A 115,343-nucleotide genomic window follows, 5' to 3' on the forward strand; every position below is an offset into this window, starting at 1 on the left:
CCCGCACGCGGAGTCAGGATGAACGGACGATTGCAAATTTGACCGGAGCGCACCCATGGCCGACCGCTTGAACGGCACCCGCATCCTGATCCTGGAAACGCGCGAGGAGGCGCAGTTTTCAAAGCTCCTGGCCGAGCAAGGCGCCGAGGTGGTGCAGTGCCCGGTGTTCACCATCCACGATGCGCCGGACCCGGCCCCGGTCGAGGCCTGGATCCACCGCACCATCGACAAGCCCTTTGACGACCTCGTGCTGATGACCGGCGAAGGCCTGCGACGGATCATGAAGCTCGCCGCCGCCCGCGGGCTCGACCAGGCCCTTGTCGCCGCGCTCGCCAAATCGCGAAAATTCACTCGCGGCCCAAAGCCCGGCAAGGCGTTGCGCGAGGTCGGCCTCGAGGCGCAGCAGACCACGGAGAAGCCGACGACCGAGGGCGTGATCGAGATGCTGGGCAAGCTTGACCTGAAGGGGCATCGCCTCGGCCTCCAGCTCTATCCGGACAAGGACCACGGCGCGCTGACCGGCGCGCTTGCCGCGCAAGGCGCCGAGGTCGATAGCGTGCTGCCCTATGTCTACGATTCCAAGGCCGCAGACGCCAGCATCGTCGCCGCCATCGAGGACATGGCGGAAGGCCGGATCGATTCCATTGCGCTCACCAATCTCGGCCAGGTCCGCCGCCTGATCGAGGCCGCCAAGGCGCATGGCAGCGAGGCCCGCCTTCGCGCTGGCCTGGAGCGGACGCTGATCGCCTCGATAGGGCCGGCCGTCTCCGGCGAGCTCGCCGCGCATGGCCTGCGCACGGATGTCTCGCCGGCAGAGGACGCCTATTTCATGCGTCCGCTGATCTCGGCGATGGCGGCGGCGCTGGCAGAGAAACGGCCGCACGCGGCGGGTTAGTCGCCAGACGGCGACGCCTAGCTCGCCACCCGCGAGGCGGCCGACATCAGCTCCTGTGGGCTCGGCGCTCCGAACATACGCTGGCCGCCGTCAGGGACCTCGGTAAACGTCCAGCGCACGATCCCTTCCCGATCGAGCAGGAACTGGCCGAACAGCTGGCCCGTGCCGGCCGCCGCCATGCGCTGATCGGCTTCGGTCATCTCGTAACCGTCCTTGTTGTTGAGGTACTCGGCGGCCGCCGGCCGGGGCATCGGGCGCGGCAGTTCGCCGGGCATGTCGACGTTCATGCTCATGACCACGTCCATAGCCACCTTGCGCGGCCACTCGGTTTCGTTCTCCGTGAACTCGATGTTGGGTAGGCCGAACGCGCGATGCGAGATCCGGTCGGGGTCGGACGCGGCGAGCAAATTGGGCAAAGGATGATAGCGGAAGTAGAGCCGCGCCCGGTCGATCGGCGTATTGACGACCGTGAGACTTTCGATGCCCTTCCCGCGCAACGCACCGTCGAGCTGTGCCTGCGCGGCGATATGGCGCCGGCAAAACGGGCAATGCAGGCCGCGAAACAGGCCGACCAGTATCGGACTATGCCCGCGATAATCCTCGAGCGCGATCTTTCCTTCGCGCGTGATGGCGTCCAGCACGATGTTCGGTGCGCGATCGCCTGGCTGAAGTGGTGCATCGACGTGACGGTCTGACATGATTGAACTCCCTCACATTGGCTAGTCAAGAAATGGCAGTACGATCAGCCCTGCGGGATCGAGGTCGTGCCGGGAGCACACATCATGGGCTAGCGCGAAATACCGCTCGGCCTCGGGCATGTCGCCTCGATCAAGGTTCAGTGTCGCAAGACCATCATAACACGGAAACAGCTGCTGCGGCTCGCCGGTCTCGGTCGCGACCTCGATGGCCTCGTCGTAGCAGCGCGCCGCGAGGTCAGGGCGGAAGTGGCATTGATGGATCTGCCCGAGCACGATCAGGGGCACCGGAAGATGCTCGCGCTGATCGAGCGCACGGTCGATCTCGATCGCCTTTTCGGCGGCTGGCACCCCCTCGTCGGTACATCTGTCCGTGAAGGTGCAACAGGCGACAGCAAAATTCGCCAGCAGGCGCGCCTGGAAGCCGAGGTCGCCGATACGGTGGGCGACATCGAGCCCGCGTCTGCAAACCTCCATCGCTTTCGCGGGGTCGACGATCGTGTAGAGCACGCCAAGGTTGGTGTAGCCGCGACACGCCACGTTGAGGAGGCCGGCGGCTTCGGCTGCCGCGACACTTTGCTCCACCTCGCGCACCGCCTCCTGGTGTCGCCCCAGCCGCGCCAGCGCAACCCCCTTGGTATTGAGTGCCTCCGCAATGGCGCGCGCCGCCTCGCTCCCGGCCTGCTCGTCCGCGTTCGCCGGCACGGACCGCGCGAAGCCGAGCGCCTCGTCTGCCCACCTCGCGGCGGCGACGTGGTCCCCCACACGAAACGCGAGACGCCCGCGCTCCTGCAGGAGGTGCGCCCACTCGATCGGCGCGTCGGTCCCGCCAAGCCGCTCGGCCGCCTCGGCATAATGCGTCTCTGCGCTGGTGCGCTTGCCGGCGTCCCACAACAAGTGGCCGAGCTTGCGAAGAATTCGCGCTTCGCCGATCCGATCCCAGGCCGTGCGATGCTCCTCGATGGCGCGTCGGTAGTGCTCCTCGGCCGTGCTTCGGCGGCCAGCCACGCGACAGAGGTCCGCGATCCGCTCATAGAGGACCAGGCGTTCCGGGTCCCGTTCGCCGCCGGCGAGCGGCAGCACGGCGAGCGACTGCTGATAGAAGCGGATGGCATCATCGTTGGCATAGCTCGCGCGTGCGCGATCGCCGGCCGCGCGCAGATAGCGCGCGCCTTTCGGCTTGCTTGCGCTGAGACTGAAATGGTGTCCAAGCAGGATGAGATCTTCGAGCCGCTCGGGCTCGTTGCCATAGAGCCGCTCCAGCGCGGCGCCGATCCGTCCGTGGAGCTCGATCCGACGCTGCAGCAGCAGGTTCTGATAGATCACGTCCTGAAGCATGGTCTGCGTGAAGCGGTAGGTCCGCAGCGAAATCGAGTTCGAGCCTGCGACCTCCTCGACGATCTCGGCGTCGCACAGAAGTTCGAGCCCCGGCTCGACCCTTGCCGGCTCGGTTGCCGCCGCACCGAGAACGGCCGCATCGAAGCGCGGGCCAATCACCGCGGCTTCCTGGGCCAGGTGCCTCACCTGATGCGGCAACCGATCCAGGCGCGCCAGCAACAACGCCTGAATGCTTGCCGGAATATCGGCGGCGGCTTCATCCGACGTCATCCGCCACTGCGCGCCGTCACGCACGAGGGCGCCGGCTTCGATGAGGCCGCGGATGATCTCCTCGAGGAACAGCGGATTGCCGCCGGCGCGCTCGAGGATACGGCTGAACAAATGTCCCGGCGGTTCACGCAGGCCGTGACCGAAGTACGCCGCGAGCAGCCTTTGTCCGTCAGCGTCGCCAAGCGGAGGCAACCGAAGAGTGGTGTGACTGATCCGGCTCGAACCGAACCGGTCCAGCTCCAGCATCGGCCGATGTGTGAACAGCAGCATCAGCCGCGACCGCTCCAGCCGGTCCATCAGGAACCGCAAAGCTTCGAGCGACACCGCATCGGCCCAATGCAGATCCTCGACGATGATCAGCAGCGGCGACAACGCGAGCCGGCGTTCGAATACGGTGCGGATCGCAAAAAAGATCTGCCGACGGAGCTGTTCGGGCTCGACGTGCCTGAGCGCGGCGTCGCGGTCGCCGTGGCCAAGAACGTGCAGATAGAGAGGCATCAGGCGGTCGGCCTCGTCAGTCGCGAGGCCAAGCTCCGACAGCGCCTCGGCAACCTTCGCCTCCGCCTCTGCGGCGCCGGCCTTCTGTGCGATGCCATAGGCGCTGCGCAGCACGGCGGCGAGTGCGCCGTAGGATTGTTCGCCGAGCGGCGAGCAGACCGCCTGCCGGATCGCCACGCCTGCGAAGCGATCCTCCTCGCCGATGCGGGCGACGAATTCGCTCACCAGGCGCGTCTTCCCGATGCCGGCCTCGCCGACCAGCCGCACCAGCTGAGCCGCGCCGCCGCACGCGCGATCAAGGCTGCCAATCACGCGCGCAAGCTCGGCGTCGCGTCCGATCAGCGGCGCATCGAGGCCCAGCGTGTCGAGGCCTCGTGCCGCACGGGGCGTCTCGAGCGGCCCCTTCAGACGATGGACCAGAACGCTGCCCATCTTGCCCTTGAGCGAGACCTCGCCAAGCGAATCATAGGCGAACGCATGCCGCGTCAGACGGTAGGTCAACGGTCCGACCAGCACCTCGCCCGGAGGCGCCATCGACTGCAGTCGCTGGGCGGTATTCACGGTGTCGCCGGTCACCGAATAGGATTTGGCAACGCCTACGCCCAGCCCGCCTGCAACGACGTGTCCGGTGTTGATGCCGACATGGAGCAGCAGCGGTGAACCGGAATAGGCCTTCGCGCGCTCGCTAAGGCGCGCCGTCCGGATGATCATGTCGAGGGCAGCGCGGACCGCCCGCTCCGGGTCGTCCTCGTGCGCGGCTGGCGCACCAAACAATGCGAGCAGCGCATCACCGATGAATTTGTCCACGAAGCCGCCAAAGCTCTGCACCGCGGCCGTCAGCTCCGCGAACAATTCGTTCTGGAGCGTCTGCATGACCTCGGGGTCGAGCCGCTCGCTCATCGCAGTGAAGCCGCTGAGGTCGGCAAACAGCACGGTGATTGTGCGGCGGTTCGCTTCGCTATCGATTTTGTCCGACGACGGTCGAAATGCGTGTTGAGCCTCGGGCGTGAGCACGAGCGGTGGCGAAGAGGAGCTCGACGGGACTGCCGTCGAGGCCGTCCGCACCGCTGCCTGCCCGCCACCTTTGGGCGCCGCAGCGACGAGAGTGCCGCATTTCGGGCAATACGCGAAATCAGGTGCGCACGGAAAGCCGCAGCCGGGGCAAGCGCTCGGCTGCTTCGTGCCGCACTGCGGGCAGAAGGCAAAGCCGCTCTGAACCTCGAAACCGCAACCCGAGCAGTTCATGGCCCAAAACCTCGCGGGAGCCGCGATGGTGCTACTCCGCTGGGCCCGACCTTATGGGCCCACGATGCGGACCAGAATGGGCTCGACGCACCGGAAGAGCAAGCGGCAGCGACTGGTCTACCCCTTCGTAGCGGATTGGACAGCGAAGCAATGCTGCGGGTGCACTGGCGGATCGAAAGCCGGCCGCAGCGCGAAGTGATTCGTGGCGCAGCGCGAATTGTCGGCAAGCATGGCGGCATGCCGTAGCGTCAATTGACACTCGCGTCGCCGGTACTACGCTCAAGAACAGAAGAACGAATAATAAGGGCAGGGAATCGCCGTGAAACCCGTCATCGCATCTTGAGCACAGCCGTACGACCTTCCGCGCTCGCGCCATTCCGCATCCGCAACTATCGCTTCCAGTGGCCGTCCGACCTGCTCACCTCATGGGCGTTCGAGGTCGAGACGCTGGTGCTCGGCTGGTACATCATGGTCGAGACCGGTTCGGTGCTGCTGCTCACCGTGCTGGCGTCGCTCCAGTTCGTCGGGACACTGGTTGCGCCGGTGTTCGGCATGATCGGCGACCGCATGGGTCATCGAGATCTCCTGGTCGCAATGTCTTGCCTATACGGTGCTCTCGTCAACCATCATGGTTCTGGCGCTGACCGGTCACCTGTCGCCGCTGAGCGTCATGATCATCGTCGCGATCATGGGCCTGATTCGCCCCTCGGATCTCGGCGTGCGCGGCGCGCTGCTTGCCGAGATCATGCCGGCCGAGCAACTGGTGGGCGCGATCAGCGTTGCGCGCACGACCCAGGACAGCGCCCGCATCGCCGGGGCGTTGACCGGCGCGGGGCTGTTCGCAGTCCTCGGCATCGGCTTCGTTTATGTGGCGATCGCGTGTCTCTACTTCGTGGCCGCGCTTCTCATGCTCTGCCTGACCCGGCCGAAAAGGACCGTCACCACGAGCGATCTTCCGGCGAACGGCCACGCCATTTCCCGATTGCTCGGCGACCTGAAGGAAGGGGTCGTTTATGCCTGGAATGGCCCGGGGATGCGCGCGGCGCTGTGCGTCGCTTTCCTCGCCAATCTCACCGCATTTCCCTTCACTGGCGGATTGCTGCCCTACATCGCGCGGGAGATCTTTCACACCGACCAGACCGGCCTCGGCTATCTCTCGGCGAGCTTCGCCGTCGGCTCGCTGATCGGTTCCATCACGCTCAGCCTCGTCAGCGGGGTGCGCATTGCCCGGCTTCTGATCGGCGCGACGCTGGCCTGGTACGCCATGCTGCTGGTGTTCGTCGAGGTCAGGACCATGCCGGTGGCGATGGCCTGCCTCGTTCTCGCCGGCATCGCCCAGAGCATGTCGATGATCTCGGCAGCCGTCATCCTGATGAAGGCAGCGAGCGCACATCTGCGCGGCCGCGTCATGGGGGTCCGCATGATGGTGATCTACGGCCTGCCGATCGGATTGCTCGCGGCGGGCAGCCTGATCGACGTCATCGGCTATGCCGCGACGGGCTCGCTCTATGCGATCTCGGGCATCCTCGCGATGCTGGCGATCGCCATTCGCTGGCGCGCTGACCTCTGGCCGACACACGCCCCGGCCAATGCGAGGTGACGAGCAGCCGATCGTCCGCGAAGCACAGCCTGGCAGCTGATCTGGAATCACATTGCGATTGGGAACCGGTGCCGGTCGCGCGGCGACCGACCAGATCTACGGCTGGCCAAGGGCCTGCCGTGGCGCATGAAGCCGGCCCGCTGCATAGCCAGGGCCTCAAGCGGGTTGCCCGTGCTCATCGCAAATGAAACCCATCTGATGCTCTGCATGATAGGGGTAGTTGCTCGACGCGGGACGGCCTAGTACAGGCTGAAGGGAGCCAGACGTGTGACCGCTCGGGACGGTGGTAGACTCGGAGACGACGGTAGAATATGGCAGGTTAGCAGCGCCCGAACGACCTATTCCGGCAGTCATTTGAGCGGCTTTTGACGCTGGGGCAGAACCGCATGAGTTCGATTTTTCCAATACGCCTCTCGCCGATGCACGAGTCTATCTAGATGTGGCTGTCAGCTCAGGTATCTAAGAAACGAAATCAAAGTCTTGATGGCATTCGTGCTGTTGCCGTGATTCTGACCTTCAACGTGCACTTCTTCGGCGGCTACCTTGCAACTTTTCGTGGCGCCAATCCAAATAGCGTTCCGCTAGCAAGCCTTCCGAGCCTGTTCGATAAGATATTGTATTGGCTTTATCACTCTCACCACGGCGTCTCGATCTTCTTTATATTGAGTGGATTTCTGATCTCGAAGATTTCGCAAAGCGCCGACTGTGTTTACCTGACCTTCATTAGGAACCGTATCGTACGGGTTTATCCCGCGTTCCTGCTCGCCTTGGTGATCTGTCTTGCAGGAGGAGCGTCTATTGGCGCGCAATTTCCCGACATCCAAACCTTGATCGGAAACTTGGTCTTCCTCAATGCGATTCCGTCATTGGGAATACCCGGCATCGTTTTCAACAACGTGACGTGGTCGCTGTTCTACGAGATGGTGTTCTACCTCCTCTTTCCTGTTGTTCTGCTGATAGGACGATGGGCTGGATTGCCGGCAATTGCGTCTACAATCGTGGGCGGCCTGATTTTCGCTTACGGTCCACTGCAATTCGGGATGGACCTCCGATCTTTCATTTTCCTGTTTGTCGGCGCGGGCGTTGGATGCCTGAGTCGCGAGCAAATCGAACGTGTCGCGAATATCTGCCCAGACGTAGCAATCGTCTCGATCTACCTGCTTACGACGACCCTGTTCACACTCGGCTACATTATTGACTGGCAATTTACCTGGCTGTTTTCGGGCCTGAGTATCATCGTCCTGTGTAAAGCTGTGAGCAAGCGAGGAGCGTTGGCTCGCGCGCTTTCGTGGAGACCGCTCGCTTGGCTTGGGATGATCTCCTATTCATTCTACCTTCTTCACTCCGTCGCGATCGTCATCGCCTTCCGCGCAAGACGGTATTTTGTCGTTTCCGATGCAGGCGACGTTGTTCCACTCGTGATTCTCGCCGCCCTCAGTTTCGCCGGTGCAGTTCTATTGGCGCTCATTAGTTACCTGATCGTAGAGCGGTTCTATTTTGCAAAGAGAGCGCCTGTAAGTCATGAGGCACCATCTAGCGCCGTTCTGGCATCCGATCCCGCGCGCGTCAGTTCCGGAAGGACCGAATGAATGAGCCGCCAGTCAGCATCTAACGCCTACTCTCAATCGCGCTGGCTTGCTGCCTGAGACGACCAATCGGTTCTGAACCAGACCGGGAGAACATCGAGCACATCGTTGTCGACGACGGCCGAACAGCCGGCGCCCGCGACGCTGCCAGCGCGCGTCACTGTTCTGACGCAAAAGCCGGGCAAACTACGGCGCTCATGCGTCCCCGCGGTGCCTGAGCCGCCGCGCTGCCTTCGCCGAACCAGGCAATCTCCATCCGTTGGCGCGCCGATCTGTGGCCAGCGCACGCTCCGGCCAATGCGCGATGACGGGGGAGCAGTCCCGGACTTACGCTGATGGCGATCTCAGTGGCAGCAGCGCTGCAATCCGGCTGTCGCGCAGATAGAGGCCGCCCCATGCAAGGACGGCCAGATACACGCCGAACAGCATATGGCTGAACAGCGGATTGCCGACGCGCAAATGAGACGCGACGGTGCCGCCCATATAGGCCGTCAGCAGGATTGCGCCGAGCACGGCCGTTCGAGGAAAGGCATAGAGCGCCGTGCAGCCCAGAGCCACGACGCCCAGCGCTCGCGCCAGGTCGGGTGAAGGAGGATAGCCCAGCTCGGCCGTTGCCTTGATCACCACGTCCAGCGGGACAAGCTTCATCCCGACGTCGAACAGCATGAAGGCGATGACAAGCCCGCTCATCACGAGGCCGGTCACGCGTCTCGACTTGCTCATTGTCATCACCTTACGACTTCTTTCCCTTCAAAAGGGCGACGATCGCCATGGCATGGCCATGACCAAGGCCGAACTCCTCCTTCAGCGCGGCCACGATGGCGCCGACCTTCACCCCGGCCGCAAGTCCCGTTCCGGTCGAAAACCCCTTGGCCTTGCCCCATTTGCGGAACTGGTCCGGGCTCTTGCCGGTCTTGGCCTCGATATTGTCGAGGTAAGCCTGAAAACTCACGACAGCACTCCCCGCCTTCCACTCCCGCCACCAAGGCCGGAATAGCCACGAGTACCGCGGTCAGGACATCGTCGTCTTGTACGAAAACGACAATTGCGGACGCTCGCGCGCGAGGCGCGCAGGCGTCATGCCGATCAGTTGCCTGACCGAACGGGTCAGGTGCGCCTGATCGAAATAGCCGGCGCCGGATGTCGCGTCGAGGACCGAGCTCCCGCTCACCAGCAAGGCCGCCGCGTGCCGCGCACGCTGGATCTGCTGATAGCTGCTAAACGTCATGCCTGTGACCCGGCGAAAGTGTCGCTGCACCGAACGCTGGCTCATCCAGTCGACGTCGCTCTCGACCGCCGCATCGGTGGCATCGCTGCGCGCGATGACGCCGGCGCGCGCCAGGCGGGCAACGAGGAGCTCCGCATCGTCATAGCTAGGGATGTCCCAGCTCAGATCCGCAAGCAGGAAACGGCAGCCAGAGAGCACCGGCAAATGGATGTCCTGACGGTCAATCAACGCGGCCGTCGGTATCGCCGGCAGGTAGGTCCCCAGGCGAAATCGGATCGCGAGCCATTCGCCATTCGGCGGACATTCGACGAGAGCTCCGCGTGTCACCGGGCCTCTCAGCGTCACCGCCGAAAACTCCGGCAACCTGGTGACGACGAGCTCGATATTCCCCTCGGCCATCGACAGGAACGAGCCGCCGCTCCGGCTCCGGCTCCGCCATACGCGCTCGACGTAAGGCGAGTCCGATTCGCGATCGACGAATTCGATGAGCACCGGCCGATCCGGCGAGAGCATGTCGTCAGTCCCCGTAACTCCTGAGCCGCTCGATATCGAGAATGGTGACGCCGCCATATTCGAGCCGCAGCAGCCCCTCCTTCTCCAGCCGGTTCAGCGCGCGGTTGGCGTTCTGCCGGGACATGCCGGACAGCGCGCCGATCTCCTCCTGGGTGATTTCCAGATGCGCGGTCGATTCCGGATAGAGGATCGGGTTGAACAGCGAGGCAATGCTGCGGGCGAGGCGCGCGGTGGCGTCCAGCGTGCGGTTGACCTCGAGCATGCCGATGAACTGGCCGAGCCGCTCGTTGAGCTGGCGGACCAGGAAGCGGTTGAAGCCGACGCTGTTCTCGAACAGCCACATGAAGGCGCTGCGTTCCATCAGCGCGACGCGGCTGTCGCGTAGCGCGACCACGTCATAGCGACGCGGCTCGTTCTTGAGCACGCTGCCTTCGCCGAACCAGGCCCCTGCCGTCAGCCCGGCCAGACTCGTCTCCTTGCCGTCGCGCGACACCCCGCCCATCCGGGCAAGGCCAAAGACCATGCCGGCCCAATAGTCGAAGGTGTCGCCGCGCATGAACACGGTCTCGCCGGTGCCGTAGGACCGCTCGGTGATACCGGCGCGTGCGACCTCGATCTCCGCGTTCGTGAGCTCACGCGACCAGGCGGCGACGCGCTTCAGATGATCCTCTGAAATCATGATGGAGGGGCCAGCCGCACCGTTTCGTCACTCCGCCCTTCTGCTGCACTGCAACACGATCACCTCGGCGGCCATCCGACGAAAGATGGACGCCGTCCCGCCCGAAAAAACTTTGTCGCCGAATTGTCAGGCCGAAGACATTTCAAAATAGCGCTTTCCCGTATTGAGAACCACCTTGGGCGATGCGGCTTTTGATCCCTGATGGGAACGAGGGTGGCGCGGGTCCGGTCGAGACCAATGGCTGCATGGCCTCACCGGGACGACCGTACTAGGATCGCCCGAAAACAACGGATGAAGAGCGCCACTGAAAGCGCCATCACCGGGAGGGATTTGTTTGGTGGCTACCAGTCTCGAAGTGCGCGGCGTGTCCCTGCGATTCGGCGGCGTCCGTGCGCTGACCGATGTCAGCTTCGCCATCAAGGAGGGCGAGCTGTTCTCGATCATCGGCCCCAACGGCGCCGGCAAGACCTCGATCGTGAACTGTATTTCCGGCCGCTACAAGCCGACCGAAGGGCAGCTGTTCTACCAGGGCCGCGACATCACCGGTTTGACGCCGAATGCCCGTGCCTCGCTCGGCGTCGGCCGCACCTTCCAGAACCTGGCGCTGTTCCACCACATGAGCGTGCTCGACAACATCATGGTCGGCCGCCATCACCTCCTGAAGAACAATTTTCTCACGGGCTCGCTGTACTGGCTCACCGGCGCGCGCAAGGAGGAGCTCGAGCACCGCCGCAAGGTCGAGGAGATCATCGACTTCCTCGATCTCCAGTCGGTGCGCAAGGCCACCGCCGGCACCCTCTCCTATGGCCTGCGCAAGCGCGTGGAGCTTGCCCGCGCCATGGCGCTGGAGCCGCGCCTCATCCTCCTCGACGAGCCGATGGCCGGCATGAACTTCGAGGAGAAGGAGGACATGGCCCGCTACATCGTCGACCTGAACGAGGAGTTCGGGATGACGGTGGTGATGATCGAGCACGACATGGGCGTGGTGATGGACATCTCCCACCGCGTCATGGTGCTGGATTTCGGCCGCAAGATCGCCGAGGGCGATCCCGCTGCCGTGCTCGCAGATCCCCACGTCAAGCGCGCCTATCTCGGTGAAGAAGACGAGGTGCTGGTCGACCCGGACGACGCCTCGCCGGCGCAGGAGAGCGCGGCATGATGGATTACGCAGGACGCGTCGCCCAGGCCGACACCTATCCAAAGATGCTCCGGCTCAACGCGAAGGAGCATGGCAACGAGATCGCGCTGCGCGAAAAGGATCTCGGGCTCTGGCGGCTGTTCACCTGGAGCGACTACCAGAGGCGGGTGCGCGACTTCGCGCTCGGCCTCGTCGAACTCGGCCTCGGCCGCGGCGACGTCATCGGCATCATCGGCGACAACCGGCCGGACTGGGTTGCGGCGGAAGTCGCGACCCATGCCATCGGCGGACTGAGCCTCGGGCTTTATCGCGACGTGCTGGACGAGGAAGCCTCGTACCTCCTCACCTATGGCGAGGCACAACTTGTCTTCGCCGAGGACGAGGAGCAGGTCGACAAGCTGCTCGCGCTGGCCGAGCGCGTGCCGAAGCTGAAGCACATCATCTATTCCGATCCGCGCGGGATGCGGAAATATGACGATCCCAGGCTGATGTCGGCGGAGAAATTCGCCGAGTTCGGCCGCGCCCGCGCTGCGCGCGAGCCAGAGCTTTACGATCGGCTCGTGGACGCGACCAAGGGCGAGGATGTCGCGATCCTCTGCACGACATCGGGCACGACGTCGCATCCAAAGCTTGCGATGCTCGCCGCCGGCCGCGTGCTCGGCCATTGCGCGACCTACCTCGCCTTCGACCCGAAGGGACCCGACGACGAATATGTCTCGGTGCTGCCGCTGCCCTGGATCATGGAGCAGGTCTATGTGCTCGGCAAAGGCCTCTTGTGCCGGATGAAGATCAACTTCGTCGAAGAGCCCGACACGATGATGAACGATCTGCGCGAGATCGCGCCGACCTTCGTGCTGTTCGCCCCGCGCGTCTGGGAATCGATCGCCGCCGACGTCCGCGCCAAGGTAATGGACGCCACGCCCTTCAAGCAGCGCCTGTTCGATATCGGCATGAAGTCGGGTCTTGCCGCGCTCAAGCAGGGCAAGCGTTCGGGCCTTGCGGACGCGATCCTGTTCCGCGCGCTGCGCGACCGCCTTGGCTTCACCCGCCTGCGCTCGGCCGCGACCGGCGGCGCGGCACTCGGGCCCGACACCTTCAAGTTCTTCCAGGCCATGGGTGTGCCGCTGCGCACACTCTACGGCCAGACCGAACTCCTGGGCGCCTACACGCTGCATCCCGAGGGCAAGGTCGATCCCGACACCACCGGCGTGCCGATGGCCGACAGCGTCGAAATCCGCATCGACAATGCCGACGTCCACGGCGTCGGCGAGATCGTGGTGCGGCACCCCAACATGTTCCTCGGCTATTACAAGAACCCCGAGGCGAGCGTTGCCGACATCAAGGACGGCTGGATGTTGTCCGGTGATGCCGGCTATTTCAACGAGGACAAGCAACTCGTCGTCATCGACCGCATCAAGGATCTCGCCGAGACCTCGCGCGGCGAGCGATTTTCGCCGCAGTTCATCGAGAACAAGCTGAAATTCTCGCCCTATATCGCCGAGGCCGTGGTGCTTGGCGCCGGCCGCGACGCGCTGGCGGCGATGATCTGCATCCGCTACTCCATCATCTCGAAATGGGCGGAGAAGAACCGCCTCTCCTTCACCACCTACAGCGACCTTGCCTCGCGGCCCGAAGTCTATGCGCTGCTCCAGAAGGAGGTCGAGACCGTCAACGCCACGCTGCCGCCGGCGCAGCGCATCTCGCGCTTCCTGCTGCTCTACAAGGAGCTCGATGCCGACGACGGCGAGCTCACCCGCACCAGAAAGGTACGCCGCGGCGTCATCAACGAGAAATATGAAGGCATCATCGACGCGATCTACCGCGGCGATGCCGACATCCCCGTCGACACCGTGATCCGCTTCCAGGACGGCACCACGCAGCGGGTGCGCACGACCCTGCGCGTGGTGGATCTGGGCGGTCACGGACACATGGCGGAGGCTGCGGAGTGATACAGTCTACCGCTGCGCCCGGTGCTGTCCTTCGCCTCTCCCCGCTTGCGGGGAGAGGCCGGAGCGCGTCAGCGATCCGGGTGAGGGGGAGCCTCCGCGAGGGCGGTGACAATCGTATCGAGGACGCCGGCCGAGTTGCGGGAAACATCGTTGTTTCAAAAGCGCAAGATCCGATAATTGCGCTCGATCAGCCATTTGTCGCGCACAGCGTCGCGCGGGTTGTCGGCGTGTTGGCCACCGTCGACTTCAATGATCAGGCGGGCCTCACGGCAAATGAAATCCACGGTGTAGGGCCCGATCGGCTCCTGCCGAACGAACTTGTAGCCGTTCAACCTACGGGCACGCAGGCGATACCAGAGCGTCCCCTCGGCATCCGTCAACGCGGCTCGCAGGCCTCTTGCGCGCTCGGTCTTGGACTCATCAGCACCTCGCATGCGGAGACTCCCCCTCACCCGCCGCGCGTTCCGCGCGTCGGCCTCTCCCCGCAGGCGGGGAGAGGCGAAGGACAGCATATCACATGAACACCGCCTTCCTCATCCAGCTCCTGGTCAACGGCCTCGTGGTCGGTACGCTCTATGGCGTGGTCGCGATGTCGTTCGTGCTGATCTACAAGGCGACGCAGGTCGTCAACTTCGCGCAAGGCGAGCTGCTGCTGGTCGGCGCCTGGGTGTGCTGGGCGCTGCTGGCGAAATACCAGGTGCCGTTCTGGATCGGCATGCCGATCACCCTGGTGTTCATGTTCGTGTTCGGCATCGCGGTCCAGGTTCTCATCCTGCGGCCGATGATCGGCGAGCCCATCATCTCGGTGATCATGGTGACGATCGGCCTGTCCACGGTATTGCAGGCGACGCTGAAATGGATGTTCGGCGTCAACCCGCAGCCGTTCCCGCGCGTGTTCGAGAGCCAGTCGGTCAGCCTGCTCGGCCTCCAGATCCAGACCGTCTACGTCATGAGCCTCGTGGTCTCGGTTGCGATGATGATCGGCATGGCCTGGTTCTTCCGCGCCTCGAAATATGGCCTTGCCATGCGCGCGACCGCGTTCAACCAGCAGGTCGCGCAGTCGCTTGGCATCTCCGTCAAGAGCGTGTTCGCGATGGCGTGGGCGATCTCGGCGACCGTGTCGGCGGTCGCGGGCGTCGTCGTCGCCGTGGTCAACGGCGTCTCCTCGGGCCTTGCCGCCTACGGCATCAAGGTGTTCCCGGCGGCGATCCTTGGCGGACTTGATTCCGTCGGCGGCGCCGTGCTCGGCGGCATCATCATCGGGCTGCTCGAAAACGTCGCGCAATATGTCGACAGCGAGTACCTGCACTGGGGCAATCTCTACGAGATTGCGCCGTTCTACGTCCTCATCATCGTGCTGATGATCAAGCCCTACGGCCTGTTCGGCACCCACGACATCGAACGGATCTGACCCATGGCCGGCCCTGCTCTCATCCCCGCTGGTGATTTCCGCACCTCTTACGCCGCGGACACCACGATCTTTCCGACCACGACCAGCCGCAACTTCGCGATCGCCGGTGTGTTGCTGCTGTGCCTGGCGCCGCAATTCTTCAGCGGCTACTGGCTCAGCATCCTGATCCAGATCGGCATCTTCTCGATCGCGGCGCTCGGGCTGAACATCCTGGTCGGCTTCACCGGCCAGATCTCGATCGGGCACGCCGCCTTCTTCCTGCTCGGCGCCTTCACCTCGGCCTACATCTCCAACAACGCGCCGATCCCGGTGTTCTTCGCGATCCCGCTCGCCGGCGTCGTCACTGCGCTGGTCGGCCTGATCTTCGGCATTCCCGCGGCGCGGCTGAAGGGGCTCTATCTCGTCATCGCGACGCTCGCCGCGCAATACATCCTGCTCGACTTCTTCTCCCGCGCCGAATGGTTTTCGGGCGGGTCGGTGCCGGCAAGCGCCGAGCCGTTCTCGATCTTCGGCTACACGCTGCGCGGCGACAGGCAGTATTTCTACGTCGTGCTGGCCTATGTGCTGGCGAGCTACGTCCTCGTCACCAATCTGATGCGCACGCGCGACGGCCGGGCCCTGGTAGCGATCCGCGACCATTATCTTTCCGCCGAGATCATGGGCATCAACCTCACCAAGTACCGCACACTGTCGTTCGGACTTGCCGCCTTCTTCGCCGGCATCGCCGGCGCGCTCTATGCGCACTACCAGCTCGTGGTGTCGCAGGAAGGGTTCGGCATCGAGCGCTCGATCCTGTTCCTCGCCATGATCATCATCGGCGGCACCGGCTCGATCATGGGCACGCTGATGGGCACCGCCTTCGTGGTGCTGCTGCCGGAGACAATGGAATTCATCAGCCTGCATCTGAAGGGCGGCGCGATCGACAAGGCGCTCTCGCTCAACACCAACATCACCTTCCTGCGCGAGATTGCGATCGGGGTGATCATCATCGCGTTCCTCATGTTCGAGCCGGACGGGCTCGCGCATCGCTGGCGGCAGATCAAGGCTTACTGGAAACTCTACCCGTTCTCGCATTGAGAGCGGTCACTTCACTTAAACAATAACAGGAGGAACCGACCCATGACGATGAAGTCCCTTTTGAGCACCGCATCGCTCACGCTGGCCATCGCCGCATTCTCGGCGGGCGCGCAGGCGCAGATCGCGATCGGGCATCTCGCCGATTATTCCGGCGGCACCTCCGACGTCGGCACGCCCTATGGCCAGGCCGTGGTCGACACCTTCGCCTGGGTCAACAAGAACGGCGGCGTCGGCGGCAAGCAGCTTAACGTCGACACCAACGACTACGGCTACCAGGTGCCGCGCGCGATCGCGCTCTACAAGAAGTGGTCGGCGCCGGACTCGAAGGTCGCCGCGATCATGGGCTGGGGCACCGCGGACACCGAGGCGCTGACCGGTTTCCTCGCTCAGGACAAGATTCCCGACATGTCCGCCTCCTATGCCGCAGCGCTGACCGATCCCGAAGGCGTCAGCGGCAAGGCCAAGCCTGCGCCCTACAACTTCTTCTACGGCCCGAGCTATTCGGACTCGCTGCGCGCCATGCTGATGTGGGCGGCCGAAGACTGGAAGGCCAAGGGCAAGGGCGGCAAGCCGAAATTCGTGCACATGGGCGCCAACCACCCCTATCCGAACGCGCCGAAGGCCGCCGGCGAGGCCATGGCCCAGGAGCTCGGCTTCGAGGTGCTGCCGCCGCTGGTGTTCGCGCTGGCACCGGGCGACTACAGCGCGCAGTGCCTGAGCCTGAAATCCTCGGGCGCCAACTATGCCTATCTCGGCAATACCGCGGCCTCGAACATCTCGGTGATGAAGGCCTGCAAGACCGCGGGTGTCGAGATCCAGTTCCTCGGCAATGTCTGGGGCATGGACGAAAACGCCGCCAAGACGGCAGGCGATGCCGCCAACGGCGTGATCTTCCCCCTGCGCACCGCCGTGAGCTGGGGCGGTGATGCGCCCGGCATGAAGACGTTGATGGAAATCTCCAAGATGTCCGATCCCACCGGCAAGGTCTATCGCCCTGTGCACTACATCGCCGCCGTCTGCTCGGCGCTCTACATGAAGGAGGCGCTCGACTGGGCCGCCAAGAATGGCGGCGCCACCGGCGACAACGTCGCCAAGGGATTCTACCAGAAGAAGGACTGGGTGCCGGCGGGAATGGAAGGCGTCTGCAATCCCTCGACCTGGACCGACAAGGACCATCGCGGCACGCTGAAGGTCGACCTCTACCGCACCAAGGTTTCAGGCGCGACCGACGGCGACCTCAACGACCTCATGGCCAAGGGCACGATCAAGCTCGAGAAGGTCAAGACCGTGGAGTTGCCGCGCAAGCCGGAACTGCTGGGGTGGTGAGCGCCTAGTCCGTTCGTCGTTCCGGGGCGCCTCGAAGAGGCGAACCCGGAACCTCGAGATTCCGGGTTCGGTCCTCCGGACCGCCCCGGAATGACGGATTGAAGCTGTGACGACAGCGGAGACAACATGACCGACACCCTCGAAGCATCCCGCGCCACCCCGACCGTCGTGCCCGCACCTGCCCTCCTCGCCGTGCGCAACATCGAGGTCGTCTATGACGACGTCATCCTGGTGCTGCGCGGCCTCAGCCTCGACGTGCCCAAGGGCGCGATCGTGGCGCTGCTGGGCGCCAACGGCGCCGGCAAGTCGACGACGCTGAAGGCGATTTCGGGACTGCTCAAGACGGAGGACGGCGAGGTCACGCGCGGCGAGATCCTGTTCGAGGGCTCCGCTATCGCCGGCATCGATCCCGACAAGATCGTCCGCCGCGGCATCTTCCAGGTCATGGAGGGCCGGCGCATCGTCGCCGACATGACCTCGCTGGAGAACCTCAAGCTCGGCGCCTTCACCCGCCGGGACCGCGAGGTCGATGCCGACATCGACATGGTCTTCAACTATTTCCCGCGTCTGAAGGAGCGCACCGGTCTTGCCGGCTATCTCTCCGGCGGCGAGCAGCAGATGCTCGCGATCGGCCGCGCGCTGATGGCGCGCCCGAAGATGATCCTGATGGACGAGCCCTCGATGGGCCTGTCGCCGCTGCTGGTGAAAGAGGTGTTCTCGATCATCCAGAAGATCAACCGCGACCTCGGCGTCACCATCCTGCTGGTCGAGCAGAACGCGCGCGCCGCACTGTCGGTGGCGAGCCACGGCTACATCATGGAGCAGGGCAAGGTGGTGCTCGACGGCACCGCCGACGAGTTGCGCGACAATGAGGACGTCAAGGAATTCTATCTCGGCGGTGCCGGCGACCAGCGCAAGAGCTTCAAGAACCTCAAAAGCTTCAAGCGGCGCAAGCGCTGGCTGTGATCCACAACGCTGTCGAGCCTAGCCCAGCACCTGCTCCGCTTCCGTGACTGCGCAGAGAACATGATAGAACGACGACGCAGGAATGGTGTCGACCAGCGATTTGCCGTCGCGGTCGAACTGGTCGTACCAGCCGCCCCGCACGGGATGGCTGAGATAATGCCGCTCGAGCCGCGCCAGGGCCGCGCGCGCTTCATCCGCCGCACCCGCCTCGCCGGCTTCGGCCTGCGCGATCCACGCCTTCGCCATCTCGCTCTGCGGCCACAGCCGGCGCGTGCTGCGGCGGATACTGCCGCTGGCGTCGCCCTCGTCGACGAGACAGCCGGTCGCCTCGTCGCGATAGCGCAGCGCCGTCGCCAGCAACTCGGCGCGGCGCTGCCCGGTCGGGCATCCCGTGATGCGTTCGAAACCCTTCAGCAGCCAGACCCATTCCGCCTGGTGACCGGGCTCGACGCTGACCGGCTCGATCTTCGACCAGTCCTCCTCGAAGTACTCCGTCAGGATGCGCTTCTGCTTGTCGTAGAGATTGGCGAGGAACAGCGCGAAGAACTCGCCGGCACGATTCTGAAACGACAGATCGTGAGTCGCCTCGAAACAGGCGATCATCGCCTCGAACAGATGCATGTGCGGGTTCTGCCGCCGCGGCAGCGACACCGGCAGGCCTTCATGCACGCCGCCATGCGGCGAGCGGAGATGGCCATCGAGGAAGGCGAGCAGTGTATCGATCTCGGCGCGAATCTGCGCGTCCTGGTCGAGCGCATAGACCGCCGCGAGCGCGAACAGGATGAAGGCGTGATCGTAGGCATCGCGCCGGGCGTCGAGCACCGCGCCTTCCGGCGTCAGCCGGTGCACATAGCCCGGCCGGCCGTCGGGCGCCTTGGCCTTGGCCAGCAGGTGCTCCAGCCCCCTCAGAGCGATGGCGCGCCCCTCGGGGTACCAGCCCATCTGCGCCGCCTTGGCGAAGCACCAGATCTGGCGCGCCTGCACGAACACGCGCCGCGGCGTGGCTCCGTCCGCCGTTCCGTCGCGATGCAGCCGGTCGATGAAGCCGCCTGCGGCATGATCCCAACCGACGGTCGACCACAGCGGCAGCGCCTCCTCGATCATCCGGTGCTTCAGGCGCGCGACGACGCCGGCCGCCTCCCCCGCCGCAATGATCCCCTCGTCCGCCATCGCGTCCCCTTCAAGCCCTGCCCATGGCCGTCTGATACCCATGCCGGTGGCGGCGCGCAACGGACGCCAACCCGGAAAGACCCGCCATGACCGCCCATTACGACGCCCGCGAGACGCGCGAACAGGCCGCGCGCGAGGCCGACCTGTTCTCCCGCCTGCCGGACGTGCTGCGGGCCGCGATGGCCGCCCCGGCCTATGCCGAGCGCCTGAGTGGCCTCGACCCCGCCTCAGTGAGTTCCAGAGCGGCGCTGGCGGGCCTGCCGGTGCTGCGCAAGTCGGAGCTGCCGGCCCTGCACAGGGCCTCACCGCCCTTCGGAGGCTTCGTGGCGGCGGCCCCGGGGTCGTTCGCCCGCCTCTTCACCTCCCCCGGCCCGATCTTCGAGCCGGAGAGGCGGCAGGCCGACCCCTGGCGCGGCGCCCGGGCGCTGTTCGCGGCCGGGTTCCGTCCCGATGACATCGTCCTCAACACCTTCAGCTACCATCTCACCCCCGGCGGCTTCATCTTCGACGCCTCGGCGCGCGCGCTCGGCTGCGCCGTGATCCCGGCCGGCCCCGGCAATACGGAACAGCAATTCGAGCTGATCGAGGCCTACCGACCGGTCGGTTACAGCGGAACGCCGGACTTCCTGAAGATCCTGCTCGATGTCGCCTCAAGCTCGGGCCGCGACGTCTCCTCGATCAAGCGCGCGCTGGTCTCCGGGGCCGCGTTCCCACCCTCGCTCCAGGCCGAGATCAAGGCGCGCGGCATCGACGCCTACCAGGCCTTCGGCACCGCCGATCTCGGCCTCATCGCCTTCGAGACCGACGCGCGCGAGGGCATGGTCGTGAACGAGGACCTGATCCTGGAGATCGTCAGGCCCGGCACAGGCGATCCCGTCGCGCCAGGCGAGGTCGGCGAGATCGTGGTGACCTCGCTCGACCCGCACCATCCCTGGATCCGGCTCGCGCTCGGCGACCTCACCGCGGCGCTGCCGGGCCCGAGCCCGTGCGGGCGCACCAACATGCGCATCAAGGGCTGGATGGGCCGCGCCGACCAGACCACCAAGGTCAAGGGCATGTTCGTCCGGCCCGAGCAGATCGCCGAGATCGGCAAGCGCCATCCCGCACTGGGAAGGCTGCGCCTCGTCGTCACGCGCCAGGGCGAGGCCGACGCAATGACGCTGAAAGCGGAAACGGCGGCCGCCAACGACGCCCTGCGCGAGGAAATCGCGGCCAGCTTGCGCGCGGTGACGAAGCTCGGCGGCGCGGTCGAACTGGTGCGCCCGGGCACGCTGCCGAACGACGGCAAGGTGATCGCGGACGAGCGGTAAACGAGTCCGAGCCGCCCGATCGGGAATTAACGGGGCAAATTCATCAACAGCCGTGTCCTTGCCCAGCTCAACGCGCAGAAAACTGCGCGAAGACAAGGCGATGAAGGCAAGACGCCCGTCATGATTTCGTCGGCCCCGGGCTTGACCCGACGATCGATCCTCTTTCAAGAAGAGTTCTGAAGAAGGCTGGGCCGGTCAAGCCCGCGCATGACAGGCACGATCATTCCAGCGAGGCTCCCCTGTATTTCGCTCTCTCCAAGACCCTTGGCGTCGCGCTGTTGCCGATCAATCTCCTGGTCGAGCTGGGAATCCTCTCTGTTGTGCTGATGGCGACGCGTTTTGCTGCGCTCGGTCGCAAGCTCGCCGCAGTCACGCTGATCCTGCTGGCGCTCGCCGCGTTCTCGCCGCTCGGCAACCTCCTGCTTTATCCGCTGGAGTCGCGCTTTGCGCCCTGGGATCCGTCGCGCGGTGCGCCTGACGGCATCATCGTGCTCGGTGGCTCGATCGACACCGATCTGTCTGCGGCGCATCGCACGCCGGTCGTTGGGCACGCGGCCGATCGTCTGTTTGCGCCGGCCGAGCTCGCCCGCCGCTATCCCAATGCGCGCATCGTCTTCACCGGAGGTACTCCGCGCCTGGTCTCGACCGAGTCGAGGGAAGCTGATCATGCCGCGACAGTCTTGGAGAATGTGGGCATCGCGAAGGAACGCCTGACCCTCGAGCGAGACTCCCGCAACACGTGGGAGAATGCGATCTTCACGAGGCAATTGGTGTCACCAAAACCGGGTGAGCGCTGGCTCCTGGTCACATCGGCGTTTCACATGCCGCGCGCGATGGGAGTCTTCCGCAAGGCCGGATTTGACGTCGAAGCCTATCCCGTGGACTGGCGAATGGGTGGACGCGCCGATCTTTTTTCTTTCACCAATATGAGTGTGGACGGCCTTGGCCGAACCGACGTGGCCTTACGCGAGTGGATCGGCCTCGTGGCTTATCGCCTGATAGGCAGGACCGGAGAGTTGCTTCCGGGACCGGGACCGGGCAAGGACTAGGGCGCCGTATTCAAAAATCTGGGCGATACGGCAGGATTTGGAACGGAATCCAGCCCACGGGACTCATGATTTGGATAGCCGATAATTCCCTAGATAAAGAACATCCAGCCCCGAGCAAAAATACGTATGCAGCGCCTCCAGCGGAGCGTTCACAGTCGGCTGCTCGTTGATGTTCAAGCTGGTGTTGATCAGAACCGGCAGCGAAGTCGCTTTCGCGAACTCGCCGATAAGACGGCTGTAAAGCGGATTTGAGTCCGCATGGACGCTCTGGATGCGCGCGGTATTGTCGACATGGACCACCGCCGGCATGGTCTCGGCGACCTTCTCATTGACCGGAAACGTCACCACCATGAAGGGGGCGTCGAACGTGTCCTCGAAATATTCAGCCTGGCGGTCGTACAGCACCGAGGGACAAAAGGGGCGAAACTCCTCGCGGTATTTGATCGTGAGATTGATGCGGTCCTTCATTCCCGCATGGCGCGGATCAGCCAGGATCGAGCGGTTGCCCAGCGCACGCGGACCGTATTCCATCCGCCCCTGGAACCAACCCACCGTCTTCTGCTCCGTCAGGTCGGTGACGCAGCGGGACACCGGATCATCGAGCAGTTCGAAGCGCGCGCCGATCTTGTCCAGCGTTTCGCGGATCGTGTCGTTCGAATATTCCGGTCCCCAGTAGGCATGGGTCAACGGTGCGATCGCGTGCCCCGCCTCGGCGCATTTCATCATCGCAGCTCCCAACGCCACGCCCGCGTCGTGCGGTACCGGCGGAACGTAGAGACGCTCTACGGACGGCTCGGCCGCGATCTCCATGTTCATCTTGCAGTTCAGACCGACGCCGCCGGCGATGCAGACAGCGCCGCAACCGGTTTCGGCGATCGCGGAACGGATCACCTCGGTGGTGACGATCTCGAGCTGCTTCTGGCCGCTTGCGGCAATATTGGTCAGCCGCTGGTCGAGCGGCTGGCCGCGTAGCCGTCGCGGCCCCAGGATCTCCTCCATCTTCTCGGTGAAGATGCGCTCCTGCCGCGTCGAGAAATCGCTGGTGAAGATGTCCGCGTCGCGCCTGCGCTTGTCGAGCTCAGGATCGAGCTCGTAGTTGATGCCGTTCGGACGCAGGAGCTTGGCGAACTTGTCGAGGTAGTCCGGGCTTCCGTATGACGACAGGCCCATGACCTTGTATTCGTCATTGGTCATCTGATAACCGAGATACTGCGTCAGCATCCCGTAATAGAGCCCGAGACTGTTGTGGCGACCGAACCGCGTCAGCACGCGGAAGTCGTTGCCGCGCGCATGGGCGACGAGGCCGGAGCTGGAATCTCCCGAGAAGTCGAAGCAAGCGACGGTCGCCTCGGAAAAACCGGATCCGTAAAACGAGCTCGCGGCGTGGCAGAGGTGATGGTCGTAGAGCTCGATCTTCGGGCTGTGCCCGAACTGGTACTTGAAATATTCGGCAAGGCGCTGGCCGTAATTCGTGTAGGTCTTTAGCGGCGAGCACATCCAGTCGACGTCGCGCATGGTGATGCCGGCCTGCTTCAGGCAGAATCCGATCGCGCCACGCGGCAGCTCGCCGCGCGCGTGCTTGGCGAGCGTGAAACGTTCCTCTTCGGCGGCTGCGATCAATTCGCCATCGCGCAGCAAGACGGCCGCCCCGTCATGATGCCCGTGCTTGATACCGGAGCTGATCCCGATCACATACATGCGTGCGCACCTTCGAGAAAACCGCCTTTTATAACAGCTTGCGGCAAAGTAAATCACATCCTTGACAAGATGCCGGTCGAACGGCGAACAAAGGCCACAAACATTTGTTGCGGCTCTCCATCATGACGACATCGACCCGCCCGGCCGTCTTCTTTGACCGCGACGGCGTCCTCAACCACGATGCAGGCTACCTGTTCGAGGCCAGCAAGTTCGAATGGATGGACGGCGCGCGCGAGGCGGTCAGGCTCGTGAACAAGGCCGGCTATTTCGCCTTTGTCGTCACCAACCAGTCCGGCGTCGCCCGCGGCTTCTACCAGGAGAGCGACGTGGACGCGCTGCATCGCTGGATGGCGGACCAGCTGGCCACGGTCGGTGCACGCATCGATGCGTTCGAGTATTGTCCCGACCATCCCGAGGGCGTCATCGAGCGCTACCGTCGCGACAGCGACCGGCGCAAGCCCGGGCCCGGGATGATCATCGACCTGATGAAGCGATTTCCCGTCGCGGCCGACCGCAGCATCCTGATCGGAGACCAGCAGCGCGACGTGGAAGCCGCGCGCGCCGCGGGCATCCGCGGCCTGCTGTTTCGGGAAGGCAATCTTGCGGCCTTCGTGCGCGAGGCTCTGAAACTCGGCTGAGGCCGCTCCGCCCATGCGTTGAAATTCACCCGTTCCCGGGATAGTCATCCCGTGGCAGGGCTCACCTACGGCGCAGTGGTGCTCCTTCGTTTGTGGTACACGACGCCACGCAGCATCAGCGAACTGGAGCCCCGAGTCTCGTGCGTGTCCTCATCCTCAACGCCGACTATCAGCGCTTCCTCGCCTGGCTATACCGGCGCCATCCGGGACTCGACGGTGCGCCCTACGACGCGCAGATGGCGGCGCGCAACGCCAGCTTGTTCGGCGTTGCCAATTTCTATTCGCGCAATTTCGCTGCGGCGGGACACGTCGCCGCCGACATCCACGTGAACAATCTCTGGATGCGGGCGGCGTGGGCGCGCGAGCACGGGCTTACCGTCGAGCAGCCGCCATCGCCCGACGCCGCGGTGCAGCGGCAAGCGATTCCCGGTTGGCTGCTGCGCGCGGTCGCACCGTTCAAGCCGGTCCTCCGGCCGCTTGCGCGCAAGGTGGGCCTGAGCCCGCGGCTCGACGCGGAGGCCGAGAAGGTCCTGCTGGCGCAGATCGAGGACTTCAAGCCGGATCTGATCCTGAACCAGGATCTCTTCCACGTCGAAACGCGCCTGGCGCGCCGGATCAAGCAGATCGGCCGCCCCATCCTGCTCGGCCAGGTCGGCGTCGTGCCGTCGCGCGGTGAGGACTGGTCGGTCTACGATCTCCTGCTCTCGCAGATATCGGCAGTGGTCGATTCCTTTCGGGCCCAGGGCGCGCGTTCCGAGATGATCCACCTGGCGTTCGAGCCCGGCATCCTCGACGTTCTGCCGCCAAGGCCTGAACGAAACATCGACGTCTCCTTCGTCGGCGCGATCTCGGCCGATCACCAGCAGCGGGTTGCGCAGCTCGAAGCGGTTGCGCGAAAATACGATCTGAAACTCTACGGCAGCGGCCTGGACAGCCTTCCCGCCTCCTCGCCGCTGCACCGCTGCTATCAGGGCGAGGTCTGGGGCGTGGAGATGTATCAGGCGCTACGCGCGTCACGCGTCACGCTCAATTCACATATCGACATGGCTGGACGCGAGGCCGGCAATGCGCGCCTGTTCGAGGCGACTGGCGTCGGAACCTTCCTCCTGACCGACTACAAGGACAATCTTCACACGCTGTTCGACGATGGCCGCGAGGTCGCGGCCTGGCGCTCGGTCGACGATTGCCTCGGCCTGATCGACCGTTACCTCGCGAATGAGGACGAGCGCCGCGCGATCGCCGCTGCCGGACAGGCACGGACGCTGTCGACGCACACGTTCAGGCAGCGGATCGACCACATCCTCCGCTTGGCCGGTCAAAACTAGCGCATCGCGACGGCGGCCTCGTCCGCCCTTGACGGTGCCGGCCAAAATGGCCAAAGTGCCGGGCCTGGACGCTATGTCACTCTAATTCCTAAGCTTTTTCGGGACAAATCGATGAAACACGTCGAACAAGTTCGATTCGGCGATCAGCTCTACGCCATCATCGTGCGTGCCTCGTTTCGCGAGCCTGGCATCCACTTCTTTTCTACGCCCGAACTGTCGCAGCAGCTCGCCTTCATGAGCCATCCCGAGGGCAAGAGCATCGCCCCCCACCGCCACAACAAGGTGACGCGGGAGGTGCACTACACGCAGGAGGTGCTCCTGATCCAGAAGGGCAAGCTCCAGGTCGATTTCTACACGGTAGCCGAGGAATATCTGGAAAGCCGCATCCTGAGCGCGGGCGACATCATCCTGCTCTGCAGCGGCGCGCACGGTTTCCACGTGCTCGAGCCGCTCGAGATGTTCGAGATCAAGCAGGGCCCCTATGCCGGCGAGAACGACAAGACTCGTTTTCCCGAGGCCGCGCCGTCCGAGATCAGGGTCAAGGGTCCAGGCCTGTGAGCGAGACGCCTGTGAGGGAAAGCCTGTGAGCGACGCGTTCATCCCCGTCAACTCGCCATTGCTCCACGGAAACGAGGCCGAGTACCTGGCAGAGTGCATCCGCACCGGGTGGATCTCGTCCGAAGGCCCGTTCATCAAGCGCTTCGAGCAGGCCATGGCGGAAGCCGCCGGCCGCCGCCATGGCGTCGCCGTCACCAACGGCTCGGTGGCGCTCGACATCGCCATGCATGCGCTCGGACTTGAGCCCGGTGACGAGGTCATCATTCCAACCTTCACGATCATCAGCTGCGCCGCCGCCGTGACCCGGGCGGGGCTGGTCCCGGTCGGTGTCGATTGCGATCCCGCGACCTGGAACATGACGATCGAAGGTGTTGAAGCCGCGATCACGCCGCGCACGCGCGCGATCATGCTGGTGCACATTTACGGCCTGCCGGTCGATCTCGAACCGATCATGAAGCTCGCCAAGGCGCGCGGCCTGAAGGTGATCGAGGACGCCGCCGAAATGCACGGCCAGACCTATCGCGGCGCCCCCTGCGGCAGTTTTGGGGATGTCTCGACCTTCAGCTTCTATCCCAACAAGCACGTCACGACTGGTGAAGGCGGCATGATCCTCACCGACGACTATGCTCTGGCCGAGCGTCTCGCAAACCTTCGCAATCTCTGCTTCCAGCCGCAGCAACGCTTCATCCACGAGGAGCTCGGCTGGAACGCGCGCATGACGAACCTGCAGGCGGCGCTTGGCGTCGCCCAGGTCGAGCGCCTGCCGCGGACCGTCGAGATCAAGCGCCGCATCGGCCAGCTCTATGATGAGCATCTGGCTGATGTCGCCTGCATCCGCCGTCCGGTCGCCAGAACCAATTACGCCGACAACATCTACTGGGTCTATGGCGTCGTCTTGAACAACGACGTTCTCTTCGATGCCAAGGAGGCGATGCGGCGGCTGGGGGAGAAGGGTATCGGCACACGGCCATTCTTCTGGTGCATGCACGAGCAGCCGGTGCTGCGCCGCATGGGCTTCATGCTGAACGAGTCCCACCCGAACGCTGAGCGCATCGCCCGCCGCGGCTTCTATCTGCCGAGCGGACTTGCGCTCACCGACGACGAGATCGCGCGATCCGCGGAGGCGCTGAAGGAGATTCTGGCGTGAGCGTGTTTGCGGATTACGCGCCCTGGTACGACCTCTTGTACCGGGACAAGGATTACGCCGCCGAGGTCGACTTCGTCGAAGCCCGGCTGTGCAGGGCTGGCATGGCCTCGGGCAAACTCCTCGATCTCGGTTGCGGCACCGGGCTGCATGCAATCGAATTCGCGCGCCGGGGCTGGGATGTCGCCGGCGTCGATCTCAGCGCGGACATGATTGCCAGGGCGAAGGCGCGCGCCGCACAGGCCGGGCTCAAGATTCCCTTTCGGCAGGGCGACGCCTGCGAGGTTGGCGCGGAGCGCGATTGCGACGCCGTGGTCTCGCTGTTTCACGTCGCGAGCTATCAGAACGACCATGAGCACCTGGCTGCGCTTTTCCGCACTGCCCACGCGGCCTTGAAGCCCGGCGGCGTGTTCTTCTTCGACTATTGGTACGGCGGCGCCGTGCTGGCGCAGGGCGTCGAGACGCGCGTCAAGATGATCGAGCAGCCTCCGCTGCGCCTGACCCGGATCGCGCAATCCGACCATGACGAGCCAAAAGCGACGGTGTTCGTGAACTACACCCTGTTCTGCGAGGACATGGACCGCTCGACGATCCGGCGCGTCGACGAGACCCATCACATGCGCTACTGGTTTCCCTTCGAGGTCGAAGCCATTCTCAGGCGTTGCGGGTTCGAGCCGACCGGCAGCCATGCCTGGCTGTCCGACGCCGCGCCGAACGTGAAGGACTGGGGCGCCTATACGATCGCGAGAAAGGCCGCGAAGCCGTGAAGCGCTACCACGTCGGCATTTTTCTCGAGCTGCCGCTCGACGTCGGTGGTGGCTTCCAGCAGTCGCTCACCGACATCATTTGGATGCGCGACTGGGCCAAGACCGCCGACATCGACGTCACCGTGTTGACGACGCTGCCCGACAACGTCGCGATCCTCGCCGAGCTCGGCATCAACAGCGTTTATCTGAAGCTTGGCTGGTTCGACCGCCTGTTCCTGTTCCTCAAATATTCCGGACCGTTCGACCTGCTGCAATACTCCATGCGGGTCTGTGCGCCGTTCGAGAAGAAGCTGATCAAGGCCGGCGTCGACATCGTCTATTTCACCACTACGTCGAACTGGAATCTGCTGCTTTACAAGCTGCCGTTCATCATCACCATCTTCGACGGCTGCTTCCGCGACAGCCCCGAATTCGACGAGGTGCGTGAATTCGCCCAGTTCGAGCGCCGCGACATCGTGTGGCGCAGTGCCGTCACCAAGGCCGCGGTGGTTGTTACCAACGCCGACGAGCTGATCGACATGCTTTGCCGGCGCTACGCCATGGAGCGCGACCACGCTATCTGCATCCCGTTCTCGCCGTCGCTCTACGTCTCGCGATCAGCAGCGGCCGACCAGCAGGCCGGGGACGTCACGATTCTCAGCAAGCACGGCCTCGAGCCCGGCTATCTGTTCTATCCGGCGCAATTCTGGTCGCACAAGAACCACGCGACCGTGCTGCTTGCGATGCGCCTGCTCAGGGATCAGGGCGAGACTCACAGACTGGTGCTCTGCGGCTCCGATCCCGGTGCGCGTGCCGCGTTCGAGGCGCTGGTCGCGCAGCACGGACTCGGCGATTCCGTGCACATTCTCGGTTTCGTCCCCTCCGCGGAGCTTGGCGCCCTCTACCGCGGCGCCAGCGCGCTGGTGATGGCAACCTATTTCGGCCCAACCAATCTGCCGCCGCTGGAAGCATGGGCGGTCGGCACGCCGGTGATCTATCCACAGGCCTTCGAGGCACAGGCGGGCGATGCGGCCTTGCTGTTCGACTATGACGATCCGACCTCGCTCGCGAAGGCTATCGTCAGGCTCGATTCGGCCGAGGAGCGCGCCCGGCTCGTCATTGCAGGCAAACAAAGGCTGGCCTACTTCGCCGAGCGGATCGATGAGGGACACCGCCAGCTCGCAAGGCACCTGATGCGGCTCAGATACCGCCGCTACCCTCAGATCTATTGATATCAGGACAACGCTGGAGGGAGCAGGAAGCCTCCGCCGCGCCTTTGCATGGCGTGCTTTCGACATTTTGTCGTCCGGTCGCACAAGAGCGCGGGACCGGTTGCCGGACCGGCCCCCGTCTCAGTTCGGCACCGCCGCCAGCACGTATCGGCGCACGCGCGCTATCAGAAGCGGGCTCGCCGCGAGCGTGACGACGACGAGCCAGATCGTGCATTCCACCAGGAAGCGGAACATCCCCGCTCCAGGCACCAGCGCGTGGATCGCCAGTCCAAGTCCCCATCCGCCGAGCATGATCGTGACCATGCTCGCGATCAGGACCAGCATGTGACGGAGAGGATGGGCGAGTGTCTGGCTCATAATGACGAGCGTCAGGATTCCGAACTGCGTCAGCAGATCGCTCGCCACGATCGCGATTGCCGCGCCGAGGGGCCCGAGCCTGGGAATGAGCAGGACCGACAGTATCAGGAAAGCGATCAGCTGCAGCCCCTTGGTCCGGACCAGGAGATCACCGCGATTGCTGTGATTGGCAAAGACGAACGCCATCAGCGAGGGCGCAACGACCGCGGAGCCGAGCAGCAGTGTGATGGCGAGCGTGGCGTCGTTCGGAATGCTGCCATGCGTCCACAGGGCGAAGAAATCCGACCAGAAGGGCAACAGGCCCGCGACGATCAGGCTGGCCATGGCGGTCACGAACAGCGAGCCCTGGGCATAGAGCCTGCGCAACCGCACCTTGTCGCCGATCGCATGGTCGTGACCGAGCTCGGCGCCGATCGGCAGCGTCATCAGGATGCAGAGGCCTCTCAAGAAGCTCGAGATCACGCGGACCAGGCCCCATTGCGCCACTGCCACGCGATCGGTGACCATCGCACTGACCAGCAACATCGGCGCATTGGCAAGCACGAGCTCGGTGAGGTTGGCGATGGAGAAGGGAAAGCCAAGGCCGAACTGCCCGGCGCTCCAGCGCCAGGACACGGCGGAGCGGCCACGGGCGCGCCGCAGGAACGGCAACTGGCGCGGCGCGTCATAGACAATCAGGAACAGCGCGAACAGGATCTGCGTCGAGACATAGGCAATCGCGACCGCGAGCAGGCTACCGAACAAGGCGACCGCGATGAGCTGCCCGACCTGTCCCAGCCCCAGCGCCACATTCTGCGACCACACGGCCCGGCCGTATTTGCCGCGCACGCGATAGAGGCCGGAAACCAGATTGGCCGGCAGCGCGAGCAGCGTGCCGACGGTAATCACGAGCATCGCGGTGTCGAAGGTCGGCAACCCCCGAAATCCGAGCACGGCGGCGGGCGGAAACAGCTCGGTGCCGATGATCAGCAGCGCGCCGAGCACCACGACAATGCACAGATAGATCCGCATCATGCGCGCGTAGAAGCTCGCCGTACGCCCGTCGCAATCGACGCAGGACTTGAAGGCGAGAAACCGGTTGATAGAGCGAAGCTGCAAGCCGGCATCCGCGATGATGACGAGGCTCCCCGCCGCAAAAAGCGCAAGCCATGCCGCGAGCATGTCGCTGGTCCAGAAATGCAGGAATGCAGGAATGAGGAGCAGCTGCTGCGTCAGCGCCAGAAGCATCTGCACCAGGTTTGCCGACCAGCCGTGAATGAGCCGGTGAAGGCGGCCGCCGCCCTCTTCGCTTTTGGGGCCGTCCGTCCTGCCTGGCGCGTCAACTTGCGTATCGGTCAAGCTGCATCCTTCCCCGCAAACGCGCGCCCCGAACCGTCCAGATTGCCACGATGGGGCGGCGCGGCGGTTTCACCGGACCGCGCACGATCGCCAGTTGATTCCCGCAACGGAAAACGCCAACGTGGATTCGAAATCAGAGCGTTACGCGCGTCTTAAGGTGGTTCAACGGCTTAGGCAATGGCATCCGAATTCATCCCGTTCAATCGGCCATACACGACCGGAAAGGAGCAGGGCTACATCCAGGATGCGCTGGAGAGCCTTCACCTGTCTGGCGACGGTCGCTTCACCAAGCTTTGCCACCAATGGCTCGAACAGCGGACCGGCTGCGCCAAGGCGCTGCTCACACACTCCTGCACCTCCGCGCTCGACCTCGCCGCGATCCTGCTCGACCTCAGGAGCGGCGACGAGGTCATCATGCCCTCCTTCACCTTCGTCTCGACGGCGAACGCCTTCGTGCTGCGAGGCGCGATCCCGGTTTTCGTCGACATCCGCGAGGACACGCTCAACCTCGACGAACGCCAGATCGAGGCCGCCATCACCTCGCGCACCCGGGCGATTGCCCCGGTGCACTACGCGGGCGTTGGCTGCGAGATGGATCCGATCGTTGCCATCGCGAAACGACACAATCTGCGCATCGTCGAGGATGCGGCGCAAGGCATCATGGCGAACTATAAGGGCAAGCCGCTCGGCGCAATCGGCGATCTCGGCAGCTTCAGCTTCCACGAGACCAAGAACATCATGTCGGGCGAAGGTGGCGCGCTGCTGGTGAACGATCCCACGCTCGGCTTGCGCGCCGAGATCATCCGCGAGAAGGGCACCGATCGCGGCCGCTTCTTCCGCGGCGAGGTCGACAAGTACACGTGGCAGGACGTCGGCTCGTCGCTGCTGCCGAGCGACCCGACTGCGGCCTTCCTGTGGGCGCAACTCGAGGACGCCGAGCACATCACAAGCGAGCGGCTCGCGATCTGGGAGCGGTATCACGCCATGCTGGCACCGCTCGAGCAGCGCGGATTGCTGCGCCGTCCGGTCGTGCCCGGCCATTGCACGCACAACGGCCATCTCTATTACGTGCTGCTGCCGCAGGGTACGAATCGCGACGCGGTGCTCGGTAAGCTGTGGGAGGCGGAGATCTCGGCCGTCTTCCACTATGTGCCGCTGCATTCGTCACCGGCCGGAAGGCGGTTCGGGCGCACACATGGTGATCTGGCGCACACCACCGATCTGTCCGAGCGGCTGATCAGGCTGCCGTTCTGGATCGGCCTGCAGGAGACCCAGCAGCAGCGAATCTGCGAGACGCTCGGCGCGATCCTGGGGCGATAGGGCATGATGCGGAAAAGTGCGGCGCGGTTTTCCGCAAAGGTCATGCCCGAACAATAACATTACGGCCCGTCCGACACGCCGTTCTTCGGCGTGGAGCGCGGCACGAAAGGCGCGAACGACGTATCGGTCGAGGTTGGCATCGTCAGCTTGCCGCCGCCGTCCGCGGCCGGAGCCGTCGCAGCCGAAGGTGGCGGCCTGGGTCCCGGCAATGCCCGCCGCTCCACCCGAGGCATGAAATTGTTGCCCAGTGGCCACGATCGTTGAAAATTGCACGCGGAAAAGGGGAAACCCTGCCCCTACTGGAGCTCCGTTCATTGCGAGGACCATTGGCGCCATGTGACTATAACCGGCGCGGCTCCGCTGCGCGCTCGAGTGGCAGCTTTGTTTTATTTTCCGATTTGCGGCGCGCGGACCGCGTGACGGATGCGGCAATGAACGAGGGAACGGGCCCCGCGCTCGCACCCAGCGCTGTCCTGTTGCTGGGCGTGTTCGCAAGCCTCGTCACTGCGCCGGGCGTCGAGGGCCTGTATGGCGCGTTCCTGGCCGCCCTGATGGTCGCGATCGCCGCGAACGATGCCCATCTCTACCTCATCCCGAACGAGCTGACGGCCGCGGCCTTCGCGCTCGCTTTGCTCCGCGCCGGGGCGTTCGTGCCCGATATCGGCGTCGAGGCGCTGCTGTGGCCGGTGGTCCGCGCGGCCGCCGTAGCGGTCCCGCTGCTGCTCCTGATGGCGCTCTATCGGCGCTGGCGCGGCCGCGACGGGCTGGGGATGGGCGACGTCAAGCTGGCGGCGGTCTGCGGCGCCTGGCTGAATCTGGCGACCGTGGTGGCGGTGATCGAGCTGGCCGCACTGGCCGCGATCGCCGCCTATCTCGCCAATGTTGCGCTGCGAAGGAAGCGGGTCCGCGGTACGGCCTTCCTGCCGTTCGGACTGTTTCTGGCGCCGGCGATCTGGTTCGGTTGGCTGGGCGAGACCTGGTACGCGAACTGGTTCGGCGGCTGGCCGGGCTAAGGCACGGCGATGTCTCGGTAATTGGTCATTCCGGCGACGAATCGCGGCATCACCTTAGCGGTAATCCTCTACTGTGCATGGGGTTGTTTTCGACTTTTTTGTTTCTCGGGTGCCGGCGAGCCGGTCATTGCTCGCGGCTCGGCGCCCATTCCAAGGCGCGCAGGCGGGCCTGGGCGATCTCTCCGCGCGTCATCTTGGTGGAGACGGCATCGCGGATTCGCGCCCGCGCCGGCGCTGCGGCCGTCGACAGATTGAGCCATTTGGAGGCCTCGACGATGTCCCGCGGCACGCCCTGCGCGAGGACACGACTGACAATAGGCAGTGAATTCATCGCGGAGGCACGATAAACACGGGTCCCGATGCAAATGCCCCAGAAGTCATAGCCGTGCGAATTTCGATCATCCAATCCTGCTATATTCCCTGGAAGGGCTTCTTCGACCTCATCGGACAATGCGACGAATACGTGATCTTCGATCGCATGCAATACGTGAAGCGGCACTGGCACAACCGCAACAGGATCAAGACCGCCAACGGCGTCGAGTGGCTGACCATTCCCGTCGTGACCAAGGGACGGTTCGACCAGCCGATCGACGAGGTCGCGATCGAAAAGCCCTGGGCCGAGAAGCACTGGCGAACGCTCGAACTCGCCTATCGTCGCGCACCGTTCTTCGATGCATTCGCACCCACCATCCGCGCCTGGTACGAGCGTGCTGACAAGGAGAGCCGCCTGACCGACGTCAACGAGCTGCTCACGCGCGAGATTGCGGGCCTGCTCGGGCTGAAGACGAAGATCGTCAGGGATACGGCCTATCCCGCGGAGGGCGCGAAGACGGCGCGACTGCTTGCGATCGCGCAGGCGGCTGGTGCCGACTGCTATCTCAGCGGCCCTTCAGCACGCGCCTATCTCGACGAGTCAATGTTCGCCGCGGCTGGAATCGCCGCGGAGTGGATGAGCTATCAGGGCTACCCCGACTATCCGCAGCTCCATGGCGGATTCGAGCATGCCGTCAGCGTGCTCGACCTGATCTTCAACACTGGCCCCGAGGCGAAACACTTCATGCAAACGCCCGCGGCGTGACAAGCCGCCACATTCGGGCCTGAAACGAGAGGAGAAATTCCGCCGGAAAGACGGGACTGCACCCCGGTTAGAATGTCCTGCGAATGCGATATTGGTTCAAAAGCCGGTGCAATTTTATCTTGTATTTCCTCGTGGTTGATTCACGGCCTGCGCGCGTTTGCGCCTCCCGCACACTTGCCGTATGAGATGCCGCGCGGACCCGTTCCTGCAACATATCCCTAAGGCATTGCAAAGCCGAGATGATTTGCAGAACGTCAGTGCTCGTGAAGAGGAAGTGATGCAGACGACGCCGGAAAGCCCCGAGGCCAAAAGTGCGAGTGGGAACTTCCCCGCCGGGGACCGCGAACGGCATCATTCCCTGATATCAGTAGCGAGACTGCCGGGAACTCGTTCGGCGCAGTTGAGGCGGAGGGAGTGAAGTTGAAGCTTTCTATCGTTACCACACTTTATCGGTCCGCCGCCTATGTCGACGAGTTCCATCGGCGGGCAATGACGGCGGCGAGCGCGATCACCGACGACATTGAACTGGTCATGGTCAATGACGGCTCCCCGGACAACAGTCTGGAGCTGGCAGTGGAGCTGCACAAACGCGATCCGCGCGTGGTCGTCGTCGATCTCGCCCGCAATTTCGGCCACCACAAGGCGATGATGACGGGCCTGGCCCACGCAAGCGGCGAATTGATATTCCTCATCGACAGCGACCTTGAGGAGCCCCCTGAAAGCCTCCCGCAGTTTTATGAACTCTTCAAGCGGGAGGGCTGCGACGTCGTTTACGGTGTCCAGGAGAATCGGCGCGGCGGGGTTTTCGAGCGAACGACCGGTGCGCTGTTCTTTGCTGCGCTCGATGTGCTGGGTGACCGACCGGTTCCGCGCAATGTGGTGACGTCGCGCCTGATGACGCGCGACTATGTCAATGCTCTGGTCAGCCATCAGGACCGCGAATTCATCATCTCGGATCTGTGGCAGGTGACCGGCTTTCGTCAGACCCCGATCATCGTGAAGAAGCTTTCGCTGTCGCCATCCACCTATTCGTTGCGGGACCGGATCGAGCTTGCGGTCAAGCATGTCACGACGACATCGACGCGGCTGCTCTACTTTGTGCTCTACACCGGCATACTGATTTTCGGACTTTCCGGTGTCCTGATCCTGTTTTACCTCGGGCGCTACTTCACCTCGGGCATGGGCGTCGATGGCTTCACGTCGCTGATCATATCGGTGTGGTTCCTCGGCGGCCTGATAACCCTCATCCTCGGCATTCTCGGAATCTACATCGCCAACATCATGTCGGAGACCAAGCGTCGCCCCTACACCCTGGTTCGCCACATCTACAAGGCGGACGCCGTGGTCGATCGCAAGTCGAGCCGTGACGGCGACGCGCAACTCGCTATTCGACGGTAAATCACGTGAGCAACTCGATCGACTCCCCGATCCTGCAGCAGGTCGCGGCACACTACAATTCCAAGCTCCTGACGCACGGCTCGACCTCGCAAGGCGTCGACTGGAACGACCTACGCTCTCATGAGCTGCGGCATCGGCAGTTTCTCCGCCTCGTCGAAGGCGCCCCGGACGCCTCACTCATCGATCTCGGATGCGGGTTCGGAGATTTCCTGCGCTTCCTGCGACAGAACGGACACCGCGGGCGCTTTGTCGGCTATGACATCACGCCGAGCATGATCGACAAGGCGCGGGAATTGTACGGCGAGGGCGACGACCGGCACTGGCGCGTCGGCGCTGTTCCGTCTGAAACGGCCGACTTCGCCATCGCGAGCGGGATCTTCAACGTCAAGGGCGACGTTCCGGGCGCCGACTGGGGCGACTATGTGCTGCGAACCATCGATGTGCTCGCGCAGTCGGGGCGACAGGGCTTCGGCTTCAACGTGCTCAGCATGTCGAGCGATCCCGACCGACGCCGACCCGACCTGTACTATGTCGAACCGGCCGAAATGCTGTCCTACTGCCTTTCCCGGTACGGACGATCCGTCGCCCTCCTCCAGGACTATGGGCTTTATGAATTCACGATCATCGTCCGCAGGCACGCGTTGGCGTCGGCCTGACCCACGTCAATCCAGCGCGCGACGAAGCGCCCTTTCAAGCCACGAAACAACCGAAATCCCCTCCGCGGCCGCAGCCTTCACTGCCTGGTCGCGCAGTTCGGGGGAAACGCCCTCGAGCCTGCCGAAATAGCGCTTGCGATGCGATCCGCCGCGCCATCCCGGAAACTCGATATCGAGATCAAGCTGCGGCTCTCCGGTACCCACGTCGAACACCATCACGTAGAACGAACCATTCAGAATCCAGTGACACGACACGTTGCGCGCGTGCGTCGGAATCTTGTCGAGGGGAGCCTGATGATGAAAGAGCGGATTTGAGTTCTTCAGGATCTTCCCGAACTCGGTTTCGCCGAGCCAGGCCCCGACGCCCTCGTCCCCCAGCACCACTCGTCCACCCGGCTTAACGACCCTCGCGATCTCCGCGACAGACGCTCGGATGTCGGGAAAGAGGTTGAGGCCGCCGAAATGGAAGGCGCGGTCGAAGAATCCGTCGGGAAACGGCAATTTTCCGGCATCGGCGACAAAAAGCTTCAGGGCCGAGGTGTCGACCTCCGCCGTTTCCAGTCGATCGCGCCCGATGTGAACCATCTCACGATTGATGTCACCCGCGTAAACCTGCGCCCCGCGTTTCAGGAAGTGACGGGTGTCGCGGCACGTGCCACAGCCAACTTCCAGAATGCGATCGCCTCGGGCGATTTCCAGGAAGTCGGTGAGTTGCTCGCGGGTTTGCTCTTCCTCGCACAACAGCATGCGGAACATGACATCGTTGCCGGCATCATATTCCGCCGCGCGCTCGCGATAGTACTTGTTTCTATCCCCGCGCGCCTCATCCTGACCGGCGGCCAGCAGCAGTGAGGGAATGCCGTCAATGACGGGATAGCGATCGCCGGCGGGGCTCTCCAGAAAGCGGCCATCGGCCGAAATGACGAGAGGTTCGTGCGTGCGAGGACAGAAAAACCCTGTCTCCTTCATGAACTGGTCCTTCTGTTCGGCAAGAATACGCGTTGCATGGTCAGGTCGACATCCTCGACCGGCGCGCTCCATAGAAAGCAGAAACGTCGCGCGGTGTCTCGACCTCATAGCCAAGAAGGCGACGCGTTTGCTTGTCTTCGGTGTAGTCGGGTCCAAGGAATGAGGGAAGATTGATCTGCTGACGCATCAGGGGGATGGTATAGAGATGATTGACCGCACGTCTCGGACTTGAGGTCTGGTTCACGCCGCCACGATGAAACAGCATCGCATCCAGCACAAGGAAGGATCCGGCCGGGGCCGTGACCGTCTTCTGCAGGGCCTCCACCGTCAGATCGGATGGAAATGCCTCTTCCTTGTGGCTCGCGGGCACGACCAGCGTGGACCCGTTTTCCAGCGTGAAGGGATCGAGGCAGAACAGCGCGTTGATCGCCAGAGGGCGGCTCGAAACGAAGTGCTGATACGGCAGATCGCGGTGGTACGCCGCCTGATTATACGTCTGCGCATTCGGGGGGTTAATGATGCCGTTCTGCTGATTGAGGATGATGTAGTCGCCGATCAGCTGGCGACAGACTTCGAGAACGTTTGCGTTCATCGCAAGATCCAGAAACAGGCGATCATGTGCGAGCGGCACGCGGATCGTATTATGCTCGTCGATCCTCTTCAGCTCATCCCGGCCGCCATACAAGCTCTGTGTTGACTCCAGCACGCGATCGAACGTGCTCGCAAGCCGACGCAGGCCTTCCGCGTCGAAACCCCCATCCACGACGGCAAACCCCAAGAGCTTGATTTGCTCGATGGCCCGGTCCAACGCGTTGCTGCTTCGAGCCTGGGTGTGAACGCCATAACGTGCAACGGATGCTTCGGTCATATCCTACTCTCGAGAACTTGGAAAACGAGCCAGGTCGTAGATTGCGTCAGCCGGCAAGACTCTTCAACGGATGGTCGCCGTCCCACACGGCCAGCCCAAAGCCGGTAGCCCCGTAGCCATTACCATTATACGCGAGCCACAGCCGCTCACGGTGCCAGAACAGCGCCGGATAGCAGATCATGTCCAGATCCCACCCAGGCTCGGTCCGATCGAATTGCATGATTTCGTCGATGCGTTCCCAATGCTTAGCATCCCTGCTCCAGGCCGCCCCCAACGCATAACGTAGGCCGCGCGTTGCGAAACTCATCAGGTAGATTTCGCCAATTCGCACGATCGTCGGCCGTACAATCACATGTTCCTGATGCGCAGTCAGCCCTACGGCGATCGAGCCGTCGCGCTCCCAGCGAACACCGTCGCTGGAATGCGCAACCTTGATCGCATGGCGAAGCGTCTCCTCATCGAGACCTGCCGCAAGGTTGGATCCATACCACATGCGCCATTGCCCGGGACCGATCTTGAGCACGCAAGGGTAGGTCAGAGTGTACGGATCTACCGGCGTGCGATCGAGAACTGGTCCAGGTGAAAAGCGCTCGAACGAGCCGTCAAGGGAGGTCGATCGCGCCAGACCGATCGCGTTTCGCCAGGGCGAGCGGACGCCCAGGTTCCAGCCCATGTAGTAGAGATGATACTCGTCCTCATCACGGATGATGCAGCCGATGCTGGCACCGCTATCGTCGAACGTTCCGTCTTCACCAGGCGAGATGACCGGTCGCTCGGCCACCCCAAGGACTCTAGGATTATCCGAGACGGCGACGTCGACCCAACCGATATGCGAGCGCTTGTCTGCGTCGCGCGCGCTGTAGAAAAAGCGAAACGTGTCGTCCGTGACATGAACGGGGGTCGGTAACGCAGCGTGACTACGCGCCCACCATTGCTCTCCGCTGGGAGCAAAGACAGCTCCAAGGCGTCGCCACGACATGGCGGGACCTCACAGACTTCTCAAGCGGGTGCTCGGCACGGGCGAGCGCTCGGTTCCGCGTGGTGCGACAACCGAAAGATCGGGCTGGTCCTCCAGCACCAGTGCGCCGGCACCCAGCACGCATCGCTGGCCGATCGTGACATGATCACGGATCGTTACGTTCACGCCCACGAAGCTGCCGCGTCCGACGCGGACACCACCGGAAATGACGACGTGAGATGCCAGGAAGACATCATCCTCGATGACCGAGTGGTGACCGATATGGTTGCCGCTCCACAGCGTGACATTTGCGCCGACACTGGCGAAGGGCTGGATGGTGTTGTCCTCGAGAATGAAGCAGTTCTCTTTCAGCTCGAAGTCGGCAAATACCGTGGCGCGGCTGCTCAGATAGCTCGCCAGCCGATATCCCTTGGCCCGCGCCGCAGCCACCTTCTCCGCACGTACGGCGTTGATCTTGGCGTAGCTGACAGCGACGAACATCGCATGGCGGTCGGGTGCGAATGTATCCGCGACCTCCTCGAATGCGACGACAGGGCGCCCCCGAAATTCGGTTTGCTTCAGAAAAGCGCGATCAACCGTAAATCCGACAACCTCATACTGGGAATCGCAGGAAAAATAATAGTCCGCCAGCTCGGCGATTTCCCCGATTCCGAATATAACGACTTGCCTGTGCTTCTCTTGACCGGACTTGATCATGGGGGCGCTTATAGCGCACTTGGCACGCCGGTCGAAAGCCGCGCAGCCTTGAATCTTCACAAATATTGCCGCCCGCCGGGCCCGGAGTCGCGGCAGCGAAATCCGGCCGGCGTGGTCAGTGAATGAGAAATCCCGTGGTGTGACTGGCCATCAGCGCCGCGAAGGCGTCGTGCACATCGTTCACGTCGTGGGCGAGCATCGGGAAGGGATCTGGCGTGTCCGGCTTGCTTGCGGATCCGGAGTATTCCGCTCCAACCATTTGAGTGCCGACCTGACCACCGGCCGGATTCAGACCCGGGTGCTCCTGAAACACAAATGCATCCGCTGTCTCCGTCGCGAATTGCGAGGTCGCAGCCGGTTGAAGCCCTTGGCCCGAACTCTTGACGCCGATCACGCCATCGCCGTTGAGGTCCTGGTGGAAGCTCGTCTCGATCGACTGCAGGGCCACATTCGAACCCGACGTCGGCGTGACCGCGTTGGACACATAAGTGCCCTGGCTGTCGGCATTCCAGACCGCATACTGGTCGGAGCCGTTCATCTTCCAGGCGATCAGGTAACCGCTGCCCGACTGCTCCGCGCCGATCGCACGCCAGGCTCCCGCATCGCTCGATACGATCGCCTGCGTCGTTCCGTAAGTCACGGTAGGTCCGCTGGACGTGCCATTGGCGAACAGCGAGTAATGGATCCCCACCACAGCAAGGCTGGTCGATCCGTAGGATTCAATCACGGTCGCGGTCACGGGAACACCGATCACGCCGTCGCCGTTGAGATCCTGGTGGAAGCTGCTCTCGATCGACTGCAGGGCCGCATCCGAACCCGAGGTCGGCATGATCGCGTTGGACACGTAGCTGCCCTGGCTGTCGGCGTTCCAGACCGCATACTGGTCGGAGCCGTTCATTTTCCAGGCGACCAGATAGCCGCCGCCCGGCTGCTCCGCGCCGATCGCACGCCAGGCTCCTGCATCGCTCGATACGATCGCCTGCATCGCCCCGTAAGTCACGGTAGGTCCGCTGGACGTGCCATTGGCGAACAGTGCGTAATGGGTCCCCACCACGGCGAGACTGGTCGATCCAAAGGACTCGATCACAGTCGCAGACACGGACGCGGCGGAAACGCCGATCACACCGTCGCCGTTGAGATCCTGGTGGAAGCTGGTCTCGATCGACTGCAGCGCCACATCCGAACCCGAGGTCGGCATGACCGCGTTGGACACGTAGCTGCCCTGGCTGTCGGCGTTCCAGACCGCATATTGGTCGGAACCGTTCATCTTCCAGGCGATCAGATATGCGCTGCCCGACTGCTCCGCGCCGATGGCGCGCCAGAGTCCCGCATCATTCGATGCGACCATCTGCGTCGACCCGTAGCTCACAATAGGCCCGCTCGACGTGCCATTGGCGAACAATGAGTAATGTATCCACACGACAGCAAGGCTGGTCGATCCATAAGATTCGATCACGGTCGGGCTAAGCTGGCTGATCAGCGTGGTGCTCGAAATCGTTCCGTCGGCGAACTGGAAGTTCTCCACGCTAGACACGGTGTCGGTGCCGTCGGGCGTGCCGGAGCGCTGATCGACCAGTGTGAACGTGGTCGAATTGTAGCTGATCGCATAATTCGCCATGCTGCCGGAATAGACCGCGGTGTCGGTGCCGGCGCCCCCGATGATGGTATCGTTGCCGCCGCCGCCCGCAATGGTGTCGTTGCCGCCGCCACCGTTCAGGGCGTTCGCGATCGCGTTGCCGATGATCGTGTCGCTGCCGGAGCCGCCGATGGCGTTGTCGATATAGGAGCGCGCATCGCCGTTGTAGAGATAGGCGTTGTAGACGTTGCCGGCGGCGTAGTGGCCGTTGCCGAGATAGGCGAGCTGCGTCGACGAGAACACCGACGCCGCGCCCGGATTGAGATTGATCGACAGGTTGGTCGTATAGTTCGACAAATCGTAGGTATCGACGCCACCGCCGTCCCAGATCGTCTCGAAGATGCGGTTGGCCGAACCGCCGATACCGCCGCCGTCCGCGGGCTGCGCGACGCCGTTGATGAATTCCTGCCCGGTGGTCGTGCTCCAGGTGTAGACGGTGTTGCCATTCTGGGTCGCGTAGTTCGCGCCGTACATCGTCTGCAGCGCGAGAATGTCGTTGGCCATGTAGGTCTGCGAGAACCCGTAGGTCTCGGCGGTGTAGCCCGTCAACGGCGCGCCGACGTAGCTGCGATAGCTCATGATGGTGTATTCGCTATCGTCATGCGCGGTCGGCACCGCGACGTTGCCGGGGCCGCCGACCTCCTGGCTGTGCTTGAGGCCGAGCGCATGGCCGAGCTCGTGCAGCGCGGTGGCGAAATAATAGTTGCCGAGCGCGGCCTGCGCGTACGGATAGGAGGTGCCGAACCAGATGTCGCCGCCAGGGACATAGTTTCCGGGATAGTAGGCGTAGGAGGTCGGATTGGCCGCCGACGACTGACCGATCATGATGTCGGCGCCGTTGGTGCCGGCATAGCTGAGCGAGATGTTGGTGTAGCTCTTGATCAGGCCGATCGCGTAGTTGATCGCCGACTGCATCGCCGCCGGCGCCTGGGCGAACGAGGCGGGCTCATTGTTCCCGTATGTATAGGTGGGGTAGTCGCTCGCTGAATCCGGAAAACTATAGGTGATCGTGCCGGTCCATTTCGAACCGGACAGCAGGCCGTCGATTTCGGCATTGTAGGTGGCACTGACGTTGACGGCGGTAGCCAATGGATCGTCCCTCGGAGAGTTGCCGTGCAGGGCCCGAGTCAGGGCGGCGCAGCGATTCTAGCCTTAGGATTTATACGTTAGGTTTATTTTTGGCGAAGGATGCTGCGAGCGGCAAGTAACGGCTTGTTAATCAGGAACCCCGTGGTTACACGGGCCCTTAGTGTACGCCGCAGTGCATTTGAGGTACCTCATGAAGCAGCTCCGCCTGACGGCCTGCTGTCTCGGCGCATTCGTGGCGCTCGCCGGTCTGGATCTATTGTTCCCCGAGGGACAACCCGTCATGGCCAGAAAAGCCAAAGCAGACGAAGCGGCGAAGGCCCCGCGGGCACCAGTCATGCCGCCTCTCCGCGACCCGTCGATTGCGGTGGCCGAGGAGTATGAGGCCGCCCGAGCCAAGGGAACGGCCGAGGCGCTCGAGCTGTTCATCGCGCGACACAGTGACGATCCGCTCGCCGAGAAGGCCCGGGCCGAGCTGAAGCGCCTGGCGCGATAATTGGCAGACTACGACAAGGCGCCCGCGCGAGTGGCCCGGTGCCGAAATTTCGCGATTCAGACAGACAACGCGCATTCGAAGGAGCGGCGCGAGCGAGGCCTCGAATGGGTCGCTTATGGAGGTGCATCAAAAGAAACGAGCGCATCTGCAACGCGCGATATGGTGGGAAGACGTTGCTCGCCCGGCGACAGACCCGGCCGACCCTTTACAATATCCGGCCCACAAAGCAAAATAACGCCATCTACCTGAAGAGGTAACAGACTGCGCGCGCTGCGGTATTCCGGCTGATCGGGAGGCCTCGTCTCAAGGCGAAAGGCCCCCGGAGTGGCTGGGATCGCAAGGATAGCTCCGTTGCTGCTCTCTGGTTCAGGCGGCGCGGCAAGAGTTCAAGGACAGGAAAACTTCGGATTTTTTGATGAAGGGAATTATCCTAGCAGGCGGCACGGGGTCCCGCCTTTACCCCGTCACAGCCGTGATCTCGAAGCAGCTGCTTCCGGTCTTTGACAAGCCGATGATCTACTATCCCCTGTCCGTGCTGATGCTGGCGGAAATCAGGGACATTCTGATCATCACCACGCCGGACGATCAGCACCTGTTTCAGCGACTGCTCGGAGACGGATCGCACCTTGGCCTGCGCTTTTCCTACGCGCCTCAGGAAAGCCCGCGCGGTCTTGCCGATGCCTTCGTCGTCGGACGCGATTTCGTCGGATCGGACGCCGTCGCCCTCGTTCTTGGCGACAACATTTTCTATGGAAACAAGTTGCTCGAGCGTCTTAAGCGCGCCAGGACACGCGAGAGGGGAGCAACGATCTTCTGCTATCCCGTCAACACGCCCGAGCAATATGGCGTCATCGAATTCGACTCTCAGGGTAACCCCGCCTCGCTCAAGGAAAAGCCGAAAGAGACCAACTCCAATCTGGCGGTGACTGGACTTTACTTCTACGACAACGACGTGCTGGACATCGCGACACGCGTGAAGCCTTCGGCCAGGGGTGAGCTGGAAATCACCGACGTGAACAGGGCCTACCTCGAGCGCGGCGATCTGCATGTCGAAACGCTTGGCCGCGGCTTCGCCTGGCTCGATACCGGCACTCACGCCTCGTTGGTCGAGGCGAGCCATTTCGTGCAGATTCTGGAGCAGCGGCAGGGATTGCGCATCGCCTGCCCGGAAGAGATCGCATTGCGGCTCGGATATATCAGCCTCGACGATTTCGAGGAATTGGCAAAGAAGTGCGCCAAGAGCAGCTATGGCGAGTATCTGCTGTCGATCCACCGCTCGCTTCGACGCTAGCTCACCCCCTTTGCATGAAGAGCATCGATGCGCTTTGACAAGCAAACCATCTTCGTTACCGGCGGAGCCGGCTTCATAGGATCGGCCGTCATTCGTCATCTGCTGGCGGACACGAATGCATCGGTCGTGAATATCGACAAGCTGACCTATGCGGGCAGCCTGAGCACGCTCCCCGGCGCCCCGGGAAATCCGCGTTACGCCTTCGAGAAGCAATGCATCTGCGATGGTCCCGGCCTCCGAAGGCTGTTTGAAAAATATCAACCCGACGCGGTGATGCACCTCGCGGCCGAGAGCCATGTGGACCGCTCCATCGACGGCCCGGCCGAATTCATCAAGACCAATATCGTCGGCACATTCACGCTGCTGCAGGAATGTCTGCGCCACTGGCGCGGCCTGTCCGCGGACAAGCGTGATCGGTTCCGGCTGCTTCACGTTTCGACGGATGAAGTCTTCGGCTCACTTGGCGCAGAGGGGCTGTTCACCGAAACCACGCCCTACGCGCCAAACTCGCCCTACTCTGCCAGCAAGGCCTCGTCCGACCACCTTGTTCGCGCATGGCGAGAAACCTATGAACTGCCGACGGTCGTCACGAATTGCTCGAACAATTACGGACCGTATCAGTTTCCCGAGAAGCTGATCCCTCACATGATCGTCCGCGGGCTGGCGGAGCAGTCTCTCCCGGTCTACGGAGACGGCAAGCAGATCCGTGACTGGCTGTATGTGGAAGACCATGCCAGCGCGCTCACTCTGGTGCTGGAGCGCGGGCGCGCCGGCGAGACATACAACATTGGCGGCAGTAACGAGCGCACCAACCTGCATGTGGTCGAGCGTATCTGCGACGTCCTGGATCGCCTCGTACCGGGGACCCGCGGCCCACGTCGCAACCTGATCTCGTTTGTCGCCGACCGGCCGGGTCATGACCGGCGCTATGCGATCGACGCCACCAAGATCAGCCGCGAGCTCGGCTGGCGGGCACGCGAAGACTTCGAGAGCGGGATCGAGAAGACCATCCACTGGTTCTGTCAGAACCGCTCCTGGTGGCAGGAAATCATCGACCACGGGTACGATGGCTCGCGTGTCGGACTCAATACGACCGCGCAAGTATGAGAACCCAGCAGTTGGCAGGATTTCGCTGCTTGCCGACCGGCACGAACGCGCTGAATTCGCGCCGCGATCCGCGGTCCAAGTGAAGCTTGGACGGCGTGGTCTTTCGCCACTATGGTGGCTCCGCAGTCTGTCTCGGAGCCCTTCAAAATGCCCTTTCCGCATGCCTCGGAAGCCCTGTCGCGCTTCACCGTGCTCGATCTGACCCGGGTCCGGTCCGGGCCCACCTGCGTGCGGCAGCTCGCGGACTGGGGTGCCAATGTCGTCAAGATCGACGCACTGACCGAGGATGCGGGCGGCGAGCAGCCGGGCGGGCCGCGGCGGGGTTCCGACTTCCAGAATCTGCACCGCAATAAGCGGGCGATGACGCTGAACCTGAAGGACGAGCGCGGGCTTACCGTATTCAAGCGCCTCGCGGCCAAGGCCGACGTCGTGGTCGAGAATTTCCGGCCCGACGTGAAGAAGAAGCTCGGGGTCGACTATGAGAGCCTCGCCAAGATCAACCCGCGAATCGTCTATGGCAGCATCTCCGGCTTCGGCCAGGACGGCCCCTATCACAAGCGGCCGGGCTTCGATCAGATCGCGCAGGGCATGGGCGGGCTGATGTCGATCACCGGCGCGCCCGGCGAAGGCCCGATGCGGGTCGGCATCCCCGTTGCCGACCTGACGGCGGGCCTGTTCTGCGCCATGGGCATCCTCACCGCGCTGCTGGAGCGCGAGGTTTCCGGCAAGGGCCAGTGGGTGCAGACTTCGCTGCTGCAGGCCCAGATCTTCATGCTCGACTTCCAGGCCGCGCGGTGGCTGATGGAGAAGGAAGTGGCAAAACAGGCCGGCAACAACCACCCGACCAGCATTCCGACCGGCGTGTTCAGGACCTCGGACGGCTACATCAATATCGCCACCACGGGCGGGCGGATCTGGGAGCGCTGCGCGCAGGCGATCGGTGCGCCGGAGCTCTTTGGCCATCCCGACTATGCGACGGCCCCTGCCCGCTCCAGGAACCGCGACGCGCTCAACGCCGAGATCGAGAAGCGCACCGTGACGAAATCGACCGAGACCTGGGTCCGCGAGCTCAATGACGCCGGCGTGCCCTGCGGGCCCATCTACGCCATCGACCAGATGTTCGAGGACGCCCAGGTCAAGCATCTTGGCATTGCGCAGGACGTGCCGAACGACGAGGACCGCCACATCCGCCTGGTCGGCCAGCCCGTGACGCTGTCGCGCACGCCGAGCAAGATGGTGGCGCGGCCGCCGGAATTCGGCGAGCAGACGGACGAGGTGCTCGCCGAATTCGGCTTCAGCGCAGCCGAGATCGCGAAACTCAGGGCGGAGAAGGTTGTATGAAGCTGTCCCGGGAGTTTCCCAGCCGCGAGGGCTTCACTATGCATTCCTGCAACCGCGGCGAGGCGTCCACCAAACTGTGAGTTCGATCAATGTGCGCGTTCGGACCTCGCCGGACTACATCATTGCGAAGGCGCGCGTGCAAGCACAACGAGATGTACATCGCACAAGAAACCTTAGACATAATCCTGCGTCCCAAACGACAATGCCCGGCAAGATGCCGGGCATTGAGACTTGATGGCTCTGCGCCGCTTTAATATTTCGCGACGACCGGCGTCGGACTGAACGCATAGTTGAAGCCGGCACGCAGCACGTGATCGTGGAAGCTGACATCCGCCTGGTTCGCAGTTCCCGCAAAGTAGGTCTTGCTCCCGAAATCCATATAAAGGTATTCGAGCTTGGCCGACCAATTCCGGGTGAACTTGCGTTCGACGCCCGCACCCACCGTCCAACCCACCCGGGTATCGGTGCTGCTCACACCAGCACCGATCGGAAAGTTGAACGCGCCGAGCAGAGTCGTGCCACCCAGACCTGGTGTGAAAACTTGGATTCCAAGGGCGGTGGCCGACGAATACTTGAACTCGCCGACCGCGAGACCGCCGGTCGCATACCATAGAGTCTGCGGATCCGACAGGACGCCGACGCGCCCCCGGAACGTCGCGAACCACTGCAGGTCGTAGGAAAGATTCGCGGTCAAGGTCGCAATGGAGTTGAAGTCGGTGCCGCCCGGAAGACCGATGATGTTCGAACCGTAGCGCGCGCTTGTCGTGGTCAGCGTTCGAGATGACCGCTCACCGGTCGCCTGAATGTCCCCCTCGAGACCGACGACCCATTTAGGATCGACCTGCCAATTGTAGCCGAGCTGCCCGCCGCCCACCCAACCATCGACATTTTGGCCAAAAGAACCGAATTGCACCGCCGGGAAGGGCAGTGCGATTGGCGCCACCGTCGTATTGGCCCTGCCCCAACTGTACCCGGCGTTCAAGCCGGCATAAAAGCCCGTCCAGCCCCAGCCCGGGTCAACCAGAGCCGGCGCCTTCACATAGGGTTTCGGCGCCAGATCGGCGGCCAGTGCGTTGGTCATGACCAACGACGCCGCCGCAATTCCCATCACAATCCGTTTCATTGCAACCCCCACAAAAAAAATGTGGTCGAAGCATACGCTCGAAGCCGCACCTCAGCTGTCGCGCAGCAGCAACATCCGGAAACAATCCCTAGGCGCCAGCGCCCGGACTACGGCGACACTGTAATACTAAGACACTGATTTAATTCACTTTCATCGCATCGCAACTTTGGCGCGCAAACGGTCGAATACCGGCCAGAACAGCAGCAGGATCGCCAGGGTCGTGATCGATCCAACGAGACCGTTCGACCAGAACACCTTGAGGTCGCCACCGGAGCCGATCATCGACAGACGGAAGGCGTCTTCGGCACGGTTGCCCAGCACCAGCGCCAGCGTGAACGGCGCGAGCGGAATGCCGATCTTCTTGAAGACGTAGCCGACGATCCCGAAGCCCAGCATCAGCCAGATGTCGAACATCGCGTTCTGGATGGCGTAGGCGCCGATCGCACAGGACACCACGATCATCGGCGCCACCGCCGCAAACGGCACGCGCAGGATCGAGGCGAAGATCGGCACCGTCGTCAGCACCAGTACGAGGCCGACGACGTTGCCGAGATACATCGAGGCGATCAGGCCCCAGACGAAATCCTTGTGCTCGACGAACAGCAGGGGGCCCGGATTGAGGCCCCACACCATCAGGCCGCCGAGCAGGATCGCGGCGGTGCCGGAGCCGGGAATGCCGAGCGCCAGCATCGGCAGCAATGCCGAGGTGCCGGAGGCGTGCGCCGCGGTCTCGGGCGCGAACACGCCCTCGATGCGGCCCTTGCCGAAGCTCTCGGGCTCCTCGGCGAAACGCTTTGCCAGGTTGTAGCCCATGAAGGACGCCGCGATCGCACCGCCCGGGGTGATGCCGAGCCAGCAACCGATGAAGGAGGAGCGCAGCAGCGTCACCCAGTATTTCGGCAAGTCCCTCCAGACGCCGAGCACGACGCGGAGCGAGATGCTCGCCGCATGGCCACGCAGCGCCAGCCGCTCTTCCATCGTCAGCAGGATCTCGCTGATGCCGAACAGGCCGATGACGGCGACCAGGAAGTTGATGCCGCGCAAGAGGTCGGCCGAGCCGAAGGTCATGCGCAGGTTGCCCGACACCGTATCCATGCCGACGCCGGCGAGCAGAAGGCCCAGCGACATCGAGATGACGGTTTTGTGCTTGGCTTCGCGTCCGAGGCCGACGAAGGAGCAGAAGGTGAGCAGATACACCGCGAAGAACTCGGGCGGACCGAACTTCAACGCAAAGGACGAGATCATCGGCGCGAGGAAGGTGATCAGCAGCACCGCAACCAGCGAGCCGATGAAGGAGGAGGTGAACGCCGCGGTCAGCGCCTCCGCCGCCCTGCCCTGCTGCGCCATCGGATAGCCGTCGAAGGTGGTCGCGACCGACCAGGCCTCGCCGGGAATGTTGAACAGGATCGAGGTGATCGCGCCGCCGAACAGCGCGCCCCAGTAGATGCAGGACAGCATCACGATCGCCGAGGTCGGATCCATCGTGAAGGTGAGCGGCAGCAGGATCGCAACGCCGTTGGGACCGCCGAGGCCCGGAAGCACGCCGACGAAGATGCCAAGCACCAGCCCGACCATCATCAGGACGAGCGTCTTCCACGTGAGCAGGACGGCAAAACCGTGCAGCAGGAGACCGAAAGCTTCCATCGCGGATCCGTCCTAGCGCCCGAAGGCCGCTTCGAGCGGCCCTTTCGGCATGATGACGTCGAAGGCGATATCGAAGGTGACGAACATGATCGCCGTGAACACGAAAGCGGTGAGCAGTGACTTCCACAGCGCGATCTTGCCGACGAGGCGCATGAACCCGGAGATCAGCAGGAAGCTCGCGACATAGAGGCCGAGGTACTGCATCACCAGGCAGAACAGCAGCGTCGGAACGAACACGGCCATTACCCGGCGGGCCTGCGCGCGCGTGACGAACGTCTCAGCCGCCGCACGCCGCGCGACGAGCGCCGCGATCAGGCCATAAAGGCTGCCGCCGCCGAGGATGACAGAGAGGTAGAACGGGAAATAGCCAGGCTCGGGCCCGGTTGCATCCCAGGATGCACCCGTGCGCCAATTGTCGTAGCCGAGCGTGACGGCCAGCGCGAGGAGCAGAAGACAGACGATGATCTCGATCGTACCGGAAGCGACGACGGACGGGGAGTCGTCTTCAGGCGCGGTCGGATCGTCGACGACGATTTCAAGATCGGTTTGGGACATGGGCTGATTTGCGAAAGTCTGAGCTGCATCACCTCGCCCCGCTTGCGGGGAGAGGTCGGCGCGAAGCGCCGGGTGAGGGGGACTCTCCGCGAGTCCATCTGTCACTATCTTCGTGAAGAGAGCCCCTCAGCCGACCCTCTCCCCGTAAGAACGGGGAAGGGGAGACGAGGGAGACGGCTACTTCGCGACGAAGCCGGCTTCGGTCATCAGCGACTTGTTGACGGCATCATCCTCCTCGAGGAATTGCACCATGTCCTTGCCGGTGAGGAAGATCGGCTTCAGCGCCTGCTTCTCCATGTAGTCCTTGTATTCCGCGGTCTGCGTCACCTTGTGAAACAGCTCGACATAGAAGGCCTGCTGCTCCGGCGTGACCTTGCCGGGCAGGAACATCGCGCGCAGCATCAGATACTGGACGTCGACGCCCTCCTCCTTGCAGGTCGGGATGTCGGCCCAGGATTGCGTCTCCGTCACCTTGCTGGTGTAGGAGATGCGCTCCTTGTCGAATACGCAGAGCGGCCGCACCTGGCCCGCGCGCCAGACCTCGAGGTTTTCGGAGGGGTTGTTGACGTTGGATTCGGTGTGATTGCCGACGAGCTGGGTCGCGGCCTCGCCGCCGGACTTGTAGGGCAGATAGGAGAATTTCGCGCCTGTCTTCTGCTCGAGGAAGACAGTCAGCACGTGATCCTCACGCTTGGAGCCGGTGCCGCCCATCTTGAACGGCGAGCTCGCGGCCTTCGCCGCCGCGACGAACTCCTTCACCGTCTTGGGACCGGCGCTGTTGTCCCACAGCACGAACTGGTCGAGCGCGATCACCGAGACCGGGGTCAGCTCACGCCAGTTGAACGGAATCTTCGCGGACAGCGGCAGCATGTAGATCAGGGAATAGGCGATCAGCACCTTGTTCGGATCGCCCTCGCTGGACTTCATGTACATCAATGCTTCCGCCCCCGACGCACCGCCCTTGAGCGAGACCACCATCGGCTGCTTCATCAGATTGTTCTTCTGGATCGCGGCTTGCATCATCCGCGCCATCTGGTCGGAGGCACCGCCCGCGCCGGCCGCCACCACGATTTCGACGGGTTTGGTCGGCTCCCAACCGGCAAAAGCAGGCGCGCCGCAAAGCGCAGCGGCCAGCGTGATTGCGACCTTCATTCCATGTCCCACGCGCGTCTTCCCTATGTTCTTGTTTGAATTGGCAATTCGCGAAGTCAAGCAGATTGCATTGTGCGGGTGAACGCCGGCCAGTTCAAGCCGCCCGGCGCCGCACTGCTTATGACTTTGGAATGAGATCGATTACAACCGCGTCGCACAGAAAAAGCACGGGCTCCATGGCGGAGCCCGCGCCCGTTCGCAAGGGCAAATGCGCCGGCCGACTAGACCAGCAGGATGTCGTGCGGGTTGATCGCCACCCGGCCTGGACCACCGCGACGGCCACCGCCGCGCCCTGGGTGCCATCTGCGCTGAAGTAGAGCGTCTGGTTGCCCGCGTCGAAGTGGAATGCGGCGACGCCGGAGAACGTCTTGTGCGCCGAGGTCGCGAAGGCGGCTGCTGTTCGACGTCGACAGGCAGTTGCCGAGCGTGCGCGCAATCGGAAGGAAATCGTCGCGCTAGCCGTCGAGCGTGGAGCGTAAGAACTTAAGGTTGCTCGGCTTTATCGTTTTTTCCATTCAAGCCTGCCAGATCGGCAACGAAGCGCGCACCGCTTGTCGTGAGGTGGCCATAGTCCCAACTAACGAGGTCTGACTTTCCGGTCTGGGTGTGAGTCAAACAGCCTTCTTGGTTGCACATAGCGTCGTGCAGCGAGACGAACGTGGCTCCAGCTCCCCTGGCCGCCGAAAGCAGCGCCGCATCCATCTCACGATAATTCTGCGTAACGGGAATTAGACGCTCAGGGAGCACACCGCGCGACAACCAGTGTTGATAAGCCTGTTCAGGAAGATTGGGGGTAAATGACGGCGATGGTCCCAGCAAGATCACGTCATCTGCCGCGGCCTTCAACCTTCGCAAGGTGGCTTCTAGCGCTGCAAAGTCAGGTTTGTAGTGCATCCACACGGCAAACACGATCACTCTTCGCGGCCGGGTCCGCTCAATCTCTTTCAGAGCCTGGACGTTGCTCGCTGCGCAAACCGGCGAGAGGGATGCATCTCCAACTATCGGCATGCACGAGTCGCGAGCGAATTGAGATATGCCCCCGCCATCTTTCCGAAGGCCCGTGTAAAGTCGTCCCGCGTGGGAGTCGCCCCAAACTACCGTTTTTCCAGTTTTGCACGACGCTGCATAGGCATCGAAGCCCGCTTTGCTATCCAACCAGCAATCCATGCGGGCATCGTCGCTTGGGTTATAGTTCATCGTTTCCAGCACGGGCCGGATTTCCGAGGGGTATCGCCAGAGCGCCCCGCCGCTGCGCCAGATCACCAAGGACATGGTGACAACCAGCAGCATGGACGCCACGGAAGCTCCTACGCCGACACGCCTAAGGTCGCCAAACCTGATTGGACGCTCTACCCACTTGGCGGTCATGAACGAGAGGATAAAGCTGACGGCGACCACACTCATGGTTTGAGTTGGAGATGTCAGGCCGGCTGCCGCTGCAAACCTCAGCAGCGGCCAATGCCAGAGGTAAAGCGGATAACTTATGCTCCCGATCGCCACCAAGGGCTTCGAGCTCAACACATCTGATCTGGCGATCACCACCATCATGGCACCGATCACAGGGCCCAGTGCTGCGATGCCTGGAAACGGTATCTTGCTGTTAATGAGCGCCGCGCTTGCAGCGATGACGACAAGCCCGGCCGTTGAAACAAGGTTTCCGAACCTCGTTATCCGCGGCAGAAACGAGAGCAAACCGCCGGCGCCCAATTCCCAGAGTCTCGAGATCGGCGAATAGAATGCCGTGACCGGATCGCGGCCTGTGATCCTGATGCTGTAGATCAGAGAGGCAGCGACGAGGATGGCGACGACGACGATCAGCGCTCGCGGCCGGCGCCGAATGGAGAACAGCAACCACGGCCAAACCAGGTAGAACTGTTCCTCGACACCGAGGGACCACAGGTGCAGCAAAGGCTTGGTTTCTGCAGCCTGATCGAAATATCCCGATTGATTCAGAAACAGGATATTAGGAAAAAATAGCCCGCCTGCGAGCGATTGCAGTCCGACCTGGGCCAACGGATTCGGCAGCAAGGTAAACCAGCCGAGCGCCATCACGGCCGTCAGGACGACAACGAGGGCGGGGAAGATGCGACGGATTCGGCGGGCGTAAAAGCTCATCGGGCTGAAACTTCCCGAGCACAATTCCCGCCAGATGATTCCCGTAATCAGATAGCCGCTAATGACGAAAAATACGTCTACGCCGATGAACCCCCCCGGTATTGCCGCCGGAAAGGCATGGAATGTGATCACCAACAGAACGGCGATGGCCCGCAGGCCGTCAATATCGCTCCGATAGTCAGCCTTGGAGACCGTCAATGTGTCGCTGCCGCGAGATCCTGCTTTTCCGAAATTCTTTAGCATGCGATCCGGGCGCCTCTAGATGCGCGCCGATGAATTCATAGAACGTCCGTTTGTAGTGCAATGGGCGCCTTTTCCGCGCACTTTCCTATCCGCACACTTTCCTGTCCCCATCGCAGTATGCCGATCTTTTAGACGCGGGAGGCTTCCAGTCGGGCCAGCACGAAGCGCGAACCGCCGAACGGGAGGGAGATACCAGTTTGAATGAGGCGCCGCTCGAGGTCGAGGGCCATTTCAAAGGCTCTGTCGAGAAAGCGGGGCAGAGTGTGCTCAAAGCTTGGGTTGAAGTTAGTCTCCTTCTGCTCGGTCATGCGCTGAATGAACATCAACGGCAGAAGCGAACAGACGAACGACGTATCGCGCACAATGGTGAGGCCCGCGTCGACGCACTTCGTCGTCAGTTCGCCCGTCAGATAGCGCCGCTTGTGATGTGAATAGACGTCTACCTGGCTCCAGAGAAAGCGATGCTGAGGAACCGACAGCATGACCCCACCTCCCGGTGACAATGCTTCGACGATGCGCTTCAGCACGCGCGTATCCTCATCGATATGTTCCAGCACATCGAAGGCGCAGATCAGGTCGAATTCCTCGCGGAACGGGATTTCGCGAGCGTCCATCTGCAGCAATTCGACACCGGGGCCCAAGCGTCGCTGGGCGTGGCTCAGCCCGTTGGTATAGATCTCGCTGGCGCTGATCGTAGCATCTGGCATTGCTTTGCGCAGGGCCTGCGTGACATAGCCAGTACCACAACCCAGTTCGAGTATCCTTCGCGCGCCGGGAAAATGCCGGCGGCACAGGTCCTCAATCAGCCGATTACGCGCGCGAAACCAGAAGCTCTGGTCCTGCAGCAGGTCCAAATGGTCATGCGACTCGGCATGCATGCCGTCGTTTTCCGCGGCAAGCGCTGGTGCGAAACAGGGGAAACCGCAAATCCGGGCCGGTGAAAAGTCACAAACCCCGCATCGCCAATTCTTGTCGATCTCCGTGCTTTGGCACTGCAGGCAGAACCTCATACGGCGTATCCTCGGGCAGGCAATGCACGGCCAAAATCAATTCCGGTCTTGCGCCGGGCGTCTCGAAGCCTATTCGCCGGGCGCAGCTGGGCTTGGGACGAAGCCGCGATGTACCCTTGCTGACCTGTGAATTCAATACCAAAGAGGGTCTACCCACGCCGCCCGGCCGTTGCCTGCTTATGATTTCCCGCTTATTCGGCGGCCCGCTTCAGATTTAGCTGAACCTGCCAATTCGTTCTCGACAGGAACTGGCGACTGGTTGCTGAGACCGCGCTCCTTCGACGATCCCGCCCGGGGCGATTTATCGGAATCCTCACTGGTCGTCGCGTCTTGCCGCATGCCCGTGTATGGTGCACGACAGAAGAAAGCCGCCGCGTCAACGCCAGTGGCTGCAATGCGTGTGGAGCGGATCGATCGTGATATTAGGACGGCGCGGCTTTTCGGTTTTGACGATTCTCGCGGAACACAAATCCGGTCCAGACAACCGTAGAATCCTTGGTCTTTGCGCACTGGCCGCGATCTGGTTGATCGTGTGCGCATTTCCGGACGTCATCTTTCTCAGAGCCAGCCTGAGCAACGCAAATGTCGTCAACATCACCTACGACCAGCAAAAGAAGGTCCGGTTATTTGCCGAAAGGGAGAACCGCACAACCTACGACGGGCTGACTGATCCGGGAGGCGCCGCATTCCAGTCCGAGCCCGGCATACAATTCGTCCGGCGCAGCTTTCACGACGGGCAGTCGATCTACTGGAATCCGTATTCGGCAACTGGTGCATACGGTCCCGAAACACTCGTCGATATCAAGACGTCGCCCCTATCGATCATCACCGCACTTCTCGGCGGCAGTGACGGGGCGTTCCACGCCGTCTTCCTGTTTCTCAATCTGATCGCCGTCTTCTGCCTGCTCGTGCTGCTGACGATCGAATTCCGGCTGTCCCTCATCGCGGCCCTTGCCGGTGGCGTCACCTATCTGCTGAACGGGTATTACATTGCCAATATGGGCTCGAATGTCTCGCAGACCTGGCTCTATTTTCCGGTTCTGACATTGGCCCTGGTGAGCTTCGCACGGCGCCCGAGCGCCTTGAAGATTGTCGGAATCTCGTGTGGGACGGGGTTGACCCTCGCCACGACGTTTCTGCCCACGACGATCCTGACGATGGCGACCGCCTTGCTGGTCGGCGCTGCTGCATCGATCGGACATTCAATCCCGCGGGAGCGCGGACCGGGCTCGATTTTCAGGACCGCGGGCGTGTTGATCGCAGGCCAGCTTGGCGGCGTCGCGCTGGCCCTGCTCACGCTCGCAATTGTGTACCTGCCGATCTTCGAAGCGCTGAAATACATGGGTACCGGCGACTTCTATGCAAAGCGGGTGTTCTTCCCGACGAACCTCTTCAACCTGATCTCACTCTTCACGCCGAAGCACGCCTTCGAGTCCTACGTCCCCGCTACGCCGCAGCTCTCGCAGATGCGCGGCAACTTCGCATTTCACCAGGGCATCATCGGCGCCCTGATCGCCACCCAGATCGCGCGGCCTTGGCCGGTCTTTCAGAAAACGATCCTCATTCCCCTCTGCGTGGTGCTCTTCGTGCTCATCGCACGGGTCTATGGTCTGGCCGGCGTCTCATCGGTCGTCAATGCGATCCCGGTGATCGGCAGCCTTGGCGAACAATATGTATGGATCAGCATCGGGCTGATCTTCACGATCGTCGTTGCATTCGGCCTGCAAGCCCTGCTGGAGAGCGGAGTGCGGGTTATTCCGTTGCTCGTCGGTGCAGCGGTGATCGCAGGAGCGTTCGCCTATACGACGCTCGTCTGGGGCAAGGAAAACATCAAGTACCCGCTCTATCTCGGGGTGACACTAGCGCTCATCGAGGCAGGCGTGGCGCTGATCATCCTGCGACGGACACGAACCGCTCCGATCATCGTGGCGTTGAGCCTGGTTCTGCTGTCATGGGGCGAACTCACGTTCGACGTGAACCACTACAGGCCGGTGCGATACGACCGTTTCCTAGATCCCGCGCCTTTCATCGGTGTCCTGCAAAAGCAGGGCGGCTTGCATCGGATCGCAAGTTACGGACAGCCGGGCGTTCCGCCGGAATACGGCAGCGCTTACGGGCTGTACCAGATCGGGTCGATGAACTTTCAGCTATTCCCCCGGTATGAAGATCTTTTCAATCGCCTGATCCTTCCCAATCCGGCCCAACGGTGGCAGACGTTCGCAACCCTGGTGCTGGCGCCGGACGCGGATTTTCTCAATCTGCGCGGGCTCGACTTTCTCGGCGTCAGATTTCTGGTGTTGCCGACCACGTACGTGCGCCTCCGTCACTTCGTAGCGGAGTCCCGCTGGAAGACCATTTATGAAGATGCCAAATTTACAATCGTCGAAAATCCCGATCCGTTACCGCGTGCACTCATCGTCCATCAGGTTTCCGAAGGACACCAGACGCCGCTGGATATCGACAGGTCGCTGCGCGAGGTTGCGACCTCCGACGATCCCGTTTTCATAGCGGAGGCAAGAGCAAGTGGAATTCTGGGCTCGCGTGCGGAGCCTCCGGGCCAGCCCGAACCAGCCGAAATCACGCGCTACGACCATACCAAGGTCGAGATCTCAGCCACCCTGTCGCAAAAGGGGGTTCTTGTGCTCAACGATGCCTGGCATCCGAACTGGAAGGTTTGGGTCGACGGAGAGGAACGTCATCTTGGCCTGGTCAATCAGGCCTTCCGGGGCGTGCTGCTGGACCCGGGCAAGCATGTCGTCGAGATGCGCTATGCCCCCCGGACATTCTTGATCGGCAAGATATTTTCGGGCATTGGGCTTGCCGTCCTGCTTTGTCTCGTTCTATTCCGGCGGTGGATTGATCCGCGGCTGGCGGCCTTGATTGGAGGCGCCGGTAACGGCGCTTCTGCACAGGTCCGGCGGGCCGGATAGTGGACCCCGTATCGGTTAGCCCTGTTGGAGATCTGCACTTGCAAGACCCCGCCGACGCCTCGTCCGCTGCTGCGAGCTCCCACCCGGCGGAGAGTGCCGAAAGGCTGCCGAGCTTTTGTATTGCGCTGCCCACCTACAACGAGGCGGCCGCGATCGAAAACTGCGTGACCAACATTTCTTCGTTCCTGAGCACGGTCCCCACCCGCACGGCGATCGTCGCCGTCGACGACGGCAGCAAGGACGAGACCTGGAACATCTTGCTTCGGCTGCAGCAAAAGTTCCCGTCTCTCATTCTCGAGCGCCATGCCCAGAACGGTGGTTACGGTGCAGCCCAGCGGACCCTCTGCCGGGTCGCGGCTGAAAATGGCTTTGAGTACGCGCTGGTCATGGATGCCGACGGAACGCAGGCTCCGCATTTCATCGCCAACTTCTTCGAGCCCATGCAGCGCCGCGTCGATCTCGTGAAGGCAACCCGGTACGATAAGGGAGGCACGGTCAAAGGCGTTTCGTGGCAACGCTACTGGATTTCCCGCGCGGGAAATCTGCTGGCCCGGATGGTGATGGGCCTGCCGATCACGGATTTCACGAACGGGTTTCGCGCGATCCGAACCGAAGCCTGGGCCCGCATCCCGACCACGGAGAGAGGTTTCATCGTCCTGATCGAAGAGGTCTATCTTGCGGGCAAGATGGGCTTCAGTTTCGATGAAGTGCCCTACGTCCTGACGGTGAGACAGGAAGAGGGCTCGGAGTCGAAGTTCACCTACCAGTGGAGCATCTACTGGCGCTATCTCCACTACATCTTCAAGCGATGATGCCGCCGGGGACCGTCATCCGGTCTCCAGCATCCAGGGCCGAGAAAAAAGCCGGCCTGGATTCCTCCAGGGCCGGCAAACCCGTTCGGCGCGCGTCGTCAGTCTGCTCAGAACCAGTTGGTGATCTGGCTGCGGATGCAGTTGACGACAACCGAGGACGCCGCGAAGTTTTCGTTGAAGTCGTAGCGCACCTGCCAATCCTGGCCGGTCACCGTTTCCACGGCGTCCACGAGGTTGGACACGTCCATGCCGCCGACCACGACGGCGCCGGCCTCGACAGTCTCCGGCCGCTCCGTGGTCATGCGCAGGCTGACGCATGGCACCTTGTAGAACAGCGCCTCTTCCGGAGCGGTGCCGGAATCCGAAAGCACGCAGAAGCTCTCGGCAAGCAGCTTGTTGAAGTCGTAGAATCCGAGCGGCGCCATGACACGAACGCCGTCTGCGATCTTGATATCCTTGAGCTTGCTCTTGGTGCGCGGGTGCATGGGATAGATCACTTCGCGCTTGAAGCGGCGCGCCATCTCTCCGAAAGCCTCGAACAGGCGGGCGAGATAGACCGGATTGTCGACGTTCTCGCTGCGATGCGCGGTAACCAGAATGTAGCCCTTCGGCGACAGGTTCATGCGCTTGAGGACGTCGCAGGCCTGGATTTGCGGCAGGAAGTGACGCATCACCTCGAAGGTCGGATTGCCGGACACGAAGATCTTCGAGGGATGGATGTTCTCGCGGAGGAGATTTTCCCTGTGATAGGCATTGAACGGCAACAGGATGCTGCTCATGTGGTCGATCAGGATGCGGTTGCGCTGCTCCGGCATCCGTTTGTCCCACGCTCGCAGCCCGGCTTCCATGTGGAAGATCTTAATGCCGCGCTGTGCCGCGGGCATCACCGACAATCCGCTGAAGGTATCGCCGAGGATCAGTAGCGCGTCCGGCTTGTACTGTTCGAACAGCTGGTCGGACTTGATGATCACGTCAGCGACTTCGCGCGAGTAGCTCGAGGTGTCGATATTGAGCTGGTGATCCGGCTCCCGCAGCTCGAGATCGCGGAAGAAGAAATCCTTGAGCTCCGGCGTGAAATTCTGGCCGGTATGAACCATGATGTGCTCGAAGTTCAAGGCATCGAGCTTCTTGAACGTCGACCACATCTTGATCATTTCCGGCCGCGTGCCGAAAATCGACATAACTTTCATTCTAGTCTCCGACTTTTACCGGGTAGTTCAGTTTTTCTAGAGCAGATCGTCCGACGTCGGATAGAATGTTATCCGCACATCGGGAAGCGGTACCATCAACCGGCCGCCTTGCGCGACGTAGTCTGCGCTCTTCGCCGCAATTTCATTGAAGAAGCTCCAGGCAAAGATCAGCAGGTAATCCGGAGGATTCGTACGCAGCACGTCGTTGCTGCGGATCATCAGATGCGAACCGGGGGTCGAATAGCCGCGCTTTGCCGGCGCATCATCGATCATGTATTCGACGTGCTCGCGCCCGATACCGCAATACTGGATGATGGTGTTGGCGCGGCCCGATGCGCCGTATCCGGCGATCGTGCGGCCCTTTGCGCGCAGCCGTGTCAAGAGCTCCATCAGCCGTTGGCGACGGTCGGCGCAGTTTGCAGCAAAGGTCGTGTAGGTCTCCGCACGGTCATAGCCAAGCGCTCGCTCCTCGTTCCGCAGATTATGCACGCGGACCGAGATGTCCTTCGCGTGGAAACTGTTCTTCTTGCAGACATAGTAACGCATCGAGCCGCCGTGAATCGGTATCGGCTTGATATCGAAGACGGTCATGCCGTGGCGGGCGAAATGATTTTCGAGCGCGAGCAGGGAGTAATAGTACAGGTGCTCGTGATAGATCATGTCGTACTGGAGATCCTGGATGATCTTGCCGAGATAGTGCACCTCGAAGACAAAAACGCCGTCGTCCTTCAGGGTCTTCTCTACCGCCCGCGTCACGCCGTTGATGTCCGGGATATGCGCGAACACGTTGTTGGCGAGAACCAGATCGGCCTTGCCGAAGCGCCCGATCAACTCCTCGGCGAGCGATTCGTTGAAGAAGCCATGAACCGTGTTTATTCTCGGATCGTCGATCGTCTTCAGAATATTGAGCGCAGGATCGATGCCGATGAGATTGGCGATCCCCTGATCCGCCAGCGGCTTCAGGAGGATGCCGTCATTGCAACCGAATTCGAGCACAGTAGCATGGCGCGGCGTGACAAAGCGCGCCACCACTTCCGTCGCGTAGTCGTTAAAGTGCTCCCGCAGCGTCCGGATCGCCGACGAGAAGTAGAAGTAGTCGGCGAACAGAAGGCTCGGATCGACCTTGTCGGGAACCTGAACAGCGTAGCAGCTCGGGCAGAAGCACACCCGCAGGCGGAATTTCAACTCTCTGGCGAACGCTTCTTCCTTCAAGAACCCGCCAGCCAGCGCAACCTCGCCGAAATCAATGACTTCTACCAGACCCTCTGCCTCGCAAAATGCACATCGGCCGTTCTGGGGGTCAATCGGATGCAATCTTTCCATAACGACTGTCGAGGTCCTACTTGATGGGGGCGAGCCCCGAGATTAGGTCCAAATACGCGGCAGCTGGCGAGCTTTATAGCCAACAAGTCCAGAAGCACCAGCCGTGCGCCTGATGACTCGAACTTGTCAAGCGGGACAACCACCGGGCGGACCGGAAATGACACATCGACCTGCCTCAGGTCCGGGCCCGCCCTCGCGAAATCCGGATCTTCTTGACAGACCGGTGAGATAGATGCCATCCGCTGAGATGCTCGGCCACGTCAATCGCGAGTGGAAATGAAGAATGTCGTCCGAATTGCCGCCTGATCCACACACGGATCGTCGCGCCCCGCACGTGCTCGTGCTTGGGGCGACCGGCATGCTTGGGCACAAGCTTGTCCAGCGGCTGGCTGCGCAGGGCTTTCGGGTTTCCGGAACGATCCGTTCGTCTTCGATACCCGACACGCCAGCGGCCCGGTTAGCCCTTGCTGGCGCACACCAGATTCTACCGAACGTAGATGTTCTGCAGGACTCGGCCCTCGAAGCCGCGATCGAGGCGGTAGGTCCTGATGTCGTGATCAATGCGGTCGGCGTCATCAAGCAGCTCGATCTGGCGAAGGATGCCATTACGTCGATCGCGGCCAACGCGATGCTTCCGCACAGGGCCGCCGCACTTTGCAGGAAGCGCGGCGCCCGTCTGATCCAGTTCAGCACCGACTGCGTGTTCGCCGGCCGAAATGGTCCATTTTCGGAAAATTCGCCGACCGATGCCGAGGATATCTACGGACGCAGCAAGCTGCTGGGCGAAGTTTCGGGGCCCGGCTGCCTCACCATTCGGTCATCCATCGTCGGCAGGGAACTGCGCGGACGCTCCAGCCTGATCGAATGGTTCCTGTCGCAACGCGGCGGGCATGCGAAGGGATTTGCCGGCGCTCTCTATACTGGCCTCACGACCAGCGCCATGTCGGATCTCGTCGCAAACCTGATGACGGACCATCCGGACGTCGATGGCGTCTGGCACGTTGCCTCGGAGCCGATCAGCAAATACGAGCTTTTGCAGATCGTGAACGCTCAATATGGGCTCGGCGTGACCCTCGAGCGCGACGAGAAGTTCCTCTGCGATCGCAGGCTCGATGGCAGCAACTTTGCGAAACGAACCGGATTCCGCGCGCCAGACTGGCACGCGATGATCAAGGAAATGCACGACGATCCAACGCCCTATGATGCGCATTGAATCTCGGCGCTGGTCAGGGACTACATAACCAAACGTAAGCACAGCGCAGCGACATATCGCCCGCTCGATCCGGACGCTTCGCAGCCAGATATGCGATCTATCGCCGGTCGGCAGCGATCATCATCGACCTGTTGGTTATGAGGCGATGCCCGCACGAAATGATCCCGGGCTTCGGTCGCCCGAGATTTGCGGACATCAGGTCGAGTGCCGGCCTCTTGACGCGCGGAACGGCCATCTGCCGTTCGAACTGTTTCTGGCGCCGGCGATCTGGGCGGCAGGTTGGGCGAAACCTGGTACGTAAATTGGCTCGGCGGCTGGATGCGTGACGGAATCCATACGCTTCGCGAGGCGCCTGCCGCAGCCAGCCTTCGATACGGAGCTGGCGATTGACGTCGGCCGCGCCGCATTTGGCGCGACGCGAAAGGCAAGGAACCGCTACCTGCCCTTCCAGTTCGGTGTCCGCTTGTTGAGAAAGGCGTCCATGCCTTCGCGAAAGTCTTCGCTCATATAGGCCTTGAGGATCAGGTCCTCGCCCTCTTCGCGCGACAGCGTGCGGCGGATGCGGCGCACCGCCTCCTTGGTCGCTTCCAGCGTGAGCGGCGCATGGCTGGCGACGAGCCTTGCGGTCTCGTCGGCGCGGCGTTGCAACGTCTCGACGTCGGGCACGATCTCGGTGAGCAGGCCGAGCGCCAGCGCTTCCTGGGCCTCGACCAGACGCGCCCTGAAGATCAGGTCCTTGGTGCGCGCAGGTCCGACCAGCGAGACGACGCGGCTGATGTTGGACATCGAGAGGCAGTTGCCGAGCGTACGCGCGATCGGAAAGCCGATCCGCGTCGTCTCGGTGCCGATGCGGAGGTCGCAGCAGGCTGCGATGCCGGCGCCGCCCCCGGTGCAGGCCCCTGCGATCGCTGCGATCACGGGCACGCGGCACTGCTCGAGCGTGCCGAGCACGCGGTCAATGCGGGCCTCGTAGTCGAGCGCGTCCTGCGCGGTTTTGAACGCACGGAACTGAGAAATGTCGGTGCCGGAGGCGAACGCCTTGTCGCCGGCGCCGGTCAGGATCAGCGCCTTGATCGAACGGTCGGCGGTGATCTCCTGGCAGATCTCCGCCATGCGGTCATACATGGCGAAGGTCATTGCGTTGCGCGCCTGGGGGCGGTTGAAGGTGATCCGCGCGATGCCGTCCTGGACGGAGTAGAGCAGGTCTTCGTTCGTCGTCGGTGCGTTCATCGCGCGCTCACTTTCTTCACTACAGTTCGGTCAGGCCGCCTGGGCCCTCAAGCGACCTGCGCCTTCATCGGCACCACGTCGCGTCCCTTCAGGACATCCATGGCCGCCAGCACGCCGCCGCTCCGGTGCGGGATCTTTGCAAGATCCAGGCCCATCTCGACGCCGGCGAGCGTGCCCATCAGCATCAGATCGTTGAAATGGCCGATATGGCCGATGCGGAATACCTTGCCCTTGACCTTGTTGAGGCCGGTTCCGAGCGACATGTCGAAGCTTTCCAGCACCACCTTGCGGAAGGCATCGGCGTCGTGGCCTTCCGGAACGCGCACGCCGGTCAGCGCCGGCGAATGCGCGGCGGGATCGGCGCACTGCGTCTCCAGGCCCCAGACCTTGACCGCGGCACGCGTCGCGGCGCTGTGGCGCTTGTGGCGGCTCCAGACGTTCTCCAGCCCCTCCTCTTCCAACATCTTGACCGCTTCGCGCAGGCCGTAGAGCAGGTTCGTCGCGGGGGTGTAGGGGAAGGTGCCGAGCTTGTTGAAGCTGATGACTTCCTGCCAGTCCCAATAGGAGCGCATGCCGGGGTTGGCCTTGGCAACAGCGAGCGCCTTCTCCGAGACGGCGTTGAAGCCGAGGCCCGGCGGCAACATCAGGCCCTTCTGCGAGCCTGCGACCGAGACGTCGATGCCCCAGGCGTCGTGCTCGTATTCCATCGAGCCGAGGCCGGAGATGGTGTCGACCATCAGCAGCGCCGGATGTTTTGTGCGGTCGAGCAGCTTGCGCACTTCCGCGGGCGGCGTGACGCAACCGGTCGAAGTCTCGTTGTGCACGACGCAGACAGCCTTGATCGCGTGCTGCTTGTCGGCGGCGAGACGCTGCTCGATCTCGGCGAGATCGGCGCCATGGCGCCAGTCGCTCGGGATGAAGTCGACGTCGAGCTTGAATTTGTCGGCGATGCCGCGCCACAGCACGGCGAACTGGCCGGTCTCGCACATCAGGACCTTGTCGCCGGGCGCGAACACATTGACCATCGCCGCTTCCCAGGCGCCGGTGCCGGACGAGGGGAAGATGATCACGGGCTGCTTGGTGCGGAACACCCGCTGCATCGCGGCGAGAACGGCGAAACCGAGCTCGGCGAACTCCGGACCGCGATGGTCCAGCGTCGGCATGTCCATCGCCCGCAGCACCCGGTCGGGCACGTTGGTCGGTCCTGGAATCTGTAAGAAATGCCTTCCAGTATGCACGGTCATCGGCGTCCTTCCCGGTCTAGCCTTGGTTTTGGTGGCCGCCGAATAGCACCATTTGACCGGCTTGTCCCCTCTCCTAAAGACCCCTCCCATGCATAACCGGATCCTCGCGCCGGGCGTGATCCCTCACTCCGCGGCGACCACCCTTCACGAGGGAATGCGCCCCTCGGCCTCCGCGAACGGACGCTCCCGATGCATCAGGAAGGCCACGAGGCCACGGAGCAGCAACAGCCCCATCGACATCAGGAACGGCAGATACCAGTTGCCGGTCGTGTCGATCACGAAGCCGGCAACGAGTAGCGAAACGATCGCGACGAAGGCCGAGCTCGCGCGGCTTAAGTGTCGACCACCTTCAGATGTGGCGACGTATTGCCCTGCGGGCGCTGCTCCAGGAGCTTCATCGCGACATCGACGCCGCCGGATCGGTGCGGCACGCCCGCGACCGACAGGCCCATCTCGACGCCGGTGAGCGCGCCTAGCAGCGTCAGCGCGTTGCATTCGCCGAGATGGCCGATGCGAAAGACCTTCCCGGCGACCTTCGACAGGCCCGAGCCGAGCGACATGTTGTAATTGTCGAGCACCACTTTGCGGAACTGATCGGCATCATGGCCCGGCGGCATCAGCACCGCGGTGAGCACCGGCGAGAACTCCGCCGGCTCCTGGCAGAGGATCTCGAGCCCCCAATGATTGACGGCGGCACGGGTTGCGGCGGCCAGCCGCTGGTGGCGCGCGAACACGTTGTCGAGCCCCTCTTCGAGCAGCATCGCAATCGCCTCGCGCAGGCCGTAGAGCAGATTGGTCGCCGGCGTGTAGGGGAAGAAGCCCTTGGCATTGGGCTTGAGCATCTCCTCCCAGTCGAAATAGGAGCGCGGCATCTTGTTGGTCTTCGAAGCAGTGCGGGCCTTGTCCGAGATCGCGTTGAAGCCGAGGCCGGGCGGCAGCATGAATCCCTTCTGCGAGCAGCTCACGCTGACGTCGACCTTCCACTCGTCGTGGCGGTAATCGACCGAGCCGAGCGAGGAGATGGTGTCGACCATCAAGAGCGCCGGGTGCGAGGTGCGGTCGATGGCGGCGCGAATCTCGGCGATGCGGCTGGTCGCCCCGGTCGAGGTCTCGTTATGCACGACCATCACGGCCTTGATCGCACACGCGGTGTCATCGGTGAGCCTGGCCTCGATCACGGCGGGATCGGCGCCGCGGCGCCAGTCGCCTGGGACGAAGTCGACCTCGATCCCGAAGCGCCCCGCCATCTGCCGCCATAGGGTGGCGAAATGGCCGGTCTCGACCATCAGCACCTTGTCGCCCGGCGACAGCGTGTTGACGATCGCGGCCTCCCAGGCGCCGGTCCCCGACGAGGGGAAGATCACGACCGGGCCTGATGTCTGGAAGATCTTCTGGCTGCCCTCGAGCACGGCGCGGCCGAGCTCGCCGAACTCCGCGCTGCGGTGGTCGATGACAGGCATGTCCATGGCGCGCAGGACGCGCTCGGGGACCGGGCTCGGGCCCGGAATCTGAAGGAAATGGCGTCCTTGATGCATAAAAACCTCCGTTCGCGCGGGTACTGGCCGGCTCTGTTCACTATTTTGCATTCATTTTTTGTCATTTCAATCTGAATTTGGTATTCGATTGTGGACATCGACGCGATCAAACGGGCAAACTACTGTGCTTCAAATGAAATCCACGATTCCCGACACCGGCGTTCCGATCGCCCCGCCAGCCGCAAATGGCGGCGACCGCCAGGAGGCCTCGCTTCATGGCGAGATCCTGCTGCGGCTGCGCGACTACGTGGTCGAGGGCAACATTCCCGAGGGTGCACGTGTTCCCGAGCGGCAGCTCTGCGAGATGTTCGGCATCTCCCGCACGCCGTTGCGCGAAGCCTTAAAGGTGCTCGCTGCCGAGGGCTTGATTGAGCTGCTGCCCAACCGCGGCGCGCGCGTGCGCCAGCTCGGCCAGCGCGATCTCGAAGAGTTGTTCGACGTGATGGCGGGACTGGAGAGTCTTGCCGGGCGCCTTGCCTGCGAAACCATCACCGACGCGGAAATCACCGCAATCGAGCAGCTCCATTACGAGATGTACGGCCATTACCTGCATCGCGACATGCATGGCTATTTCCAGGCCAACCAGCGCATCCACGAGAGCATCGTCGCGGCGGCCCGCAACGAGACGCTGAAGACGGCCTACGCCAACTTCGCGGGCAGGATCCGCCGCGTCCGCTATTCCGCCAATTTCGCCCGCAAGCGGCAACGCTGGGCGGAAGCAATGCGCGAGCATGAAGCCATCCTCGATGCGCTGCGCCGCCGGGCAGCGAGCGAGCTCAGCGACATCCTGTTCCAGCACCTGCGCAACAAGCGGGCGGCTGCGATCGAGCACCTCGCCGAGCCCGAAGAGAACGCACCGGCCTCGCCCTGAGGGCGACCGGCTTGCTCATTTTGAATTCATAATATAATCGAACGCGAACCATAATGAATAACTCAGCAAGGCCGAGCCCCCTCGCTGGATCAGGCTGGAATCAGGGATGACAAACGCCTCCTCGCTCGAACGGCGCCTGCGCGCGGAAATGACCGGCGACGTCCTGTTCGACGGCTTCAGCCGCGGCCGCTACGCCACCGACGCTTCGTTCTACCAGATCATGCCGGCGGGCGTGGTGGTGCCCAAGACGATGGACGAGGCCTTGCGGGCGCTGGCGATTGCCCGCGACGAGGGGCTGAAGGTCACCCCGCGCGGCGGCGGCACCTCGCAATGCGGCCAGACCGTCAATGACGGGCTCGTGATCGATCTCTCCAAGCACCTGAACCGGATCCTGTCGCTCGACGTTGCGAACCGGACCTGCGTGGTCGAGCCCGGCATCGTGCTCGACGACCTCAACCGCCAGCTCAAAAAGCACGGCCTGTGGTTTCCGGTCGACGTCTCCACGGCCTCGCGCGCCACCATCGGCGGCATGGCCGGCAACAATTCCTGCGGCGGCCGCAGCTTGCGGTACGGCACCATGCGCGACAACACGCTGTCGATGGAGGCCTCACTGGCCAACGGCACGCTGAGCCGCTTCGGCGAGGTCTCGCGCGATCTCTCGGATATTGAGGCCAGCAACAGCACACGCGCGCTGTTCCGCGACATGCTCGATCTCGGCGCGCGCGAGGCCGATGAGATCGCCGCGCGCTTTCCAAAGGTGCAGCGCCGCGTCGGCGGCTACAATCTCGATGCGCTGGTGCCGCGCAACGCACCCAACAACATGGCGCATCTGCTGGTCGGCTCCGAAGGCACGCTCGCCTTCACCACCAGGGTCGAGCTGAAGCTGTGGCCGGTCATCCGCAACAAGGCGCTCGGCGTCTGCCATTTCGGCAGCTTCTACGAGGCGATGGATGCGGCCCAGCACCTGGTCAAGCTGAAGCCGATCGCGGTCGAGTTGGTCGACCGCACCATGATCGCGCTCGGCCGCGACATCGCGATGTTCCGCCCCATCATCTCCGCCGCCATCAAGGGCGATCCGGATGCCGTGCTGGTCGTCGAATTCGCGGAAGAGGACCAGGCGGTTAACCTCGCACGTCTGAAGCAGCTCTCCGAGCTGATGGGCGATCTCGGCTTCGGCTGGAACAACGAGAAACGCAAATGGGGCGGCGTGGTGGAGATCACCGAGCCGGCGCTCCAGAGCGGCATCGCCGATTTCCGGGCCGCGGGTCTCAACGTCATGATGTCGATGAAGCAGGAGGGCAAGCCGGTCTCCTTCGTCGAGGACTGCGCCGTGCCGCTGCCGCACCTGGCCGACTACACCGCGCGGCTGAACGAGGTGTTTGCCAGGCACGGCACCAACGGCACGATGTATGCCCACGCCTCCGAGGGCTGCCTGCATGTGAGGCCCGTGCTGAATCTGAAGCTGGAGAAGGACGTCAAGGCGATGCGCGCCATCGCCGAGGAGGCCTTCGCGCTGGTGCGCGAGTACAAGGGCTCGCATTCTGGCGAGCACGGCGACGGCTTGGTGCGCTCCGAATTCCACGAGACCATGTTCGGCGAGCGCCTCGTCGCCGACTTCAAGGAGGTCAAGCAGCGCTTCGATCCTGACGGCGTCCTCAATCTCGGCAAGATCGTCGATGCGCCCAGGATGGACGACCGCTCGCTGTTCCGCTTCAAGCCCGATTATCGCGTCGCCGAGCTCAAGACAAAACTCGACTGGTCTGCCTATCCCGGCGCCGGCGGTGGCTTCCAGGGCGCGGTCGAGATGTGCAACAACAACGGCGCCTGCCGCAAGCTCGAGGGCGGCGTGATGTGCCCGTCCTACCGCGCCACGCGCAACGAGAAGGACGTCACGCGCGGGCGCGCGAACACTTTGCGCCTCGCGATCTCCGGTCAGCTCGGCCCCGATGCGTTGTCCTCCGACGAGATGATGGAGACACTAAAACTCTGCGTCTCCTGCAAGGCCTGCCGCCACGAATGTCCGACCGGCGTCGATATGGCCAAGATGAAGATCGAGGTGCTCGCCGCGCGCGCCGCCTCCCACGGCCTGACGCTGCGCGATCGCCTGGTCGGCTATCTCCCCCGCTATGCCGGCCTCGCCTCGCGCTTCGCGCCGCTCGCCAATTTGCGCAACCGCAGCCCGCTGCTGCGAAAGTTGTTCGAGCGGTTTGCCGGCATCAGTGCGCGCCGCGCCCTGCCCGCGTTCCGCAACGACGTGTTTGCACCGCCCGCGGAAGCGGTCGGGCCGCAGACCGGCCGCGAAGTCGTTCTCTTCGCCGACACCTTCAACCGCATCTACGAGCGCGAAAATCTCGACGCCGCTTTGCGTGTTCTCACGGCCGGCGGCTATCGTGTCCATCTGCCGAAGTCTGCGCGCGGCAGCCGCCCGCTCTGCTGCGGCCGCACCTTCCTCTCCGCCGGCCTCGTCGATGAGGCCAGATCCGAGCTCGATCGTCTCGTAGCCGCCTTCGCGCCCTTTGCCGCGCGCGGCGTGCCGATCGTCGGTCTGGAGCCGAGCTGTCTGCTGACACTGCGCGACGAGCTGGCGTCGCTGCGCAAGGACAACGACGCCAAGGCCGTCGGCGCCCACGCACTGACTTTCGAGGAGTTCCTGGTTCGCGAGGCCGAGGCCGGCCGGCTGCAACTGCCGCTCGGCACCGTCACTGAGAAGGCCGTGGTGCACGGCCATTGCCATCAAAAGTCCTTCGGCGCCTTCAAGCCGGTCGAGCAGGTGCTGCGCCTCGTCCCCGGCCTGAAGGTCGAGATCATCGAGTCGAGCTGCTGCGGCATGGCGGGCGCCTTCGGCTATGGCGCCGACACCTACGATGCCTCGATCGAGATGGCCGAGCTATCGCTGCTGCCGGCCGTGCGGAGCGCGGACCAGAATACGCTCATCGTTGCCGACGGCACCTCCTGCCGGCACCAGATCCATGACGGCGCCCAGCGCGAGGCGCTTCACGTCGCACGCGTGCTGGCGATGAGCCTCGATCGTACCGGAACAGATTCCACCTCTCTCGCTGAAAAGGAAACCAGCCATGGCTGAACTCACGCTCGACACCGCCCGCAAGATCCTCGACGCCGCCTTCGCGAAGGCCGGCGAGCTCAAGCTGAAGCCGCTGGTCGTCACCGTCCTGGACGCGCGCGGCGTGCTCAAGCTCGCCGCGGCGCAGGACGGCACCAGCCTGATGCGCGCCGAGATCGCCCATGGCAAGGCCTATGGCGCGCTCGCGATGGGCATGGGTTCGCGCGCCCTGTTCCAGCGCGCGCAAGAACAGGCCTATTTCATCGACGCGGTGAACACGATTGCCAAGGGGGCGCTGGTGCCGGTGCCCGGCGGCGTGCTGATCATGGACGGTACGATCCTGCTGGGCGCCGTCGGCGTCTCCGGCGACACCTCCGACAATGACGAAGCCTGCGCGGTCGCCGGCATCCAGGCGGCGGGGCTGAAGGCCAACGCAGGCTAAAGGTCATTCCGGGGCACGCCCCGGACCGACAGTCCAGTAGCCCGGATGAGCGTAGCGACATCCGGGAGCGCCACGGATGTTGTCCCGTGTGTCGCTGCGCTCACCCGGGCTACCAGATCGTGCGCTGCCCGACGGGCAAAACACGCCAGTGCTCGGTCAACTGCCGCACGCCAAAATATTCGCCTTTACAGAATTTCTGATTTGTCGCATCTTTCCGCCATCCTGATCCGGCGAAAGGGGCGGTCGTACGTCGTCACGAACCGCGGATCGGGCTGCGGTGGACGCGAGCGGCGTCGATGCGGAATGTGGTGCGCAGGGCGAGATGAACCTCGTGAGCGCATCGCGGACCGACACGACGAACGGCGCTGAATGCGTACGGCGAAAACGCGTGGTCCTGGCCGTCGTTGCTACGGTCAAGCCTTTGCGGAGGCGGGGTCGCTTCAACCGGGGCGGCGTCCGTGAATTTCGCGGAGGTGACGGAGGCAAAAAGGAACTCGTCTCCGGGGAGAGCGCGCATAAGCCGTTAGACCACTGCGCAGGGAAGGCCGGATGTTTCGGCTGCCCTGTATCGCTCCTGTGCGTTGCGTGTGCATCATTCTTGCACGGGAGTCTTGCGGGTGCCAGCCGGCACCCGGCCTTCCCTGCGCCCTCTTTGAGAGAGGGTGTGACGCGAAGAGCAAACCTCGGGCGAAATCACGCCGCGAGAGGGCGAAGCCGTGTCTGCTGTTTGAGATGTGAGTTGGAGAGCGGTGGCCACGCACCTTGCTCTGTCATTGCGAGCGCAGCGAAGCAATCCAGACTGCCGCCCGCGGAAAGACTCTGGATTGCGTCGCTACGCTCGCAATGACGAGGAGGCTGCGGCGAGCGCTAATCCATCCCCGTCACCCTGAGGCGCGTGCTCAGCGGCGCAACCGCGCCACTGAGCAAGCCTCGAAGGGCAACGGCCCGGCTGCATCTCGGCCGTTCATCCTTCGAGGCTCCCGATGGGGCGCGACGCGCCCCATCTCTCGCACCTCAGGATGACGGGTCAAGAGAGCGAGCAGCCCCTCACCGTCCCGTCCAGACCGGCTTGCGCTTCTCGCTGAACGCCTTCAGGCCCTCCTTCGCGTCCTCGGTCATCGCGAGCAGCGCGATCTGGCTTTCGGTGTAGGCGATGCTCTCGTCGAACGACATCGAGGCGATCGCGCGCATGGCATATTTGCCGCGGCGGATCGCGGTCGGGGATTTGTCGACGATGCGGCCAATCAGCCAATCGACCTTGGCATCGAGCTCGGCTGTGGGCACGACGTAGTTAAGCAGCCCCGCAGCTTGCGCGGCCTTGGCATCGAACGGCTCGCCCGTGAGCGCCCATTCGTTGACGAACCGCGGCGGCGCGATGGTCCGCAACAGGCTCAGGACCTGCATCGGAAATACGCCGACCTTGACCTCCGGCAGGCCGAAGACGACGTGATCGGCCGCGACCGCCATGTCGGTCATGCAGAGCAGGCCCATGCCACCAGCCATGCAGACGCCGCCGACCCGCGCGATCGCGGGCTTGGTGGCGTTCTGTGACAAACGCAAGAGATCGGCATAGTCGACATTTGGTTTGGAATGATCCATCGCGAAAGCCGCGCCGGAATTCTGCAGGTCGGCGCCCGCGCAGAACGCCTTGTCGCCCGCGCCCGTCAGCACGATGACGCGGACATCCTTGTCGTCATGCGCGTCGCGATAGCCTTTGGTGATGCCAGCAATGACGTCGCCATTCAGCGCGTTGCGCTTCTCCGGCCGGTTGATGGTGATCCGGAACGCCTGCCCACGCTTCTCGGTGATGACGGCTGTGGTGTCGGTCATGGCACGCTCGCTTCCTTGCTCCCGTTTTGCAGCCATTTGCGGCAGCTTGGGCGGCAGGTGCAAGGGCTATCTGCGGCGAGGCGCCGCTTTAGCGCCTCGACACAAATTGGCGAGGCGATCGATGCGGAGCGCTCAGGCCGAGACTGCTTTCCTGATCCAGACCTTGTTGTCGTGGAACGCAGCTCCGCCGATCGGCGCAATCGTGTCGGCGCCCGTCAGCATGTTGATGCCGCGGCCGCCGATATGGCCCTTGTTCGGATGAACGGATTCGGCGATCAGCACGCCGCGCCGGACGCCCTCGAACAGCGCGGCAATCAGCGTGGTCTCGCCGCGGCTGTTGCCGAGCGTCACCGCATCGCCCTCGGCGATGTCGAGCGCGGCCGCATCCAGGGGATGGATCATCACGCTCGCCTTGCCCTCGCGCGCCTGCGAGGACGGCGTCTCATTGAACGTCGTGTTGAGAAAGCTGCGCGAGGGGCTGGTCGCGAGCCGGAACGGATGGGCCTGATCGGCCTGCTCGATCACCGCCCAATGGTCCGGCAACGCCGGCATCTTGTCGAAATCGCCCATCGTCTGGCCGAACGGCGGATGGGCCCAGTCGGCCTTGAAATGGAATTTCCTGTCGGCATGCGCAAAGCCGTCGAGATAATGCGAGGTGCGGAAGTCCGGTTGCAGGTCGCGCCAGATGTCGGCTTCGAGACCCGCGATATCGCCGTGATCGCTGAGCTTCAGCGTCGCGTCGATCAATTCGCGCGGCGTCATCGCGAAGCCCGGATGCTTCGCGCCCAGCCGCGGCGCCAGCGCCTGCAATACCTCGTGGTTGGAGCGGCATTCGCCGGGCGGGTCGATCAGCTTCGGCCCGACCGAGATGTGCTGATGGCCGCCGCCGTAATAGAGATCGTCATGCTCCATGAACATGGTCGCCGGCAGCACGATGTCGGCCATCTCAGCCGTCTCGGTCATGAACTGCTCGTGCACCGCGACGAACAGATCCTCGCGTGCAAAGCCCTGTCGCACCAGCGCCTGCTCCGGCGCCACCGTCATCGGGTTGGTGTTCTGGATCAGCATCGCCTTGATCGGTCCCTTGCCGAGCAGCGCCTCGGCATCGCCGGTGAGGATGCGGCCGATCTGCGACTGGTCGAGCGCGCGCGTCGTCTTGTCGATCGCGTCATGGCCTTCGATGATGGATTCGTTGAAGTGCCACAGCGCGTAATTGTTGAAGAAGGCGCCGCCGCCTTCGTACTGCCAGGCCCCCGTCACCGCGGGAATGCACAGCGCCGCATGCATCTGCGTGGCGCCGTTGCGCGAGCGGGTGAAGCCGTAGCCGAGACGGAAGAAGGTCCGCTTGGTCTCGCCAACGGCCTTGGCAAAGGCCTCGATCTCCGCCACCGGCACGCCGCAGATCGCAGACGCCCATTCCGGCGTCCGCGTTCGCAGATGCGCCTCGAGTTCGGCCGGACAATCCGTGTATTTGTCCATATAGGCGCGGTCGGCATAGCCGTCGCGGAACAGCACGTGCATGACGCCGCAGGCAAAGGCACCGTCGGTGCCGGGCCGCAGGATGATCTTGATGTCAGCCTGCTTCATGGTGTCGTTGTCGTAGATGTCGACGGCGGCGATCCTCGCGCCACGCTCCTTGCGCGCGCGCGAGGCGTGCGTCATGACGTTGACTTGGGTGTTGACCGGATTGGTGCCCCAGATCACCACGAGGTCGGAGAGCGCCATCTCACGCGGATCGACGCCGGCGATCTTGCCGGTGCCGATCGCAAACCCGATGCGTCCGACATTGGCGCAGATGGTCTGATAGAAGCGCGAATATTTCTTCACATGCGTGAGGCGGTTGAGGCCGTCGCGCATCACGAGGCCCATCGTACCGGCGTAGTAATAGGGCCAGATCGACTCCGCACCGAACTCGCGCTCGGCTTGGTTGAAGCGATCGGCGATCTCGTCCAGCGCCTCGTCCCAGGAGATCCGCGCAAACTGGCCCGAGCCCTTCGGCCCAATGCGGCGCATCGGAAATGTCACCCGTTCGGGGTGATGGATGCGCTCGGCATAGCGGGCGACCTTGGCGCAGACGACGCCGGCCGTGTAGGTCTGCTTTTTCGAACCGCGGACGCGACCGATGCTGCGGCCTTCGACCACCTCGATATCGAGCGCGCAAGCCGAGGGACAGTCGTGCGGACAGGTCGAATGGCGGATTTCGATCTTGGCGTGCTGGTTCATGGCCAAATTCGTAACACCAAAATACCAGCCCGCCGAGCGCATTTATCCGGCATTGCCCATGCAATTTGCTCAAGTCCCGCGCGCTGCAATGTCCTGCCGCAACTGCGAAATGCCGCCCGATCACACCGGAAACCGCCTGATATTCCGGCCCAGTTTGGCTTTGTAAGTCGTCGACAGTTCGCGCGCCCTCCCGCTACAGTGCCGGCCAACAAGAACGACATCAGGGAGGTGGGCAAGATGGTCCGAAGATTCGTGCTGGCGCTCGCAGTCGGCCTGCTCGCCTCATTCTCCGCAGCCCCCTCCTCTGCACAGGATTATCCCACCCACGCAGTCCGGATCATCGTGCCCTTCGGCGCCGGCGGGCCGGCCGATGTTGCTGCCCGGCTGATCGGCAATGTCCTCCAGGAGAGCTTTGGCCAGCCCTTCGTCATCGAGAACCGCACCGGCGCGGGCGGTGTCATCGGCACGGTCGAGGCGGCGAAGGCGCCCGCCGACGGCTACACGCTGTTGATGATGTCCAACACCCAGACCGCGAATGAATCGCTGCTGACGCCGGACAAACGCAAATACGAGCTGATGCGCGACCTCGCGCCGATCGCGCCGGTGAACTCTTCCGATCTCGTCATGGTGGTGAACCCGCAGGTTCCGGCAAAGACGCTGCAAGAGTTCATCGCGCTCGCTAAGGCGCAGCCGGGCAAGTTGAACTATGCCTCCTCGGGCCAGGGCACGCCCTATCACATGGCCGGCGAACTGTTCAAAGCCCTGGCCGGCGTCGAAATCGTCCACGTTCCCTATCGCAACAGCGGCGAGGCGCGCAGCGGCGTGATCGGTGGGCAGGTGCAGATGATGATCGACGCCGTGCCGGCGATGGCGCCGAACATCGGTGAAAACCAGGTCCGCGCCCTCGCGACCACGGGCAAGCAGCGCTCGACCGTGCTGCCGAACGTGCCGACAGCGATCGAGGCAGGCGTAGCGGGCTATGAGGCGACGATCTGGCTCGGCCTGATGGCACCCACCGGCACGCCGAAGCCGATCATCGACAAGCTCAATGCCGCGGTTAACGCGATGGTGAAGCGCCCCGACGTCGTCAAGCTCTGGACTGATCAGGGTGCCGTGCCCATGTCCATGACGCCGGAACAGTTCGAGAAATTCCTTCGCGGCGACATCGAGAAATGGGCCGACGTCGTCAAGAAGTTCGACAAGTCGTGAGGCCGAATAGCGATCATGCCCAACGTTCAATTCCAGCTCAACGGCGCGGCAACTGCCGTGGACGCCGATCCGGATCAGATGTTGCTCGACGTGCTGCGCGGTCGGCTTGGTGTCACCGGGGTCCATTTCGGCTGCGGCGCCGGTGAGTGCGGTGCCTGTTATGTCATGGTCGGCGACCGCGCAGTGGCGTCCTGCGACATGCCGATGTGGTCGGTCGCCGGCAAAGACGTCGTCACGCTCGAAGGCCTCGGCACGGCAGAGCAGCCGCACCCGCTGCAACGCGCCTTCATCACCGAGCAGGCGATGCAATGCGGCTATTGCGTCTCGGGAATCCTGATCAGCGCCGCGGCGCTGCTGAAGCGCAATCCATCGCCGACGGAGGCTGAGGTCAGAGCGGCGCTCGATCGCAATCTGTGCCGCTGCGGATCGCACAACCGCATCGTCCGCGCGGTGTTGCGGGCCGCGTCGGAGATAGCAGCGTCATGACTGCGGCATCCCCTGCCCCGAAACTGCCGGTCAGCCTGGCCGCCAATCCAAGACTGTCATCCTGGGTGAACTTCCCGGGCAAAGGCCGTGTGGCAATCTCGCCCGGCAAGGTCGAAATCGGCCAAGGTATCGTCACCGCCCTGGCCCAGGTCGCCGCGGATGAACTCGACGTCGAGATCACCAGGATCGAGATGATCCGCGCCTCGACCGCGACCAGCCCGAACGAAGGCGTCACCTCCGGCAGCCTTTCGATCCAGCAATCCGGCCGCGCCCTGCGCCACGCCTGCGCCGAGGTGCGCCAGCGGTTCCTCGCCGCAGCATCGGAGCGTCTCGGCGTCGATGCGTCACTGCTCAGCGTCGAGGACGGCACGATCTCGGGTCCCGGCAATGTCAGGACCAGCTATTGGGAGCTCGCTGGCGACGTCTCACTCGACCACGACGCCACCGCGGGCGCCACAGCGAAGAGCGCGGCCGAGCGGGCCGTTGCTGGACATTCCATCCAGCGCGTGGACATTCCCGACAAGGTGTTCGCGCGACCGCGTTTCATCCACGACCGTGCACTGCCGGGCCAGCTGCACGGTCGCGTATTGCGGCCGGACGTCTCGGGCGCAAAGCTGATTGCGCTCGACGAAACGGACGCACGCGCCGTCTCCGGCCTTGTCGCGATCGTCCGCGAGGGTAGTTTTGCCGGCGTGGTCGCCGATAGCGAGGCAGCGGCGGAAGCCGCACTGAAAATCTTGCGCAAGACCGCGACATGGTCCGCCGGCGAAGCGCTTCCCGATGAAGATGATCTCGCAGGCTTCCTAAGGAGCCAGCCGGTCGAGACCACCGTCATCGACACCCGAACGGCGACGACACAGAAAGCCGCGCGTACCCTTCGCAGGCAATATACCCGCCCCTACATCGCACACGGCTCGATCGCACCATCCTGCGCCATGGCGCAATGGGACGGTGATCGCGTGCACGTCTGGACGCACAGCCAGGGCGTCTATCTGCTGCGCGCCGATCTCGCGATCGTGCTCAAGCTGCCGGCCGAAGACATCGTCGTCGAGCACATGGAGGGTGCGGGCTGCTACGGACACAACGCAGCCGATGACGTCGCGCTCGATGCGGTGCTGTTGGCAAAGGCTGCTGGCGATCGGCCGGTGCGGGTGCAATGGTCGCGCCACGACGAGATGTCCCACGCGCCGTTTGGTGCGGCGATGGCCATCGAGATCGAAGCCGATCTCGATGCGGACGACGAGATCACCGGCTGGCGCCACGCGATCTGGAGCAACGGCCATGCGGCACGGCCGGGACGCGCGACGCAGCCGGCTTTGCTTGCCGCAACCGAGATCGCAAATCCCTATCCCCGGATGATCTCGACGAATCCGGCGCCCGCCAATGGCGGCGGGGGTGACCGCAACTCCGTGCCGCTCTATGATTTTCCAGCCTGGACGATCACCAGCCACCGGCTCCTGACCATGCCGGTGCGAACCTCGGCGCTGCGGACGCTCGGCGCGCAAGGCAACGTGTTCGCCATCGAATCCTTGCTCGACGAGATCGCCGCCCTGCGCAGCGAAGACCCGATCGAGTTCCGCCTTCGGCATCTGCGCGATGAGCGGGCGAAGGATGTCATCCGCGCCGCGGCACGCCGCGCGCGGTGGAAGCCGCAGAAGCGAGCCGGTATCGGTCACGGTGTCGGCTTTGCGCGCTACAAAAACATGGGAGCCTACTGCGCAGCGATTGCCGAGATCGAGGGCGACGACGACATCCGGGTGAAGCGGTTGACGCTTGCGGTCGACGTCGGCGAGGCCATCAATCCAGACGGTGTCATCAACCAAATCGAGGGCGGCGCGATTCAGGCGACAAGCTGGGTGCTGAAGGAACGTGTTCGATTCGACCGGACGCGCATCACCTCCACCTCCTGGACCGACTATCCAATCCTCGGATTCAGCGAGGTGCCGGTGGTGGATGTCGAGATCATTCAACGGCCGGAGATCGAGTCGGTCGGCGCCGGGGAGGCCGCCCACGGCCCGGTGACGGCCGCGATTGCGAATGCGGTCTACGATTGCCTCGGCGTGCGCGTGCGCGACCTGCCGATCACGCGCGACAAGATAATCGCAGCCATGGAGCTTGCATCGTGACGGCCCTGAACATCTTGAGCGGCGGCGCGGCGCAAGGCTTGGTGCGCGGCCTCACCGAGGCCTTCAAGGCACAGACCAGCGTTGGCATCGACGGCGAGTTCGGCGCAGTTGGCATCATGGCGGACAAGCTCCGAGCGGGAACGCGTGCCGATCTCGTGATCCTGACTGAGGTCCTCGTTGCCGAGCTCGCCCAGGAAAAGCTCGTCGTCCCCTCCTCGATCGCAGATGTCGGCCGGGTCGAGACCGCGCTGGCGGTCCGCAGCAATGATCCTAGGGTGACGGTGAAGACCGAAGCCGATCTGCGCGAGGTCCTGCGTGCGGCGGATGCAATCTTCGTCCCGGATACCAAGGCCTCAACGGCGGGACAACACGTCGCCAACGTGCTGGACCAGCTCGGCATCGCCTACGAGGTCGCGTCACGCTTGAAGATCTTTCCGAACGGCGCAACCGCGATGCGGGAGCTCGCAGCGTCCACCGCGCAAAGGCCGATCGGCTGCACGCAGGCGACCGAGATCATCGCGACCGAGCGCATTGCTCTGTCGGGATCGCTGCCGCCGGGCTGCGAGCTCGTGACGATGTACACGGCCGCCGTGACCGCACATGCCGCGCATCCGAAGGAAGCGGCCGCGCTGATCGCGCTGCTGACCGGCGCAGATCGGACGAAGCTGCGCCAGCGCGTGGGCTTCGCCGGTTAGCGGATGGCCGCCTTATTTGTGCAATTGGGTGAGGCCGGTCGGCGGCCCGTCGACTGCGGTCCAGCCGCCATCGACGAACAACGTGCTGCCGCTGACATAGCTCGCGGCGTCCGAGGCGAGATAGGCCACGGCGGTGGCGACCTCGTCGGCACTGCTCCAACGGTTGAAGACGGTGTGGCCGGCGTAGAGATCGTAGATGTCGGGCCGCTGCTTGAACGGGCCGGTCAGCGCGGTCTCGGCGATGCTCGGTGCGATCGCATTGACGCGCACGCCGGCATGCCCGACCTCGGAGGCAAAGCCCTTCACCAGCAGGCCAATCGCCGCCTTGGTCGAGCCGTAGACGCCAAGGCCCGGCTCGATGGTCACCGCACGCACCGACGAGCAGGCGATGATGCTACCACCCTTCTGCTCGACCATGATGCGGCCGAAGGCCTGAAAGAACCAGACCGTGCCCTTGACGTTGAGGTTCAGCACGCGGTCGAGGTCCTCCTCGGTGTAGTCGAGGATGGTCTTGCGGATGTTGAGCCCGGGCGTCGTCACGGCGATGTCGAGCCGCGGAAATCTCTGCATCACGGTCTTGGCGAGCGCATTGACGTCCGCAGAGCTCGCGGCGTCGCACGCAGCAGCTTCCGCCCAGCCGCCCTTGTCGCGAATGCCGGCGGCGGTCGCCTCAGCGGCCTCGAGTGCGCGGTCGGCGCAGACGATTCTGGCGCCGAGCCCGGCCAGCGCCTCCGCCGACGACTTGCCGATGCCCGATGCCGCGCCGAGCACGACCGCGGTCTTGCCGGTGAGATCGAAGAGCTTGCGATAGTCAGTCACGGACGGTTTCTCCTGTTGCTGCTACCCCTTGTAGCCCATCAAGAGGCGGGGCAGCCACAGCGAGAATGCGGGCACGTAAGTCACGAACATCAGAGCAGCGATCAGGGCAGCGTAGAACGGCAGGATCGTGCGCATCACCGCCCCCACCGAGATGCCGCCGATGGCACAGCCGACGAACTGCGTCGTTCCGACCGGAGGGGTGTTCAGCCCCAGGGCGCAGTTGATCAGCATCAGCATGCCGAACTGGACAGGATCCATGCCCGCCTTCATCGCGATCGGCAGGAAGATCGGGGTGCAGATCAGGATGGTCGCCGCCATGTCCATGAACGTGCCGAGCACGAACAGGATGATGTTGATGAGCAGGAAGACGGCCCAGGGTTGCGTGGAGACCTTGCTCATCATCTCGCCGGCGAGGTCGGCCACCTCATAGAGTCCCATCAGATACTGGAACATGGTGGAGACGCCGATCAGCAGCAGCACCACGCCGGTCGTCTTCACGGCCTTCGCAGCGGCCCGGAGGAAGTTCTGCCAAGTCATGGTGCGATAGATGAAGAAGGTCAACAGGATCGTGTAAGTGACCGCGACGGCCGCGGATTCGGTCGCCGTGAAGACGCCGGACAGGATACCCGCCAGGATGATGCCGACGATCAGAAGACCAGGCAGCGCGGACGCGAACGAGCGGAACACCTCGGCCCAGCCCGGGAACTTGCCGGCCGGATAGCCTCGCTTCACCGCGACCGCGTAAGCGGCGACGAGCATGCACGTCATCAGCACGAGCGACGGCAGGAGGCCGGCTGCGATCAGCGCGCCGATCGATACCTTGCCGCCGGCGGCCAGGGCATAGATGATCATGTTGTGACTGGTCGGCATCAGCGCGCCCACCAGCGAAGCGTGGGTAGTGACGTTGACGGCGTAGTCGGTGTCGAAGCCCTCCTTTTTCATCATCGGGATCATCACCGCGCCCATCGCCGACACGTCGGCCACCGGCGAGCCGGAGACGCCGCCGAACAGCGTGCAGGCGACCACGTTCGACATGCCGAGCCCACCGCGGATGTGTCCGACAAGATTCTTGGCGAGCTGCACGATCTTGTCGGCGACGCCGCCATGCAGCATCAGCTCACCGCTGAAGACGAAGAACGGGATGGCGAGGAAGGAGAAGATATTCATCCCCGACATCATCTGCTGGAAGATGACGGCGACCGGCAGACCTTCGTAGAGGATGGTGCAGATCGCCGAGAGTCCGATCGCGAAGGCGACCGGGACGCCGAGGATCAGGAAGCCGAAGAAAGTGGCGCCGAGGATGATCAGTTCCATGAGGGGACGACCTCTTCGCCGCGCAGGAGAGCAATGATGTGCTCGATTGAAAAGGAGACGATCAGGGCGCCGGAGGCGATCAGCGGGACGTAGCGGACGACCTCGGGCAGGCCGAGATTGGGGATCTTCACGGTCCCGACCGACGCCCCGAGGATCCAGCCATTATAGGCCATCGCAATGCCGAACACGGCCACCAGGACATGGATCACGAGCTCGATCTTCTCTCGCAGGTGGTCCGGAAGCATCACCAGCAGACTGTCCATGCCGATGTGCCCTGCATCGCGTACGCCGACGGCGGCGCCGATCAGCGTGACATACAGGATCAGAACCAGCGCAAGATTCTCGGTCCAGGTCGGGCTGGAATTGAGCACGTAGCGTCCGAACACCTGGTAGAACACGACGACGACAATGATGAGCAGTCCGCTCACGGACAGATACATGCCCGCGCGCGCAACGACGGCATTGATCCGCGACAGCAAGCCGGTAGACGGGCGTCCGACTGCCTCCTGCTCGTGGCTCGCGACATGTGGGTCTGTCATTCCCGCGTCTCCTTGCGAGGAGTCCGGTGTCGCCAGTTGGTGACGCCGGACCCGACGCTGTGGTCTTACTTCGTGTCCTGGATACGCTTGACGAGGCCCTGAAGCTTCTCGTCACCGGCGAACTTCTGGTACACCGGCTTCATCGCATCGACGAATTCCGCCTTGTTGGCGATCGTCACGACCTGAACGCCGGCCGCCTCTACGGTCTTCCGGGAAGCCTGCTCACGCTCGTCCCAGAGCTTGCGCATATAGGGCACCGATTCCTTGGCCGCCTTGCGGATCATGGCCTGATCCTCCTTGCTCAGCGTATCCCAGACCTTCTTGGACATCACGAGGACTTCGGGTGCCAGCGAGTGCTCGGTAACGTTGTAGAACTTGGCTGCCTCGAAATGGCGCGATGACTCGTAGGAGGGCCAGTTGTTCTCGGCAGCGTCGACCAGCCCGGTCTTGAGAGCGGTGTAGACCTCTCCATACGGCATCGGCGTCGGATTGGCTCCGAGGCTCTGGATCATGCCGACCCACAGGTCGGATTGCTGGACGCGGATCTTCAGGCCCTTGAGGTCGGCGAGCGACTTGACCGGTGCCTTGACGGTGTAGATGGACCGGGCGCCACTGTCGTAATAGGCAAGGCCGACCAGTCCTGCAGGCTCCATGGCCGCCAGGATCTCATCGCCGATCGGCCCGTCGAGAACCGTGCGCATGTGCTGCGTGTCCCGGAAAACGAAAGGCAGGCACAACGCGATGGTTTCCGGCACGAAGTTGTTGAGCGGCGATGCGTTGATCCGCATCATGTCGAGCGCGCCGATCTTGAGCTGCTCGATGGTGTCCTTCTCGGAGCCCAGGGCTCCGTTGGGAAACACCTTCACGCCGAGCTTGCCACCGCTCGCCGTCGCAAGCTGCTTGCCGATGAACTTGACCGCCTCGACGGTCGGATAATCGGCGGGGTGGACGTCGGCGGAACGGAAATCGCGTGCGGTCGCCAAGGGCGCTGAGACCGCCAATGCAACGGCTGTGATGATACCGGTGAGTGTCTTCATCTGGGCTTTCCTCCTGAGTTGATTATGTCGTTGTCGGGCAAGTGCTGCGGCCGCCTTGGGTCGCTCCTCTTCGGGTGTGAAGTCAAGCGTTACAAGCGCACCACCTTGGTAGGATTGTGCGATGGTGTCGAGCGGATTTGACTGGTTGATGGTCTCGGCCCGGGCAGTGCATCCCCTCGAGCGGGATCTGCAGGGCACGTGCCGCCCCGCCGCAAGCGCCCCCGCCGTCAGCCAATGCCGGATACGAGGTGACGCTGCTTGTTGTACCCATGGACGTTCCTCTCGTTTTGGTGCTCGGCCGCTATTGGTTGCGGCTTGAGGATCGGACGAGACAGTCGCCCATCCCGGTGCGAACGCGCTGCATCAGCGCGATGTCGCCACTGTCGTCCGTAGGGCGGCCGGCATTCTCTGTCCAAGCCAAATCCGGCATCGATCAATGCAGGACTTGCATCGATCGATCTGCCGCGACTCGTATTGCGGAGAGACACGGCGAAGTGGCCCGACGTCATCAGCCGTTACTTGACGTCGCCAATGGAGGCCCTTCAAGATGCCTGGGACAGCCGATCAACTTGAGGGAATACCCATGCCACGGAAGCTGATCGATATCTCCGTGCCGCTATGCAACGACGTGACCGCCGATCCGCCGGGCAATCATCCGACGATCCAGTATATCGATCACCAGCAGGGCCTGCCGCGCATGCTGCAATTCTTCGACGGGCTCAAGGCGCATGACTTGCCGGACGGCCAGGGCTGGGCCGTGGAGCAGGTCTCGCTGTCGACCCACAACGGCACCCATCTCGACGCGCCCTGGCACTTCCACCCGACCATGAACCGCGGCGAGCGGTCATGGACGATCGACGAGGTGCCTCTGGAATGGTGCTTTCAGCCCGGCGTGAAGCTCGATTTCCGGCATCTGGCTGACGGCTACGTGGCGACCGCCGACGACGTCGAGAAGGAGCTGAAGCGCATCGGGCACAGGCTGTCGCCGCTGGAGATCGTCGTCGTCAACACGAGCGCCGGCGCCAGGTTCGGCCAGGCTGACTACGTCAATTCCGGTTGCGGCATGGGCTATGAAGCCACCATGTATCTGCTCGAACGCGGCGTGCGGCTGACCGGCACCGACGGCTGGAGCTGGGACGCACCGTTCGTCTACACCGCACGGAAATATGCGGAAACAAGGGACGCCGGCCTGATCTGGGAAGGCCACAAGGCGGGACGGCACATCGGCTACTGCCATCTCGAGAAGCTGCACGATCTCGACAAGCTGCCATCGACCGGATTCATGGTCTCGTGCTTTCCGGTGAAGATCGAGCGCGCATCCGCTGGCTGGACCCGCGCCGTCGCCATCATCGACGATTAGAGGATGATCCGGAAAGGTGCGAAGCCGCCTTCCGGAAGATCATGCTCGAGCTTCAAGACCCGGTTCAGGCATCACTCGCCGTCGAGGCCACTGTCGACGAGCTCGCGCAGGGCGTTGTTATCGAGGACAACGATGGCGCCATGCTCGAGACGAACCCAATTGCGTCCGGCCCAGGCGCGCAATTGCTTGTTGATGCTCTCGCGCGTCATCCCCACCATCTCGCTGATCTCCTGCTGCGTGATGGCGAGCGTGCCGCTGCCGGAGTCGAGCTTGCGTTCCTCGGTGAGACCGAGCAGCGCACTCGCCAGCCGGCCCGGCAGGTTTTGCAGGATCACCTGCTCGACCTGCTGGCTGGTCCAGCGCAGGCGCGCGCAGAGCAGCTCGATGAACTTCATCGCCAGCGCCGGCTGACTCTTCACGAACGGCAGGAAATCCCGGCGGTCGATGATGTAGAGCTCACAATTGGTGTTGGCGGTCGCGTCGGCCGAGCGCGGAGCGCCGTCGAGGACCGCGATCTCGCCAAAGATTTCTCCTGGGCCGATGAGATTGAGGATGGCGTTCCGGCCGTCAGGCCCGGAAGAGGATATCTTCACCGTTCCCGTGATCACCGCGAACAGGTTGTTGCCGGGATCGCCCTTGGCGGCGATCGTCGCCCCGCGCTTGACGGTGGTGTGCTTGGCGTAGCGGCAGAGTTGATCCAGCGCCTCCGGCTCCAGATCCGCGAAGATCGGGTGCTTGCGCAGGACCGATAGTTTATTGCCCGCCGATTGTCGGGGGTCGCCGGTCTTGTCCTGAGGCACGACACGGGGCTCCTAAGACTGCGAGGCACTGGAGTTCCTGCGTAGTCAACGTTATCAGGCTTTTCAACCGGAAAGCACGCCCACGGTTTTGCGCAAATGCCGCAAAAATGGCGTGTGGCAAGCTCGAAGTCCGCATCCGAAGGATGCGCCGGGACGTTCGGATCGATGCAGAGTTGCAGGGGGCGCTCGCTCCCTATCGCGCCAAGGCACAGGCGAACAGCCAAGCGCTGCCCCACAGGGCCGGCGGTTAACATACCAGATGGGACTACGGCCTCACAAGCTTCAGCGCCTGGAATCCGGGTCGAACCGGCCTGCACTGGTCTGTCGGTCCGCCCAAGCCAGAGCTGCGGCGAACCCGACGAAGATCGCCACGACGACAATGGTCATCAGCAACGCGTCAATGGGCATCATGCTCCTCCCGGATTGTCCGGGGAATTATTTGCGGCAGACGGCCAGCGTCATTGATCGAGATCAAGAATCCGAGAGCCGTCGCGAACGGCCTGTCAGGCCGCGGCCAGGGCCTCGACACGTGCAGGGTCGAGCAGGCGGATACCGCCATAAATGATCTCGATTGCGCCGTGACGCTCCAGCTTGGTGAAGGTGCGGCTGACGGTTTCGATGGTCAGGCCGAGATAGTCGGCAATGTCCTGGCGGCTCATCGGAAGCGGGACCGTGTCCAGCGATCCCCTGAGCGCCAACAGGCGCTGGCGCCAGCCGAGCAGAAACGTCGCGACCTTCTCGTCCGCCGAGCGGCGGCCGAGCAGGACCATGTGGTCGCGTGCCTGGCTCAACTCGCGAATGGCCAGCTCATTGATCCGCCTGAGCAGCTGCGGCCGGTCCTCGATGAAACGGCCGAAGGGCACTTTTGCGAACTGGCATACGGTCACCGCACCGATCGCATCGGCCGAAAAATTGTGGCGGCCGGAAATATTCATCCCCAGGAAATCGCCGGGCAACGCAAAGCCCACGATCTGCCGCCGGCCGTCGGGCAGCAGCTTGTACAGCCGCATGACGCCATCGAGGACGTTGTAGAACGAGGTCGTGATGTCCTCCTCGGAGAACACGGTCTCGCCCGCTGTAAAATGGACATGGCGTCCCAGGTGCTCGAACTCGCGGAGCTCTGCTGCATCCAGCGAGGAACAAACGGCCGATCCACGGACGGCACAATCGCTACAGAAATACCCGTTAGGCTCAATCGCGACCACGGAAGGCTTCATCACCGCTCCAAGCGTCGGTCCAGCTCCGCCCCCGGCCGAGTTGCCACGCGCCTGCATTTTACTGCGCTGTGACAAAGGCGATTGACCAAGATCAATTTTGGCGCACCTCCCCACTCTATTCTGTACCTACAGTTCGACGGGACACCCTTCCACGCTGCAATACGCGCTCGGCCAGTGTCTGATTGGCCTGTTTCTGATCACGCCCGCGCTGGCCGCCTCGACCGCCGAACAGCGCGGTAGAGCCTTCGCGCAGGCGAATTGCGCGCGATGCCACGCGATTGATCGCGTCTCGGAGAGCCCGCTCAAGATCGCACCACCACTGCGGAGCCTGCACCAGCGTTACCCGATCGAGGCCTTGGGGGAGGCTCTGGCCGAAGGCATCTATACCGGCCACGCCGATATCCCCGCCTTCGAGCTCAATCCGGACCAGATCCACGACCTCCTGTCCTACCTGAAGACACTGGAATAGCCAGCCGTCACACCGCCTGCACGGTCCAACCGATCAGCTCCTTCGCGATGCGAGCAAAGGCCGCATCGAATGCCGCGACTGCCGCAGCCGGCTCAATCTTGTCGAGCTTCTCGCTGGTCTCGACGAGGCGCGAGGCCATCACCTTGCCGTTCTTGTCGACGATCCTCGCCGACAGTCCGATCTCGACCCGAGGCTCGCCCTCCGTGGCGATCCGGAAGCGTCTGATGTCGATCAGAAGCTGATAATCGGCCTGACCGAGATCGGTCGTGCGCAAGGGCGCGCGGGCGATGTCGTAGTTCTCGAAGCTGTCGATCAGCCGCGCCTGCACCAGTTTTGGAATGCTGTCGGCCCAGAGGAAGTCCGCAAAGCCCGGATTGTCACCGCTAGGTGAGAACAGCATGCGCTGGGTCTGGAGCATCGCGACGGCCGTCGGCTCGGGAATCGCCAACGGCGCCGAGAGCGTCTTGTCAGCCGGTCCGAGATTCTGCGGCACGCGCAGATCGTAGGTGATCTTCGGCGCCGGCGTCCCGCCGCCGGTCATCTTCTCCAGGCCCGCCAAAATGCCATCAAACTTGCCGGTGTTGCGCGCGAGCCCGTCGGAGAAAGTCTTGAAATTGGCGATAGTGTCCTTCAATGGGCCGGAATTGTCCTCCAGAACGGTGTCGACCCGCCGCAGCGCATCGCGCGCTGCCTGCGTCATGCTCTGGCCTGCGCCGGCCTCGGCGATCAAGGTCAGCGGCTCGCCAGGCTTGGCGCCGGACTTGGCGACGATCACGCCGCCCTCCAGTGTCACCACCGGCACGCCGGTCAAGCCCTGGAAATCGAGCCCGACCTTGGTGTCAGCACGCACCGGCGTGGTCGCGGCAACCGAGATCGTGGCATTGACGAAGCGGGGATTGTCAGGCGCAAGTCCGAGCTGGGTCACCTCGCCGACGCGGATGCCGTTGAACAGCACGCCGGCGCCAACCAGGAGGCCCGGCACCGATCCCTGGAATTGCACGTGGTAGTTCGTGCGTGGCCCGATGCCGCCGGTGTTGTTCAACCAATAGACGAAGCCGAACACCGCGAGGATCGCGGCCAGCACGAAGGTGCCGATCAGCACGTAGGGAGCGCGGGTTTCCATGGATCATCTCATTTCGTGTTGCAGCATCTGTGAGCGCTTGCCGTGGAAGTAGGCCCGCACCCAGGGATGCTCGGATTGCAGCAGTTCGCGCATTGGGCCGATCGCCACGATCCGGCCGTCGGCGAGCGCGGCGACGCGGTCGCAGACCGTGGTCAGGCTCGCAAGATCATGGGTGACCATGAACACGGTGAGGCCTAGGGTCTTTTGCAGCGTCCCGATCAGCGCATCGAAATCGCCGGCGGCGATCGGATCGAGGCCGGAGGTCGGCTCGTCCAGGAACAGGATCGGCGGATCGAGCGCAAGCGCGCGCGCCAGTGCCACGCGCTTGGTCATGCCGCCGGACAGTTCCGCCGGGTATTTGTCGGCCTCCTGCGCCCGCAACCCGACCATCTCGAGCTTGGCGATCGCGATCTCGTCCATCAATTCCTGCGACAGGAGCAGATTCTCTCGCAGCGGAAACTGGACGTTCTGCCGGACGGTCAACGAGGAGAACAGCGCACCCTGCTGGAATAGGATGCCCCATGTCATGGCGGCGCCCAGCGTGCCGCGGTCAGGTGTGCCACCAATCGGCTGGCCCATGACCTCGATGGTCCCGCTCCGGCGCGGAATGAGGCCGATGACGGTGCGCATCAACACCGACTTGCCGCCGCCGGAGGCACCGACCAGCCCGAGGATCTCGCCGCGGCGGACATCAAGCGACAGATGGTCGAGCACGGTCTGACGGCCGAAGCCGACCACGAGATCGCGGACGCGGATCGCGAACTCCTGTTGCGATTCGTCCATCGTCACATTCCGATCGAGGCAAAGAAGATCGCGAACAGGCCGTCGAGCACGATCACCAGGAAGATCGACTTGACCACAGACGTCGTGGTCTGCCGTCCGAGCGACTCGGCGCTGCCCTTCACACGCAAGCCCTCGCTACAGGCAACGATCCCGATCACCAGCGCCATGAATGGCGCCTTGAGGATGCCCACCTCGAAATGGGTGACGGAGATGGCCTCATGCAGTCGGGCGATGTAGATCGCCGGCCCCATGTCGCCGTAGAACTGCGCGACCAGGCCGCCGCCATAGAGCGCCGCGATCGATCCGATGAAAGCGAGGATCGGCAACGCAATGACCAGGGCGGCGACCCGCGGCAGGATCAGGACATCGACCGGGTCGAGGCCCATAGTCGAAAGCGCGTCGATCTCCTCGCGCATCTTCATCGAGCCGAGCTCGGCGGTATAGGCGCTTCCCGACCGGCCGGCGACCATGATGGCGACAATCAGCACGCCGAGCTCGCGCAGCACCAGGATGCCGACCATATCGACCGTGTAGGACTCCGCGCCGAACCTGCGAAAGTGGAAGAACCCTTGCTGGGCGATGATTGCACCGATCAGAAAGGTGATCAGCACGATGATGGGAATGGCCTGCCAGCCAATCCGGTAGAGCTGATACACCAACGATGTCAGCCGCAGCGACCGCGGCCGCCGTAGCACGCCGATCACGGCCATGAACAACGCACCGAGCATTTGAAGAAAGATCGTGATGTCTTCCCGCGCGCCGATCGTGGCCTTGCCGAGATCGTTCAACCTGAGCAGGACAGGATTGGTCGCAGCCGCCCGCGCCGGCGTGTGACGGTTGACCTGACGCACTTCCTCCATCAAGCCGCTGAAATGATCGGACACGCCCACGAATTCGGCTGATCTGCCGGATGATGCCGCCCTGCGCGATAATTTCTCCAGCTCCCAGGCGCCGAGCGTGTCGAGGGCGCTGACGCCGGACATGTCCAGGGTCACAATCCGCGATCGATCGACCTCGGCCCCAACCGAGCGGGACAGCGTTTCGAGCGTCGCCACATTCGCCGCGGTCCACGGCCCTTCCGGGCGCAATTTCAGCGCATCGCCGGTAGGCGTTGCCAGCAACAGCGGTTCGGAGTTCACGCTTTCACCTCATCGGGACAATCGGTCCCCATTCAGGCGGTATTTCTAGGCCAGCATGTGGCGGCCGGTTTGACCTGCCTCAACCGGGATCACGCTCGGCCTCTTGACGCAAGTCAAGTCGGTCGCACCGGCGGATCCTAGGTTCGCTTTCGATTCAAATGGAGATCTCAGATCCATGTTCGACAGCGACAGGATGAGCGAGGAACTGAAAACCTTGAAGGTCGACGTCACGCGCCTGCTGAACACCGCCGGCGAGGAGATGTTCGACAGTTCAAAAGACCGGGCCGAGGCCCTGGCTGATCAGATCAAGGCCGCGCTCGCCGAGCTTGGCGAGACAGTCAGCGACGAGCAGGAGCAACTCCAAGGCCTCATCGCCGAGCGTCCGGTGGCCTCGCTCGCCTCAGCCTTCGCGCTCGGCGTGGTGGTCGGCTTCATGCTGCGGAGGCACTAGGTGAACACCGAGAACATTGTCAAACATCTGCGCGTGCTGTGGCGCACCGACAGGATCATCGCGGACATCAGGTTGCGCCATCTGCTGATTGGCCTCGGCCTGCGCGCCTTCGCAGCGCTGATCGGAGCATTCGGACTCCTGATGCTGGAACTGGCGGCCTATTTCGCACTGGTCCAGATCTGGAACGCAATCGCGGCAGCGGCCATCCTCGGCGCCGTCAATTTCCTCATCGCAGCGGTTCTCTTCGTCATCGCCGGCCGTCCCCCGTCTGGCCGCGACATCGAGCTCGCCAACGAAATTCACGGCGCATCCATCGAAGCTCTTCAGCTCGAGGCCCGCGCGCTCCAGGCCCAGGTGTCAGGCGCGGTCCGTCATCCGCTGAGCACGGTCGTGCCGGTGCTGGTGCCCCTGATCGCGATCATCGTCAAGAACCTGCGGAAGACGACCAGCGGATCCGCAGCAGCATCGCGTGAAGCGCAATCGTAGCCGCTACGCTCAGAGCTTCAGCCGGACATCGCAGATGTCCGGCTCGGTCGGGTCCGGCTTGACCTCGAAGCCGAGCTGCCGGCACATCTCGAGCATCACGGTGTTCTCCTGGAGTACATCGCCCGATATGACCTTCAGCCCTTCCGACTTCGCGTAGTTGATGATCAACTGCATCAAGGCCCAACCAAGCCCCCTGCCCTTGAGGTCGGATCGCAGCAGGATGGCGTATTCGCCGCTCTCGTAGATCGAGTCCGAATGGAGCCGGACCACGCCGACCATCTCGTTCGTGGCCTCGTCGAATGCGATGAAGGCCATCGCGCGTGCATAGTCGAGCTGGGTGAGGCGCGCGATAAACTCGTGGGTGAACTCCTTCATCGGGGCGAAGAACCGCAGACGGAGGTCGTGAGGCGTCACGTGACGCAGGAACTCGTGGATGGTCGGCTCGTCCTCGGGGCGCATTGGCCGCACGAAGATGCGCCAGCCGTCCTTGAGCGTGAGCCGACGCTCCCATTGCGACGGATAGGCCCTCACTGCGAAATTGGCCGGGCCGGAGCCGGCGAATTTCCGCTCTGACAGTCCCACCGCGACGCGGGCATCGACCGCGGTCACGCCGGTTTCATCCGCCAGCAGCGGATTGATATCGAATTCGCGGATTTCGGGAATGTCTGCCGCCATCTGCGCAAGCTTGACCAGCACCATGGCGACGGCGTCGGGCTTCACCGCCGGCACATCCCGATAGGCGCGAAGCAGGCGTGACACGCGGGTGCGGTCGATCAGGTCACGGGCGAGCTGCAAATCGAGCGGCGGCAGCGCAAGTGCCTTGTCGTTGATGATCTCCACTGCCGTTCCGCCCCGACCGAAGACGACGACGGTGCCGAAGATCGGATCATCGGCAAGACCCAGGATCAGCTCGCGCGCCTTAGCCTTGACGACCATCGCCTGCACGATGACGCCGCCGATGCGGGCCTCGGGCCGCAGCCTCTTCGCCCGGGCGAGAATATCGGAGGCAGCCGCACGCACCGCCTCCGGTGTCGTGAGATTGAGCACGACGCCGCCGACATCGGATTTGTGCACGATGTCACGCGACATGATCTTCAGCACGACGGTCCCGCCGTGTGCAAAGATCTCGTTCGCATAGGCCACCGCCTGCTCGACATCGGTCGCGGCAAAGGTCGGCACCATCGCGATGTCATAGGCTTCGAGCAGATGCTTGATCTCGACAGGCTCGAGCCATTTGCGGCCATCGGCGATCGCAGCGGTGACGATCTGCCTGGCAGCCCTTGCATCAGGCACGAACGTATCGGGCATCGCAGGAGGAACCTGGCTCAGTTCCTCGACCACTTCGCGGTGCCGGACCAGATGCATGAAACCGCGCACCGCATCATCCTCGGTCGGATAGTTCGGAATGCCCGCGCCGGAGAGCGCCTGAACGATGTTCTGATCGGCTCCGACCCAGGCGGCCAGCACGGGCTTTGCCCATCGGCGGTGTTGATCGCGATATTTGCCGATGAGCTCCGTCACGGTCGCGGCGATATCGGCCGCGGAAGCGATCGCCGTCTGCACGTTGAGGACAAGGACTGCGTCATTGTCGGGGTCAGCGAGCAGAGCCTCCAGCGCCGCGGCGTAGCGCGATGCATCTGCATCGCCCACGATGTCGACGGGATTTGCGCCGGACCAGGTCGGCGGAAGTACGTCGTCGAGTTTCCTGCGGATGTCCGCCGAGATGGTTGCCGGAATTCCGCCAAGCTCGACCAACCGATCGACGGCAAGGACGCCGATGCCGCCACCATTGGTCAGGATGGCGAGGCGCTTTCCCGTCGGCGATTCGACGCGGCCGAGCGTCTCGGCGCAATCGAACAGCTCGCGCAGATCCGAGACCCGCAGGACGCCGGCGCGGCGGAACGCTGCGTCATAGACGGCATCGGCGCCAGCGAGCGCGCCGGTATGCGTGGCAGCCGCTTTCGCACCCTGCGCCATCCGACCGGACTTCACCACCACGACGGGCTTCACGCGCGCCGCGGCGCGTGCCGCCGACATGAACTTGCGCGCGTCCTTGATGGCCTCGATGTAGAGCAGGATCGCGCGGGTCTTGTGATCCATCGCGAAATGGTCGAGCAGATCGGCAATATCGACGTCGATTTGATCGCCGATCGAGACGATACCGGAGAAGCCGACGCCGCGTTGAGCAGCCCAGTCCACCATGCCGGCCGCGATCGCGCCCGATTGCGAAATCAGTGCGAGATTTCCCGCGCCTGGCATGTGAGCGGCAAAACTCGCATTGAGACTGACGCCCGGCATCATGATGCCGAGGCAGTTCGGCCCTATCAGCCGCATGCCGTATCGACGGGCAGCGGCGATTGCGGCCTCATGCAGGGATCCCGGTCCGTGACCGAGCCCGGCCGAGACGATCAGCGCACCCGCCGAGCCGCGACGCCCGGCTTGATCGATGATGCGGGGAACCTCGGGCGCCGGCGCGGTGATGACCACGAGTTCGGGTACGAATTCCAGCCTGTCCAGATTGCTCACCGCCGCGACCCCGCCGATCTCGGCATGGCGCAGATTGACGAGACCGAACGATCCCTTGAATTCGGCCTTGCGAATGTTCTCCAGAACGGCGCGTCCCACCGAGCCCTGACGGGCGCTTGCCCCGACGAGTGCGACTGAACGCGGCGACAGCAGATTCTTCAGGCGATAGGTTGACATGACAGCACATGCGGCCGGTCGGCGGCGGTTCCGATGGTTGAAGATCAGGCCGGAAGGTTGGCCGCGAGCCTAGTGCGAGATCATAACCCAGCACGGTGGCTGGCCAATGACGGTCTTTGTCACACCGCCCCAAACGATCTCGTTCAGGCGCGAATGATGGTAGGCGCCCATCACGATCGCATCGATGGCATGGGAACTCGCCCAGCTTCCGAGCACCTTACCGATCGAGCTGCCGCTGCCCTTCGCCGTTTCGAACGAGGCGTGGACACCGTGTTCCTTCAAATGATCGACCAGAGCCGTTCCCGACTGCACGATCGCTTCGGTCCCGTCGTCCGTTACTGTCACCACGCGGACCGAAGCGGCCGCCTGCAGGATCGGCAGCGCATCGCCGACGGCCCGCGCCGCACGCGCGGAGTGATCCCAGGCGATCATCACATTCTCGAATTCGGGCCGCAGCTCCTCCGCGAGGTGTTCCGGACAGAGCAGAAGCGGCCTGCCGGATTCGAACAAGAGGGCTTCGATAATGTTCTCCGTTCGGCTGTCGTGCGACTTTACGGGAACCAGGGTGAGGTCGCTGAATCGGGCGTGCTCGGCCAGGATCGCTGCAATCTGCTCCGGCGGCACCTTGCCCGTTCGGCTTCGGGCGCGAATGTTGGCGCGGGAAGCCGCGATGGTGAAGGCATTGAGGAGTTGCTGCATGTCGCCCGCCCCACGCGAACGGCTGGTGCCCGCGGAATCCGTATCGCCAGGGAACACCCCCCTCGGCCGCTCGAGGACTTCTTCTTCCTCAAGCGCAAGCGCGGTGATCCTGGCTCCGAGATCGGCTGCCACAGCCACGCATTTCTCGATCGCGGCGAGCGCCGACCCGCGGGGCTGGCCGACAAGCGGCAGAAAGACGTCCTTGATGGGCATCGGGATTCTCCTTGCCGGCCAAGATAGGCCGCCTTTTGTCGGCCCCTTTGATCCTCCTCAAGGCTCAAGGCGTGGACAGTGCCCGGTCAGACGGCGACAGGCGTTGATGGAAGTCAAGGACTGGCCGCTCGGCCATTCTATCGATATCCAGTCGGTGCGGTTGCCCCGGAGAAACTGATGCGTGCGATGGTGTTGCCGGCCCCACGAGCGCGGCTCCGGATGGAGGAGCGGCCTGACCCAATGCCCGGCGAAGGTCAGATCCGGGTAAGGATCAGCGCTTGCGGGGTATGTCGGACCGACCTTCATGTCGTCGACGCCGAGCTGCCCGGTATTCGCTATCCGATCGTGCCGGGCCACGAGATCGTCGGCCGGATCGAACTGGTCGGTCCCAACGTTACAACGCATGCGCCTGGCGACCGGGTCGGCATCCCCTGGCTTGGTTTCACCTGCGGAAAGTGCAGATTTTGCCGGGAAGGCATGGAAAACCTGTGTGACGCGCCGCTGTTCACCGGCTACACGCGCGACGGCGGCTACGCAACGCATACCATCGCCGACGCGCGCTACGCGTTTCCACTCGGCGAGGGCGACAATGACGTGGAGCTTGCCCCTCTGCTATGCGCAGGGCTGATCGGCTGGCGCTCGCTGGTGCTGGCCGGCCGCGCCGAGAGGTTGGGCCTCTATGGCTTTGGTGCTGCCGGCCACATCATCGCACAAGTTGCGATTTGGCAGGGACGATCTGTCTATGCGTTCACGCGGCGTGGCGACACCGCTGCGCAAGACCTTGCACGTCGTCTCGGCGCGGTCTGGGCGGGAGCTTCTGACGAAATGCCCGACGAGCCGCTCGACGCCGCCATCATCTACGCACCAGCCGGCGAACTCGTGCCGGCCGCGTTGCGCGCCGTCCGCAAAGGCGGCCGCGTCGTATGCGCCGGGATCCACATGACCGACATTCCAGGCTTTCCGTATGATCTGCTCTGGGAGGAACGGCAGCTGGTCTCGGTCGCCAATCTAACCCGGCAGGATGGCCTCGATTTCCTCAGGATCGCGCCGCAAGCCGGCGTGCGCACCGAGACGACGGCATATCCGCTCCAACACGCCAACGAAGTCCTGAGCATGCTGCGGAATGGCGAAATCCTGGGCGCGGCCGTGCTAACCCCCTGATGGTGCTGTGAATGCCAGGTTGGATCAAGGATGAAGCGGCGGCCCAAGAGCGCATCTTCCAAACGCTCGCCGGACACGCGGGCGTGACACGTATCGACACGCATGGAGCTTCGGTATTCCTGGACGGCAGTCGCGCGCTGAAAGTCAAGCGCGCCGTGCGGTTTCCGTTTCTCGATTATTCGACACTCGATAAGCGGAAGGCCGCTTGCGAGGAAGAGATCAGGATCAACCGGCCGCTGGCGCCGCAGATCTATCACCGCGTCGTGGCGATCACGGAAGAACCGGACGGATCGGTGAAGATCGATGGTTCCGGCCAGCCGATTGAGTATGCGGTCGATATGTCGCGCTTCGACGAAAGCCGGACACTCGACCACCTGGCAAAGGCCGGCCCGCTGGACGCGGAGCTGGCCCCGGCCATCGCAGACGCGATCGCAGCTTCGCATGCGAATGCGACGATCGCAGACGGTGCCACGTGGATCGCCTCCTTTCCTGCCCTGATCGACGGCAACAGCAGCGGCCTTCGCAAGGGCGATCACCTCGAAGCGGCGGCGGTCGAGGAGCTTGGCAGAACCTCCCATCAGGCATTCCTGCGCGTCCGCGCTACGCTTGAGGAACGCGCCGGCCAGGGTTTCGTACGCCGCTGTCACGGAGATTTACATCTTGCCAATATCGTGCTGATCGACCAGCAGCCCGTCCTGTTCGATGCGATCGAGTTCGACGCACAGATGGCAACTGTGGATGTGCTCTACGATCTCGCGTTCACGCTGATGGACCTTCTGCACTACGACCAAACGGTTGCAGCCAATGTCGTCCTGAATCAGTATCTGATCACGGCGGCCGTCGAGACTCTCGACGCTCTGGCGGCTCTGCCGCTGTTCATGTCCATCCGCGCGGCGATCCGCGCGCAGGTGACGCTGGCGCGGCTAAACCGGCGCGACGCCGACCGCCCCCGGATTCTCGATGAGGCGCGCCGGTATTTCGACCTCGCCCGGGCCTTGATCCATCCCCCCGTCCCCCGCCTGATCGCGGTTGGCGGGCTGTCGGGTACCGGCAAATCCGTCCTCGCGCGCGCACTGGCGCCCGCGATCGCGCCACAACCGGGAGCTGTCGTGCTGCGCAGCGACATCATTCGCAAGCAGTTGTTTCAGGTGGGGCACACCAACCGGCTGCCGCCGTCTACGTACCGGCCCGACGTCACGGCGCACGTCTACGAGCTGCTGATACAGCGCGCTGGCCAGGTGCTGGCGCAGGGCCATTCGGCGATCGTCGACGCCGTCTTTGCACGTGAGTCCGAACGCGATGCGCTGGCCGTTCTGGCCGGCGCGAGCGGCGTGCCGCTCAACGGGCTATTCCTGGTCGCCGACCTCGCGACCCGGCAGGCGCGAATCGGCGGCCGCCGTGGCGATGCTTCCGACGCCACGCAGGAGGTTGCCGCGCTGCAAGAGCACTATAATATAGGCCATGTTGGTTGGGCGACCATCGATGCATCCGGGACACAAGAGCAAACGCTCCAGCTCTGCCGGGACGCGATCGCCGAGGGCGGGTAAGGCAATCTGATTGGCGCGGGCAAGGACGTCGCGACCCATTACGAGCTCGACGGCGACCGCGCGCACCAGGCCGGCGGCGCGGCGCAATGCCCTGCCCGGCCGCCTCAGTCCCGGCATGGCCTGCGACACGGCGTTCCGGATCATCGCCCGCCGTCACCTCGATGCCGTCCTCGCCCAGCACGAGGGCACCTGCCTCGGCGATCCTGACGCGCTGCATCAGATCCGGATTGCGCTCACGCACCTGCGTACCGCGATCCGATTCTTTTCGCCCATGGTCGACGACGCGCTGCGACCGAAGGTCTGGACCGAGCTGAAATGGCTGAACAGCCAGCTCGGCATGGTGCGGGACCTCGACGTGGCGATCGAGCGGGTCGTCGCCGAGGCTGGCGACGAGCTCGCCGTGATTGCCGAGCTTCGCCATTGGGACGAGAAACGCGCCGAAAGCCATCGCCTGCTATCCCGTGCGCTGCGATCCGCGCGGTATCGCCGTCTCGTCGAGCAGATTTCCGCCTGGATCGAGAGCGGCCCATGGTCCACCAGGCGCAGCAAGGAGGCCATCAGATTGCGCCGTTGCTCGCTCACCGACCACGCGACCGCACGGCTGACGGAGTGGGAAAAGACACTGCTCAAGAAGGCTCGGAAGCTGAGCAAGCTCGACGTCGACAGACGGCACAAGCTGCGACTTCTCAACAAACGCCTGACCTATTCGATCGAGTCGCTGGCAGACCTGTTCGCCGACGCAGCACTGACGAAACAGAAGTCGATCCTCAAGCAATTGCGCAAGGCACAACGATCGCTCGGACAATTGAATGACGATGCGCGAGGTCAAGCGCTGGCGGCGTCATTGAACGGCGCCGGCCCCGAGGCCGGCATTCGCTTCCTCAATCGCAAGCGCGAAAAGAAGCTGTTGCGGACTGCCTCGGTGGCCTACCGGAAACTGGACAAAGCCAAACCCTTCCGCTCGTCCGACCTCACGCCGAATGCGGAGCCCGAGGACTAACGGGCAATGAAGTTGGGATGAATCGTCATCGTGCTTCAGGTTGTTGTTTGCGCATGATCCTTTCGGAAAACCGCTGCGCACTTTTCCGGATCATGCATTAGGTGTGGACGTAGTCTCCCGGAGAGTCGGGCAGGCCGGAAGCGTCTTCAAGTCCGATCTGCGGCGGATCGCAGCACTCGCCGGAGCGCGCCTCGAGCCATTTGCTCCATTCCGGCCACCACGAACCCTCCGCGTGGGGCGCGAGCTTCAGCCATTCGTCTCTGCCGACATAGGGCGCATCCGCGGCCTTGGTCATGACCTGATAGCTGTGTCCGGCCTCACCGGGAGGTGCGACGACGCCGGCATTGTGGCCACCGCTGGTCAACAGGAACGTCACATCGGCATCGACCTGATAGTGTATCTTGTACACCGACCGCCACGGCGCCACGTGATCCCTCAACGTGCCGACCACGAACATCGGCGTGTGGATATCGGATAGCGAAACGTTCCTCTCATCGACGTGATAGCGGCCCTCGGCCAGATCATTGTCGAGGAATAGCTTGCGCAGATATTCCGAGTGCATGCGGTAAGGCAGCCGCGTGGCGTCGGCATTCCAGACCATCAGGTCGCTAAGTGGCGCCCGCTCGCCCATCAGATAGTCGTGCGACAGGCGCGACCAGATCAGATCATTGGACCGCAACAGCCGGAATGCGCCGGCCATCTGCGTGGTATCGAGATAGCCGCGCTCCCACATAATGTCTTCGAGGAAGGCGACCTGGCTGTCGTTGATGAAGAGCGTCAGCTCACCCGCCTCGGTAAAGTCGGTCTGCGCCGCAAGAAGTGTGATCGTACCGAAGCGATCATCGCCGTCTCGCGCCATAGCTGCGGCGGCGATCGACAGCAGCGTACCGCCCAAACAATAGCCGAGCGCATGAATCTTTCGGTCCGGCAGGATCCGGCCGATGGCCGTCAGTGCAGCCATGACGCCCAGCTTTCGATAATCCTCGAAGGCAACCTCCCGATCCTTCGAGTCCGGATTACGCCAGGAAATCGCAAAGACGGTGAAACCTTGGCCGGTGAGATACCTGACCAGCGAATTCTGCGGCGACAAATCGAGGATGTAATATTTCATGATCCAGGCCGACACGATCAGGATCGGCTCGGGCCTGACCTTCGCGGTCGTCGGATGATACTGGATCAGTTCCATCAGCTCGTTGCGGTAGACGACCTTGCCGGGAGAGACCGCAACCGTCCTGCCGACGACGAATTGTTCGTCATCTACCGGCTTTGCGGCAGGGAGCAGTTGCATCAGGTCGCTGCACCAGTTCTGCCAACCGAACACGAAGTTCTCGCCACCGCTCTGGAACGCCTTTTCCAGCACCTCCGGATTGGTTACCGCGAAATTCGACGGTGCCAGCATATCAAGCAGCTGACGACCGAGAATTCGACAATGGCTTCATTGGCGCGAGAGACACCGCGCACTCCCGTCGTAGCATCGTGCCACCAGCGCTCTCCGAGCAGAAAAGCCTGCGCGAGCAGATTGAACGGCACGTTTTTCCACTGCGGTTCACTGAAGCGGCGATCCCGCCTTTGCGGCTGGATCACGGACCACGGCTTTTGATCCGGAGATATCGCGTGCGATGCAGCTTCGAGGAGCCGGCCGGTGTCGCGGAGGGCGCTGCGGGCGAGCTCCATTTGCCGCTGGGGCGCCGCGGCCAAATGCGCGCCCCAATCGAGATAGGCGAGCGACAGGGCCACCGGCGAAATCCCGCTCGTGAATCGGGCCAGCACGGCATGAAACGCACGGTCCATGGCATATGGATCTGATTCAGCTCGGGCATCGAGAGCCCGTCTTTCAGGCAGGCGTTCCGCGCGCGCTGGGGAAACAATGCCAGCCGCATCGACGGATGACGGTGCGACCGGCTGTTCGGTTCGCGGAAGACGCTGTACGACGCTCATGGCTCAATATTCCCGCGCGTTTCCAATCTCAGGTCTGCGGCAGCATATGCAGGTGCTTTGGACGCGCGTTGAGCTGTGTCAACCTCGCAGGCCGATCACGATTATCCGATCAGAATACAGCGCCCCATTTGCTTGACCTGGGTCAAAACGGACTTCGAGGAGCGAAATAGGTTTGGCTCATCGGAATTCGTCGAACTTGCGGAGCTTCCCCATGCGCGCCCATCAAATCATGACCCGGTCGGTCATTTCGGTGACCCCAGACACCAGCATCGTCGAGGCCGCGAACATCATGCTGAAGCGACACATCAGCGGTCTGACGGTGGTCGACGATACCGGCAGGTTGCTTGGAGTCGTCTCGGAAGGGGATTTCATCCGGCGCAGTGAAATCGGCACCGGTCGCAAACGCGGCCGCTGGCTGCGGTTCATCCTCGGCCCCGGCAAGTCCGCCAGCGACTTCGTTCACGAGCACGGCCGTAAGGTCTCTGAGGTGATGACCGCCTCGCCCGTGACCATCACCGAGGATACGGCGCTCGCCGAGATCGTTGACCTCATGGAACGGAACAACGTGAAGCGTCTGCCGGTGGTGCGCGGCGACAAAGTCGTCGGAATCGTATCCCGTGCCAACCTGTTGCAGGCCGTAGCGGGCCTCGCCCGCGAGGTGCCGGACCCGACGGCTGACGACGATCACATCCGCGGCCGCATCATCGACGCCATGGAGAGAAACGACTGGTGCCCGTTCGGGCTGAACGTCATCGTCCGCGACGGCATCGTTCATCTTAGCGGCGTCATCACCGAGGAACGCGCGCGTCAGGCCGCGGTCGTCGCAGCCGAGAATGTCGAGGGTGTCAAGAAGGTGCACGACCATCTCTGCTGGGTCGACACCATGTCGGGCGTCTATCTGAACTCGCCCGAGGACGACGAGCTCGCCAAGGCAAGCTGATAGAGGCGAGCTGATCGCGGCCGTGCTCAGCGAGGAATGACGGCGGTGGCCTCGATTTCGACGCGCGCCGCCTTCTCGACGAGGCGGACCACCTGAACCAGTGCCATCGCCGGATAGTGCGCTCCGAAGATCGTACGGTACACCTTGCCTAGTTCCTTCAGGTTCGTCAGGTATTCGTCCATGTCCACGACGTACCAGGTCAGGCGCACGAGGTGTTCGGGTCGCGCGCCCGCTTCTGCCAGAATCGCGGCGATATTGCCGAGGGTCTGGCGGACCTGCCCGACAAAGCCGTCCGCAAGGCACTCTTCGGCATCCCAGCCGATCACGCCGCCGGTGACGACGATGCGCCCCTCAGCGGCCATGCCGTTGGCATAGCCTTTCGGCACCGGCCAGCCGGGCGGCTGGAGGATTTGCGCCCCCGAGCGCGCGCCGTTCTCGTCGGCGGTTGACAGCACCGCAAGCTGCGGGCCTTTCGGCGTCGTCACGGACAATTCTCTATCCTTCTTTCATTCCGCCGCGACGCCCGAGGACGTCGCCGCGGCCTGCGCCAGCTGCCGCAGTGCAAAGCGCTTCAACTTGCCGGTCTCGGTCTTCGGCAACTGCGTCACGAACTCGATCGCGCGCGGATATTTGTACGGCGCGATCTCGCGTTTGACATGCTCCTGCAGCTCGGCCACGAGCTGAGCGTCCGGCGTCACACCGGGAGCGACAATGACATAGGCCTTCACGATCATGCCGCGCGCCTCGTCTGGCGCACCGACGACCCCGCATTCGACGACGGAGGGATGCGTGAGCAGTGCCGCCTCGACATCGGTACCTGCGATGTTGTAGCCGGCCGACACGATCATGTCGTCGGAGCGCGACTGGTACCAGAAATAGCCGTCGCTATCCATCAGGTAGGTGTCGCCGGTGATGTTCCAACCGTTCTGGACATATTTCCGCTGCCGCTCATCGGCGAGATAGCGGCAGCCGGTCGGCCCGCGCACCGCCAAGAGCCCCATCGTTCCGGGCGGCACGTCATTGCCGGCATCGTCGACGATCTTGGCCTCATAGCCCGGCACAGGCTTCCCCGTGGCGCCCGGCCGGATCTCGTCCTCGGTGGCGCTGATGAAGATGTGCAGCAGCTCCGTCGAACCGATACCGTCCATCAGCTTGAGGCCGGTGGCCTTGAGCCAGGCGTCGAATGTCGGCTTGGGCAGCGTCTCGCCGGCGGAGACGCACTTCCGCAACGAGGAAATGTCGCGGCCAGGCAGCTTGCCGATGAGAGCGCGATAGGCAGTCGGCGCCGTGAAGCACACCGTGGTCTTGTACTGCTCGATCGCGGTCAGGATATCATCGGGCGTCGTCTTCTCCAGAACGACGAACGAAGCGCCGATGTGCATGGGAAACAGCACGCCGCCAAATCCAAAAGTGAAGGCGAGCGGCGCGGAGCCGACGAAGCGATCCTTCTGCTCGGCGCGCAGAATATTGCGCGCATAACCGTCGCAGACCGCCAGCATGTCCCGGTGGAAATGCATGGTGCCCTTGGGATCGCCAGTCGTGCCCGACGTGAAGGCGATCAGGCAGACGTCGTCCGAGGCGGTATCGACAGCCCTGAACTCCGGGCTCGCATCCGCGATCAGCGCCTCGAGCGAGTCTGCGGCGCCATTGCCCCAATAGACAACCAGCTTGAGACTGGACGCCACTGCCCTTGCCTTCTCCATTTCCTCGGAGAGCTTTCCGTCGCACAGCGCGAGCGTAATCTCTGCTTTCTGGATCGGGTACGACAATTCCTTGGCGCGCAGCAGCGGCATCGTGGCCACGACAATGCCACCGGCCTTGATCACCGCGAGATAGGTCGCAACCATCATCGGGTTGTTGGCGGAACGCAGCAGCACGCGTCCGCCGGTCACGAGACCGAGCTTGCCGACCAGCACATTGGCGATGCGGTTCACGAGCACTTGCAGCTCGCGATAGGTGTAACTGACAGCGGGACTGATGACGCAAGGCGCGTCGCCATGGCCCTGCTCGATCCAGCGATCGAGGAAATAGCTGACGCAGTTCAATCGCGGGGGATAGCTCAGTTCCGGCCGCGTGAAGATGAATTCGGGCCAGAGCTCGCGCGGCGGCAGATGCTGCCGCGCAAATGTATCGACATGGGCCGTCGCAGCATTGCCGTCATGCGAGCCCGTCACTTGAACCTTGGCGGCGTTGGCCATCGCACGCTCCTTTCAGCATGGATTGCACCCGGCAGCACGATCTGAAAACATTTTAGGCTTAAAACAATTTGGCGCAATAGGGGATTTTGGGCATCCCGTGCTTTTTCCTGCGGCAAAAGGGATTGGCGGCCTGACCCGCCAGCGCATTTACGGCCGGCGGCGCGCGGCCGATTTCTGCGCCGACGCCTTGGTCTTGGCCAGCAGCCGCATCAGTTCGCGGACATCCTTCGGCGAGAGCTCGGCGAAGAGATCGGCAATCCAGGTTTCATGTTCCGCAGCCATTCTGCGAAACTCGGCACGCCCGAGCTTTGTGAGGCGGATCACCTGGACACGACGGTCCGTCTCCGAGGTCCGCCGGTCGAGATGACCGGATTCCACGAGACGCTCGACGAGGCCGGTCACATTGCCGTTCGACACCATCATGCGCTTGGAGACATCGGACAGCGTCATGCCGTCCGGGGCCTTGTCGAGCTGCGCCATCAGATCGAAACGCGGCAGCGTGACGTCGAACCGCTGCCGCAACCGGCCGCGAACCTCGCCCTCGATCAGGGTCGTGCAGGTCAAGAGCCGCAGCCACAACCGAAGCTCGTCGGCGTGGTCTTCCGGCGTTTCGACGACCTTGGTTTCGGAATCGAGCATCTTGCTGCAATCATTGACGGCCGGCATTGGCGCCGGCCCGGATTCCCTAACATTTTGAGCTTCAAGTAAATCCGCGCCAGCCGCAAGCCCAAAGCTGCAACAATCGACCGCACGTGAATTTCTTTAGGCTTCAAATAATTGGCGCGCGGCTTGCATGAAATGCACGCCTGCCAGGGGCGGTGCGGGCGTTGCTTGCCGCAGCAGCCGTCATCGGCATAAGCTTGGATTGGAAGCGCGCGGCTTGCAACGCAAGCCCGATAGGCACGAGGGACAGACCATGAAGACGCAATTGACCTTGGCGGCAGCCGCCTTGCTGCTCGGCACCACGGTGAGCCCAGCCCTCGCCCAGGAAAAGATCAAGCTTGGTGTGGTCGTGACCCTGTCGGGACCCGCCGCCGCGCTCGGCCAACAGGTTCGCGACGGCTTCGCGCTCGCGGTCAAGGATCTCGGCGGCAAGATGGGCGGCCGCGATGTGGAAGTGATCGTTGCGGACGACGAACTGAAGCCGGATGCAGCGGTGACCAAGGTCAAGGGCCTTCTGGAGCGCGACAAGGTCGACTTCGTGGTCGGCCCGATCTTCTCCAACATTCTCCAGGCGATCCATCGGCCCGTAACGGAATCGAAGGTGTTCCTGATCAGCCCCAATGCCGGCCCGTCGACGTTTGCGGGCAAGGATTGCAACCCGTTCTTCTATGTGACGTCGTATCAGAACGACCAGGTGCACGAGATCCTCGGCAAGGTCGCGCAGGATCGCGGCTACAAGCGCATGTACCTGATGGTCCCGAACTATCAGGCCGGCAAAGACTCGGTGGCGGGCTTCAAGCTCGACTACAAGGGCGAGATCGTCGAGGAGTCCTACATGCCGCTGAACACGCTGGACTTCCAGCCGGAGCTTTCCAAGATTTCCTCGCAGAAGCCCGACGCGCTGTTCACGTTCATGCCGGGGGGCCTTGGCGTCAATCTCGTCAAGCAATACCGGCAGGCAGGCCTTGCCGATACCATTCCGGTGCTGTCGGCGTTCACGGTGGACGAATCGACCCTGCCGGCGCAGCAGGACGCCGCCATCGGCATGTTCGGCGGTGCGAACTGGGCCCCCAATCTCGACAATCCCCAGAACAAGAAGTTCGTCGCGGCCTATGAGGCCGCCTATAGCGGTGTGCCCGGCACTTATGCCTTCCAGGCCTATGACGCCGCGATGCTGATCGATAGCGCCGTAAAGGCGGTAAAGGGTGATCTGTCCAACAAGGACGCGGTCCGAGCCGCCCTGAAGAAAGCCGACTTCACCTCGCTGCGTGGCGCCTTCAAGTTCAACACCAACGGCTATCCGATTCAGGACTTTTACCTGACCAAGGTGGCCAAACGCCAGGACGGCAAGTTCCAGACCGAGATCGTTCAGAAAGTTTTTGAGAACTACGGCGACCGCTATGCCAAGGACTGCAAGGCGGCAAACTAAGCCGCGCGTCGCGTCAAGGGAGGACTGCAATGAAGAGCGAAATCACCGGCATCACCCGGGCCAACGAAGGAATCCAGGGCATCTCCTGGAATATCCTCGGCCAGACTTATGTGCCGAAGAGCTATGCGGAGAACAGCTTCTCCTGGCACGCGACATTGCCGCCCGGCACTTTCGTGCCGCCGCACATTCATCCCGACCAGGATGAATATCTTTACATGCTGGAGGGCAAGCTCGATTTCATGCTCGGTAATTCGGAGGCGCAGGCGACCGCAGGCGATCTGATCCGCCTCGGCATGGGCGTGCCACACGGCATCTTCAACAAGTCGGAGCAGACCGCAAAGGTGCTGTTCTGGGTGTCGCCGAGCCGCAAGCTATTCGACCTGTTCTGGGGCCTTCACAACATGAAAGAACAGAAGCCCGAGGACGTGGTGGCGATGGCGGCCGAGTTCAACATCCACTTCCTGCCGCCGCCTCCGGGCGGCTGATCGCGAGTCTTAAGCCCGCACTGCCGCCAGTCCAGGCACCGCAGCGAAGCCTGCCTTGGTGGCATAGCCGCGCACGATCGCTTCGCGCTGGGAATAGCTCAGCACGTTGTCGACATTGTCGAAGCCGTCGGGCGCGAGCTGCTCGACGGCGTCGATGACACCCTCAGGACCGCCGCGCCGGTTTGAGCGGACAATGTCTGCCGTCATCGGCAGGCGCTTCTTCTCGTATTCGACCAGGGCCTGGCGGGGATGCTCGGCGCGCACCAGGGCGTCGGCGAGGCAGCGTGCATCGAGGATTGCCTGCGAGGCGCCGTTGGAGCCGACCGGATACATGGGATGCGCGGCATCGCCGAGCAGCGTGACGCGTCCGGATGACCAGTACGGCAGGGGATCGCGGTCGCAGGTTGGATATTCGTAGAATTCTGGCGTCGCGGAGATCAGGCTCTTCACGTCGATATAGGGCACGGAGAAGCGCGCCACGTGTGGCATCAGGTCCTCGCGACGGCCCGGCCGCGACCAGTCTTCCTTCCGCGGCGGCGGTGCATTGCCCTCGCCGACCTTCACCAGCACCGCCCAATTGGTCAGCCGGCTTGCCGGGCTCGATCCTTCCGCGATCGGATAGATGACCACCTTGGCGTTAAGGCCACCGGCTACGATCATCGATTTGCCCGTGAGGAACAGCGGCCAGTCGCGGGCGCCGCGCCACAGCATCAGGCCGTTCCAGCACGGCGGCCCTTCGTTCGGGAACAAGGTCTCGCGCACGCGCGAATGGATGCCGTCGGCGCCGATCAGGATATCGCCACGCGCGGTGTGGACATGTGCGCCGGCGCGATCGAAGAAATAGGCGGTGACGCCGCCCTCATCCTGCGTGAAGGCACCGAGGCGGCAGCCGGTGTGGATTGCCTCCTGCCCGAGCCGCTCCTCGACGGCACGATGGATGACACCTTGAAGCCGGCCACGGTGGATCGAGAATTGCGGCACGTCGTGGCCGGCGTCGATGCCGCGAGCTTCGCGCCAGACCTCCTGGCCGTGGCGATTGAGATAATAGAGCTGGTCGGTGCGGATCGCGACATCGTCGAGCTTCTGCAACAGGCCGAGCCCCGCAAGCTCGCGCATCGCGTGGGGCAGCGTGTTGATCCCGACCCCGAGCTCGCGAATGGTGTCGGCCTGCTCGAAGATCTCACAATCCAGGCCGCGCGAGCGCAGCATCAATGCCGTGGTGAGACCACCGATGCCGCCACCGACGATAATCGCCTTCATCGCCTTTACTCCGCTCGAAACACAGGCAATGGGTTAGCGTCGCATGGGCGGTCACTCCGCCGCAAGCGGCTTTGTCGCCTCCGCCCAGAGCTCGGTCCGGGTCTTGGGCTTAGCCTTAATTCCCGGCTGCACGAAATCACGCAGATCGCGCACACGGCTGCGAACGGATGGTGGCGCAGAGACCGGCTGTGCCGCCACCAATGCTCCACCTTCCCGGACCATTAGTTTAATCTTGAAACAATTGTCCAAAACTCGGCGTTGCTGATCCGATCGAGGACAATGGCAGGGTTTCAGTCTCCCCTGAAGACCGGCTTGACCTTGTTGGCGAAAGCCTCGAAGGCGCGCTCGAAATCCGCCGTCGTCATGCACAGGGCCTGGGCAACGGCTTCCGCCTCAATGGCCTCCTCCACCGACATCGCCCATTCCATCGCCAGCATCCGCTTGGTCATGGTGTTGGCGAAGGTCGGCCCTTCCGCGACCTGTTTTGCCAGGACTTGCGCCTGGGGCAGCACCTGCTCCGGCGTGACGAGGCGGCTGAAGAAGCCCCAGCGCTCGCCCTCCTCCGCGGTCATGAACCGGCCGGTGTAGAGCAATTCGGAGGCGCGGGACTGTCCGATGATCCGCGGCAGGATCGCGCAGGCGCCCATATCGCAGCCGGCAAGGCCGACCTTGTTGAACAGGAACGCGACCTTGGCCCCACTCGCGGCGAGGCGCATGTCCGACGCCATGGCGATGATCGCGCCGGCCCCGGCGCAGATGCCCTCGACCGCGGCTACGATCGGCTGCGGGCAGGCCCGCATCGCCTTGACGAGGTCACCGGTCATACGCGTGAAGGCGGTCAACCCCTTGGTGTCCATCTTCACGAGCGGACCGATGATCTCGAACACATCGCCGCCCGACGAGAAATTGCCCCCGGCGCCGGTGACGACGATGGCCTTGACCGCATCGTCGAACGCGCAAGCGCGGAAGAAATCCGTCAGTTCCCGGTAACTCTCGAAGGTCAGCGGATTCTTTCGTTCGGGACGGTTGAGCGTGACTGTCGCGACGCCGTCGACCACGGCCAGCAGGAAGTGCTGCGGCGAATAGTCCGCAAGCGGCACGGTCACGGGATTTGCGGGTCTGCTCATGCGATCTCCTTAGCTTCCTTGTTCCGCGCCTGCACCGCGCAAGCTAGATCTCACCGCCGGCGACAGCGATCGCCTGTCCGGTGATCGCGCCGGCGCCCTCACCGCACAGCCAGAGCACCGCGTCGGCCACCTCCTGAGGCGTGATCAGACGCCCCTGTGGATTGTGTCGCGCCAGCTCGGCAATTGCTTGCTCGCGGGTTCGCCCCGTCTTCTTCATGATGTTTTCGATGCTGCCGGCGACAAGTTCGGTGTCGGTGAAGCCGGGGCACACCGCATTCACGGTCACATTGCTGCCGGCCATCTCGAGGGCGAGGGAACGCACGAGCCCGACCACGGCGTGCTTGGCGGCAACGTACGCGCTGACATAGGCGTAGCCCTTGAGTCCAGCCGTCGACGCCACCGCGACGATGCGGCCGTAGGAGCGATCCTTCATGCCTGGCAACACAGCCCGGACGGCATGCACCACGCCCATGAAGTTGACGTCCATCATGCGGCCAAAGAGGGCGCTATCCGATTTGGCGAATGGCGCGGATTCTGCGCTGCCCGCATTGGCAATCAGGATGTCGATCGGTTTGCGCGCACTCGCCTCAGCGATGGCCGCCTTCAACGATGCTTCGTCAGAGACGTCGGCAACGGCGGCAAAATGTGCAGCGCCCACGTTGACCGCCTCGGCAAGAGTCGCTGCGTTGCGGCCGAGCACGGTCACGGTCGCGCCAGCACCGACAAGCGAGGCGGCGATCGCGCGGCCGATGCCGCGACCGCCACCGGTCACCAGCGCGTGCGGCGAATGCGGCAATCCGGACATGCGCTGGCTCCCTCGGGTGCTGATCGTTCCCTCGATATATTTTAACCTTCAAATTTTTGCAACGAAAGCGCCGAGCGAGGACGCAAACGCCCACAAGAGGCCCGGCCCGAAAATTGCTTTAAGTATAAAATTATCGCTTCCCATCGCCTACAAGCCTGTTAGCATCAAAGGGCCAAGCAAAAGGACGTCGCGTGTCGCAGCCTGCGCCAATGATAACAAAGGACGGACGCTTCGCCTACGAAGCCGCGGGCGATCCGGGCGCGACACCTCTGATTTTCCTGCATGGCATTGGTGGCGCCGCGCGGGCCTGGCGACGCCAGCTTGCCACATTCGGCAACCGCTTCCGCGCGATCGCATGGGACATGCCGGGCTATGGTGGTTCGGCACCGCTCGCCAGCGTCAGCATCGCTGCCCTGGCGGAAGCACTTCAGCAATTCATCGAGCAGCTCGGCGCAGGCAGGCCTATTTTGGTTGGACATTCGATCGGCGGCATGATCGTCCAGAAATGGCTGGTGCAGTCGCCGAAACTTGCGCGCGCGGTGGTCCTTGCGCAGACCAGTCCGGCGTTCGGCAAGGCCGACGGCGACTGGCAGAGATCGTTCATCGCAGCGCGGCTCGGGCCACTCGATCGCGGGGAGACGATGAAGTCGTTGGCGCCCTCCCTGGTGAAGGAGCTGGTCGGCGACGATCCCGATCCAAAGGGGATGGAGCTCGCACGCGAGTGCATGGGGGACGTTCCTGAGGCAAGTTATCGCGCCATGATGCAGGCCCTCATCGGCTTCGATCAGCGCAGCACGCTCAGGAATATTTCCGTCCCGACGCTGCTGCTGTCCGGCTCCAAGGACAACAACGCGCCTGCACCGATGATGGAGAAGACGGCGACCTACATTCCTGCGGCAGAATATGTCGAGCTCGCTGGCGTGGGCCATCTCGCCAACCTTGAACGCCCTGATGCGTTTGACGAAGCTCTCGGCCGTTTCCTGAACTCCGTCACGGCCAAAGCGTAAGGTGACTGCGCAATGACCATGCAAGTCAGCAACAATATTGGCACAACCGACAAGGTCGTGCTCGATGCGCCGATCTTCGATCCCGTCGCATTCGGTTTGAGTGACGAGCAAGTGGGCATCATCACGCGGGCCCGCGAGATCGGCCAGAGCGTATTCGCCGGTCGCGCCGCGACCTACGATCGCGAGGCGATCTTCCCGACCGAGAACTATCGCGATCTGCATCGCATCGGCCTGCTCGGCATCGCCGTCCCCAAGAAGCACGGTGGACTCGGCGCGAACTATCAGACCTATGCCTTGGCCGCGGCCGAGATCGGCCGCTATTGCGGCGCGACCGCGCTGACCTGGAACATGCATGTGTGCTCGACCCTATGGTCGGGTCCCCTCGCCGACGATCTCGACATGGATGCGGACACCCGCGCCGAGCACGAGCGGCGGCGGGCGATCCACTACAGGCGCATCGTCGAGGACGGCGCGATCTATTCGCAGCCCTTTTCCGAGGGCGGCGCGGCGGCTGCAGGCGGGGTTGCTTTCGGCACGGAAGCAAGGCCGGTCGCGGGCGGCTGGATCGTCAACGGCAAGAAGATCTTCGCGTCCCTCTCCGGCCACGCCGATTATTATGGCGTGCTCTGCACCGAGATCGAGGAAGGCGGGAAGGCATCGCGCCGCAATACGCTTTATCTAGCCATCCCAGCCAAATCTCAGGGCGTCTCGGTCGTCGGCGACTGGGATCCGCTCGGCATGCGCGGCACGGTCTCGCGGACGTTGTTGTTCAAGGACGTATTTGTGCCGGAGGATTCTGCGCTCATGCCGCGCGGCGTCTATTTCCAGGCTGCGATGCGATGGCCGCACATGTTCCTGACGCTGTCGCCGACCTATATGGGCCTCGCGCAAGCCGCCTGCGATTTCACAGTACGTTACTTGCGTGGCGAAGTGCCGGGCATGCCGCCGGTCAAACGCAGGATGTACCCGACAAAGCAGATCGCGGTCGCGCAGATGCAGATCAAGCTCGAGCAGATCAAGGCGATCTGGTTCCAGGCCATCACCGAAGCCCGCGCCAATCCGAGCAAGGAGCAAGTGCTACGTGCCTACGCCGCGCAATATTCGGTGATGGAAGGCGCCAATGATCTCGCGGCGCTTGCGATCCGCACCTGCGGGGGACAGGCGATGCTCCGCTCGCTGCCGCTGGAGCGCATCTATCGCGACAGCCGCTGCGGTTCGCTGATGCTCCCCTGGACGGCCGAGCTCTGCCTCGACCGGATCGGACGCGAGGCGCTGTATGAGACCGGTGAAACGGACGACTGACCGTGGATCTATGTAGCCTGATCGACCGCAACGCGGCCTTCACACCAGGCAAGACCGCCATTGCCTTCGAGGGGAAGCGGCTGAGCTACGAGGCGTTCGCCGCGCGGATCGAGCGGAGCGCTGCAGCCTTGAAGCAGGAACTTGGAGTTGGCCGCGGCGACCGCGTCGCGATCCTCAGCCTCAATCGACCGGATTATCTGGTTCTGCTCTATGCCTGCGCACGGCTCGGCGCGATGCTGGTGCCCCTGAACTGGCGGCTCGCGGTCGCCGAGCAGCTGTTCATTCTCACCGATGCAGGCGCCAAGGTGCTGGTTCTCGAGCAGGCCTTTGAGGGAGTCGTGCCCGAGCTTGTGCGAATTGCGCCGGGGACATCCGTCGTCGGCCTCGACTTCGCGCCGCCTCGCGGCGTGACATTCGAAGACCTGCTCGCACGCAGCGAGGGTAGCGGACGAAATCCGCATACTGATCTCTCCTGCCCACTCCTCATCGTCTACACGTCAGGAACCACCGGACGGCCGAAAGGTGCGGTACTGCGTCAGGAGGCGCTGTTCTGGAACGGCGTCATGAGCCAGCACATGCACAACATGACGTCGGACGATCATGTCCTGACCGTGCTGCCGTTCTTCCATGTCGGCGGCCTCAACATCCAGACCACGCCGGCGCTCCAGCTTGGCGCAACGGTGACGATCCACGCCCGTTTCGCGCCGGACACCGCGCTCGCGGCCATTGAGCGGGAGGGACCGACACTGACCGTGATGGTGCCTGCGATCATCCAGGCCGTCAGCGAGCATCCTGCCTGGTCCACGACCGATCTCTCGTCGCTGAAGGCAGTCGCCACCGGCTCGACCATCGTGCCGCCGCACCTGATCGACCGCTTCGTCACACGCGCCGTGCCGGTGCTTCAGGTCTATGGCTCGACGGAAACCTGCCCCATCGCGATCTACACGCGGCTCGGCGGCGATCTTTCGCGCTCGGGATCGACCGGACTTCCCGGCTTCTGCTGCGAAGCGAAGGTGATTGATCAGGCCGGCAGCGATGTACCGGCGGGCACGCCAGGTGAGATCGCGGTGCGCGGACCCAACGTCTTCTTCGAGTATTGGGGCAATGCGGACGCCACCCGCGATGCGCTGCGCGACGGCTGGTATCGCACCGGAGATATCGGCCTGTGCGACGTCGACGGCTATTTCTGGGTGCGCGACCGCAAGAAGAACGTGATCATCTCCGGCGGCGAGAACATCTACCCGGCTGAAGTCGAGCGCGTCCTGCTCGAACATCCGGATGTCAGCGAATGCGCCGTGATCGGCCGGCCCGATCCGCGCTGGGACGAGGTGCCGATCGCCTACGTGATCCGTCGATCCGGCTGCAGGCTCGAAGCGGATGAGCTCAGAACGCACATTCAGGCGCAGCTGGCGCGGTACAAGGTTCCACGCGATATCGTCTTCGTCACCGACCTGCCGCGCACCGCGTTGGGCAAGGTCCAGCATTTCCTGCTGAAGCAGCTCGATGCACAATCGCATGCGCAAGGAGAAACATCTTGAAGATTGCGGTTCTAGGTGGGGGAAACGGCTCCTTCGCGGCCGCCGGCGATTTTGCGCTGTCGGAGCATGAGGTCCGGCTCTGGCGCCGCGACGCGGAGCAGGTCGCAGCGCATCGCGCCGCCGGCTCGCGCATCCTGGTGAAGGATCACAACGGCCCTCACGACGTGAAGCTCGAACTGGTCACGACCGACATCGCTGAAGCCATCAGCGGCGCCGAGTTGATCCTGTGCCCCGCCCCCGCCTTCGCGCAGCCCGACATTGCGCATCTGCTCGCACCGCACCTGCGGGACGGTCAGGTCGTATTTCTGCCGCCAGCGACATTCGGCTCGATGATCTTCGCGCAAGCCGCGCGAGATGCTGGCAACCATGCCAGGGCGAGCTTTGCCGAGACCGGCACACTGCCCTGGCTGACCCGTAAGCACGGACCGTTCGAGGTCGCGATCACTATCCGCGCCAAGCGCCTGCCGGTCGGTGTACTCCCGCTCGATCAGGCGCCCCATGCACTCGAAGTCATCGAACGCGCCTTCCCGAGCGTGATCGAACCGTGCGGAGATGCGCTGTCCGGTGCGCTGATGAATGCGGGCCCCATCATCCATCCGCCGCTGATCGTGATGAACGCTGGCCCGATCGAACATTTCGAGCGCTGGGACATCCACAAGGAAGGTACGCAAGCCGCGATCCGGCGGGTCACCGACGCGCTCGACGCCGAGCGGATCGTTGTACGCGAGGCACTCGGGTACGGTGCACCGCACTTCCCGCTCGCGCATCACTACGCGAAGGAGGGCGAGATCTGGATGTATGGCCGCGGATCGCATGATCGGCTGACCGATTCCGGCGACTGGCGCGAACGGATCGTGCTGACTGAGCATCGCTACATGCGCGAAGATTTGCGGCTTGGGTTGTCGCTGCTGGTCTCCGTCGCCGGCCTGGCTGGCGTGGCCACGCCGCTGGCCAAAGCATTCCTGGCCATCGGCGGCGCGATCTGCGGCGAGGATTTTGCGCGAGGCGGCCGGACACTCGATACGCTGGGTCTCGGCAATCTTAGCAAGGCCGAACTACAGAGGCTTCTGCGCGAGGGATTCAATCGATGACCGGCCGCGTCAACATCGCCTGTCTCGGGGCCGGCCGCATGGGCCGTGGCATCGCCGTCGCGTTCGCGTACGCGGGCCACACAGTGACAATGATCGACGTCAAGGCCCGTTCAGCGGAAGAATTCAACAGGCTGGAAGCGGACGCGCTTGGCGAGGTCAGGAAGACGTTTGCCAGCCTGTCGAAGCTGGGGCTACTGACTGCGGCAGATGTTGAACCGCTCGTCGCGCGGGTCTCGGTGGTGCCGGCCAGCCAGAGCAGCGCGGCACTGTCCGAGGCCGGAATGGTCTTCGAGGGAGTCCCCGAAGTCGTCGAGCTCAAGCGGGAGGTGCTGGACGCGGCTTCAAGGCAGGTCGGCCCCGACACGATCATTGCATCGACGACGTCGACCATTCTCGTCGACGATCTGTCCGCGGCGATCGTAAACCCCCGCCGCTTCCTCAATGTGCATTGGCTCAATCCGGCCTACCTGATCCCGCTGGTCGAGGTTTCACCCGGCCAAGCCACCGACCCTGCCATCATCGACGAGGTCAAGGTGCTACTCGAAGGCATCGGCAAGGTGCCGGTGGTCTGCGCAGCGACGCCAGGCTTCATCGTGCCGCGCATCCAGGCGCTGGCCATGAACGAGGCCGCACGCATGGTCGAGGAAGGCGTCGCCAGCGCCGAGGAGATCGACAAGGCAATCCGCTACGGCTTTGGTTTCCGCTACGCCGTGCTCGGGCTGCTGGAATTCATCGACTGGGGAGGCGGCGACATCCTGTACTATGCCAGCGGCTATCTCGAGGGCGCGCTCGGCAGCGACCGCTATCGGGCGCCGGAGGTAATTTCAAGGAACATGCACGAAGGCCGGATCGGCCTGCGAACCGGCGCGGGCTTCCTCGATTATTCAGGCATGGACGTCGATGCCTATCGCGCGAAACGCCTCCAGGCCATGGTCGACCTGCTCCGGCATTTCGATCTGGCTCGCCCGCCCGTGCTCGATCGCAACTAGCCAAACACGTCCTGAAGCACACCTTCGCGAACGACCGCGACACCATCGAGCTCGATCGTCGTTCCCATCATCGGCAGGTCGAAATGGCCTGCCGTGTAGCGGCCAGCAAATTCGTTCGCCCCGGTCGAGAACAGGAAATTGCCGGAGACAGCGCGAATTTCGGTGCCGTTGGTGTCACGCTGGTCGTACATCGAGAGCGCCTCGTAGCGCGCGCCAGGGTTCATGCCGAAGCCGACATGCGAAACCGCATAGGCCTCGCGATCACCCCACGCAGCGAGATAGGCACGCATCATCGCGGCATCGGTGCCCTCCCCCTGCAGCTCGACGACATAGTCGTCCTTCAGCGTCATCCTTACGGGGGACGTCAGGTAACGCTTGAAGGTCAGGTTAATGTCGCCAGGCGCCATCACCAGCGTGCCGTTGATCGTCCCGCTCTTAGGGAAGCTGACGACAATGCCGCCTGGCCAGTGCGCCAGCGTACCGGGCTTGTCTGTCCAGCCCCAAACGCCGACTGTGGAGGCGCCGACCATGTCCAC

The 115,343-nt window shown here is 63.3% G+C and carries 101 protein-coding genes and 2 pseudogenes (1 of these 103 cut by a window edge); 51 read left to right on the top strand and 52 right to left on the bottom strand.

The genetic code is table 11. The features are described from left to right. Nucleotides 1-55 precede the first annotated feature (55 nt). Entirely contained in the window at nt 56-895 is an 840-nt protein-coding gene (locus tag GPL20_RS00250; protein WP_157326818.1) for a uroporphyrinogen-III synthase, read from the top strand. 17 nt (nt 896-912) lie between these two features. Here GPL20_RS00250 and GPL20_RS00255 read toward each other — a convergent pair whose 3' ends face one another. From GPL20_RS00255 to GPL20_RS39260, 3 genes are all read right to left on the bottom strand, one after another. Next, entirely contained in the window at nt 913-1,593 is a 681-nt protein-coding gene (locus tag GPL20_RS00255; RefSeq protein WP_157326819.1) for a redoxin domain-containing protein, read from the bottom strand. A 21-nt stretch (nt 1,594-1,614) separates the two neighbouring features. Beyond that, on the bottom strand, nt 1,615-4,941 hold the full coding sequence (locus GPL20_RS00260) for an adenylate/guanylate cyclase domain-containing protein (RefSeq protein WP_157326820.1): 3,327 nt from the start codon (nt 4,939-4,941) through the stop codon (nt 1,615-1,617). Nucleotides 4,942-5,330: 389 nt separating this feature from the next. After that, a complete protein-coding gene (locus tag GPL20_RS39260) occupies nt 5,331-5,510 on the bottom strand; it encodes a hypothetical protein (protein ID WP_246250069.1) in 180 nt (59 codons plus the stop codon). Between GPL20_RS39260 and GPL20_RS00265 the strand changes: the two are divergent. After that, nucleotides 5,443-6,541 (top strand): annotated as a pseudogene (locus GPL20_RS00265) (MFS transporter). The gene GPL20_RS39260 and the pseudogene GPL20_RS00265 overlap by 68 nt on opposite strands. A 437-nt stretch (nt 6,542-6,978) precedes the next feature. Then, the gene (locus GPL20_RS00270) at nt 6,979-8,130 is read left to right on the top strand and encodes an acyltransferase family protein (protein ID WP_157326821.1); all 1,152 of its coding nucleotides are present in this window, start codon (nt 6,979-6,981) and stop codon (nt 8,128-8,130) included. Between the two features lie 324 nt (nt 8,131-8,454). Here GPL20_RS00270 and GPL20_RS00275 read toward each other — a convergent pair whose 3' ends face one another. The 4 genes from GPL20_RS00275 to GPL20_RS00290 are packed head-to-tail and all read right to left on the bottom strand — an operon-like array spanning nt 8,455 to nt 10,547. Next, complete coding sequence (locus GPL20_RS00275; RefSeq protein ID WP_373568237.1) at nt 8,455-8,850, bottom strand: DoxX family protein; 396 nt, start codon at nt 8,848-8,850, stop codon at nt 8,455-8,457. Between the two features lie 10 nt (nt 8,851-8,860). Further along, complete coding sequence (locus GPL20_RS00280; RefSeq protein WP_212433194.1) at nt 8,861-9,079, bottom strand: DUF4287 domain-containing protein; 219 nt, start codon at nt 9,077-9,079, stop codon at nt 8,861-8,863. Nucleotides 9,080-9,139: 60 nt separating this feature from the next. Next, nucleotides 9,140-9,868: a helix-turn-helix domain-containing protein gene (locus GPL20_RS00285; protein ID WP_157326823.1), complete on the bottom strand. Its 729-nt coding sequence runs from the start codon at nt 9,866-9,868 to the stop codon at nt 9,140-9,142. A 4-nt stretch (nt 9,869-9,872) separates the two neighbouring features. After that, a complete protein-coding gene (locus GPL20_RS00290) occupies nt 9,873-10,547 on the bottom strand; it encodes a Crp/Fnr family transcriptional regulator (protein ID WP_157326824.1) in 675 nt (224 codons plus the stop codon). Between the two features lie 337 nt (nt 10,548-10,884). Between GPL20_RS00290 and GPL20_RS00295 the strand changes: the two genes are divergently transcribed. Continuing rightward, nucleotides 10,885-11,706, top strand: a complete 822-nt coding sequence (locus tag GPL20_RS00295; protein WP_254125627.1) for an ABC transporter ATP-binding protein — start codon at nt 10,885-10,887, stop codon at nt 11,704-11,706. Then, entirely contained in the window at nt 11,703-13,634 is a 1,932-nt protein-coding gene (locus tag GPL20_RS00300; protein WP_157326826.1) for a long-chain fatty acid--CoA ligase, read from the top strand. The genes GPL20_RS00295 and GPL20_RS00300 overlap by 4 nt, the downstream gene beginning before the upstream one ends. A 155-nt stretch (nt 13,635-13,789) precedes the next feature. Here the strand turns inward: GPL20_RS00300 and GPL20_RS00305 are convergent, their stop codons facing one another. Further along, the gene (locus GPL20_RS00305) at nt 13,790-14,068 is read right to left on the bottom strand and encodes an endonuclease domain-containing protein (RefSeq protein ID WP_246249973.1); all 279 of its coding nucleotides are present in this window, start codon (nt 14,066-14,068) and stop codon (nt 13,790-13,792) included. Nucleotides 14,069-14,151: 83 nt separating this feature from the next. Between GPL20_RS00305 and GPL20_RS00310 the strand changes: the two genes are divergently transcribed. The 4 genes from GPL20_RS00310 (at nt 14,152) to GPL20_RS00325 (ending at nt 18,414) form a co-directional block, all read left to right on the top strand. Continuing rightward, nucleotides 14,152-15,045, top strand: a complete 894-nt coding sequence (locus tag GPL20_RS00310) for a branched-chain amino acid ABC transporter permease (protein WP_157326827.1) — start codon at nt 14,152-14,154, stop codon at nt 15,043-15,045. A gap of 3 nt (nt 15,046-15,048) precedes the next feature. Then, complete coding sequence (locus GPL20_RS00315) at nt 15,049-16,122, top strand: branched-chain amino acid ABC transporter permease (protein WP_157326828.1); 1,074 nt, start codon at nt 15,049-15,051, stop codon at nt 16,120-16,122. Nucleotides 16,123-16,164: 42 nt separating this feature from the next. After that, the gene (locus tag GPL20_RS00320; RefSeq protein WP_157326829.1) at nt 16,165-17,448 is read left to right on the top strand and encodes an ABC transporter substrate-binding protein; all 1,284 of its coding nucleotides are present in this window, start codon (nt 16,165-16,167) and stop codon (nt 17,446-17,448) included. Nucleotides 17,449-17,574: 126 nt separating this feature from the next. Continuing rightward, nucleotides 17,575-18,414, top strand: coding sequence for an ABC transporter ATP-binding protein (locus GPL20_RS00325; RefSeq protein WP_157326830.1), 840 nt, complete (start codon nt 17,575-17,577; stop codon nt 18,412-18,414). An 18-nt stretch (nt 18,415-18,432) separates the two neighbouring features. On the opposite strand, the gene GPL20_RS00330 is transcribed toward GPL20_RS00325, so the two are convergent. Beyond that, nucleotides 18,433-19,584: an AGE family epimerase/isomerase gene (locus tag GPL20_RS00330; RefSeq protein WP_167532826.1), complete on the bottom strand. Its 1,152-nt coding sequence runs from the start codon at nt 19,582-19,584 to the stop codon at nt 18,433-18,435. Between the two features lie 86 nt (nt 19,585-19,670). Between GPL20_RS00330 and GPL20_RS00335 the strand changes: the two genes are divergently transcribed. Together GPL20_RS00335 and GPL20_RS00340 are read left to right on the top strand one after the other, a co-directional pair. Beyond that, the gene (locus tag GPL20_RS00335) at nt 19,671-20,894 is read left to right on the top strand and encodes a phenylacetate--CoA ligase family protein (protein WP_157326831.1); all 1,224 of its coding nucleotides are present in this window, start codon (nt 19,671-19,673) and stop codon (nt 20,892-20,894) included. A 275-nt stretch (nt 20,895-21,169) separates the two neighbouring features. After that, nucleotides 21,170-21,943, top strand: coding sequence for a YdcF family protein (locus tag GPL20_RS00340; protein ID WP_167532853.1), 774 nt, complete (start codon nt 21,170-21,172; stop codon nt 21,941-21,943). 63 nt (nt 21,944-22,006) lie between these two features. On the opposite strand, the gene GPL20_RS00345 is transcribed toward GPL20_RS00340, so the two are convergent. Then, complete coding sequence (locus GPL20_RS00345; RefSeq protein ID WP_157326832.1) at nt 22,007-23,641, bottom strand: carbamoyltransferase family protein; 1,635 nt, start codon at nt 23,639-23,641, stop codon at nt 22,007-22,009. A 122-nt stretch (nt 23,642-23,763) separates the two neighbouring features. Between GPL20_RS00345 and GPL20_RS00350 the strand changes: the two genes are divergently transcribed. The 6 genes from GPL20_RS00350 (at nt 23,764) to GPL20_RS00375 (ending at nt 29,284) form a co-directional block, all read left to right on the top strand. After that, entirely contained in the window at nt 23,764-24,279 is a 516-nt protein-coding gene (locus GPL20_RS00350; RefSeq protein ID WP_157326833.1) for a D-glycero-alpha-D-manno-heptose-1,7-bisphosphate 7-phosphatase, read from the top strand. A gap of 140 nt (nt 24,280-24,419) precedes the next feature. After that, nucleotides 24,420-25,604 carry a CgeB family protein gene (locus GPL20_RS40070; protein WP_254125629.1) on the top strand — a complete coding sequence of 395 codons (1,185 nt, stop codon included), beginning with the start codon at nt 24,420-24,422 and terminating at the stop codon, nt 25,602-25,604. 111 nt (nt 25,605-25,715) lie between these two features. Next, a complete protein-coding gene (locus GPL20_RS00360) occupies nt 25,716-26,162 on the top strand; it encodes a cupin domain-containing protein (RefSeq protein WP_157326834.1) in 447 nt (148 codons plus the stop codon). 25 nt (nt 26,163-26,187) lie between these two features. Continuing rightward, nucleotides 26,188-27,309, top strand: coding sequence for a DegT/DnrJ/EryC1/StrS family aminotransferase (locus GPL20_RS00365; RefSeq protein WP_254125631.1), 1,122 nt, complete (start codon nt 26,188-26,190; stop codon nt 27,307-27,309). Further along, on the top strand, nt 27,306-28,073 hold the full coding sequence (locus GPL20_RS00370; protein WP_254125633.1) for a class I SAM-dependent DNA methyltransferase: 768 nt from the start codon (nt 27,306-27,308) through the stop codon (nt 28,071-28,073). Before GPL20_RS00365 ends, GPL20_RS00370 begins: the two co-directional genes overlap by 4 nt. Then, complete coding sequence (locus GPL20_RS00375; RefSeq protein ID WP_254125635.1) at nt 28,070-29,284, top strand: glycosyltransferase family 4 protein; 1,215 nt, start codon at nt 28,070-28,072, stop codon at nt 29,282-29,284. The genes GPL20_RS00370 and GPL20_RS00375 overlap by 4 nt, the downstream gene beginning before the upstream one ends. Before the next feature lie 120 nt (nt 29,285-29,404). Here GPL20_RS00375 and GPL20_RS00380 read toward each other — a convergent pair whose 3' ends face one another. Beyond that, entirely contained in the window at nt 29,405-30,979 is a 1,575-nt protein-coding gene (locus tag GPL20_RS00380; RefSeq protein ID WP_157326836.1) for an MATE family efflux transporter, read from the bottom strand. 177 nt (nt 30,980-31,156) lie between these two features. Between GPL20_RS00380 and rffA the strand changes: the two genes are divergently transcribed. Continuing rightward, nucleotides 31,157-32,299, top strand: a complete 1,143-nt coding sequence (gene rffA, locus GPL20_RS00385; RefSeq protein WP_157326837.1) for a dTDP-4-amino-4,6-dideoxygalactose transaminase — start codon at nt 31,157-31,159, stop codon at nt 32,297-32,299. Nucleotides 32,300-32,358: 59 nt separating this feature from the next. Here rffA and GPL20_RS00390 read toward each other — a convergent pair whose 3' ends face one another. Beyond that, complete coding sequence (locus tag GPL20_RS00390) at nt 32,359-32,508, bottom strand: hypothetical protein (RefSeq protein WP_157326838.1); 150 nt, start codon at nt 32,506-32,508, stop codon at nt 32,359-32,361. 222 nt (nt 32,509-32,730) lie between these two features. Between GPL20_RS00390 and GPL20_RS00395 the strand changes: the two genes are divergently transcribed. Further along, a complete protein-coding gene (locus GPL20_RS00395) occupies nt 32,731-33,312 on the top strand; it encodes a prepilin peptidase (protein ID WP_157326839.1) in 582 nt (193 codons plus the stop codon). 124 nt (nt 33,313-33,436) lie between these two features. On the opposite strand, the gene GPL20_RS00400 is transcribed toward GPL20_RS00395, so the two are convergent. Beyond that, nucleotides 33,437-33,643: a hypothetical protein gene (locus GPL20_RS00400; protein ID WP_246249975.1), complete on the bottom strand. Its 207-nt coding sequence runs from the start codon at nt 33,641-33,643 to the stop codon at nt 33,437-33,439. Between the two features lie 54 nt (nt 33,644-33,697). Between GPL20_RS00400 and GPL20_RS00405 the strand changes: the two genes are divergently transcribed. The 3 genes from GPL20_RS00405 to GPL20_RS00415 all read left to right on the top strand — a co-directional run bounded on the left by GPL20_RS00405 (nt 33,698) and on the right by GPL20_RS00415 (nt 36,444). Then, nucleotides 33,698-34,390, top strand: coding sequence for a WbqC family protein (locus tag GPL20_RS00405; RefSeq protein WP_254125637.1), 693 nt, complete (start codon nt 33,698-33,700; stop codon nt 34,388-34,390). A gap of 414 nt (nt 34,391-34,804) precedes the next feature. Then, nucleotides 34,805-35,788 (top strand): glycosyltransferase family 2 protein, encoded by a 984-nt coding sequence (locus GPL20_RS00410; protein ID WP_254125639.1) that lies wholly within the window; start codon nt 34,805-34,807, stop codon nt 35,786-35,788. 5 nt (nt 35,789-35,793) lie between these two features. Next, nucleotides 35,794-36,444, top strand: coding sequence for a class I SAM-dependent methyltransferase (locus tag GPL20_RS00415; RefSeq protein WP_157326841.1), 651 nt, complete (start codon nt 35,794-35,796; stop codon nt 36,442-36,444). Nucleotides 36,445-36,450: 6 nt separating this feature from the next. On the opposite strand, the gene GPL20_RS00420 is transcribed toward GPL20_RS00415, so the two are convergent. The 5 genes from GPL20_RS00420 to GPL20_RS00440 form a co-directional block, all read right to left on the bottom strand. Continuing rightward, the gene (locus tag GPL20_RS00420; RefSeq protein WP_157326842.1) at nt 36,451-37,413 is read right to left on the bottom strand and encodes a methyltransferase domain-containing protein; all 963 of its coding nucleotides are present in this window, start codon (nt 37,411-37,413) and stop codon (nt 36,451-36,453) included. A gap of 40 nt (nt 37,414-37,453) precedes the next feature. Continuing rightward, on the bottom strand, nt 37,454-38,281 hold the full coding sequence (locus tag GPL20_RS00425; protein WP_157326843.1) for a phytanoyl-CoA dioxygenase family protein: 828 nt from the start codon (nt 38,279-38,281) through the stop codon (nt 37,454-37,456). Nucleotides 38,282-38,327: 46 nt separating this feature from the next. Continuing rightward, nucleotides 38,328-39,260, bottom strand: coding sequence for a glycoside hydrolase family protein (locus GPL20_RS00430; RefSeq protein WP_157326844.1), 933 nt, complete (start codon nt 39,258-39,260; stop codon nt 38,328-38,330). Between the two features lie 9 nt (nt 39,261-39,269). After that, on the bottom strand, nt 39,270-39,956 hold the full coding sequence (locus GPL20_RS00435) for an acetyltransferase (protein ID WP_157326845.1): 687 nt from the start codon (nt 39,954-39,956) through the stop codon (nt 39,270-39,272). A 115-nt stretch (nt 39,957-40,071) separates the two neighbouring features. Beyond that, entirely contained in the window at nt 40,072-42,681 is a 2,610-nt protein-coding gene (locus tag GPL20_RS00440) for a M10 family metallopeptidase C-terminal domain-containing protein (protein ID WP_157326846.1), read from the bottom strand. Between the two features lie 190 nt (nt 42,682-42,871). On the opposite strand from GPL20_RS00440, the gene GPL20_RS00445 reads away from it, so the two are divergent. The 4 genes from GPL20_RS00445 (at nt 42,872) to GPL20_RS00460 (ending at nt 46,913) form a co-directional block, all read left to right on the top strand. Then, entirely contained in the window at nt 42,872-43,174 is a 303-nt protein-coding gene (locus tag GPL20_RS00445; RefSeq protein WP_157326847.1) for a hypothetical protein, read from the top strand. A gap of 415 nt (nt 43,175-43,589) precedes the next feature. Beyond that, complete coding sequence (gene rfbA / locus GPL20_RS00450; protein WP_157326848.1) at nt 43,590-44,465, top strand: glucose-1-phosphate thymidylyltransferase RfbA; 876 nt, start codon at nt 43,590-43,592, stop codon at nt 44,463-44,465. Between the two features lie 27 nt (nt 44,466-44,492). Then, nucleotides 44,493-45,572, top strand: a complete 1,080-nt coding sequence (gene rfbB / locus GPL20_RS00455; protein WP_157326849.1) for a dTDP-glucose 4,6-dehydratase — start codon at nt 44,493-44,495, stop codon at nt 45,570-45,572. A 147-nt stretch (nt 45,573-45,719) separates the two neighbouring features. Beyond that, on the top strand, nt 45,720-46,913 hold the full coding sequence (locus GPL20_RS00460; protein ID WP_167532827.1) for a CaiB/BaiF CoA transferase family protein: 1,194 nt from the start codon (nt 45,720-45,722) through the stop codon (nt 46,911-46,913). Nucleotides 46,914-47,163: 250 nt separating this feature from the next. On the opposite strand, the gene GPL20_RS00465 is transcribed toward GPL20_RS00460, so the two are convergent. From GPL20_RS00465 to GPL20_RS00490, 6 genes are all read right to left on the bottom strand, one after another. Next, nucleotides 47,164-48,036, bottom strand: a complete 873-nt coding sequence (locus GPL20_RS00465; protein ID WP_157326851.1) for an outer membrane protein — start codon at nt 48,034-48,036, stop codon at nt 47,164-47,166. 150 nt (nt 48,037-48,186) lie between these two features. After that, nucleotides 48,187-49,680, bottom strand: coding sequence for a tripartite tricarboxylate transporter permease (locus GPL20_RS00470; RefSeq protein ID WP_157326852.1), 1,494 nt, complete (start codon nt 49,678-49,680; stop codon nt 48,187-48,189). A gap of 12 nt (nt 49,681-49,692) precedes the next feature. Then, nucleotides 49,693-50,235, bottom strand: a complete 543-nt coding sequence (locus GPL20_RS00475) for a tripartite tricarboxylate transporter TctB family protein (RefSeq protein ID WP_157326853.1) — start codon at nt 50,233-50,235, stop codon at nt 49,693-49,695. A 177-nt stretch (nt 50,236-50,412) separates the two neighbouring features. Then, nucleotides 50,413-51,387, bottom strand: a complete 975-nt coding sequence (locus tag GPL20_RS00480; RefSeq protein WP_157326854.1) for a Bug family tripartite tricarboxylate transporter substrate binding protein — start codon at nt 51,385-51,387, stop codon at nt 50,413-50,415. A gap of 483 nt (nt 51,388-51,870) precedes the next feature. Further along, a complete protein-coding gene (locus tag GPL20_RS00485; RefSeq protein ID WP_157326855.1) occupies nt 51,871-53,745 on the bottom strand; it encodes an acyltransferase family protein in 1,875 nt (624 codons plus the stop codon). 128 nt (nt 53,746-53,873) lie between these two features. Beyond that, nucleotides 53,874-54,755: a class I SAM-dependent methyltransferase gene (locus tag GPL20_RS00490; protein ID WP_157326856.1), complete on the bottom strand. Its 882-nt coding sequence runs from the start codon at nt 54,753-54,755 to the stop codon at nt 53,874-53,876. Between the two features lie 347 nt (nt 54,756-55,102). Between GPL20_RS00490 and GPL20_RS00495 the strand changes: the two genes are divergently transcribed. Both GPL20_RS00495 and GPL20_RS00500 read left to right on the top strand, forming a co-directional pair. Next, a complete protein-coding gene (locus GPL20_RS00495; RefSeq protein ID WP_157326857.1) occupies nt 55,103-57,685 on the top strand; it encodes a YfhO family protein in 2,583 nt (860 codons plus the stop codon). A 38-nt stretch (nt 57,686-57,723) separates the two neighbouring features. After that, nucleotides 57,724-58,497 (top strand): glycosyltransferase, encoded by a 774-nt coding sequence (locus GPL20_RS00500; RefSeq protein ID WP_157326858.1) that lies wholly within the window; start codon nt 57,724-57,726, stop codon nt 58,495-58,497. 107 nt (nt 58,498-58,604) lie between these two features. Here GPL20_RS00500 and wecB read toward each other — a convergent pair whose 3' ends face one another. Both wecB and GPL20_RS00510 read right to left on the bottom strand, forming a co-directional pair. Beyond that, on the bottom strand, nt 58,605-59,687 hold the full coding sequence (wecB, locus tag GPL20_RS00505) for a non-hydrolyzing UDP-N-acetylglucosamine 2-epimerase (protein WP_157326859.1): 1,083 nt from the start codon (nt 59,685-59,687) through the stop codon (nt 58,605-58,607). A 36-nt stretch (nt 59,688-59,723) separates the two neighbouring features. Beyond that, nucleotides 59,724-61,010: a class I SAM-dependent methyltransferase gene (locus tag GPL20_RS00510; RefSeq protein ID WP_157326860.1), complete on the bottom strand. Its 1,287-nt coding sequence runs from the start codon at nt 61,008-61,010 to the stop codon at nt 59,724-59,726. A 283-nt stretch (nt 61,011-61,293) separates the two neighbouring features. Between GPL20_RS00510 and GPL20_RS00515 the strand changes: the two genes are divergently transcribed. After that, on the top strand, nt 61,294-62,223 hold the full coding sequence (locus GPL20_RS00515) for a dTDP-4-dehydrorhamnose reductase family protein (RefSeq protein WP_157326861.1): 930 nt from the start codon (nt 61,294-61,296) through the stop codon (nt 62,221-62,223). 435 nt (nt 62,224-62,658) lie between these two features. Here GPL20_RS00515 and GPL20_RS00520 read toward each other — a convergent pair whose 3' ends face one another. The 4 genes from GPL20_RS00520 to GPL20_RS00535 form a co-directional block, all read right to left on the bottom strand. Next, nucleotides 62,659-63,453: an enoyl-CoA hydratase/isomerase family protein gene (locus tag GPL20_RS00520; RefSeq protein ID WP_157326862.1), complete on the bottom strand. Its 795-nt coding sequence runs from the start codon at nt 63,451-63,453 to the stop codon at nt 62,659-62,661. 47 nt (nt 63,454-63,500) lie between these two features. Next, on the bottom strand, nt 63,501-64,697 hold the full coding sequence (locus GPL20_RS00525; RefSeq protein ID WP_167532828.1) for a pyridoxal-phosphate-dependent aminotransferase family protein: 1,197 nt from the start codon (nt 64,695-64,697) through the stop codon (nt 63,501-63,503). 144 nt (nt 64,698-64,841) lie between these two features. Then, nucleotides 64,842-64,976 (bottom strand): hypothetical protein, encoded by a 135-nt coding sequence (locus GPL20_RS00530; protein WP_373568190.1) that lies wholly within the window; start codon nt 64,974-64,976, stop codon nt 64,842-64,844. A 53-nt stretch (nt 64,977-65,029) separates the two neighbouring features. Beyond that, the gene (locus GPL20_RS00535; protein ID WP_373568191.1) at nt 65,030-66,232 is read right to left on the bottom strand and encodes a pyridoxal-phosphate-dependent aminotransferase family protein; all 1,203 of its coding nucleotides are present in this window, start codon (nt 66,230-66,232) and stop codon (nt 65,030-65,032) included. Between the two features lie 133 nt (nt 66,233-66,365). On the opposite strand from GPL20_RS00535, the gene GPL20_RS00540 reads away from it, so the two are divergent. From GPL20_RS00540 to GPL20_RS00550, 3 genes are all read left to right on the top strand, one after another. Further along, nucleotides 66,366-67,103, top strand: a complete 738-nt coding sequence (locus tag GPL20_RS00540) for a GntR family transcriptional regulator (protein ID WP_157326865.1) — start codon at nt 66,366-66,368, stop codon at nt 67,101-67,103. Nucleotides 67,104-67,209: 106 nt separating this feature from the next. Continuing rightward, a complete protein-coding gene (locus GPL20_RS00545; RefSeq protein ID WP_157326866.1) occupies nt 67,210-70,185 on the top strand; it encodes an FAD-binding and (Fe-S)-binding domain-containing protein in 2,976 nt (991 codons plus the stop codon). Then, the gene (locus GPL20_RS00550; RefSeq protein ID WP_157326867.1) at nt 70,178-70,606 is read left to right on the top strand and encodes a GlcG/HbpS family heme-binding protein; all 429 of its coding nucleotides are present in this window, start codon (nt 70,178-70,180) and stop codon (nt 70,604-70,606) included. Before GPL20_RS00545 ends, GPL20_RS00550 begins: the two co-directional genes overlap by 8 nt. A 1,047-nt stretch (nt 70,607-71,653) precedes the next feature. Here the strand turns inward: GPL20_RS00550 and GPL20_RS00555 are convergent. Both GPL20_RS00555 and GPL20_RS00560 read right to left on the bottom strand, forming a co-directional pair. Beyond that, nucleotides 71,654-72,436: an enoyl-CoA hydratase/isomerase family protein gene (locus GPL20_RS00555; RefSeq protein ID WP_157326868.1), complete on the bottom strand. Its 783-nt coding sequence runs from the start codon at nt 72,434-72,436 to the stop codon at nt 71,654-71,656. Between the two features lie 132 nt (nt 72,437-72,568). Then, entirely contained in the window at nt 72,569-74,659 is a 2,091-nt protein-coding gene (locus tag GPL20_RS00560; protein WP_157326869.1) for a molybdopterin oxidoreductase family protein, read from the bottom strand. A 237-nt stretch (nt 74,660-74,896) separates the two neighbouring features. On the opposite strand from GPL20_RS00560, the gene GPL20_RS00565 reads away from it, so the two are divergent. From GPL20_RS00565 to GPL20_RS00580, 4 genes are read left to right on the top strand one after another with little or no spacing between them, the layout of a single operon-like run. After that, nucleotides 74,897-75,868: a Bug family tripartite tricarboxylate transporter substrate binding protein gene (locus GPL20_RS00565; RefSeq protein WP_157326870.1), complete on the top strand. Its 972-nt coding sequence runs from the start codon at nt 74,897-74,899 to the stop codon at nt 75,866-75,868. 15 nt (nt 75,869-75,883) lie between these two features. Continuing rightward, on the top strand, nt 75,884-76,354 hold the full coding sequence (locus tag GPL20_RS00570; protein WP_157326871.1) for a (2Fe-2S)-binding protein: 471 nt from the start codon (nt 75,884-75,886) through the stop codon (nt 76,352-76,354). Continuing rightward, nucleotides 76,351-78,480, top strand: a complete 2,130-nt coding sequence (locus GPL20_RS00575) for a xanthine dehydrogenase family protein molybdopterin-binding subunit (protein WP_157326872.1) — start codon at nt 76,351-76,353, stop codon at nt 78,478-78,480. Before GPL20_RS00570 ends, GPL20_RS00575 begins: the two co-directional genes overlap by 4 nt. Then, on the top strand, nt 78,477-79,175 hold the full coding sequence (locus tag GPL20_RS00580; RefSeq protein ID WP_254124969.1) for a molybdate ABC transporter substrate-binding protein: 699 nt from the start codon (nt 78,477-78,479) through the stop codon (nt 79,173-79,175). The genes GPL20_RS00575 and GPL20_RS00580 overlap by 4 nt, the downstream gene beginning before the upstream one ends. Nucleotides 79,176-79,187: 12 nt before the next feature. Here GPL20_RS00580 and GPL20_RS00585 read toward each other — a convergent pair whose 3' ends face one another. The 4 genes from GPL20_RS00585 to GPL20_RS00600 all read right to left on the bottom strand — a co-directional run bounded on the left by GPL20_RS00585 (nt 79,188) and on the right by GPL20_RS00600 (nt 82,884). Then, a complete protein-coding gene (locus GPL20_RS00585; protein WP_254124971.1) occupies nt 79,188-79,994 on the bottom strand; it encodes an SDR family NAD(P)-dependent oxidoreductase in 807 nt (268 codons plus the stop codon). A gap of 21 nt (nt 79,995-80,015) precedes the next feature. Next, nucleotides 80,016-81,308 carry a TRAP transporter large permease gene (locus GPL20_RS00590; RefSeq protein WP_157326873.1) on the bottom strand — a complete coding sequence of 431 codons (1,293 nt, stop codon included), beginning with the start codon at nt 81,306-81,308 and terminating at the stop codon, nt 80,016-80,018. Further along, nucleotides 81,299-81,847: a TRAP transporter small permease gene (locus GPL20_RS00595; RefSeq protein WP_157326874.1), complete on the bottom strand. Its 549-nt coding sequence runs from the start codon at nt 81,845-81,847 to the stop codon at nt 81,299-81,301. The genes GPL20_RS00590 and GPL20_RS00595 overlap by 10 nt, the downstream gene beginning before the upstream one ends. Nucleotides 81,848-81,912: 65 nt before the next feature. After that, nucleotides 81,913-82,884 carry a TRAP transporter substrate-binding protein gene (locus GPL20_RS00600; protein WP_157326875.1) on the bottom strand — a complete coding sequence of 324 codons (972 nt, stop codon included), beginning with the start codon at nt 82,882-82,884 and terminating at the stop codon, nt 81,913-81,915. Nucleotides 82,885-83,467: 583 nt separating this feature from the next. Here GPL20_RS00600 and GPL20_RS00605 point away from each other — a divergent pair. After that, nucleotides 83,468-84,244 (top strand): cyclase family protein, encoded by a 777-nt coding sequence (locus tag GPL20_RS00605; RefSeq protein ID WP_157326876.1) that lies wholly within the window; start codon nt 83,468-83,470, stop codon nt 84,242-84,244. 71 nt (nt 84,245-84,315) lie between these two features. Here GPL20_RS00605 and GPL20_RS00610 read toward each other — a convergent pair whose 3' ends face one another. From GPL20_RS00610 to GPL20_RS00615, 3 genes are all read right to left on the bottom strand, one after another. Next, a complete protein-coding gene (locus GPL20_RS00610; protein ID WP_212433274.1) occupies nt 84,316-85,044 on the bottom strand; it encodes a Crp/Fnr family transcriptional regulator in 729 nt (242 codons plus the stop codon). Between the two features lie 282 nt (nt 85,045-85,326). Next, entirely contained in the window at nt 85,327-85,455 is a 129-nt protein-coding gene (locus tag GPL20_RS39895; protein ID WP_256557339.1) for a hypothetical protein, read from the bottom strand. A gap of 92 nt (nt 85,456-85,547) precedes the next feature. Then, entirely contained in the window at nt 85,548-86,261 is a 714-nt protein-coding gene (locus GPL20_RS00615) for a Crp/Fnr family transcriptional regulator (protein WP_157326877.1), read from the bottom strand. Nucleotides 86,262-86,415: 154 nt separating this feature from the next. On the opposite strand from GPL20_RS00615, the gene GPL20_RS00620 reads away from it, so the two are divergent. Beyond that, on the top strand, nt 86,416-86,730 hold the full coding sequence (locus GPL20_RS00620; protein WP_157327402.1) for a c-type cytochrome: 315 nt from the start codon (nt 86,416-86,418) through the stop codon (nt 86,728-86,730). Nucleotides 86,731-86,737: 7 nt separating this feature from the next. Here the strand turns inward: GPL20_RS00620 and GPL20_RS00625 are convergent, their stop codons facing one another. The 3 genes from GPL20_RS00625 to GPL20_RS00635 are packed head-to-tail and all read right to left on the bottom strand — an operon-like array spanning nt 86,738 to nt 89,775. Continuing rightward, nucleotides 86,738-87,853, bottom strand: coding sequence for an ABC-type transport auxiliary lipoprotein family protein (locus tag GPL20_RS00625; RefSeq protein WP_157326878.1), 1,116 nt, complete (start codon nt 87,851-87,853; stop codon nt 86,738-86,740). Nucleotides 87,854-87,856: 3 nt separating this feature from the next. Then, complete coding sequence (locus tag GPL20_RS00630; RefSeq protein WP_157326879.1) at nt 87,857-88,636, bottom strand: ABC transporter ATP-binding protein; 780 nt, start codon at nt 88,634-88,636, stop codon at nt 87,857-87,859. A 2-nt stretch (nt 88,637-88,638) separates the two neighbouring features. Next, complete coding sequence (locus GPL20_RS00635; protein ID WP_254124973.1) at nt 88,639-89,775, bottom strand: ABC transporter permease; 1,137 nt, start codon at nt 89,773-89,775, stop codon at nt 88,639-88,641. A gap of 175 nt (nt 89,776-89,950) precedes the next feature. Here GPL20_RS00635 and GPL20_RS00640 point away from each other — a divergent pair, with 175 nt between their 5' ends. Continuing rightward, entirely contained in the window at nt 89,951-90,226 is a 276-nt protein-coding gene (locus GPL20_RS00640) for a hypothetical protein (RefSeq protein WP_157326880.1), read from the top strand. Beyond that, complete coding sequence (locus GPL20_RS00645) at nt 90,227-90,712, top strand: phage holin family protein (RefSeq protein WP_254124975.1); 486 nt, start codon at nt 90,227-90,229, stop codon at nt 90,710-90,712. A 9-nt stretch (nt 90,713-90,721) separates the two neighbouring features. On the opposite strand, the gene GPL20_RS00650 is transcribed toward GPL20_RS00645, so the two are convergent. Together GPL20_RS00650 and GPL20_RS00655 are read right to left on the bottom strand one after the other, a co-directional pair. Next, nucleotides 90,722-93,415 (bottom strand): bifunctional acetate--CoA ligase family protein/GNAT family N-acetyltransferase, encoded by a 2,694-nt coding sequence (locus tag GPL20_RS00650; RefSeq protein ID WP_157326881.1) that lies wholly within the window; start codon nt 93,413-93,415, stop codon nt 90,722-90,724. A 69-nt stretch (nt 93,416-93,484) separates the two neighbouring features. After that, nucleotides 93,485-94,327, bottom strand: coding sequence for a universal stress protein (locus GPL20_RS00655; protein ID WP_157326882.1), 843 nt, complete (start codon nt 94,325-94,327; stop codon nt 93,485-93,487). Nucleotides 94,328-94,504: 177 nt separating this feature from the next. On the opposite strand from GPL20_RS00655, the gene GPL20_RS00660 reads away from it, so the two are divergent. The 3 genes from GPL20_RS00660 to GPL20_RS00670 are packed head-to-tail and all read left to right on the top strand — an operon-like array spanning nt 94,505 to nt 98,035. Next, nucleotides 94,505-95,488, top strand: coding sequence for a zinc-dependent alcohol dehydrogenase family protein (locus GPL20_RS00660; RefSeq protein WP_157326883.1), 984 nt, complete (start codon nt 94,505-94,507; stop codon nt 95,486-95,488). Nucleotides 95,489-95,499: 11 nt separating this feature from the next. Next, a complete protein-coding gene (locus GPL20_RS00665) occupies nt 95,500-97,035 on the top strand; it encodes a bifunctional aminoglycoside phosphotransferase/ATP-binding protein (RefSeq protein WP_157326884.1) in 1,536 nt (511 codons plus the stop codon). 10 nt (nt 97,036-97,045) lie between these two features. Continuing rightward, a complete protein-coding gene (locus tag GPL20_RS00670) occupies nt 97,046-98,035 on the top strand; it encodes a CHAD domain-containing protein (protein WP_157326885.1) in 990 nt (329 codons plus the stop codon). 97 nt (nt 98,036-98,132) lie between these two features. Here the strand turns inward: GPL20_RS00670 and GPL20_RS00675 are convergent. Further along, a pseudogene (locus tag GPL20_RS00675) lies at nt 98,133-99,826 on the bottom strand (PHA/PHB synthase family protein). A gap of 358 nt (nt 99,827-100,184) precedes the next feature. On the opposite strand from GPL20_RS00675, the gene GPL20_RS00680 reads away from it, so the two are divergent. Next, a complete protein-coding gene (locus GPL20_RS00680) occupies nt 100,185-100,913 on the top strand; it encodes a CBS domain-containing protein (protein ID WP_157326886.1) in 729 nt (242 codons plus the stop codon). A 26-nt stretch (nt 100,914-100,939) separates the two neighbouring features. Here GPL20_RS00680 and GPL20_RS00685 read toward each other — a convergent pair whose 3' ends face one another. From GPL20_RS00685 to GPL20_RS00695, 3 genes are all read right to left on the bottom strand, one after another. Continuing rightward, complete coding sequence (locus GPL20_RS00685; protein WP_373568193.1) at nt 100,940-101,398, bottom strand: RidA family protein; 459 nt, start codon at nt 101,396-101,398, stop codon at nt 100,940-100,942. Between the two features lie 21 nt (nt 101,399-101,419). Next, the gene (locus GPL20_RS00690; protein ID WP_157326888.1) at nt 101,420-103,111 is read right to left on the bottom strand and encodes a benzoate-CoA ligase family protein; all 1,692 of its coding nucleotides are present in this window, start codon (nt 103,109-103,111) and stop codon (nt 101,420-101,422) included. 147 nt (nt 103,112-103,258) lie between these two features. After that, the gene (locus GPL20_RS00695) at nt 103,259-103,777 is read right to left on the bottom strand and encodes a MarR family winged helix-turn-helix transcriptional regulator (RefSeq protein WP_167532829.1); all 519 of its coding nucleotides are present in this window, start codon (nt 103,775-103,777) and stop codon (nt 103,259-103,261) included. A gap of 250 nt (nt 103,778-104,027) precedes the next feature. Here GPL20_RS00695 and GPL20_RS00700 point away from each other — a divergent pair, with 250 nt between their 5' ends. Together GPL20_RS00700 and GPL20_RS00705 are read left to right on the top strand one after the other, a co-directional pair. Continuing rightward, complete coding sequence (locus tag GPL20_RS00700) at nt 104,028-105,203, top strand: ABC transporter substrate-binding protein (RefSeq protein ID WP_167532830.1); 1,176 nt, start codon at nt 104,028-104,030, stop codon at nt 105,201-105,203. Between the two features lie 29 nt (nt 105,204-105,232). Then, nucleotides 105,233-105,688: a cupin domain-containing protein gene (locus GPL20_RS00705; protein ID WP_080136282.1), complete on the top strand. Its 456-nt coding sequence runs from the start codon at nt 105,233-105,235 to the stop codon at nt 105,686-105,688. 9 nt (nt 105,689-105,697) lie between these two features. Here GPL20_RS00705 and GPL20_RS00710 read toward each other — a convergent pair whose 3' ends face one another. The 3 genes from GPL20_RS00710 to GPL20_RS00720 all read right to left on the bottom strand — a co-directional run bounded on the left by GPL20_RS00710 (nt 105,698) and on the right by GPL20_RS00720 (nt 108,880). Further along, a complete protein-coding gene (locus GPL20_RS00710) occupies nt 105,698-106,948 on the bottom strand; it encodes a flavin-dependent oxidoreductase (protein ID WP_157326891.1) in 1,251 nt (416 codons plus the stop codon). Between the two features lie 290 nt (nt 106,949-107,238). After that, nucleotides 107,239-108,075, bottom strand: a complete 837-nt coding sequence (locus GPL20_RS00715; RefSeq protein WP_157326892.1) for an enoyl-CoA hydratase family protein — start codon at nt 108,073-108,075, stop codon at nt 107,239-107,241. A gap of 43 nt (nt 108,076-108,118) precedes the next feature. After that, nucleotides 108,119-108,880, bottom strand: coding sequence for an SDR family NAD(P)-dependent oxidoreductase (locus tag GPL20_RS00720; RefSeq protein WP_157326893.1), 762 nt, complete (start codon nt 108,878-108,880; stop codon nt 108,119-108,121). Between the two features lie 191 nt (nt 108,881-109,071). Here GPL20_RS00720 and GPL20_RS00725 point away from each other — a divergent pair, with 191 nt between their 5' ends. The 5 genes from GPL20_RS00725 to GPL20_RS00745 are packed head-to-tail and all read left to right on the top strand — an operon-like array spanning nt 109,072 to nt 114,807. Further along, a complete protein-coding gene (locus GPL20_RS00725) occupies nt 109,072-109,887 on the top strand; it encodes an alpha/beta fold hydrolase (protein ID WP_373568192.1) in 816 nt (271 codons plus the stop codon). A 12-nt stretch (nt 109,888-109,899) separates the two neighbouring features. After that, nucleotides 109,900-111,189, top strand: coding sequence for an acyl-CoA dehydrogenase family protein (locus GPL20_RS00730; RefSeq protein ID WP_157326895.1), 1,290 nt, complete (start codon nt 109,900-109,902; stop codon nt 111,187-111,189). Between the two features lie 2 nt (nt 111,190-111,191). Further along, nucleotides 111,192-112,727, top strand: coding sequence for a class I adenylate-forming enzyme family protein (locus tag GPL20_RS00735; protein ID WP_254124977.1), 1,536 nt, complete (start codon nt 111,192-111,194; stop codon nt 112,725-112,727). Then, the gene (locus tag GPL20_RS00740; RefSeq protein WP_157326896.1) at nt 112,724-113,818 is read left to right on the top strand and encodes an NAD/NADP-dependent octopine/nopaline dehydrogenase family protein; all 1,095 of its coding nucleotides are present in this window, start codon (nt 112,724-112,726) and stop codon (nt 113,816-113,818) included. The genes GPL20_RS00735 and GPL20_RS00740 overlap by 4 nt, the downstream gene beginning before the upstream one ends. Next, complete coding sequence (locus GPL20_RS00745) at nt 113,815-114,807, top strand: 3-hydroxybutyryl-CoA dehydrogenase (RefSeq protein ID WP_157326897.1); 993 nt, start codon at nt 113,815-113,817, stop codon at nt 114,805-114,807. Before GPL20_RS00740 ends, GPL20_RS00745 begins: the two co-directional genes overlap by 4 nt. On the opposite strand, the gene GPL20_RS00750 is transcribed toward GPL20_RS00745, so the two are convergent. Beyond that, nucleotides 114,804-115,343, bottom strand: partial view of a 2,5-dihydroxypyridine 5,6-dioxygenase NicX family protein gene (locus GPL20_RS00750; RefSeq protein ID WP_157326898.1) — the 3' portion only. It continues 507 nt past the right edge of the window; the window shows 540 of its 1,047 coding nt (coding positions 508-1,047); its start codon lies beyond the right edge, outside the window; the stop codon is at nt 114,804-114,806. The two genes, GPL20_RS00745 and GPL20_RS00750, sit on opposite strands and share 4 nt — an antisense overlap.

The organism is Bradyrhizobium cajani (genome assembly GCF_009759665.1).
Taxonomy (GTDB): Bacteria; Pseudomonadota; Alphaproteobacteria; order Rhizobiales; family Xanthobacteraceae; genus Bradyrhizobium; species Bradyrhizobium cajani.

Bases quoted from the DNA above. Each gene is read 5' to 3' on its own strand.
- GPL20_RS39260 (WP_246250069.1), bottom strand. From the start codon at position 5,510: ATGCGGTCGCCGATCATGCCGAACACCGGCGCAACCAGTGTCCCGACG.
- GPL20_RS00730 (WP_157326895.1), top strand. From the start codon at position 109,900: ATGACCATGCAAGTCAGCAACAATATTGGCACAACCGACAAGGTCGTG.
- GPL20_RS00745 (WP_157326897.1), top strand. From the start codon at position 113,815: ATGACCGGCCGCGTCAACATCGCCTGTCTCGGGGCCGGCCGCATGGGC.
- GPL20_RS00560 (WP_157326869.1), bottom strand. From the start codon at position 74,659: ATGAACCAGCACGCCAAGATCGAAATCCGCCATTCGACCTGTCCGCAC.
- GPL20_RS00290 (WP_157326824.1), bottom strand. From the start codon at position 10,547: ATGATTTCAGAGGATCATCTGAAGCGCGTCGCCGCCTGGTCGCGTGAG.
- GPL20_RS00720 (WP_157326893.1), bottom strand. From the start codon at position 108,880: ATGTCCGGATTGCCGCATTCGCCGCACGCGCTGGTGACCGGTGGCGGT.
- GPL20_RS00565 (WP_157326870.1), top strand. From the start codon at position 74,897: ATGGTCCGAAGATTCGTGCTGGCGCTCGCAGTCGGCCTGCTCGCCTCA.
- GPL20_RS00650 (WP_157326881.1), bottom strand. From the start codon at position 93,415: ATGTCAACCTATCGCCTGAAGAATCTGCTGTCGCCGCGTTCAGTCGCA.
- GPL20_RS00420 (WP_157326842.1), bottom strand. From the start codon at position 37,413: ATGAAGGAGACAGGGTTTTTCTGTCCTCGCACGCACGAACCTCTCGTC.
- GPL20_RS00435 (WP_157326845.1), bottom strand. From the start codon at position 39,956: ATGATCAAGTCCGGTCAAGAGAAGCACAGGCAAGTCGTTATATTCGGA.
- GPL20_RS00470 (WP_157326852.1), bottom strand. From the start codon at position 49,680: ATGGAAGCTTTCGGTCTCCTGCTGCACGGTTTTGCCGTCCTGCTCACG.
- GPL20_RS00715 (WP_157326892.1), bottom strand. From the start codon at position 108,075: ATGAGCAGACCCGCAAATCCCGTGACCGTGCCGCTTGCGGACTATTCG.
- GPL20_RS00525 (WP_167532828.1), bottom strand. From the start codon at position 64,697: ATGACCGTGCATACTGGAAGGCATTTCTTACAGATTCCAGGACCGACC.
- GPL20_RS00285 (WP_157326823.1), bottom strand. From the start codon at position 9,868: ATGCTCTCGCCGGATCGGCCGGTGCTCATCGAATTCGTCGATCGCGAA.
- GPL20_RS00695 (WP_167532829.1), bottom strand. From the start codon at position 103,777: ATGCCGGCCGTCAATGATTGCAGCAAGATGCTCGATTCCGAAACCAAG.
- GPL20_RS00575 (WP_157326872.1), top strand. From the start codon at position 76,351: ATGACTGCGGCATCCCCTGCCCCGAAACTGCCGGTCAGCCTGGCCGCC.
- GPL20_RS00475 (WP_157326853.1), bottom strand. From the start codon at position 50,235: ATGTCCCAAACCGATCTTGAAATCGTCGTCGACGATCCGACCGCGCCT.
- GPL20_RS00495 (WP_157326857.1), top strand. From the start codon at position 55,103: ATGGTGCACGACAGAAGAAAGCCGCCGCGTCAACGCCAGTGGCTGCAA.
- GPL20_RS00260 (WP_157326820.1), bottom strand. From the start codon at position 4,941: ATGAACTGCTCGGGTTGCGGTTTCGAGGTTCAGAGCGGCTTTGCCTTC.
- GPL20_RS00345 (WP_157326832.1), bottom strand. From the start codon at position 23,641: ATGTATGTGATCGGGATCAGCTCCGGTATCAAGCACGGGCATCATGAC.
- GPL20_RS00535 (WP_373568191.1), bottom strand. From the start codon at position 66,232: ATGCATCAAGGACGCCATTTCCTTCAGATTCCGGGCCCGAGCCCGGTC.
- wecB (WP_157326859.1), bottom strand. From the start codon at position 59,687: ATGAAAGTTATGTCGATTTTCGGCACGCGGCCGGAAATGATCAAGATG.
- GPL20_RS00445 (WP_157326847.1), top strand. From the start codon at position 42,872: ATGAAGCAGCTCCGCCTGACGGCCTGCTGTCTCGGCGCATTCGTGGCG.
- GPL20_RS00615 (WP_157326877.1), bottom strand. From the start codon at position 86,261: ATGAAGCCTTCCGTGGTCGCGATTGAGCCTAACGGGTATTTCTGTAGC.
- GPL20_RS00490 (WP_157326856.1), bottom strand. From the start codon at position 54,755: ATGAGGTTCTGCCTGCAGTGCCAAAGCACGGAGATCGACAAGAATTGG.
- GPL20_RS00710 (WP_157326891.1), bottom strand. From the start codon at position 106,948: ATGAAGGCGATTATCGTCGGTGGCGGCATCGGTGGTCTCACCACGGCA.
- GPL20_RS00255 (WP_157326819.1), bottom strand. From the start codon at position 1,593: ATGTCAGACCGTCACGTCGATGCACCACTTCAGCCAGGCGATCGCGCA.
- rffA (WP_157326837.1), top strand. From the start codon at position 31,157: ATGGCATCCGAATTCATCCCGTTCAATCGGCCATACACGACCGGAAAG.
- GPL20_RS00250 (WP_157326818.1), top strand. From the start codon at position 56: ATGGCCGACCGCTTGAACGGCACCCGCATCCTGATCCTGGAAACGCGC.
- GPL20_RS00600 (WP_157326875.1), bottom strand. From the start codon at position 82,884: ATGAAGACACTCACCGGTATCATCACAGCCGTTGCATTGGCGGTCTCA.
- GPL20_RS39895 (WP_256557339.1), bottom strand. From the start codon at position 85,455: ATGATGCCCATTGACGCGTTGCTGATGACCATTGTCGTCGTGGCGATC.
- GPL20_RS00305 (WP_246249973.1), bottom strand. From the start codon at position 14,068: ATGCGAGGTGCTGATGAGTCCAAGACCGAGCGCGCAAGAGGCCTGCGA.
- GPL20_RS00320 (WP_157326829.1), top strand. From the start codon at position 16,165: ATGACGATGAAGTCCCTTTTGAGCACCGCATCGCTCACGCTGGCCATC.
- GPL20_RS00570 (WP_157326871.1), top strand. From the start codon at position 75,884: ATGCCCAACGTTCAATTCCAGCTCAACGGCGCGGCAACTGCCGTGGAC.
- GPL20_RS00270 (WP_157326821.1), top strand. From the start codon at position 6,979: ATGTGGCTGTCAGCTCAGGTATCTAAGAAACGAAATCAAAGTCTTGAT.
- GPL20_RS00510 (WP_157326860.1), bottom strand. From the start codon at position 61,010: ATGGAAAGATTGCATCCGATTGACCCCCAGAACGGCCGATGTGCATTT.
- GPL20_RS00310 (WP_157326827.1), top strand. From the start codon at position 14,152: ATGAACACCGCCTTCCTCATCCAGCTCCTGGTCAACGGCCTCGTGGTC.
- GPL20_RS00540 (WP_157326865.1), top strand. From the start codon at position 66,366: ATGAAATCCACGATTCCCGACACCGGCGTTCCGATCGCCCCGCCAGCC.
- GPL20_RS00680 (WP_157326886.1), top strand. From the start codon at position 100,185: ATGCGCGCCCATCAAATCATGACCCGGTCGGTCATTTCGGTGACCCCA.
- GPL20_RS00520 (WP_157326862.1), bottom strand. From the start codon at position 63,453: ATGAACGCACCGACGACGAACGAAGACCTGCTCTACTCCGTCCAGGAC.
- GPL20_RS00350 (WP_157326833.1), top strand. From the start codon at position 23,764: ATGACGACATCGACCCGCCCGGCCGTCTTCTTTGACCGCGACGGCGTC.
- GPL20_RS00485 (WP_157326855.1), bottom strand. From the start codon at position 53,745: ATGCTAAAGAATTTCGGAAAAGCAGGATCTCGCGGCAGCGACACATTG.
- GPL20_RS00425 (WP_157326843.1), bottom strand. From the start codon at position 38,281: ATGACCGAAGCATCCGTTGCACGTTATGGCGTTCACACCCAGGCTCGA.
- GPL20_RS00665 (WP_157326884.1), top strand. From the start codon at position 95,500: ATGCCAGGTTGGATCAAGGATGAAGCGGCGGCCCAAGAGCGCATCTTC.
- GPL20_RS00660 (WP_157326883.1), top strand. From the start codon at position 94,505: ATGCGTGCGATGGTGTTGCCGGCCCCACGAGCGCGGCTCCGGATGGAG.
- GPL20_RS00640 (WP_157326880.1), top strand. From the start codon at position 89,951: ATGTTCGACAGCGACAGGATGAGCGAGGAACTGAAAACCTTGAAGGTC.
- GPL20_RS00630 (WP_157326879.1), bottom strand. From the start codon at position 88,636: ATGGACGAATCGCAACAGGAGTTCGCGATCCGCGTCCGCGATCTCGTG.
- rfbB (WP_157326849.1), top strand. From the start codon at position 44,493: ATGCGCTTTGACAAGCAAACCATCTTCGTTACCGGCGGAGCCGGCTTC.
- GPL20_RS00360 (WP_157326834.1), top strand. From the start codon at position 25,716: ATGAAACACGTCGAACAAGTTCGATTCGGCGATCAGCTCTACGCCATC.
- GPL20_RS00465 (WP_157326851.1), bottom strand. From the start codon at position 48,036: ATGAAACGGATTGTGATGGGAATTGCGGCGGCGTCGTTGGTCATGACC.
- GPL20_RS00595 (WP_157326874.1), bottom strand. From the start codon at position 81,847: ATGACAGACCCACATGTCGCGAGCCACGAGCAGGAGGCAGTCGGACGC.
- GPL20_RS00545 (WP_157326866.1), top strand. From the start codon at position 67,210: ATGACAAACGCCTCCTCGCTCGAACGGCGCCTGCGCGCGGAAATGACC.
- GPL20_RS00515 (WP_157326861.1), top strand. From the start codon at position 61,294: ATGTCGTCCGAATTGCCGCCTGATCCACACACGGATCGTCGCGCCCCG.
- rfbA (WP_157326848.1), top strand. From the start codon at position 43,590: ATGAAGGGAATTATCCTAGCAGGCGGCACGGGGTCCCGCCTTTACCCC.
- GPL20_RS00430 (WP_157326844.1), bottom strand. From the start codon at position 39,260: ATGTCGTGGCGACGCCTTGGAGCTGTCTTTGCTCCCAGCGGAGAGCAA.
- GPL20_RS00460 (WP_167532827.1), top strand. From the start codon at position 45,720: ATGCCCTTTCCGCATGCCTCGGAAGCCCTGTCGCGCTTCACCGTGCTC.
- GPL20_RS00655 (WP_157326882.1), bottom strand. From the start codon at position 94,327: ATGCCCATCAAGGACGTCTTTCTGCCGCTTGTCGGCCAGCCCCGCGGG.
- GPL20_RS00550 (WP_157326867.1), top strand. From the start codon at position 70,178: ATGGCTGAACTCACGCTCGACACCGCCCGCAAGATCCTCGACGCCGCC.
- GPL20_RS00480 (WP_157326854.1), bottom strand. From the start codon at position 51,387: ATGAAGGTCGCAATCACGCTGGCCGCTGCGCTTTGCGGCGCGCCTGCT.
- GPL20_RS00690 (WP_157326888.1), bottom strand. From the start codon at position 103,111: ATGGCCAACGCCGCCAAGGTTCAAGTGACGGGCTCGCATGACGGCAAT.
- GPL20_RS00335 (WP_157326831.1), top strand. From the start codon at position 19,671: ATGACCGCCCATTACGACGCCCGCGAGACGCGCGAACAGGCCGCGCGC.
- GPL20_RS00330 (WP_167532826.1), bottom strand. From the start codon at position 19,584: ATGGCGGACGAGGGGATCATTGCGGCGGGGGAGGCGGCCGGCGTCGTC.
- GPL20_RS00590 (WP_157326873.1), bottom strand. From the start codon at position 81,308: ATGGAACTGATCATCCTCGGCGCCACTTTCTTCGGCTTCCTGATCCTC.
- GPL20_RS00300 (WP_157326826.1), top strand. From the start codon at position 11,703: ATGATGGATTACGCAGGACGCGTCGCCCAGGCCGACACCTATCCAAAG.
- GPL20_RS00395 (WP_157326839.1), top strand. From the start codon at position 32,731: ATGAACGAGGGAACGGGCCCCGCGCTCGCACCCAGCGCTGTCCTGTTG.
- GPL20_RS00605 (WP_157326876.1), top strand. From the start codon at position 83,468: ATGCCACGGAAGCTGATCGATATCTCCGTGCCGCTATGCAACGACGTG.
- GPL20_RS00325 (WP_157326830.1), top strand. From the start codon at position 17,575: ATGACCGACACCCTCGAAGCATCCCGCGCCACCCCGACCGTCGTGCCC.
- GPL20_RS00315 (WP_157326828.1), top strand. From the start codon at position 15,049: ATGGCCGGCCCTGCTCTCATCCCCGCTGGTGATTTCCGCACCTCTTAC.
- GPL20_RS00400 (WP_246249975.1), bottom strand. From the start codon at position 33,643: ATGAATTCACTGCCTATTGTCAGTCGTGTCCTCGCGCAGGGCGTGCCG.
- GPL20_RS00625 (WP_157326878.1), bottom strand. From the start codon at position 87,853: ATGGAAACCCGCGCTCCCTACGTGCTGATCGGCACCTTCGTGCTGGCC.
- GPL20_RS00700 (WP_167532830.1), top strand. From the start codon at position 104,028: ATGAAGACGCAATTGACCTTGGCGGCAGCCGCCTTGCTGCTCGGCACC.
- GPL20_RS00555 (WP_157326868.1), bottom strand. From the start codon at position 72,436: ATGACCGACACCACAGCCGTCATCACCGAGAAGCGTGGGCAGGCGTTC.
- GPL20_RS00275 (WP_373568237.1), bottom strand. From the start codon at position 8,850: ATGAGCAAGTCGAGACGCGTGACCGGCCTCGTGATGAGCGGGCTTGTC.
- GPL20_RS00705 (WP_080136282.1), top strand. From the start codon at position 105,233: ATGAAGAGCGAAATCACCGGCATCACCCGGGCCAACGAAGGAATCCAG.